The 95,157-nt window shown below is 63.3% G+C and carries 78 protein-coding genes, 5 tRNA genes and 2 pseudogenes; 41 read left to right on the forward strand and 44 right to left on the reverse strand.

Going from position 1 to position 95,157, the window contains the following annotated elements; translation table 11 throughout:
* From OQZ28_RS12750 to hpnK, 5 genes and pseudogenes are all read left to right on the forward strand, one after another.
* A pseudogene (locus tag OQZ28_RS12750) lies at nt 1-220 on the forward strand (1-deoxy-D-xylulose-5-phosphate synthase); the annotation flags it as partial.
* Nucleotides 217-879 (forward strand): ABC transporter substrate-binding protein, encoded by a 663-nt coding sequence (locus OQZ28_RS12755; protein ID WP_130731433.1) that lies wholly within the window; start codon nt 217-219, stop codon nt 877-879. The pseudogene OQZ28_RS12750 and the gene OQZ28_RS12755, both read left to right, overlap by 4 nt.
* Nucleotides 880-941: 62 nt before the next feature.
* A complete protein-coding gene (hpnI, locus tag OQZ28_RS12760) occupies nt 942-2,120 on the forward strand; it encodes a bacteriohopanetetrol glucosamine biosynthesis glycosyltransferase HpnI (RefSeq protein WP_458136349.1) in 1,179 nt (392 codons plus the stop codon).
* A gap of 103 nt (nt 2,121-2,223) precedes the next feature.
* Nucleotides 2,224-3,648 carry a hopanoid biosynthesis associated radical SAM protein HpnJ gene (gene hpnJ / locus OQZ28_RS12765; RefSeq protein ID WP_061272758.1) on the forward strand — a complete coding sequence of 475 codons (1,425 nt, stop codon included), beginning with the start codon at nt 2,224-2,226 and terminating at the stop codon, nt 3,646-3,648.
* Nucleotides 3,649-3,717: 69 nt separating this feature from the next.
* Nucleotides 3,718-4,572 carry a hopanoid biosynthesis-associated protein HpnK gene (gene hpnK / locus OQZ28_RS12770; RefSeq protein ID WP_458136350.1) on the forward strand — a complete coding sequence of 285 codons (855 nt, stop codon included), beginning with the start codon at nt 3,718-3,720 and terminating at the stop codon, nt 4,570-4,572.
* A gap of 59 nt (nt 4,573-4,631) precedes the next feature.
* On the opposite strand, the gene trxA is transcribed toward hpnK, so the two are convergent.
* The 5 genes from trxA to tsaE form a co-directional block, all read right to left on the reverse strand.
* Nucleotides 4,632-4,961: a thioredoxin gene (gene trxA, locus OQZ28_RS12775; protein WP_078525079.1), complete on the reverse strand. Its 330-nt coding sequence runs from the start codon at nt 4,959-4,961 to the stop codon at nt 4,632-4,634.
* 79 nt (nt 4,962-5,040) lie between these two features.
* Entirely contained in the window at nt 5,041-8,631 is a 3,591-nt protein-coding gene (addA, locus tag OQZ28_RS12780) for a double-strand break repair helicase AddA (RefSeq protein WP_458136351.1), read from the reverse strand.
* On the reverse strand, nt 8,628-11,681 hold the full coding sequence (gene addB, locus OQZ28_RS12785) for a double-strand break repair protein AddB (protein ID WP_458136352.1): 3,054 nt from the start codon (nt 11,679-11,681) through the stop codon (nt 8,628-8,630). The genes addA and addB overlap by 4 nt, the downstream gene beginning before the upstream one ends.
* Nucleotides 11,678-12,439: a nucleotidyltransferase family protein gene (locus tag OQZ28_RS12790; protein WP_458136353.1), complete on the reverse strand. Its 762-nt coding sequence runs from the start codon at nt 12,437-12,439 to the stop codon at nt 11,678-11,680. Before OQZ28_RS12790 ends, addB begins: the two co-directional genes overlap by 4 nt.
* Nucleotides 12,436-12,909: a tRNA (adenosine(37)-N6)-threonylcarbamoyltransferase complex ATPase subunit type 1 TsaE gene (gene tsaE, locus OQZ28_RS12795; protein ID WP_458136354.1), complete on the reverse strand. Its 474-nt coding sequence runs from the start codon at nt 12,907-12,909 to the stop codon at nt 12,436-12,438. Before tsaE ends, OQZ28_RS12790 begins: the two co-directional genes overlap by 4 nt.
* A gap of 271 nt (nt 12,910-13,180) precedes the next feature.
* Here tsaE and OQZ28_RS12800 point away from each other — a divergent pair, with 271 nt between their 5' ends.
* Both OQZ28_RS12800 and OQZ28_RS12805 read left to right on the forward strand, forming a co-directional pair.
* Nucleotides 13,181-14,206: an NAD(P)/FAD-dependent oxidoreductase gene (locus tag OQZ28_RS12800; RefSeq protein ID WP_458136355.1), complete on the forward strand. Its 1,026-nt coding sequence runs from the start codon at nt 13,181-13,183 to the stop codon at nt 14,204-14,206.
* A gap of 109 nt (nt 14,207-14,315) precedes the next feature.
* Nucleotides 14,316-15,581, forward strand: a complete 1,266-nt coding sequence (locus tag OQZ28_RS12805) for a D-amino acid dehydrogenase (RefSeq protein WP_130731425.1) — start codon at nt 14,316-14,318, stop codon at nt 15,579-15,581.
* A gap of 150 nt (nt 15,582-15,731) precedes the next feature.
* Here the strand turns inward: OQZ28_RS12805 and OQZ28_RS12810 are convergent, their stop codons facing one another.
* From OQZ28_RS12810 to OQZ28_RS12820, 3 genes are all read right to left on the reverse strand, one after another.
* Nucleotides 15,732-16,001, reverse strand: coding sequence for a hypothetical protein (locus tag OQZ28_RS12810; protein WP_130731424.1), 270 nt, complete (start codon nt 15,999-16,001; stop codon nt 15,732-15,734).
* A 225-nt stretch (nt 16,002-16,226) separates the two neighbouring features.
* Nucleotides 16,227-18,050: a translational GTPase TypA gene (gene typA, locus OQZ28_RS12815; protein ID WP_130731423.1), complete on the reverse strand. Its 1,824-nt coding sequence runs from the start codon at nt 18,048-18,050 to the stop codon at nt 16,227-16,229.
* Between the two features lie 188 nt (nt 18,051-18,238).
* Nucleotides 18,239-19,249: an adenosine kinase gene (locus OQZ28_RS12820; protein WP_130731422.1), complete on the reverse strand. Its 1,011-nt coding sequence runs from the start codon at nt 19,247-19,249 to the stop codon at nt 18,239-18,241.
* A 430-nt stretch (nt 19,250-19,679) separates the two neighbouring features.
* On the opposite strand from OQZ28_RS12820, the gene OQZ28_RS12825 reads away from it, so the two are divergent.
* Nucleotides 19,680-20,171, forward strand: a complete 492-nt coding sequence (locus OQZ28_RS12825; RefSeq protein WP_130731421.1) for a bactofilin family protein — start codon at nt 19,680-19,682, stop codon at nt 20,169-20,171.
* Between the two features lie 109 nt (nt 20,172-20,280).
* Here the strand turns inward: OQZ28_RS12825 and OQZ28_RS12830 are convergent, their stop codons facing one another.
* Together OQZ28_RS12830 and rnd are read right to left on the reverse strand one after the other, a co-directional pair.
* Nucleotides 20,281-20,895, reverse strand: coding sequence for a GcrA family cell cycle regulator (locus tag OQZ28_RS12830; RefSeq protein WP_458136356.1), 615 nt, complete (start codon nt 20,893-20,895; stop codon nt 20,281-20,283).
* 142 nt (nt 20,896-21,037) lie between these two features.
* Nucleotides 21,038-22,225 (reverse strand): ribonuclease D, encoded by a 1,188-nt coding sequence (gene rnd / locus OQZ28_RS12835; protein WP_130731419.1) that lies wholly within the window; start codon nt 22,223-22,225, stop codon nt 21,038-21,040.
* Nucleotides 22,226-22,365: 140 nt separating this feature from the next.
* Here rnd and queF point away from each other — a divergent pair, with 140 nt between their 5' ends.
* Complete coding sequence (gene queF, locus OQZ28_RS12840) at nt 22,366-22,845, forward strand: preQ(1) synthase (protein WP_130731418.1); 480 nt, start codon at nt 22,366-22,368, stop codon at nt 22,843-22,845.
* A gap of 190 nt (nt 22,846-23,035) precedes the next feature.
* Here queF and atpC read toward each other — a convergent pair whose 3' ends face one another.
* From atpC to OQZ28_RS12875, 7 genes are all read right to left on the reverse strand, one after another.
* Nucleotides 23,036-23,461, reverse strand: coding sequence for an ATP synthase F1 subunit epsilon (gene atpC, locus OQZ28_RS12845; protein WP_110567990.1), 426 nt, complete (start codon nt 23,459-23,461; stop codon nt 23,036-23,038).
* 31 nt (nt 23,462-23,492) lie between these two features.
* Nucleotides 23,493-24,968, reverse strand: a complete 1,476-nt coding sequence (gene atpD, locus OQZ28_RS12850) for a F0F1 ATP synthase subunit beta (RefSeq protein WP_458136357.1) — start codon at nt 24,966-24,968, stop codon at nt 23,493-23,495.
* Nucleotides 24,969-25,000: 32 nt separating this feature from the next.
* Complete coding sequence (locus tag OQZ28_RS12855; protein ID WP_130731416.1) at nt 25,001-25,882, reverse strand: F0F1 ATP synthase subunit gamma; 882 nt, start codon at nt 25,880-25,882, stop codon at nt 25,001-25,003.
* Nucleotides 25,883-25,898: 16 nt separating this feature from the next.
* Nucleotides 25,899-27,437 (reverse strand): F0F1 ATP synthase subunit alpha, encoded by a 1,539-nt coding sequence (gene atpA / locus OQZ28_RS12860; protein ID WP_061275671.1) that lies wholly within the window; start codon nt 27,435-27,437, stop codon nt 25,899-25,901.
* Nucleotides 27,437-28,033 (reverse strand): ATP synthase F1 subunit delta, encoded by a 597-nt coding sequence (gene atpH / locus OQZ28_RS12865; protein WP_130731415.1) that lies wholly within the window; start codon nt 28,031-28,033, stop codon nt 27,437-27,439. The genes atpA and atpH overlap by 1 nt, the downstream gene beginning before the upstream one ends.
* Before the next feature lie 300 nt (nt 28,034-28,333).
* Complete coding sequence (locus OQZ28_RS12870) at nt 28,334-29,764, reverse strand: MFS transporter (protein ID WP_458136358.1); 1,431 nt, start codon at nt 29,762-29,764, stop codon at nt 28,334-28,336.
* Between the two features lie 88 nt (nt 29,765-29,852).
* Nucleotides 29,853-29,926: transfer RNA gene (locus OQZ28_RS12875), tRNA-Gly, on the reverse strand.
* Nucleotides 29,927-30,151: 225 nt separating this feature from the next.
* Here OQZ28_RS12875 and OQZ28_RS12880 point away from each other — a divergent pair.
* From OQZ28_RS12880 to nusG, 3 genes are all read left to right on the forward strand, one after another.
* Nucleotides 30,152-30,228, forward strand: a tRNA-Trp gene (locus OQZ28_RS12880).
* A gap of 135 nt (nt 30,229-30,363) precedes the next feature.
* Complete coding sequence (gene secE, locus OQZ28_RS12885) at nt 30,364-30,558, forward strand: preprotein translocase subunit SecE (protein WP_007397644.1); 195 nt, start codon at nt 30,364-30,366, stop codon at nt 30,556-30,558.
* Nucleotides 30,559-30,566: 8 nt separating this feature from the next.
* Nucleotides 30,567-31,097 (forward strand): transcription termination/antitermination protein NusG, encoded by a 531-nt coding sequence (gene nusG / locus OQZ28_RS12890; protein WP_061275675.1) that lies wholly within the window; start codon nt 30,567-30,569, stop codon nt 31,095-31,097.
* 151 nt (nt 31,098-31,248) lie between these two features.
* On the opposite strand, the gene OQZ28_RS12895 is transcribed toward nusG, so the two are convergent.
* The 3 genes from OQZ28_RS12895 to OQZ28_RS12905 are packed head-to-tail and all read right to left on the reverse strand — an operon-like array spanning nt 31,249 to nt 35,043.
* A complete protein-coding gene (locus tag OQZ28_RS12895; RefSeq protein WP_458136359.1) occupies nt 31,249-31,899 on the reverse strand; it encodes a PqiC family protein in 651 nt (216 codons plus the stop codon).
* Between the two features lie 4 nt (nt 31,900-31,903).
* Nucleotides 31,904-33,568 (reverse strand): PqiB family protein, encoded by a 1,665-nt coding sequence (locus tag OQZ28_RS12900; protein WP_130731412.1) that lies wholly within the window; start codon nt 33,566-33,568, stop codon nt 31,904-31,906.
* Entirely contained in the window at nt 33,565-35,043 is a 1,479-nt protein-coding gene (locus OQZ28_RS12905; RefSeq protein WP_458136360.1) for a paraquat-inducible protein A, read from the reverse strand. Before OQZ28_RS12905 ends, OQZ28_RS12900 begins: the two co-directional genes overlap by 4 nt.
* A gap of 94 nt (nt 35,044-35,137) precedes the next feature.
* Here OQZ28_RS12905 and OQZ28_RS12910 point away from each other — a divergent pair.
* Nucleotides 35,138-35,212: transfer RNA gene (locus OQZ28_RS12910), tRNA-Thr, on the forward strand.
* 187 nt (nt 35,213-35,399) lie between these two features.
* Here OQZ28_RS12910 and OQZ28_RS12915 read toward each other — a convergent pair.
* The 6 genes from OQZ28_RS12915 to OQZ28_RS12940 form a co-directional block, all read right to left on the reverse strand.
* Nucleotides 35,400-36,749 (reverse strand): GntT/GntP/DsdX family permease, encoded by a 1,350-nt coding sequence (locus OQZ28_RS12915; RefSeq protein ID WP_458136361.1) that lies wholly within the window; start codon nt 36,747-36,749, stop codon nt 35,400-35,402.
* A gap of 137 nt (nt 36,750-36,886) precedes the next feature.
* Nucleotides 36,887-38,323, reverse strand: coding sequence for a TolC family protein (locus OQZ28_RS12920; RefSeq protein WP_458136394.1), 1,437 nt, complete (start codon nt 38,321-38,323; stop codon nt 36,887-36,889).
* On the reverse strand, nt 38,323-39,450 hold the full coding sequence (locus OQZ28_RS12925) for an ABC transporter permease (RefSeq protein ID WP_458136362.1): 1,128 nt from the start codon (nt 39,448-39,450) through the stop codon (nt 38,323-38,325). The genes OQZ28_RS12920 and OQZ28_RS12925 overlap by 1 nt, the downstream gene beginning before the upstream one ends.
* Before the next feature lie 4 nt (nt 39,451-39,454).
* Nucleotides 39,455-42,229, reverse strand: coding sequence for a ribosome-associated ATPase/putative transporter RbbA (gene rbbA / locus OQZ28_RS12930; RefSeq protein ID WP_458136363.1), 2,775 nt, complete (start codon nt 42,227-42,229; stop codon nt 39,455-39,457).
* The gene (locus tag OQZ28_RS12935) at nt 42,226-43,212 is read right to left on the reverse strand and encodes an HlyD family secretion protein (RefSeq protein WP_458136364.1); all 987 of its coding nucleotides are present in this window, start codon (nt 43,210-43,212) and stop codon (nt 42,226-42,228) included. Before OQZ28_RS12935 ends, rbbA begins: the two co-directional genes overlap by 4 nt.
* Before the next feature lie 151 nt (nt 43,213-43,363).
* Nucleotides 43,364-43,873, reverse strand: a complete 510-nt coding sequence (locus OQZ28_RS12940; RefSeq protein ID WP_458136365.1) for a MarR family winged helix-turn-helix transcriptional regulator — start codon at nt 43,871-43,873, stop codon at nt 43,364-43,366.
* 238 nt (nt 43,874-44,111) lie between these two features.
* Here OQZ28_RS12940 and OQZ28_RS12945 point away from each other — a divergent pair, with 238 nt between their 5' ends.
* Complete coding sequence (locus OQZ28_RS12945) at nt 44,112-46,268, forward strand: FUSC family protein (RefSeq protein WP_458136366.1); 2,157 nt, start codon at nt 44,112-44,114, stop codon at nt 46,266-46,268.
* Here the strand turns inward: OQZ28_RS12945 and OQZ28_RS12950 are convergent.
* Complete coding sequence (locus OQZ28_RS12950; protein WP_130731404.1) at nt 46,249-46,839, reverse strand: preprotein translocase subunit YajC; 591 nt, start codon at nt 46,837-46,839, stop codon at nt 46,249-46,251. The genes OQZ28_RS12945 and OQZ28_RS12950 overlap by 20 nt on opposite strands.
* Before the next feature lie 263 nt (nt 46,840-47,102).
* On the opposite strand from OQZ28_RS12950, the gene OQZ28_RS12955 reads away from it, so the two are divergent.
* Nucleotides 47,103-47,279 carry a hypothetical protein gene (locus OQZ28_RS12955; RefSeq protein ID WP_165165649.1) on the forward strand — a complete coding sequence of 59 codons (177 nt, stop codon included), beginning with the start codon at nt 47,103-47,105 and terminating at the stop codon, nt 47,277-47,279.
* 209 nt (nt 47,280-47,488) lie between these two features.
* Here OQZ28_RS12955 and OQZ28_RS12960 read toward each other — a convergent pair whose 3' ends face one another.
* Nucleotides 47,489-48,763 (reverse strand): chloride channel protein, encoded by a 1,275-nt coding sequence (locus OQZ28_RS12960; protein ID WP_458136395.1) that lies wholly within the window; start codon nt 48,761-48,763, stop codon nt 47,489-47,491.
* A 374-nt stretch (nt 48,764-49,137) separates the two neighbouring features.
* Between OQZ28_RS12960 and OQZ28_RS12965 the strand changes: the two genes are divergently transcribed.
* The 3 genes from OQZ28_RS12965 to OQZ28_RS12975 all read left to right on the forward strand — a co-directional run bounded on the left by OQZ28_RS12965 (nt 49,138) and on the right by OQZ28_RS12975 (nt 51,164).
* Nucleotides 49,138-49,476, forward strand: a complete 339-nt coding sequence (locus OQZ28_RS12965; protein WP_061273594.1) for a P-II family nitrogen regulator — start codon at nt 49,138-49,140, stop codon at nt 49,474-49,476.
* Nucleotides 49,473-50,849: an ammonium transporter gene (locus tag OQZ28_RS12970; protein ID WP_130731403.1), complete on the forward strand. Its 1,377-nt coding sequence runs from the start codon at nt 49,473-49,475 to the stop codon at nt 50,847-50,849. Before OQZ28_RS12965 ends, OQZ28_RS12970 begins: the two co-directional genes overlap by 4 nt.
* 156 nt (nt 50,850-51,005) lie before the next feature.
* Nucleotides 51,006-51,164, forward strand: a complete 159-nt coding sequence (locus OQZ28_RS12975; protein WP_458136367.1) for a hypothetical protein — start codon at nt 51,006-51,008, stop codon at nt 51,162-51,164.
* A gap of 520 nt (nt 51,165-51,684) precedes the next feature.
* Here OQZ28_RS12975 and OQZ28_RS12980 read toward each other — a convergent pair.
* Nucleotides 51,685-53,904: a TonB-dependent receptor gene (locus tag OQZ28_RS12980; protein WP_458136368.1), complete on the reverse strand. Its 2,220-nt coding sequence runs from the start codon at nt 53,902-53,904 to the stop codon at nt 51,685-51,687.
* Nucleotides 53,905-54,324: 420 nt separating this feature from the next.
* On the opposite strand from OQZ28_RS12980, the gene OQZ28_RS12985 reads away from it, so the two are divergent.
* On the forward strand, nt 54,325-55,377 hold the full coding sequence (locus OQZ28_RS12985; RefSeq protein ID WP_458136369.1) for a DUF1963 domain-containing protein: 1,053 nt from the start codon (nt 54,325-54,327) through the stop codon (nt 55,375-55,377).
* Nucleotides 55,378-55,555: 178 nt separating this feature from the next.
* Here OQZ28_RS12985 and OQZ28_RS12990 read toward each other — a convergent pair whose 3' ends face one another.
* A complete protein-coding gene (locus OQZ28_RS12990; protein WP_458136370.1) occupies nt 55,556-56,245 on the reverse strand; it encodes a TetR/AcrR family transcriptional regulator in 690 nt (229 codons plus the stop codon).
* Nucleotides 56,246-56,466: 221 nt separating this feature from the next.
* Here OQZ28_RS12990 and OQZ28_RS12995 point away from each other — a divergent pair, with 221 nt between their 5' ends.
* From OQZ28_RS12995 to OQZ28_RS13030, 8 genes are all read left to right on the forward strand, one after another.
* Nucleotides 56,467-58,047 (forward strand): efflux transporter outer membrane subunit, encoded by a 1,581-nt coding sequence (locus tag OQZ28_RS12995; protein WP_242621804.1) that lies wholly within the window; start codon nt 56,467-56,469, stop codon nt 58,045-58,047.
* Nucleotides 58,048-58,159: 112 nt separating this feature from the next.
* Nucleotides 58,160-58,573: an RNA polymerase-binding protein DksA gene (gene dksA, locus OQZ28_RS13000; protein ID WP_025439494.1), complete on the forward strand. Its 414-nt coding sequence runs from the start codon at nt 58,160-58,162 to the stop codon at nt 58,571-58,573.
* Nucleotides 58,574-58,669: 96 nt separating this feature from the next.
* Nucleotides 58,670-58,744: transfer RNA gene (locus OQZ28_RS13005), tRNA-Thr, on the forward strand.
* A gap of 118 nt (nt 58,745-58,862) precedes the next feature.
* A complete protein-coding gene (locus tag OQZ28_RS13010) occupies nt 58,863-60,098 on the forward strand; it encodes a tyrosine-type recombinase/integrase (protein WP_458136371.1) in 1,236 nt (411 codons plus the stop codon).
* Nucleotides 60,099-60,592: 494 nt separating this feature from the next.
* Nucleotides 60,593-62,947 carry a DEAD/DEAH box helicase family protein gene (locus OQZ28_RS13015; RefSeq protein WP_458136372.1) on the forward strand — a complete coding sequence of 785 codons (2,355 nt, stop codon included), beginning with the start codon at nt 60,593-60,595 and terminating at the stop codon, nt 62,945-62,947.
* A gap of 348 nt (nt 62,948-63,295) precedes the next feature.
* Complete coding sequence (locus OQZ28_RS13020) at nt 63,296-63,850, forward strand: recombinase family protein (RefSeq protein ID WP_458136373.1); 555 nt, start codon at nt 63,296-63,298, stop codon at nt 63,848-63,850.
* Entirely contained in the window at nt 63,847-64,557 is a 711-nt protein-coding gene (locus OQZ28_RS13025) for a hypothetical protein (RefSeq protein WP_458136374.1), read from the forward strand. Before OQZ28_RS13020 ends, OQZ28_RS13025 begins: the two co-directional genes overlap by 4 nt.
* 823 nt (nt 64,558-65,380) lie before the next feature.
* A complete protein-coding gene (locus OQZ28_RS13030) occupies nt 65,381-65,983 on the forward strand; it encodes a hypothetical protein (protein WP_458136375.1) in 603 nt (200 codons plus the stop codon).
* A 57-nt stretch (nt 65,984-66,040) separates the two neighbouring features.
* Here the strand turns inward: OQZ28_RS13030 and OQZ28_RS13035 are convergent, their stop codons facing one another.
* The 4 genes from OQZ28_RS13035 to OQZ28_RS13050 form a co-directional block, all read right to left on the reverse strand.
* Complete coding sequence (locus OQZ28_RS13035; protein WP_130731398.1) at nt 66,041-66,490, reverse strand: hypothetical protein; 450 nt, start codon at nt 66,488-66,490, stop codon at nt 66,041-66,043.
* Entirely contained in the window at nt 66,487-68,211 is a 1,725-nt protein-coding gene (locus OQZ28_RS13040) for a putative bifunctional diguanylate cyclase/phosphodiesterase (RefSeq protein WP_458136376.1), read from the reverse strand. The genes OQZ28_RS13035 and OQZ28_RS13040 overlap by 4 nt, the downstream gene beginning before the upstream one ends.
* Before the next feature lie 110 nt (nt 68,212-68,321).
* On the reverse strand, nt 68,322-70,559 hold the full coding sequence (locus OQZ28_RS13045; protein WP_458136377.1) for an EAL domain-containing protein: 2,238 nt from the start codon (nt 70,557-70,559) through the stop codon (nt 68,322-68,324).
* Nucleotides 70,560-70,730: 171 nt separating this feature from the next.
* A complete protein-coding gene (locus OQZ28_RS13050; protein WP_458136396.1) occupies nt 70,731-71,762 on the reverse strand; it encodes a lysophospholipid acyltransferase family protein in 1,032 nt (343 codons plus the stop codon).
* 296 nt (nt 71,763-72,058) lie between these two features.
* On the opposite strand from OQZ28_RS13050, the gene OQZ28_RS13055 reads away from it, so the two are divergent.
* The gene (locus tag OQZ28_RS13055; RefSeq protein WP_458136378.1) at nt 72,059-73,261 is read left to right on the forward strand and encodes an ABC transporter substrate-binding protein; all 1,203 of its coding nucleotides are present in this window, start codon (nt 72,059-72,061) and stop codon (nt 73,259-73,261) included.
* On the opposite strand, the gene OQZ28_RS13060 is transcribed toward OQZ28_RS13055, so the two are convergent.
* The 4 genes from OQZ28_RS13060 to OQZ28_RS13075 all read right to left on the reverse strand — a co-directional run bounded on the left by OQZ28_RS13060 (nt 73,252) and on the right by OQZ28_RS13075 (nt 77,130).
* Nucleotides 73,252-73,983, reverse strand: coding sequence for a CbtA family protein (locus OQZ28_RS13060; protein ID WP_458136379.1), 732 nt, complete (start codon nt 73,981-73,983; stop codon nt 73,252-73,254). The genes OQZ28_RS13055 and OQZ28_RS13060 overlap by 10 nt on opposite strands.
* Before the next feature lie 367 nt (nt 73,984-74,350).
* Nucleotides 74,351-74,965, reverse strand: a complete 615-nt coding sequence (locus OQZ28_RS13065; protein ID WP_458136380.1) for a peroxiredoxin — start codon at nt 74,963-74,965, stop codon at nt 74,351-74,353.
* Nucleotides 74,966-74,999: 34 nt separating this feature from the next.
* Nucleotides 75,000-76,133 (reverse strand): lytic transglycosylase domain-containing protein, encoded by a 1,134-nt coding sequence (locus tag OQZ28_RS13070; RefSeq protein WP_130731391.1) that lies wholly within the window; start codon nt 76,131-76,133, stop codon nt 75,000-75,002.
* Between the two features lie 163 nt (nt 76,134-76,296).
* On the reverse strand, nt 76,297-77,130 hold the full coding sequence (locus tag OQZ28_RS13075; RefSeq protein ID WP_458136381.1) for an aldo/keto reductase: 834 nt from the start codon (nt 77,128-77,130) through the stop codon (nt 76,297-76,299).
* A 187-nt stretch (nt 77,131-77,317) separates the two neighbouring features.
* Between OQZ28_RS13075 and OQZ28_RS13080 the strand changes: the two genes are divergently transcribed.
* From OQZ28_RS13080 to OQZ28_RS13095, 4 genes are all read left to right on the forward strand, one after another.
* Entirely contained in the window at nt 77,318-78,343 is a 1,026-nt protein-coding gene (locus OQZ28_RS13080) for a dipeptidase (RefSeq protein ID WP_130731389.1), read from the forward strand.
* 79 nt (nt 78,344-78,422) lie between these two features.
* Nucleotides 78,423-79,721, forward strand: coding sequence for an adenosylhomocysteinase (gene ahcY, locus OQZ28_RS13085; RefSeq protein ID WP_458136382.1), 1,299 nt, complete (start codon nt 78,423-78,425; stop codon nt 79,719-79,721).
* Between the two features lie 65 nt (nt 79,722-79,786).
* Nucleotides 79,787-80,179 carry a DUF3597 domain-containing protein gene (locus tag OQZ28_RS13090; RefSeq protein ID WP_458136383.1) on the forward strand — a complete coding sequence of 131 codons (393 nt, stop codon included), beginning with the start codon at nt 79,787-79,789 and terminating at the stop codon, nt 80,177-80,179.
* Between the two features lie 97 nt (nt 80,180-80,276).
* On the forward strand, nt 80,277-81,356 hold the full coding sequence (locus OQZ28_RS13095) for a transporter (protein WP_458136384.1): 1,080 nt from the start codon (nt 80,277-80,279) through the stop codon (nt 81,354-81,356).
* A 14-nt stretch (nt 81,357-81,370) separates the two neighbouring features.
* Here the strand turns inward: OQZ28_RS13095 and OQZ28_RS13100 are convergent, their stop codons facing one another.
* Entirely contained in the window at nt 81,371-81,595 is a 225-nt protein-coding gene (locus OQZ28_RS13100) for a hypothetical protein (RefSeq protein ID WP_458136385.1), read from the reverse strand.
* A gap of 127 nt (nt 81,596-81,722) precedes the next feature.
* Nucleotides 81,723-81,797: transfer RNA gene (locus OQZ28_RS13105), tRNA-Gly, on the reverse strand.
* A gap of 214 nt (nt 81,798-82,011) precedes the next feature.
* Between OQZ28_RS13105 and OQZ28_RS13110 the strand changes: the two genes are divergently transcribed.
* The 3 genes from OQZ28_RS13110 to OQZ28_RS13120 are packed head-to-tail and all read left to right on the forward strand — an operon-like array spanning nt 82,012 to nt 83,978.
* A complete protein-coding gene (locus tag OQZ28_RS13110) occupies nt 82,012-82,980 on the forward strand; it encodes a tetratricopeptide repeat protein (RefSeq protein WP_458136397.1) in 969 nt (322 codons plus the stop codon).
* Complete coding sequence (locus OQZ28_RS13115) at nt 82,977-83,747, forward strand: LON peptidase substrate-binding domain-containing protein (RefSeq protein WP_458136386.1); 771 nt, start codon at nt 82,977-82,979, stop codon at nt 83,745-83,747. Before OQZ28_RS13110 ends, OQZ28_RS13115 begins: the two co-directional genes overlap by 4 nt.
* A 36-nt stretch (nt 83,748-83,783) precedes the next feature.
* Nucleotides 83,784-83,978 (forward strand): Trm112 family protein, encoded by a 195-nt coding sequence (locus OQZ28_RS13120; protein ID WP_061273711.1) that lies wholly within the window; start codon nt 83,784-83,786, stop codon nt 83,976-83,978.
* 59 nt (nt 83,979-84,037) lie between these two features.
* Here OQZ28_RS13120 and panC read toward each other — a convergent pair whose 3' ends face one another.
* A complete protein-coding gene (gene panC, locus OQZ28_RS13125) occupies nt 84,038-84,895 on the reverse strand; it encodes a pantoate--beta-alanine ligase (protein ID WP_458136387.1) in 858 nt (285 codons plus the stop codon).
* A gap of 175 nt (nt 84,896-85,070) precedes the next feature.
* On the opposite strand from panC, the gene OQZ28_RS13130 reads away from it, so the two are divergent.
* The 5 genes from OQZ28_RS13130 to OQZ28_RS13150 all read left to right on the forward strand — a co-directional run bounded on the left by OQZ28_RS13130 (nt 85,071) and on the right by OQZ28_RS13150 (nt 90,024).
* Nucleotides 85,071-85,220, forward strand: coding sequence for a hypothetical protein (locus OQZ28_RS13130; protein ID WP_019087433.1), 150 nt, complete (start codon nt 85,071-85,073; stop codon nt 85,218-85,220).
* A gap of 81 nt (nt 85,221-85,301) precedes the next feature.
* On the forward strand, nt 85,302-86,699 hold the full coding sequence (gene cysG / locus OQZ28_RS13135; RefSeq protein ID WP_458136388.1) for a siroheme synthase CysG: 1,398 nt from the start codon (nt 85,302-85,304) through the stop codon (nt 86,697-86,699).
* A gap of 98 nt (nt 86,700-86,797) precedes the next feature.
* Nucleotides 86,798-88,867, forward strand: a complete 2,070-nt coding sequence (locus OQZ28_RS13140; RefSeq protein ID WP_458136389.1) for an FUSC family protein — start codon at nt 86,798-86,800, stop codon at nt 88,865-88,867.
* The gene (locus tag OQZ28_RS13145) at nt 88,867-89,061 is read left to right on the forward strand and encodes a DUF1656 domain-containing protein (RefSeq protein ID WP_458136390.1); all 195 of its coding nucleotides are present in this window, start codon (nt 88,867-88,869) and stop codon (nt 89,059-89,061) included. Before OQZ28_RS13140 ends, OQZ28_RS13145 begins: the two co-directional genes overlap by 1 nt.
* A 12-nt stretch (nt 89,062-89,073) precedes the next feature.
* Nucleotides 89,074-90,024, forward strand: a complete 951-nt coding sequence (locus OQZ28_RS13150; RefSeq protein ID WP_458136391.1) for an efflux RND transporter periplasmic adaptor subunit — start codon at nt 89,074-89,076, stop codon at nt 90,022-90,024.
* Between the two features lie 227 nt (nt 90,025-90,251).
* Here OQZ28_RS13150 and OQZ28_RS13155 read toward each other — a convergent pair whose 3' ends face one another.
* A complete protein-coding gene (locus tag OQZ28_RS13155) occupies nt 90,252-90,479 on the reverse strand; it encodes a hypothetical protein (RefSeq protein WP_130731380.1) in 228 nt (75 codons plus the stop codon).
* A 171-nt stretch (nt 90,480-90,650) separates the two neighbouring features.
* Between OQZ28_RS13155 and OQZ28_RS13160 the strand changes: the two genes are divergently transcribed.
* The gene (locus OQZ28_RS13160) at nt 90,651-91,190 is read left to right on the forward strand and encodes a hypothetical protein (RefSeq protein WP_458136392.1); all 540 of its coding nucleotides are present in this window, start codon (nt 90,651-90,653) and stop codon (nt 91,188-91,190) included.
* A 242-nt stretch (nt 91,191-91,432) separates the two neighbouring features.
* Here OQZ28_RS13160 and OQZ28_RS13165 read toward each other — a convergent pair whose 3' ends face one another.
* On the reverse strand, nt 91,433-93,853 hold the full coding sequence (locus OQZ28_RS13165) for a TonB-dependent receptor (protein WP_458136393.1): 2,421 nt from the start codon (nt 93,851-93,853) through the stop codon (nt 91,433-91,435).
* A gap of 246 nt (nt 93,854-94,099) precedes the next feature.
* A pseudogene (locus tag OQZ28_RS13170) lies at nt 94,100-95,035 on the reverse strand (M1 family aminopeptidase); the annotation flags it as partial.
* Nucleotides 95,036-95,157 lie beyond the last annotated feature (122 nt).

Genomic DNA, 95,157 nt, shown 5'->3' on the forward strand with positions numbered 1-95,157 from the left:
TGTCATGACGCACCTGGCCAAGACCGGCCTGCTCGACCGCGTGCGCTTCCGCCCCATGACCCTGCCCGACCGCTTCATCGACCATAACAGCCAGGAGGCCCAGTACCATGAGGCCGGGCTGGATGCGGTGGCCATTACCAATACCGCCCTTGATGCGCTGGGTGTCGGAATCAGCATGACGCAGCCCTTGCTAAAGACGGCAAACGGACCGAAATCATGAACATTATGAAACATGCCCTGAAAACCACCGCGCTGGCGCTATGCGCCGGCCTGATGGCGGCACCGGTCGTCCCTGCCGTCTTCCCCATCAATGCAGCCCATGCGGCCGCCGCATCCGACGCGCAGGTGCAGGAGCCGATCAAGGCCCTGTATGCCGCCCTCGACCGCGTGCAGGCCAAAGGCAGCGGCACATTCGAGCAGCGCTCGCAGATGCTCGCACCGGCAATCGACCGCGCCTATGACATGGAGGCCGTGCTCGCCTCCTCCATCGGCCCGCGCTACGCCACCCTGCCCGATGACCAGAAGCAGCAGCTCCTGACCACATTCCGCCAGTTCACCATTGCCCGCTATGTCTCGAGCTTCAAGCCGGGCAGCGATGCGCGCTTCACCATTGCTCCTGCCGTCACGCCCTCCCCGGTGGGGAACGACCGTATTGTTATAACGCATATCGGCTCGTCCGATGACCCGAGCGGGACCGAAATCAATTACGTGATGCGCTCGGATGCAAAGGGCTGGCAGATCGTTGACGTACTGCTCAATGCCCATATCAGCCAGGTGGCGGCACAGCGTGCGGATTTCAGCTCCGCCCTGTCTGGCGGGAATGTGCAAAAACTGACAAATCTGTTACAGAAGAAAATCAAGACCTTCTCGGAAGAATAATCTGACCCTTCCCTGACGTCTTTTTCATTTTGTTTCACGCGCGGGACCTTGCCGGAAAAATAATGTCTGTTTTCAACGCTCTTGTTTCACCCGCCGGACTGGCCGCGACTGTCGCGGCCGCCGGGTGCATGCAGGCAGCGGTAGGCACTTTTCTGGTCTCGCGTTTCCGCTGGCAGGAAAAACGCGTTGACCGGGCAGTGCCCCTGCCCCCGGTCTCCGTGCTCAAGCCGCTGCATGGCGATGAACCCCTGCTTGAGGAAGCCCTCGAGAGCTTCTGCACGCAGGACTATCCGCATATGCAGATCGTCTTTGGCGTACAGGCCGATGATGATGCCGCCATACCCATCGTGCGCCGCCTGATGGAACGCCATCCGGATGTGCCGATGGAGTTGGTGATCGACCCCACCTTCCATGGCGTGAACCGCAAGATCGGCAACCTGATCAACATCATGACGCGCGTGAAGCATGATGTGCTGGTCATTTCCGATTCGGACATTCATGTCGCACCCGACTACCTGCGCCATGTGGTGGGCGCCATGGTGCCCGACAATGTGGGGCTCGTGACCACGCTCTATGCGGGGCTGCCCGCCTCGAACACCGTGCCGCGCCTGCTGGCCGCCTGCCAGATCAACCACAATTTCCTGCCCGGCGTCATGCTGTCGCGCTACCTCGGGCGGCAGGACTGCCTCGGCGCCACCATGGCGCTGCGGCGCTCCATGCTCGATGCCATTGGCGGGCTCGAAGCCCTTGTGCCCCATGTGGCCGATGATGCGATCCTTGGCCGTTACGTGCGCGAGCACGGCAAGGACATCGCCATTGCCGCATGCATGACATGGACCACCGTGGGCGAAACCTCGATGCGTGAGGTACTGGCGCATGAACTGCGCTGGGGCCGCACCGTCAAGACCCTGGAACCGGCGGGCTATGCGGCCTCGGCCATCCAGCTGCCCCTGTTCTGGGCCACTGTTGCGGTGCTGCTGGCACCGCACGCGGCATGGACATGGCTTTTCTTTCTTGGTGCGTGGGGATGGCGGGGCGTATGTTCCTTCATCCTTGACCGGACACTGGCGCAGCGCAGCCTGCTGCCGTTACTGCTGCTCCCCCTGCGCGACTGGATCTCAGCCGCGATCATGGTGGGCAGCGTTACGGGCACAAGGGTTGCCTGGCGCGGGCAGACGATGCATGTCACGCCCCATTCGGTCATGACACCACGATCGCAACCCGCCTCCCCCGGTGACTGACCCCCCAGCCCGCCGGACCGTTTGAAAAAACCCACCCTGTAGTCAATAAGAACGGGTATTAAGGGAACCCCGTTCCCCGCCAGAACCCGAGGATACGCGTAGCATGATGAAAACCCTGTTTCTCCAGCCGCCTTCGTTTGACGGATTCGACGGTGGGGCCGGTTCCCGCTATCAGGCCAAGCGGGAAATCAAGTCGTTCTGGTACCCGACCTGGCTGGCCCAGCCCGCCGCCATGGTCGAGGGCAGCCGCCTGATCGATGCGCCGCCTGCCCGCATGGGCATGGAGCCGATCCTCGAAGACGTGCGCAACCGCGACCTCGTCATCATGCACACTTCCACGCCTTCCTTCGCATCGGACGTGCGCGTGGCCCAGATGCTCAAGGATGCCAACCCCAAGGTCAAGATCGGCATGGTTGGCGCCAAGGTGGCGGTGCAGCCTGAAGAGAGCCTGCTCAACGCCCCGCCGGTGGACTTCGTGGCCCGCAACGAGTTTGACTTCACCATCAAGGAAATGGCGGAAGGCCGCGAGTGGAAGGATGTCGATGGCATCTCCTGGCGCGACGCCGATGGCAAGATCGTGCACAACCGTGACCGCGCCATGATCGAGGACATGGACAGCCTGCCGTTCGTGACCGAGGTGTACAAGCGTGACCTGAAGATTGAAGATTACTTCATCGGTTACCTGATGCACCCCTACATCTCGATCTATACCGGCCGTGGCTGCAAGTCGCGCTGCACCTTCTGCCTGTGGCCGCAGACCGTGGGTGGCCATCACTACCGCACCCGCAGCCCCGAGCACGTGGCCGCCGAGATCCGCCTGGCGAAGCAGTATTTCCCGCAGGTGAAGGAATTCTTCTTCGACGACGACACCTTCACCGATGACCTGCCGCGCGCCGAAGCCATTGCCAAGGAACTGGGCAAGCTGGGCGTGACCTGGTCGTGCAACGCCAAGGCCAATGTGCCCCGCAAGACGCTGGAAGTGCTCAAGGCCAACGGCCTGCGCCTGCTGCTGGTCGGTTACGAGAGCGGCAACCAGCAGATCCTGCACAACATCAAAAAGGGCATGCGCGTCGAGACGGCCCGCGAGTTCACCAAGAACTGCCACGAACTCGGCATCAAGATCCATGGCACCTTCATCCTCGGCCTGCCGGGCGAGACGAAGGAGACCATTCAGGAAACCATCCGCTTTGCAACCGAGATCAACCCGCACACGCTGCAGGTCTCGCTGGCAGCGCCCTATCCCGGCACGTTCCTGCACCAGCAGGCGACCGAGAATGGCTGGCTGGATGAAAAGAACGCCGAGCTGATCGATGATAACGGCGTGCAGATCGCGCCGCTGCACTACCCGCACCTGTCGCACACCGAAATCTTCCAGAGCGTGGAAGAATTCTACCGGAAGTTCTACTTCCGCGCGCCCAAGATCGCCTCGATCCTGAACGAGATGGTGCGCAGCCCGCAGATGATGAAGCGCCGCCTGCGCGAAGGGGTGGAGTTCTTCCAGTTCCTGCGCGAACGCCGCGCGGCCTGATCCCGCAACGCCCATGCCGGAACCTTCGGGTTCCGGCATTTCTTTTTTCAAGCCACCCGGTTTTGCTGCATGAAGCGCGTCATCATATCCGCCGATGATTTCGGCCTGTCGGAAGAAGTCAACGAGGCCATTGAGATCGCCCACCGGGATGGGTTGCTGTCAACGGCGAGCCTGATGGTCTCCGGCCCCGCCGCAGCCGACGCCGTGCGCCGCGCCAGGAAACTGCCTGACCTGCGCGTGGGGCTGCATCTCGTGGCCATTGAAGGCCCCGCCACCCTGCCGCCTGCCGATATTCCGCTGCTTGTGCCCCAGGATGGCCAGTTCCCCTCCGACCAGCTCAAGCTGGGGGTGGAATATTTCTTCCGCCCTGCCGTGCGCCGTGAACTGGCCGCCGAGATCGAGGCGCAGTTCCGCGCCTTTGCCGACACGGGGCTGGCGCTGGACCACGCCAATGCGCACAAGCACATGCACCTGCATCCCACTGTGGGGCGCTACCTGATTGAAAGTGGCCTGCGCCATGGCCTGCGCGCGGTGCGCGTGCCGCTTGAGCCGCCCGAGCCGCTGCGTGCGGCCGGCACCTTTGCCGACACGCTGGGCGATGCCGCCCTGCGGCGGTGGACCGGGCTTTTGCGCCATCAGGCGCACAAGGCCGGGATGGTGACGAATGACTGGTGCTTTGGCCTGGCCTGGAGCGGCCACATGACCACCGAGCGCGTCTCGGCGCTGGCGGCCCACCTGCCTGATGGCCTGTCGGAAATCTATTTCCACCCGGCCACGGCCAAGAACAAACTGTTGCAGCGCCTCATGCCGACTTATGAGCATGAAGCCGAGTTCCGCACGCTCTGCGCGCCGGGCTTTCGCTCGGGGCTGGCCCATTCGGGGGCCACACCCACCACATGGACCGATGTGGCCTGCGGGCGTTAAGAGAAAAAAATGCCGCCTTTTTGAAAAAAGGCGGCACCCATAAACGTCCTGACCGATACTCAGCCCAGCTTGGATTCAACCCATGCCTTGAGCTGGCTCTTGGGCATGGCGCCGGTCTGCTGGGCTACAGGCTTGCCGTCCTTGAACAGGACCAGGGTGGGGATGCTGCGCACGCCATATTCATTGGGGGTGCGGAGATTGTTGTCGATATCGACCTTGGCCACCGTCATGCGGCCCTTGAACTCACCGCCGAGTTCTTCGAGTGCTGGCGCAATCATCTTGCACGGGCCGCACCATTCGGCCCAGAAATCAACCAGAACCGGCTCCTTCGAGTCGAGAACCAGGGTCTTGAACTGGTCGTCGCTGACCGCAATCGTGTTTTCACCCATCACTCAATGCTCCATTTACGGCAGCCACGGCTGCCTGTGTCCTTGCGTCCTGCTGACATGGCAATCGCCCGGCACGCGGTCAAGCCCGTACTGATCCCTTTAAGGCAACCCTGTCCGGTGCATAATGGTCGAGCAGCGCTGCTGGCAGGATGTCAACGCGCACGCCTTCGGTCCAGACCAGCACGCACACGACCTGCCTGCCGGGATAGACCCCGCGCAGCAGGGCGCGGTAGGCCGCCATCTGGCGCAGATAGAGCACGGGGGTCTGGTCAATATCGGCGGGCGGGTGGCGGTTGGTCTTGAAGTCGCACACCGTGACCGTATCGGCATTGACCGCCATGCGGTCCACCTGCCCCACGATCACCTGCTCGCCCACAATCCCGGCCAGCGGCTGCTCCACGCGGCTGCCGGGGGCAAACAGCGCCGCGAGTGCTGGCTGCGCCATGACCGCGAGCACCTCCGCCACCAGTTCATCACGCAGGTCCGCCGCAAGCCCCGCCGCCGGGCGCGACAGCCAGACATGGGCCAGTTCCGCCCGCGCATCGGGCGCGCAGTCAGGCAGGTACTGCAACAGGGCATGCACCAGTTGCCCGCGCTGCAGGGCGCGGGCGCGCCGGGCCGTGGCATCGGCGCGGTCACGCACCGTGCTGGCCGCAACCAGCGGCGAGCGCACGGCAGGCTGCGGGCCAAGGGCCACGTCATCGGGCCGGCTGGGTGCGAGCGGGCGGGCCAGCGGGCCCTCCGCCACGGGCAGCACGGGCCGCCACAGCGGCGCGTGGCCCATCCAGTCCGGCAGGGCAACCGGCTGTGCATCCAGTGCCGGGGCCTGCGCCCTGGGCATGGGGGCGGGCACGCTGCGCTGTTCCTCCAGCACAAGGCTTTCGCCCTCCCAGCCCAGATCGAAGGGGCGGGCCTCGGCGCCCGCCTGCTCGAAGCCACGGTGGCACAAATCGTACCAGCAGCCATCGGGCACGCCCCGGCTCGGCTTCCAGCCGCATACCACCAGCCGGTCGCTCGCACGGGTCAGCGCCACGTAGAGCAGGCGGTTATATTCCTCTGCCGCCTCCTGCCTGATCTTTTCCTGCAACGCCACGGTCAGGTCTGTGGCCAGTTCGCGGCGGGGCACCCAGATGGGGATATCGAGGTCGGTCCGCATGTCTTTTTTCCACAGGATGTTGGTGTCAGAGCGGGGGCTGGCGATGGTGTCGGGCAGCACCACCAGCCGCGCCTGCAACCCCTTGGCCCCATGCGCGGTCATGACACGCACCATGTTGGCCGAGGCATCGGGCTCGTGGCGCACGGTCTCGTCCGAGGCATTGAGCCAGTGCAGGAAACCCTGCAGCGAGATGGCATGCGCCTCCTCAAAGCGCAGCGCCGCGGAGAGCAGTTCATCCACCGGTTCCACCGCCTCGGGGCCAAGGCGGGCCAGCAGCCGCGTGCGCCCGCCCAGCGGGCCAAGGGCCTCGGCTAGAAGCTGGTAGGGCGTTGCGTAATCCACCTGCCGGAACAGCGTGTTGAAGATATGCCACGCCGCCGCCCAGTCCGGCCGCTCGGCATGGCGGGCGCGCAGCACGGCCCACAGCGGCTTGCCATCACGCCCCGTTGCCAGATGCATGAGCGATTCATCATCCAGCCCGCCAATGGGGGAAGTCAGCACGCAGGCCAGCGTCAGGTCATCCTGCGGCAGCAGCAGGCACGCGCACAGCGCCATGAGGTCCTGCACGGCAAGCTGGTCGGTCAGCACGGTGCGCACGAGGGTGGCCACCGGCACGTCGTTGGTTTTCAGCGCGCGGATCAGGGCGCGGGCAAAGGCCGAGCGGCGCGGCACGAGAATCAGCACATCCCCCGGCGCAAGAGGCGCCTCGCCCGCTGAGGGCGGCCTGCGCAGCTCGGCTGCAATCCAGGCGGCCAGCGTATCGGCCAGGCGTTGCTGGGCGGTGGACTGGCCCGCATTGCGGGTAGGGGCCTGCCAGGGGCTGACCGCCTCGCCATCCTCTTCCACCGGCACGGGGGGCCAGATCTCGACGCGGCCGCCCTGGCCGGGGCGGGCCGTGACATGGGGGGGGATGGTGCCATCGGGCTCGGCCACGCCACGGGCGGCGGCGGGGTTGGCGAATACGCTGTCCACCAGTTTGAGCACCGGGGCGGTGGAGCGGAAGGAGACGGTCAGGGCCGGTTCGCGCCACAGGGCCTCGGCTGCCGCGGCATTCTGGCGAAAGCGCTGCCGCCATGCGCGGAAGGCCTCGGGGTCGGCCCCCTGGAACGAATAGATCGACTGCTTGTAGTCCCCCACCGCGAAGATGGTGCGCGGCGTGCCCTCGTCATCATGCGTGCCCTCGCCCGCGAAGAACTCCGCCGTCAGGCCACCGGCAATGGCCCACTGGTCGAATGATGTATCCTGCACTTCATCAAGCAGCAGGTGGTCGATGCCGCCATCAAGCTTGTACAGCACCCATGCCGCACCGGGGTCGCGCAGCAGTTCGAGCGTGCGGTCGATCAGGTCGTCATAATCAACCATGCCCTGCGCGCTCTTGCGCGTGGCGTAACGCTCCAGCACCGGCTGGGCTACCGAGAGCAGCGCGCAGGTGAGTTCAAAAACCGTGATCGCGCGCATCTGCTGCTCGGTGGCGATGATGCGCGCAGCCTCCGCCAGCAACTGCTCGACCAGAATCGGGCACAGGGTGGCAAGCTTGGCGTTCAGCCCGCCACGCTGGCGGGGGGCCCCCTCGTTTGTAAGCAGCGCCTTGCGCCATACGGGCCATGTTGCAGCACGGGTGGCCGCATCCTGCCCCAGCCAGTCCAGCATGATGGCGGCCTGCGTCCTGACCGTGGGCGACCCTTCCTGCGCTGCAAAACGCAGGCCATCGCGCAGGGCGTCCTCATCGGGGATGGTGGCGCAGGCCTGGCGCAGCACCTCATCCACGCTGCGCCCGCTTATGCCCAGCAGGCGCATCAGCGCGGCCTCGACACTGGCCCGGTCGCGCACCCACTGCCGCGCCACCGGCAGCAGGCGGCGGGCATCCGCCTGCAGGCGGGCGATCAGGGATGTAAAGTCACCCACGCCGATCTGGCCCGCCAGCAGCCCCACGGCGGGGCCACCCGCGCCCACCACATCCTCAACTGCGGCACGCTGGGCCAGGCGGGCATCGGTCTCCTCGATCAGGGTGAAATGCGGGCTGATCGCGGCCTCGATGGGGAAGCGGCGCAGCAGCGACTGGCAGAAGGCGTGGATGGTGCCGATGCGCATGCCACCGGGCAGGTCGAGCACGCGGGCAAAGAGTTCACGCGCCACCTGCCGCGTGCGCTCATCCACCGGCACGGACAGGCGGGCAAGTTCGCCATCAAGCGCATCATCGGGCAGCATGACCCACCGGCCCAGCCGGTCCTGCAGGCGGATCGACATTTCCGCCGCCGCCGCCTTTGTGAAGGTCAGGCACAGGATGCGGCCGGGGTCGCTGCCCGCAACCCGGGTGGGCACGCCATCACGGTCAGGCACATCGCGCGGCAGCATGAGGCGCAGCAGCCGGTCGATCAGCAGCTTGGTCTTGCCACTGCCCGCCGAGGCCGAGACAAACACCGAGGCCTGCGGGTCGGACGCCTGGGCCTGGCTTTTATTGGCAAGGCCGATGGCGTCCATCGTGGTGCCAGCCTTGGGGGGGGCGACGTTCATCCGCCATTCTCCTCACGCGCAGCACTCCATTCGGCAACGCGGGCCAGATGGGCGTAATCGGCAAAGCGGGGTTCCTCGCCGGGATAGGGGTGCGACAGGTAGGGCTGGTCGGGATTGTCATACCCGGCCACCAGATCGCGCAGCCCTGCGCGGCACGAGGCGATCAATTCGGTCAGTTCCGCCCCGCGCGCCACGTCGAGCACCAGGGCGGGCACATGGCCGCCGGTCAGCCGCCAGTACACCAGTTCGGCCACCGTGCCCGCCACGGGGGGCGGAAAGCCGCCGCTTTCAATCATCGCGGCCTCAAGCACCAGTTGCGACTGCCAGCCCTCCAGCACGCTGCGGCGCGTGGGCAGGGTGCCGGTCTTGTAATCGAACAGGCTCAGCGTGCCATCATCGTGGCGGTCGATCCGGTCGGCCCGGCCGCGCAGGGTGAAGGGGCCGCCGGGCAGGTCTTCAAGCTGCATCCGCCCGCCCAGCTCGGTCAGCACCGTGCGCGGGCCGCCCGTCGTGCAGCGCGCCTGTTCGGTCGCAGCGCACCAGGTGGCGATGCGCTCCAGCCTTGGCGCCCACCAGGCGGCAAGGGCGGGGCGCAGTTCGGCCTCGCGCAGCACATCGGCAAAGACGGCCTGCATCTGTGCTTCGCCATCAGCAGGCCAGCCGGTGGGGTGGGCGCGGAACCAGCGGTCAAGGGCCGCATGCACGATCTGGCCGTAATCCGCCGCATCGGCCAGCTCCTCAAGGTCGGGCAGGCGGTTGAGGCGCAGGATGCGGCGGGCATAGATGGCGTAGGGGTCGCGCATCCATGTCTCGATCTCGGTCACCGACATGCTGCGCGGGCGCAGGGCCACAGGCGGCCGGGGGCGCGGCGGGCTTGCGGGCTGTACCAGCCCGCCGGGCGGCCGGTCGAGGCTGTCAAGCCAGCGCAGGGCGGGGTGCTGCGGCAGGACGTGGCCGTGCCCGGCCAGATAGGCATTGAGCCTGACCAGCCACCGCGCGGGCACGGTGGGGGCACCCTGCCGCCGTGCCGCCATGGACAGCACCACCCTTGGCGCGGCGCAGGCGCACGCAACAAAGTCATGCGCGGCCTGGCCTATGGCCCATTCGGGCGAGGGCAGGCCCACGCGGGTGCGCATGGGGCGGCTCATCCACGGCCCCGGATCGGTGGCGGGGGGCCAGACGGTTTCCACAAGGCCGCCGAGCACGATGGTATCGGCAGTCTGCAATCGCGCCTCGAGCAGGCCCCAGATGAACACGCGCGGATGCACCGCCGTGCCCTCGCGCCCGCGCACCGCACGCCGCCCCTGCACCGTCATGCCCGCAAGCGAGGAGGCCAGCAGCCCGTCAAGCGCGCCCAGCCGGGCCTCGGGCAGCACGTCGCACCATGCCAGCATGGCACTCATGTGCTGGCCCAGCGCGTTGCCTTCCTCGCCCGCCCACAGGCGCTCGGCCCCATCGGTGGTATCGGTCGCGGCAAGGGCCTGCGCGGTCTCGATCAGGGCGGCAAGCAGGGTGGAGACCGGCACAAGGCCCGCGCGTGGCAGGGCGAGCAGCGGGCCAAGGGCCGTTTCGATCCGGTTGATGAAGGCGGTGATTTCCTCCGGCGCGTCGGGCGCATCGGCCAGTGCGCCGTGCGGATCCTCCGCAGCGCGGGCCAGCGCGCCGCGCAGCCCGGCAATGCCCGGTGGCGGGGCGGGTCCGCGCAGCACCAGCCGCTCGAGCTGGCGGGCGCTGGCGCGGCAGTTGCCCGGCGCAAGACCACATGCCGCGAGCGGATGCTTGATGACCGAAAGCAGCGCCACGGGCGAAAGCCCGCCATCCACCGCCTGTATGATCAGCCGCAGGAAAGCGGTCTGCGGTATGGTGAGCAGGCTTTCGCCCGCGCTGTCATCGGCAATGACGCCCCAGCGCACCAGTTCGGTCGCGACCCGCCCGGCCAGCGCGCGGTCGGGGGTGACGAGGGCGGCCCGCCTGCCGGGCTGCTCGAGCACCTGGCGCAGCACCATCGCAATGGCGGCGGCTTCCTCCTGCTGGTCGGTGCTGCGCAGCACTGACAGGCCATCGGCCATGACCGGGGCCCCGGGTTCGCGCCAGCCGGCCAGCGCATGGGCGGGCAGCAGGGCGCGGGCCAGCAGGCTGGCGCGCGCAACGGGGCTGCTGGCAACGCAGCCGCGGGGCAGGTCGCCCCACTGTTCCATGCAGCCCCGCTCAAGGCCGAGTTCGGCCAGCATGTGCGCAGTGCCCGCCTGCGGGTGGTCTGGTGGCAGGTTGCACCAGACGGTATCTGCGCAGTCCATGTCCACGCCCGGCAGCACCAGCAGCCCATCGGGCAGCGAAAGCACGGCACGCAGCATGGCGATGGTGGATGGCACCGCATCGGAAAAACCCGCCGCCCAGATGGGGTAGCCCGCAGGGGGCGGCGCCTCAAGCCAGTGCTGCGCCTGCGCGTGCAGCAGGGCGGTCTGGCGAGCGACTGGGTTCATCACCCCCTGCTCGGCCAGCCATGCGGGCCAGACCTGGGTGATGATGGACAGGAACTGCACGGTCAGGTGCCAGTGCTGGGCAAAATCGCCTTCGGCGGCATGGGGCAGGCGTTCATGCAGGTCGCATTCGGCCCATTCCGCCTCATCCATCAGGTCGGCCAGCGCGCGGGCGAGCGGCCAGGCCTGGTCCACACCCTGCACATCGCCAAAGGCGCGGCCCGCCTGCATGACCAGCAGCGTAAGCGTGGCAAGGCGGCGCACGGGATCGACCGCCGGTGGCAGGTCGAGCGCGTTGCGGCCCGACAGCGCAAGGGCCGCCTCATCAAGCCCGGCAATGGGGGCGATGCGCGGCAGCAGGATGGGGCGGCCATCGACCTGGCGCACGAAGGCCTCGGTCAGGGCGCGGGCGGCACGGCGGCTGGGCAGCAGAATCAGTCCGTTGCCGCAGGCCTGCGCGTCATCCCCCGCCTGCGCCAGCCAGCGCGCGGCGATCTGGTCCACAAACGGCACATGCGGCGCAATGACGGCGGCGCGGCCGCGCACGCAGGGCGCTGCGGGCTGGCTCATAGCCCGGTATCCGAATCCGGGTTGAGGGTGGAATGCAGCACGTGCTCGGCGGCCGTGATATCGGCCGGGCGCGAGAGGTGGAACCACAGCGAGTCATGCACGATCACGCCCAGGCGGCCTGCCTCCATCGCCCGGTCCCACAGGCGGTTCATGCTGAAGCCGCCTTCCGGTGCTGCATCAAACAGCCGGGGCGAGACGATCTGCACGCCGGTAAAGACATAGGGCGTGATCTCGCCCGCGCGCGGGCGGCGCGGCCTGCCATGGGCATCAACGGCAAAATCGCCATGGCCCACCTCGCCTACCGCACGCGTCATGCCGCCAAGCAGCAGCATGGCATCCATGGAGGCGGGGTCGAACGCCGCCGCCAGCCGCCGCAGGGCAGGCACCGGGCCGTTGAGCCACATGGCATCGCCATTGAGCAGGAAGAACGGGTCCGGCCCGATCCGGCCCGCGCGCAAGGCACTCGCGGCACTGCCGCCGGTTTCAAGCAATGTGTCCTCGACCTGCTCCACGGTGCGGGGGCCACGATGGCTGGCGGCACGCGCGGCAAGGGCTGCATGGATGGCATCGGGCTGCCAGTGGGCATTGACCACCACCTGCGCCACGCCTGCCGCCTCGAGCCGGTCGAGCACGTGGTCCAGAATCGGCTGCCCCGCCACGCGCAGCAGCGGCTTGGGCACCGATTCGCTCAAGGGACGCATGCGGCGGCCCAGCCCTGCGGCAAAAACCATGGCGGTACGGGGCATGTTCACGCTCATGGGGCATCTCCTGTATCAGGGTTGGTCAACGGCAACCGCGCCAGTCGGGCTGCATCACCTGCCAGCCGGGCCACGCGCCCGCCGGCTGCATCCGGCACGAGGCTCACCCGCAACGCATCAGGCGGCGCCAGACCGCCCAGCCGGTCCGGCCATTCAACCAGCACGATGCCCTCGCACGCCTCATCCCACCCCAGCTCATACAGGGCATCAGGCCCATCAAGCCGCCACAGGTCAAAATGCGAGACCGGGGCTACCGGCGCTTCATAGACCTGCACCAGGGTGTAGGAGGGGCTGGGCACCTCCATTTCCCCATCTCCGCACAGGGTGCGCAGCAGGGCGCGGGCCAGCGTGGTCTTGCCTGCGCCCAGATCGCCTTCGAGCAGCACGACATCGCCGGGGCGCAGAATGGCGGCCAGCGCCCGGCCCAGCGCCTGCGTGGCCTGGGGGTCGGGCAGGGAAATTTCACGCACGGAAAGGTTTGCATCCATGCCACCAGTGTGCCCCCGCCCCGCCTTGGCGCACAAGAGGGATGGCAGGCGGGCCACCCGGAAAACCGTTTTTGTGCCCCATGTCATGATTGTGTGCTGAGAAATGTCTTTTCAATGGTTTAGCGCCTCTTGGCACGCCATCATGACACGCCAGGATGTGCCCGAGGCTTGCGCCGTGGGGCACAACCAAGCAAAACCGCACCTGACATATGCCTTTACCCAGACCACGGACTGCAGGACAGCTGAGCCGGACATGACCACGCCCTCCCCCACCCACACCACCGATGTCGCCATTATCGGCGCGGGCCCTGCCGGGCTGTTTGCCGCCTTTGAATGCGGCATGCTCAAACTTGGCTGCGTGCTGATTGACGCGCTTGATGAAATTGGCGGCCAGTGCGCAGCGCTCTACCCCGAAAAACCGATCTATGACATTCCCGCCCACCCCGCGATCGAGGGTGGCGCGCTGATCGAAGCCCTTGACCGCCAGATCGCGCCCTTTGACGTGCCGCGCCTGCTTGGCCGCCGGGTCGACAGCCTTGAGGGCACGCGCGGCAGTTTCCGCCTGGGCACCACCAGGGGCGACGTGATTGAAGCCCGCGCCGTCATCATCGCTGCCGGTGCGGGCGCATTCGGCCCCAACCGCCCCCCGCTTGAGGGGCTGGACGCATTCGAGGCCACGGGCAGCGTGCAGTATTTCGTGCGCCGCCGCGCCGATTTTGCAGGCAGGGACGTACTGATTGCAGGCGGTGGCGACTCAGCGGTGGACTGGGCGCTGTCATTGCGCGATGTGGCACGCAGCGTGAAGCTGGTGCACCGCCGCGACCGCTTTCGCGCCGCCCCCGAAAGCCTGCGCCAGCTTGACGAGGCCGTCAGCCGTGGCGAGGTGGAAAAGATCATCGGCTACCAGCTGCATGGCCTGCACGGCACGGACGGCGCGCTTGCGGGCGTGGACCTGGCGACACTCGATGGCACGATCAGGCATGTGGCGTGCGACCACCTGCTGCCCTTTTTCGGGCTGGCGACCGACCTCGGGCCGATTGCCCAGTGGGGGCTCGACACAGTGCGCGGCACCATTCCCGTCATCCCTTCCACCTGCGAGAGCAGCCTGCCCGGCATTTTCGCGGTCGGCGATGTCGCGACCTATCCCGGCAAGCTCAAGCTGATCCTGCAGGGCTTTACCGAAGGGGCCATGGCGGCCCATGCCATCCACCCCATCGTGCACCCGGATACGGCGCTGCATTTTGAATATTCAACCAGCAAGGGCGTGCCCGCAGGCTGACGGGTGGCGGATTTCAGCCACCCGGTCCTGTCATAACTCAAACGGTTGACCATTGCTTCCGTCTGGCGCATCCCCGATGTGTTGATGACGGAAGAATAAGGGACAGACCGTGAAAGTTATCGTTCTGGGCGCGGGCGTGGTTGGCGTGACGGCGGCATGGTATCTCGCCAAGGAAGGCCACGAGGTCACGGTCATTGACCGCCAGCCCGCCGCCGCGATGGAAACCTCGTTTGCCAATGCGGGCCAGATCTCGCCGGGGTTCTCCTCCCCCTGGGCCGAGCCCGCTCTGCCGCTCAAGGTACTGCGCTGGATGGCCGGGCCGCACGCGCCCATCGTGGTGCGCCCGCGTCTCGACTTCGCCATGATGCGCTGGCTCGAGCAGCTTCTGGCCAACTGCAACGCGCATGACTACGATGTCAACAAGTCCCGCATGCTGCGCATCGCAACCTACAGCCGCGACTGCCTTGATGCCCTGCGCCGCGATACCGGCATCACCTATGATGACGAGCAGCGTGGCCTGATCCAGCTTTTCCGCACGCAAAAGCAGGTCGATGCCGCCGCCCGCGACATGAAGCTACTCGACCTTGCGGGCATTGCCCACGAGTTCCTCAGCCCCGATGACATCGCCCGCCACGAGCCGGGCCTGATGGAAAACCGCCACCTGTTCCAGGGCGGGCTGCGCCTCCCCGGCGATGAATCGGGCGACTGCCACATGTTCACCGCACGCCTGGCCCAGAAGGCGGAAGAGGAGCTTGGCGTCACCTTCCATTACGAGACCAATATCGAGGCCCTCGATGCCTCGGCCACCGACATTCTTGGCGTGCGCACCTCCATGGGCCGCATGACGGCGGATGCCTATGTGGTGTCGATGGGCAGCTATTCCCCGCTGCTGCTGCGCCCGCTGGGCATCAGGCTGCCGGTTTACCCCACCAAGGGCTATTCGCTGACGCTGCCGGTCACCGATCCCGCCCGCGCACCGGTTTCCACCGTCAATGACGCGACCCACAAGGTCTCGATCACGCGGCTGGGTGAGCGGATCCGCATTGGCGGCACGGCGGAACTGACGGGCTACAACCTGCGCCTGAGCCGCGACCGGCGCGAACTGCTCGAGCTTTCGTTCAGCGAACTGTTTGGCGCGGGTGGCGACCTGTCGCAGGGCGCTTACTGGACCGGACTGCGCCCGAGCACGCCTGATGGCACGCCGGTCATTGGGCCTGCGGGGCGCTTTGCCAATCTGTGGCTCAATACCGGCCACGGCACGCTGGGCTGGACCATGGCCTGCGGCTCGGGCCGCGTGCTGGCCGACCGCATGAGCAACAAGCGCACCGAGATCCCCTGTCTCGACCTGTCGATCGACCGCTACGCCACGGCCTGAAGCCGGGCTGCCCTTCCAGGCAGGGCGCCGCCTTTGTGCAACAAGGCGGCGCCCCCGGATTTTGCGCAAAAAAAAGCCCGGCATGAGCCGGGCTTTTTTCGTGCAGCCGTAACCGGCCCCACGGGGGAACCGGTTACGGGCGTGCGGGAATTACTGGGCGGCCGGGGCAGCAGCAGCCGGAGCCGCCGCGTCCTTCTTGGCACCATGATGGTGCGTGCCATTGTGATGGCGGCCACCGTGATGCTTCTTCTTCGCACCAGCTTCAGCCGGAGCCGCGCCGTCGGCTGCGTCAGGCACGTGCTGCGGCGCGGAAACGGCCGGGGTGGTCGGCTCGGCGGTCTGCGCCATGACAGGTGCTGCAACGCCCATGACGGCAACAGCGGACAGGGCAGCCAGGAAACGACGGGTGGAAACGATCATATAAAAATACTCCAGGACTCAGGACTGTATGTCCCAATACGCCAATGGGCTGACGAATCGTGCCAGCCGGTCTGGCTTCCCTGCTCTAACATGAAGCAGGAAAGCCGTCCTGAATTAAAATTCTTAAATTTATAGATATGTTCTCACTTCTGCCGCAAGGTGACCGCAATCTCAAGAACTGAAACGTAACTAAAGATTGCAGCCACCCTCGCGCGAGAGCAGAAATCAGTCAACCGAGCCCGAACGCTCGCGCTTCTTGCGCTCGTGCGGGTCGAGGTAGCGCTTGCGGATGCGCACGGCGGACGGCGTCACCTCGACAAGTTCGTCATCCTCGATATAGGCGATCGCCTGCTCGAGGTTCATCTTGCGCGGCGGGATCAGCAGCAGGGCCTCGTCCTTGCCGGCGGCACGGATGTTGGTCAGCTTCTTTTCACGCACCGGGTTCACTTCAAGGTCATTCTCGCGCGAATGCTCGCCGATGATCATGCCCACGTAAACCTTCTCGCCCGCATCGACGAACAGCGTGCCACGGTCCTGCAGCGAGAATAGCGAATACTGCGTGGTCGCCCCGTCTTCCGACGAGATGAGCGAACCGTTGCGACGGCCTGCAATCGGCCCGACATAGGGCTGATAGCCGTGGAACAGGCGGTTCATGATGCCCGAGCCGCGCGTGTCGGTCAGGAATTCGCCATGATAGCCGATCAGCCCGCGCGAGGGGATGAGGAAGCTCAGGCGCACCTTGCCACCGCCCGAAGGCTGCATGTCCTGCATGATGCCCTTGCGCAGCGCCATCTTCTCGACCACGACGCCGGAATACGGCTCGTCCACGTCGATCAGGACTTCCTCGAACGGCTCTTCGCGCTCGCCGGTTTCCTCATTGGTGCGGAACAGCACGCGGGGGCGGCCGATGGTCAGCTCGAAGCCTTCGCGGCGCATCTGCTCGATCAGCACGCCCAGCTGGAGTTCGCCACGGCCCGCGACCTCGAAGGCCTCGCTCTCGGGGCTCTCGGACACGCGGATGGCGATGTTGCCTTCCGTTTCCTTGAACAGGCGGTCACGGATCTGGCGCGAGGTGACCTTCTTGCCTTCGCGGCCGCCCAGCGGGCCATCGTTGAGGCGGAAGGTCATGGACAGCGTCGGCGGATCAACCGGGGTGGAGGGCAGCGGCTCCTTGACTTCAAGGGCTGCGATCGTCTCGGGAATCGTCGCTTCCGACAGGCCGGCCACGGCCACGATGTCGCCTGCTTCCACTTCTTCCACCGGCACGCGGTCAAGGCCACGGAAGGAGAGCAGCTTGGTCAGGCGACCGGTCTCGACCACCGAGCCATCGGGGCGCAGCACATGCACGGGCATGTTCATCTTCGCCACACCCTGCTCGACGCGGCCGGTCAGCACGCGGCCAAGGAAGTTGTCGTTCTCCAAGATGGTGGCGACCATCGCGAACGGCGCGTCCTTGTTGACCTTCGGCGCCGGCACGTGGCTCAGGATCAGGTCGAACATGGGCGAGAGGTCCTTGCGCGGACCATCGATCTCGGTATCGGCCCAGCCCTGGCGGCCCGAGGCGTAGAGCATGGGGAAGTCGAGCTGCTCGTCATTGGCGCCAAGGGCCGCGAACAGGTCGAAGATCTCGTTATGCACTTCATCGGGGCGGGCATCGCCACGGTCGATCTTGTTCACGACCACGATCGGCTTCAGGCCGCGCGCAAGCGCCTTGCCCACCACGAACTTGGTCTGGGGCAGAGCGCCTTCAGCGGAATCGACGAGCACGATAGCGCCATCGACCATGCTCAGGATACGCTCGACCTCGCCGCCAAAATCGGCATGGCCCGGGGTGTCGATGATGTTGATGCGGGTATCTTTCCACACCACCGACGTGCACTTGGCAAGAATGGTGATGCCACGCTCGCGCTCGAGGTCGTTGCTGTCCATGGCGCGTTCGGCAACGTGCTGGTTGTCACGGAAGGAACCGGACTGTTTGAGAAGCTGGTCGACCAGTGTGGTCTTGCCATGATCGACGTGCGCGATAATGGCGATATTGCGGATATCCATAAGTGCTCTTGACCTGACTTTCCTTGGCGTTACGCCATACGGGTGCGCGGCGGCACATGCGGGCGACACCCGTGCGTGCGGCGGCGGAATGATTGGCTGCTGGCTGCGTAGATAAAGCGGACTGGCGCGGATTGCACGCGAAACTTCGCGCACAACCCTGTCAAACGCCCGGCCTCCTGCCCTTCAGGTCAGAAATCCATGTCCTGGCGCATGTTCATGAGCGGGCGCGCGCCGTAATGCGAAATCACTTCCGAGGCGGCGACACTGCCCAGCCGTCCGCATTCGGCAAGCGTGCGGTCCGATGTCCAGCCGGCAAGGAAGCCCGCGGCATAGGCGTCGCCCGCGCCGGTGGTGTCGATCACCTGCGTGCGCACGCTGTCGATGACGATGCGCTGCTGGTCCTGGATGATGACGCTGCCCTTCTCCGACCGGGTCAGCACGGCAAAATGCGTATCGGCTGCGACAAGGCGGGCAGCATGGTCGAAATCGGCGGTCTGGTACAGCGCGCAGATCTCGTCCTCATTGGCGAACAGGATGTCGATATGCCCGCGCACGAGGTCAAGGAACGCCGCGCGGTGGCGGTCGACACAGAATTTGTCGGACAGTGAGAGCGCCACCTTGCGGCCTGCCTCATGGGCAATGCGGGCAGCGGTGCGAAAGGCTTCCTGTGCCGCTGGCGGGTCGAACAGGTAGCCTTCCATGTAGGTGACCTTGGCGGACTGGACCACGTCGGCCAGCACGTCTTCGGGGCCGAAATTCACGCACGCACCCAGATAGGTGTTCATGGTGCGCTGGCCATCGGGCGTGACCAGGATGATGCAGCGCGCGGTGGGGTGGGCCGTGCCCGCATCGCCCTGCAGCGGCGATGAGGGGAAATACACGCCCGCCGCCTGCATGTCGGTCGCGAAGGCCTGGCCCGGCACGTCATCGGCCACCTTGCCCAGATAGGCCACGCGCGCGCCCATGTTGGAGGCGACAACGCAGGTATTGGCCGCCGAGCCGCCGCCCATTTCCTTCTCGCGCCTGATCTGGCCGTACAGCGCCTCGGCGCGGGCGGCGTCGATCAGCATCATGCCGCCCGGCGTCATGCCGTTGCGCTCCGGGAAGGCAGCTTCCACCGGTGCCAGCACATCGACGATCGCATTGCCGATGCCCAGCAGGTCAAACCGGCATTCTGCCGCCTGTCCCGAATTTTCCATATCCTGTGTCACTCCCATCGCTGATCAGGCCCAATATGCAGGCAAGGCGCAGGTGCGCCACGAAATAACCCATTTTTTCAGGCCAAAGTCGCCCTTCGCTATCATTGGCGGGTAAATGGCGCAATGCATGAAGTTTTTTATGCCTCTTCCGGCTCCTTAACGCCCTTGTCGACAGGTTTGGGGGGCGTATAACCGGGTATAGGGGGCTGCGGCCTGCAACCAGCCCGAGAAGCGTTCTTTTTCGTTCTGGGGCGTTCGTGCGCTCCGATGCAGCATCTAACCAAGCGGGGTAATATTGTTTAAACGACGCAAGCCAGCAGACACCAAGCCACCCGCCCCCACTCCGTCCCCCGCGCAGCAGCCGGGCCGCCCGGTCATGGGCGGTGGCACTTCTCCTTCTTCTCCCTCTGCCAGCAAGGAAAATACATCCATGGCCCGTCCGCCCTTCCCGCCCACGCCTTCCCCCTCATCCGCGCCGGGTGGCGCACGCCCCGGTGCACCGGGCGCTGCAGCACCCGTCAAAAAGGAAAATGAGCGCCGCACCCTGGTGGTCGGGCGTGGCATCAGCGTGCAGGGCACCATCCAGGATGCCGAGCGCCTGGTGGTGGAAGGCACGGTCGAATCCTCGCTGATCAATGCATCCGAGCTGCAGATCGCACAGGGCGGCGTGTTCAAGGGTGAAGTCGAGGTTGAGGACGCGGAACTCGCGGGCACCATCGATGGCACGCTGACCGTGCGCGGCAGCCTGACCATCCGCTCCACCGGCCGCCTGCTCGGCAAGGCCAAGTGCCGCCGCCTGAAGGTGGAAGATGGCGGCCAGGTCACCGGCCAGCTGGAAATGATCACGACCCCCGCCGCCCCGCAGGCAGCACCTGCCCCGGCAGCCCAGCCTGCGGCCCCGCGCCCGGCTAGCGCGGGCTGAGGCACGCTTCCGCCCGGGCCCGCCGGGCGGATACAAAAAACGCCAGTGGCAGCAATGCCCTGGCGTTTTTTTTGCACTGACCTGCGTAGCGGCCCTCTCCCGTCAGGGATCAGGCCACGTTATCGCGCCGGTCGCTGCGCAGCTTTACATAGGCAAGCTGCGCGTGTTCGGCACAGTACGGCTTGCCCGGCAGCGGCGTTGCCCCACAGAAGTGAAAGCCCGGCGTGCCCGGGTCGCCAAGCGGCCAGCAGCAGGACTGGCTGCTGCGGCGGCGTGGCTCGCTTACGGGGCGCAGCGCGGAACGGGCGGCACGGGCCGGCGCGCGGGCCGGACGGGCGGCGGGTGCTTCGGGCGCCGGTTCGGCTACGGGAGCCGGGGCAGCGACTTTCGGCTCGGGGGCCGCGACAGTCGCCTTTACCGGCGCGGGGGCCTTTTCAGGCGCGGGCGCTGCGGCCACCACGGGCGCGGGCGCCGCTTCCTTTTTGGGAGCCACGGCGGCTGGCGGCGCAACCGGGGCGGCCTGGGTGGCGGCATCGGCAGGCGGCGTGGCCTTGGCGGCACGACGGATGGGCGATGGGCGGGGCTTGAGGCCAAGGCGATGCGCCTTGCCTACAACGGCATTCTTGGTAACAGATAACTGGCGGCCGATTTCGGCGGTCGATAATCCCTGCTGCCACAGATCACGCAGCCGCGCGATCGTCTCCTCTGTCCATTCCATCGCCATCGTTCTGCACTCCTTACGCGGAATGGAGCGAAACTAGGCGCATCTGCCATCTATCTCAACCGCAGAATGACAGAATCTTGTGGACAGTTCTGCCCATAACCTGTTTGCAACCCATGTAAAACCGCATGAACCCCCTACGAGCTCAGTCGTGGATCAGTTTAACCTTGCCATCCTCGACCCCCATGGTCAGCCTGCCTGCCTTGAGTTCACGCGCAAGCTTGCCAAACACCGTATTGCGCCAGCCGTGGAAAGCGGGGATATCCGCCGCGTCATCAAGCGCGAAACGGTCAAGATCCTCTGACGACGCCACAAGTTTCGGGGCCACGCGATGGGCCTCGCAGCAGGTGGCGAGCAGCACCTTGAGCAGGGCGATCAGCGCGGCCGAGGGACGCGGCGCATCCTTGCCCCGCCCCTTGGGCAGGCGCGGCAGGTCGGCTTCCGGCACGGCCTGCGCTTCGGTCACCGCCTCGAGCAGGGATTGCCCGCTGCGCCCCTCGGCAAACCCGCGCGACACGCCGCGCACGCGGGCCAGCGCATCGACCGTATCGGGCGCCGTGGCCGCGATTTCCATCAGGCTTTCATCCTTGAGCAGGCGCTGGCGCGGCACGTTGACGCGCTGGGCCTCGCCCTCGCGCCAGGCCGCGACGGCCCGCAGGATGCCCAGCATGCGCCGGTTATTGGTGCGCGGGCGCATCTTCTCCCACAAAGTCAGCGGGTCGGGGCGGAAGGTGGCGGGATTGTTCAGGATGTCCAGCTCGGCTGCGACCCAGTCCAGCCGGCCCTCGCGCTCGAGCTGGGCCAGCAGCTTGCCGTAAACCAGCCGCAGATAGGTCACGTCAGCCGCCGCATAGCCGATCTGGGCAGGCGAAAGCGGGCGCGCCGACCAGTCGGAAAAGCGATGCGACTTGTCGATCTGCACGCCAAGCAGCGACGAGACGAGATTGTCATACCCCACCTGGTCGCCATAGCCTGCCACCATGGCCGCCACCTGCGTGTCGAACAGGGCGGCGGGCAGGCGGTCGAACAGGTGCAGGAAGATTTCGAGATCCTGCCTTGCTGCGTGAAAGACCTTCACCACAGATGCATCATCAAGCAGTTCGCCAAGGCTGGACAGGTCAATGCCGGGGGCGATCGTGTCGATCACCACCACCTCGTTCTCGCCCGCCAGCTGCACAAGGCACAGCTCCGGCCAGTACGTGCGCTCGCGCACGAATTCCGTGTCAATTGTTACAAACGGCTCCTGGCGCAGTCGCGCGGTTACAGCCTCAAGCGCCGCCGTGGTGGTAACCAGCACAGGAGCGGGAAATTCGGGTCGGGATACACGTGCCATTCCGTGCAGTTATCATGCCAGCACCGGGTTGCGGAAGCGGGGAAAACCGCATGTCCCCTCCCCGCATTTCCATTGACGCCCCCCAACGCCTTGCGGCATCAGCCCCCTATCCCTTTTTTTCATTGCGGACGGACCCGCCCATGACCTCCAATCCTACTCAAGATGATGGCAGCCAGTTCCTGACGCAGCTCGGCCAGAACAGCGCCCAGCCCGCAAGCCCCGAGGAAGCGCGGCTTGAACGCGTGCCCGCCCCCGACCGCGGGCGGCGCTACGTGGTGCGTTTTACGGCACCCGAATTCACCTCGCTGTGCCCGGTCACGGGGCAGCCCGATTTCGCCCATATCGTGATCGACTACATTCCTGATGAGTGGATCGTGGAGAGCAAGTCACTCAAGCTGTTCCTGACCAGTTTCCGCAACCACGGCGCCTTCCATGAGCGGTGCTCGATGCAGATCGCCACAACGCTCGTCGATCTGCTCAAGCCGGTGTGGCTGCGCATCGGGGCCTACTGGTACCCGCGCGGCGGCATGCCCATTGATGTGTTCTGGCAGACCGGCACGCCGCCGGAAGGCGTGTGGATCCCGGCACAGGACGTGCCCGGCTACCGCGGGCGCGGCTAAATATCTGTTTTATAAAAATAAAAGTTTTGGATGCCGCCTTTTTTCAAAAAGGCGGCATTCTTTTCGAAGCTTTTTGAAAAAAGCTTCACCAAAAACTTCTATCCATAAAAAAAGCGCCCCGTAAGGGCGCTTTTCATGTCCGGCTATACATCCGCCCCCAATGCAGGAAGCGGATGCAGGCTGGCTAGTATCAGAGCGACATGCCCGGAATGGCAGACTGCGCCGCCTCGATCTCGGCCCGGGCCGACTGCATCTTGCCCATGAGGATATCAAGCGCGGGCACGTTCATCTTGTCCGCTTCCTCATAGGATTTTTCCAGACCCGCCAGGCGGGCTTCCGCATCGTCGACCGACAGGTCTTCGAGCTTGGTGGCCCGGTCGGCAAGGATGGTGCAGTGGCTTGGCGCGATATCGGCAAAGCCGCCCGCCACGAAGAAGCGATGCGTCACCACATCGCCCTCATAGATATCAACCACGCCACCGCGCAGCGTCAGCATGAGCGGGGCATGATCGGGCATGGCCGCGATGTCGCCTTCCGCCCCCGGCATGACAGCCATATCAGCGTCATGCGCGAACAGGACTTTCTCCGGGCTGACAATCTTGACCTTAATGGACATGGTCTATTTTCCTTGCGTCAGGGGCCGGGGTTCAGGCCGATTCCTTCATTTTCTCGGCCTTGGCCACCGCTTCCTCGATCGCACCGACCATGTAGAAAGCCCCTTCGGGAAGGTGATCGTATTCACCCGCCACGATCGCCTTGAACGAACGCACCGTGTCTTCCAGCGAGACCAGCTTGCCGGGCGCACCCGTGAACACTTCGGCCACGTGGAACGGCTGGGACAGGAAGCGCTGGATGCGACGAGCGCGGGCCACGACCAGCTTGTCGTCTTCCGACAGTTCATCCATGCCGAGAATAGCGATGATGTCCTGCAGGGACTTGTAGGTCTGCAAGATGCGCTGCACGTCACGCGCCACCTGGTAGTGCTCGTCACCCACGATCTTGGGATCAAGCGAACGCGAGGTGGAGTCCAGCGGATCAACGGCCGGGTAGATGCCCATTTCCGCGATGGAGCGGTTCAGCACCGTGGTCGCGTCAAGATGGGCGAAGGTCGCGGCAGGCGCCGGATCGGTCAGGTCATCGGCCGGCACGTAAACGGCCTGCACCGAGGTGATCGAACCCTTCTTGGTGGAGGTGATGCGCTCCTGCAGGGCACCCATTTCCGTTGCCAGCGTGGGCTGGTAACCCACGGCGGAGGGAATGCGGCCCAGCAGCGCGGACACTTCGGCACCAGCCTGCGTGAAGCGGAAGATGTTGTCCACGAAGAACAGCACGTCCTGGCCTTCAACGTCGCGGAAGTATTCCGCAACCGTAACACCGGACAGCGCCACGCGGGCACGGGCCCCCGGCGGCTCGTTCATCTGGCCATAGACCAGCGCCACCTTGGAGCCTTCGGTCGAGTCGCCATCGAGCTTGATGACGTTCGCGTCCTGCATTTCGTAATACAGGTCGTTACCTTCACGGGTACGTTCACCCACACCGGCAAAGACCGACACGCCGCCATGCGCCTTGGCGATGTTGTTGATCAGTTCCTGGATGATGACGGTCTTGCCCACGCCTGCGCCACCGAACAGGCCGACCTTGCCGCCCTTGAGGTAGGGGCAGAGCAGATCGACAACCTTGATGCCCGTGGGCAGGATCTCGGTGGCGGCGGCCTGCTCGTCAAAGGCAGGGGCGGCGCGATGGATGGGCGCACGCCCTTCGCACTTCACCGGGCCACGGTCGTCGATCGGCTCGCCGATGACGTTGAGGATACGGCCAAGCGTGCCCGGACCGACCGGCACGGTGATCTGGCTGCCGGTGGCGGCCACTTCCGCGCCGCGGGTCAGGCCATCGGTGGTGTCCATGGCAATGCAGCGGACTTCATGTTCGCCGATTTCCTGCGCCACTTCGAGCACCAGGGTCTGGCCATTGAGCTGAACGTGCAGCGCTTCGAGGATATGCGGCAGCGTACCCTCGAACTGGACGTCAACAACGGCGCCGCGGACCTGGGTCACGCGACCGACGACATTGCTTGTGGGCGCCTGCGTGGAGACAGGAGCCTCTTGAGTTGTGGTTTCCGACATGGGACAGCTCCTGTGAGCGTGACGATCGATCCTCAGACAGCCTGGGCGCCCGAGATGATCTCGATGAGTTCATTGGTGATGTTGGTCTGGCGCGTACGGTTGTACTTGAGCGTCAGACGATCGATGGCCTTGCCAGCGTTACGCGTCGCGTTATCCATGGCCGTCATCCGCGCGCCGTTCTCGCCCGCCGCCGTTTCCAGCATCGTGGCATAGATCTGCACCTGCAGGTTGCGCGGCAGGAGGCTCGACAGCAGCGTGCCCTCATCGGGCTCGAATTCATAAGCCGCGACCTGTGCACCGTCCGCATTGTCGTTGTCCGGCAGGGCGAGCGGAATCAGCTGCATTTCCGTCGGCGTCTGGGTCATGACGTTGCGGAACTGGTTGTACACCAGCGTGCAGACGTCAAACTCGCCCTTTTCGAGCAGGGATGAGATCTGCTCACCGAGCTCAGCCGCGGCGGAGAACGGAATCTCCTTGCCCGCCGCCAGATGGCGGTGGTCGATGATCAGGTCCGAAAAATCACGCGACAGGAAGTCGTATGTCTTGCGGCCCACCGGCAGGATCTTGACGGTCTTGCCCTCGGCCTGGAGCTTGAGCACCAGGTTGCGGGTCGTGCGGTTGATGTTGGAGTTGAATGCACCGGCCAGACCACGGTCGCTGGACATGGGCACCAGCAGGTGCACCTTGTCCTGCCCCGTTCCGGTCAGCAGCGCGGGCTGTCCGCCTTCGCCCGCCACGCTGCGGGCCACTTCGGCCAGCATGCGGCGCATTGCATCGGCATAGGGCCGGGCGGCGGCTGCGCGGGTTTCAGCCCGACGCAGCTTGGCCGCTGCCACCATCTTCATTGCGCTGGTGATCTTTCGCGTCGACTTGACGCTACCGATCCGTGCGCGCAGGTCCTTCAGGGAAGCCATGGTTGCCCGATCTTCCTCAGTTGGCGAACTGACGGCCGAATGTCGTCAGGAAATCGTTCAGGCGGCTTTCGATGTCCTTCGTCAGCTGGCGCTGGGTCCGGATCGATTCCAGGATATCCTTGCCCGATGTGCGAACATCGTCGAGCAGGCGCTTCTCGTAGCTGGTCACTTCGGCCACCGGCACGGCATCGATATAGCCACGCGTGCCTGCGTAAAGCACCACAACCTGCTCCTCGACCGACAGCGGCGAGGTTTCGGGCTGCTTGAGCAGCTCGACAAGGCGTGCGCCACGGGCCAGCTGCTTCTGGGTCGCGGGATCGAGGTCGGAGGCGAACTGCGAGAACGCCGCCATTTCACGATACTGCGCCAGCTCGAGCTTGATCTTGCCCGCAACCTGCTTCATCGCCTTGATCTGGGCGGCCGAACCCACGCGGGACACGGAACCACCCACGTTCACGGCGGGGCGGATGCCACGGTAGAACAGGTCGGTTTCAAGGAAGACCTGGCCATCGGTGATGGAGATCACGTTGGTCGGGATATAGGCGGACACGTCACCGGCCTGCGTCTCGATCACCGGCAGGGCAGTCAGCGAGCCCGCGCCGAACTTGTCGGACATCTTGGCCGCACGCTCGAGCAGGCGCGAATGCAGGTAGAACACGTCACCGGGGTAAGCTTCGCGGCCCGGCGGGCGGCGCAGCAGCAGCGACATCTGGCGGTAGGCAACGGCCTGCTTGGACAGGTCATCATACACGATCAGGGCATGCATGCCGTTATCGCGGAAGTATTCGCCCATGGAGCAGGCGGCATACGGCGCCAGGTACTGCATCGGCGCCGGGTCGGACGCGGTGGCGGCCACGACGATGGAATATTCCATCGCGCCGGTCTCCTCCAGCGTGCGCACCAGCTGCGCCACGGTCGAGCGCTTCTGCCCGATGGCGACATAGATGCAGTAGAGCGACTTGCTCTCGTCACCCAGCGCGTTGACGCTCTTCTGGTTGACGATGGTGTCGATCAGGATGGCGGTCTTGCCGGTCTGGCGGTCACCGATGATCAGCTCGCGCTGGCCACGCCCGATGGGCACGAGCGCGTCGATCGCCTTGATGCCGGTCTGCATCGGCTCGCTGACGGACTGGCGCGGCATGATGCCGGGCGCCTTGATTTCCGCGCGCTTACTGATGACTTCACCCACGAGCGGACCCTTGCCGTCGATCGGGTTGCCGAGGCCATCGACCACGCGGCCGAGCAGCGCCTTGCCGGTGGGCACTTCAACCACCTTGCCGGTGCGGGCGACGGTGTCGCCTTCACGCATTGCGCTGTCATCACCGAAGATGACAACACCGACATTGTCATTCTCGAGGTTGAGCGCCATGCCCTTCTGGCCGCTGGCGGGGAAGTCCAGCATTTCGCCGGCTTCAACATTCTGCAGGCCGTAGACACGGGCAATGCCGTCGCCAACCGACAGGATGGTCCCTGTCTCGGCAACGTCAGCGGCCTTGTCGAACGTAGCGATCTGCTGCTTGAGGATATCCGAAATCTCGGAGGGGCGGATTTCCATCACGCGGCTCCCTTCATGGCATGGTGCAGGCGGGTAAGGCGGGATCTGAGACTGGTGTCATACAGGCGGGCGCCTACGCGCACGACCAGACCGCCCAGCAGGGCCGCGTCAACACGCTCCTGGATATTGACTTTGGAATAGCCGGCCTCGGCAAGGCGGCTGCGAAGCTGGACACGCTGCAGGTCGGTCAGGGGGTGGGCGGATACGACATCCGCCACCACTTCCCCGCGCCGGGCCGCAGCGATAGCCGCCAGCGCGGCAAGAATCTCACGCAGGCGCGGAAGGCGGCGGTTATGCGCCACCACGCCAACAAAATCACGCATGAGGGGGCTGAACCCCTCGGCGGCCAGCACGGCATCGACAGCGCGCGCGCTGTCGCGCAGGTCGAGCGTGCGGTCCGCAAGGGCGGTGCGCAGGTCGGCGCTGCCGTCAATCAGGCTGGCAAGGGCCGTGGCCTGCTCCAGAACAGGATCAAGCTGCTGGCGTTCAGCCGCAAGCTCATAGAGCGCCGTCGCGTAACGACCGGGAAGGCCATTGGCAATGGAGGCGATCGGTATTGAGGTCGTTCCACCCGAATCCACTGTCCGCTTTTCCAATCCAGAATCTTGATTCAAACACAAGCCGCCTGCCCGGAAACCGAGGCCCCGTGCGCTGCTGGCGCGGCTCTAGCACGCAGCGTAGACACACGCAACAGACAGGCGGCCCGCTGGCGCCGCGCCGCGCCACACTACCGCCTGTTTTCGCGCATATGGGCACGCTCGTGCCAGAGGATGGCGGGATCATACATGCCGCGCGTCGTTTCGGAAACAGGAAAGCGCCGGTTTTGTCGCTTCCCGGCGCGACGGGCTGTCGGGAATGGCCGTCAAGGTATGCATATTATGCATATCAATAATGCATCATGCCGAATCAAGCAGCGCCGCGACCGCCTGGGCGCTCCGCCGCGCGCGGAGTCCGGTCGAAACCAGCCCCAGCGTCGCGATGCAGCCCGCCCCCACCACCATGCTCCACCACACCGCATGGGTGGCCTGGGGGAAGGCGCTCCATTCCACCACCCCGCCCCGCACGCTTGACGCACTCATGGCGCCCCCAAGCGCTATGCCAAGCAGCGCACCCACCTGCCGGCTTGTCGAGGCAATGGCCGCCGCCACCCCCGCCTGCGCCCGCGGCATGCCGGAAATGGCCGCATTGGTAATGGGCGCGTTGCACAGGCCAAACCCGCACCCGCACAGACCGTAGGAGGCGAGCAGCAGGCCGAGCGGGCTCGATGCGTCCAGCCCTGTCAGCAACAGCGCGCCCGCACCGAACCCGATGGCGGAAAGCAGCAGCGGCAGCCGCGCGCCATACCGCCCCGTCAGCCGCCCCGAAAGCGGGGCACACAGCATGGAGCCCGCCGCAAACGGCAGCGTGCACAGCCCGGCATGCAGCGCGTCAAGCCCGCGCACATCCTGCAGGTAAAGCGTGTTGAGGAACAGGAAGGCGCTGAACATGGCAAAGGCCAGCACGGCGATGATGATCGCCCCCGAGAACGGCCATGCGCCAAAAAAGCGCAGGTCGATCAGGGGTGTTGCGGCCCGGCGCTCGACAATGACAAACCCCGCGACCGACAGCGCCCCGAAGCCGAGGAAGCCGGAAATGGCGGGCGACGACCAGCCGTAATTATGCGCCTCGATCAGCCCCGAGGTGATCATGGCCAGCGCCACGATGGCCAGCAGCTGCCCCGGCGCGTCAATGCCGCGCCCGCGCCCGCCGCGGGATTCGGGCACGAAGCGCAGCGTCAGCGCGATGGCGAGCAGCCCGATCGGCACATTGACCCAGAACACCGCCTGCCAGCCCACCCAGTGCACCAGCACGCCGCCCACAACCGGCCCCAGCGCCAGCGCGACACCCGATGTAGCGCCCCATGTGCCAATGGCCTGCGCGCGCGCCCGTGGCTCGACATACACGCTTGTCAGGATCGACAGCGCCACCGGGTTGAGCATCGAGCCGCCGATCCCCTGCACCGCGCGGGCGAACACCAGCATCTCCACGCTGCGCGCCAGCCCGCACAGGGCCGAGCCCGCGCAGAACAGGGCAATGCCGACAAGGAACATCCGCCGCCGCCCGAACCGGTCGGCCAGCGTGCCCACCAGCAGCATGAGGCTGGCCACCATGAGGGTGTAGGCATCCACCACCCATTGCAGGGTGGAAAAGCCGCCATGCATCTGCGCGCGGATGGAGGGCAGCACGACATTGACCACCGTAACATCCATCATGACCAGCAGCAGGCTCAGGCAGCATGTGGCCAGCACCACGCGCGGATGGAGGGTAGGAGAGCCGGTCGATGCCATTGAGATCACCCCTGCCCCACCATGCCGTCCGGGCGGCGCGCGCCCGAATCCGGTCAGGGCCGAAACGGATTTTATTGTATGGGGACCATGGAGCGGGCGAAGGGAATCGAACCCTCCTCAGAAGCTTGGAAGGCTACTGCATTACCACTATGCTACGCCCGCCCATAAGGTTGGCCCATCCATACCGTTTCCGCCCTTTGTCGCGCAAGCCCATAAACCGGGGCGAAGGGCCAAACGCACCAAACTTGTATTTTTATGGGCGCACCCTCTTGACTTTCGGCTCGGTTCATACTTTTTTCCGCTTCCTGTGCCGGGTTCGCATGGACGACCCGAAACGGCGCGGCAGATGCCACGCCATGCGTTTCGGGCCTTCGCAGGCGGCTTTGCAGGGGTGTAGCTCAATTGGCTAGAGCGCCGGTCTCCAAAACCGGAGGTTGCGGGTTCGAGACCCTCCACCCCTGCCATTCTTTCCGGTCGGGCATTCCCCTTCCGGCCTGGCACCCGATGGGTCGGGCCACAATGGTCCGCACCGGTTCTTTGGCCCCGCACCGGCTGGTTCATCCGGTTGGTGCGCCGTGGCGTTGCAGGAAGGGTATTTCGTGTCGGTCAGTCCCGCGAAATTTGTTGAAGACGTTCGGGCCGAGGCCAGGAAAGTCACGTGGCCCACACGACGCGCCACCCTGATGACAACGGGTGCGGTGCTGGCCATGGCCGGTCTTGCATCGGTTTTCTTTTTCCTCGTCGACGAGGTGATCGGCCTTGCCGTACGGAAACTCTTCGGACTGGGAGGCTGAGTTCAGCCATGGCCAAGCGGTGGTATGTGATCCACGTCTATTCGGGCTTCGAGAAGAAGATTGCCCAGCACATCACGGAACAGGCCGCCCAGAAGGGGCTGGCCGACCATTTCGGTGAGATCCTCGTCCCTTCGGAAGAAGTGACGGAAGTGCGTCGTGGCCAGAAGGTCAATGCCGAGCGCAAGTTCTTCCCCGGTTACGTGCTGGTCAACATGGAACTGACCGATGAGGCATGGCACCTGGTCAAGGACACGCCCAAGGTCACCGGTTTCCTTGGCAGCAAGACCCGCCCCACGCCCATCCCCAAGGCTGAAGCCGAACGGGCCATGAAGCAGGCGCAGGAAGGTGTCGAGCGGGTCCGCCCCTCCGTTACCTTCGAGATTGGCGAGCAGATCCGCGTGGCCGATGGCCCCTTCACCTCGTTCAACGGCACGATCGAGGAAGTGGACGAGGAGCGCGGCCGCCTGAAGGTGAGCGTTTCCATCTTCGGCCGCTCCACCCCGGTCGATCTGGAATACAGCCAGGTGGAGAAGGTCTGAGCCTTCTCTCCCCGCTGAACTGAAAAGCGCCTTCGGGCGCTTTTTTTATGCCCGGAATATTTTGCAGGCCTTCAGAAGTTCTTAGTGAAGCTTTTTTCAAAAAGCTTAGAAAGAACGCCGCCTTTTGAAAAAAGGCGGCGCCCAAAAACTTTTATTGTTTATGCAGGGCAGGCTGCGGCGCGGGCGGCAGGGCCTGCAGCCGCGCGCTCGCCATATCCGCCACCTGTCCGGTCAACTGGCTGAGCGAGGCCACCATGGCCCGCATGCCGCTGCCTGCGGGCGTGGCCGTCAGCGCCAGTGGCACCGACAGGGCATGCTCGGGGTCACCCGCCCGGTGCACCGACAGGCTGCCCGCCAGATGCACGATGCCCGTGGCATCACGCGCGAAACGGGTAATCTCGACCTCGACAAACCCCTGCGCGGGCACGCTCGTGGCATCGTTCTGGGCAAAGACGCTCACGCCGGGCAGGCGCTGCTGCAGATCAGTAGCCAGCACATGGCCGAGCATGGGGGCAAGCGGCTCGCTCCAGGCCGCGCCACTGCTTGGCGTCACACTGTAGTCATCCTGCACGCCCACAATGTTCTGCCGGTCAAGCGAGGGCGTAACACCGGGCGTGCGCACCTCGATCACCGCAGGCACGCCTGTACCGACACTGCCCGGCTGCGCCGCGGGCACGGGGGCCAGCGAGTACAGCGTGGGGTCAGCTGACCCGCAGCCGCCAAGTGCCAGCAGCGATGCAACCGCCATGCCTGCGGCCACGGGCCGCATGGACTGTATGAAATGCCAGAAGGGGCGTTGCATGCTCTTATCGTCCCGTAATCAGTGCCGAGGGGTGGTGGGTCAGGAAGTCGGACAGGAAGCGCAGCGAGCGCGCGGCATCGTTAAGCTGCAGCATCATCTGCTGCAGGTTGCGCTGGAAGTCGGTATCGCCGCCATAGCTCGACAGCACCGAGTTGGCGCTCTTGAGCGTCTTGTCCATGCCGGTCAGCAGTTGCGGCATTTCGGTGCGGGCATCATGCGATATGACCTGCAGGTTCTGCAACGAACTGCGCAGCGCGGTCAGTGCCTGCTTGGTGTCGGGGCTGTTGATGCGGGCATCGGCATGGGCCAGCAGGCTGTTCAGGTTCTCGCCCATCTGGGTCAGCGGCATCGCGGCGATCTTGTCGCTCACCACCGAGAGCGAATCCATGATGCCCGACATGCCGCCCGCCTGGCCGGGCAGCACCATGGCATCACCTTCCATCTCGACCTGCGCGGGTGTTGCATTCTTCACGAAGGTCAGCCCGATTTCGGATTCGCCGGTCAGCATGCTGGTGCTCTGCACCGACGCCCGCAGGCCGGATGCCACCTGCGCGCGCAACAGCCCGGCCAGCGCATCGGGTGGTACCTGCCGGTTATCGAGCACGCGCTCGGGCTGGAGTTCCATGGCCACGCGCACATGCGCCCTGCCCGTCGCAGGGTCGACCTGGAGTTTCACGTCGTCAATCATGCCGACCTGGATGCCGAACATGGTCAGGCGCCCGCCCTTGGTCAGCCCCGTGACCGAACTGGTCAGGTACGTGACCAGCGGAATGCGCTCGCGGTAGCCGGCACTATTGGCGTCTTCCGCGCTGTCATAAAGCTGGAAGGCGGTTTCCGGCCCGGCCGTGGGGGGCAGGGTGTTCTTCTCGTTGCGTTCATCGGGCGGATCAAACGCCACCCCACCCGAGAGCAGCGCCTGGAGCGACTGGAGCTTGACCTTGAGCCCGCCCGCCCCAAGGCCAACCTGCACGCCCGATACGTTCCAGAAGCGCGTGGTGGTGCGCAGGTAGCTGTCATAGGGGGCCTGCACGAAAATCTGCACCTTGATCGGCCCACGTCCTTCGGGCGGCATGGTGTAGCCGAGCACCTCGCCCACCACCACGTCACGGAAGAAGATGGGCGCGCCCTGCCCGAGCGAGCCGAGCGACTGCGTGATGAGCGTATAGGTATGGCCCGGCTGGTCGGAGCGCACGCCCGGCGGTGATTCGAGGCCGGTAAAATGCGTGGCGTAATGCCCCCCGGCCTCGCCTGCATCCATGGCGATGTAGGCGCCGGACATGACCGTTTCCAGCCCCGTAATGCTTGCGCCGTTGATGCGCGGCCGCACGACCCAGAAGCGGGCGTGGTCGGTCAGCATGCGGCCTGCCGCCGCCGTCATGCGTACGCGCACCTCGACATGGTGCAGGTCATCGCTCAGCCGGATGGAATCGACCGTGCCGAGCGAGACCGCCTTGTTCTTGACCTCGGTCTGGCCGCTGGTCAGGCCATCGGCGGTGTCGAAGCTGATGACAATCAGCGGCCCGCGCCCGGTCAGCCCGCGCCAGCCCAGATAGCCCGCGATGATGATGGCCACGATCGGCACCAGCCACACGACCGAGAAACGGTACCGCCGCGTCTGGGCCTGCGGCACGCCGGTGTTGAAACTGCCGGGAGGAAAATCGTCATTCACGCCAGATCTGGCTCCATGCTGGCCGGGCGTGTTTCCGCCGGCGAAAGGGAAGAGGCCTGGCCATCGTGGTCAACCGCCGCCACCACGCCGGGTGGCAGGCCATCGGTGACCGGGCCGTTGCGCCCCGCCGCATCCCACATGATGCGCGGGTCGAAGCTCCAGGCGGCCAGCAGTGTCAGGATCACGACGGCGGCAAACGCCACCATGCCGGCATTGGCCGTGACGCTGGCCATGAAATTGAACCGCACCACCGCCACCAGGATCGAGATCATGAACACGTCGATCATCGACCACCGGCCCACCATGTCAACCAGCCGGAACAGCCGCGTACGCGCCACGAGGTGCCCCCGCGCGCCGCGCCATGTCTGGATGATCATCCAGCACAGGCTCGCGATCTTGAGCATGGGCACGGTGATGGAGGCAAAGAACACCAGCAGCGCCAGCGGGATCATGCCATCGGCCCACAGTTCGAGCGCGCCCTCGATGATGGTGTGCCCGCCGCCACCGCCCATGCGCGTAAACGTCATGACCGGATAGAGATTGGCCGGGATATAGAACACGACCGCCGCAATGAGGAAGGCGGTGGTACGGGTGAGGGTCTGTGGCAGGCGACGCCAGACCTTATGCTCGCAGCGCGGGCACACCCCCACGCAGCGCAGGTTCGAGACCGGGTGCGCCAGTTCCCCCACCAGCCCGCATGAGCTGCACGCCACCAGATGATCGACCGGCGGCATGCCGATATCATCCACATGCACGTAATCAACTGCCACCCTGCCGCCGCCTTCGGCGCGGGTCAGCGAGTCAATGCGGCGATGCTGCCAGATCATTTCGGTATCGAGCGTCGAATCGGTGGCCGCCATGGTCAGCATCAGCGCGCCGATCAGGTACACCGCAGGCCCCACATCCACATGCGCCATGTCGGTCAGCTTGGTATAGGCCACGAAGATGCCGAGGATATAGACCTCGACCATCGACCACGGCCGCAGCTTGTCATACCACACCAGAATGCGCGGCCCCCAGTCAGGCAGGAGCGGGCGGGAGGCGGCATACAGGATGGCGAACATGAACCCGATCGCCACCGCCGGGGCCAGCACGGTCACCGCGCCCACCAGAATCCCGGCTTCCCCCCAGCCTTCATGCATGAGTTCCATCGGCCCGGTCAGCAGGTCCACGGTGCGCTGCCTGCCATACACGTCCAGCGTCATGAGCGATGAGGCGAGGGCCGCGAGGTAGAACGCCGCCGAGCTGATGCAGAAGGCCAGCGGCGTTGCCAGGGGCGCCGTGCGCCGCCTGCGCGCGAGCTTCTGCCCGCAGCGCGTGCACAGGGCCTGCTGGCCGGGCGCGAGTTCGGGCAGGCGCTGGTACAGCCCGCAGCCGGGACATTCCGACAGGCCGCCAATAATGCGGATATGGGGCACGGGCCCGAGACCCGCATCGTCACAGCGCATCTGCCGGGAGGAAAATGACATGCTCATCTGCCCCCACCATATAGACCAAATTAAAATGGGGAATGCCGCATTTGATATATTGCATCATGCCAGCCCATCGTTTATCAGACGCCACAGGTCTGCCGACATAGCTCAGGGGTAGAGCAACTGATTCGTAATCAGTAGGCCCTCGGTTCAATTCCGAGTGTCGGCACCACCTTCCCCCTTGAAATCATTGATTTTCTTAATGTTACCCTAATCAGCAAAAGGCATATATGCCCTTGCGGGATAACAACAGGGTAACAGTTCGGGCTCTTCCTGCCCTTCCGTTCACTGCCTGCGACCCGATGCAGGCGGCCTGACAGGACGGCTGGCAACAGGCCGCCACCGGACACGCCCGTTTTCTAAAGCCCGCACGCCTGCAGCAGCACGCACATCACAAGCCCCACCACGCCAATCAGCGTTTCCAGCACGGACCATGTGCGCAGGGTCTGCGGCACGGTCAGCCCCAGTGCATCGCGCACCTGCCAGAAGCCGGAATCGTTCATGGGGCCAAACATCACCGCCCCTGCCCCGGTGGCCAGCACCACAAGCTCGGGCGAGACCGCGCTGCCATGGGCCATGATGGGCGCCACGATGCCTGCCGTGGTGCTCATGGCCACCGTGGCCGAGCCCACGGCCACCCGCATGCCCGCAGCCAGCCCCCAGGCCAGCACCAGCAGCGGCACGTGCATGTCGACCGCAGCACGGGCAATGGCGTCGGATATGCCGCTATCCATCAGTTCCGCGCCAAAGCCGCCACCGGCCCCGATCATGAGCAGCAGCCCCGCCAGCGGGCCAAGGCATTCATTGGAGCACGCCAGCACCTTCTCCCGCGTCATGCCGCGCCGCAGCCCCAGCGTCCAGAATGACAGGAGTGCGGCCAGCGCCAGCCCCACATTCGGGTCGCCCGCAAAACGCAGCACCTGCACCCATGCACCCGCCTGCGGCCCCATGAAGCGCGTGGCAGACCCCGCCAGCATCAGCACCATGGGGGCGAGAATGGTGAACAGGGTAATGCCAAAACCCGGCAGGCTGGCAGGATCGCGCGGCGTATTGCCACCATGCGCGCTTGCGGCGGCGGCACCGGCATCAGCCGGCAGGCGTGGCACGATGAAGCGGGTATAGAGCGGGCCTGCAATGATGGCGGCAGGCAGGCTGACCACGGCACCCATCCAGATCAGGCGGCCGATATCGGCATGGTAGGCGGCCAGCGCGAACATGGTGCCGGGATGGGGCGGCATGTAGCCCTGCACCACCGAAAGAGCGGCTGTAACCGGCAGGGCCACGTGCAGGATGGGCATTTTTGTCTGCCGCGCGATGGAAAAGGCCAGCGGCACCAGCACCACGAAGCCCACCGTAAAGAACACCGACAGCCCGACCAGCAGCCCGATCACCATCATGGCCCAGTCCAGCCGCCTTGGCCCGGCCAGCGCCACCACGGTCATGGCAATGCGATCCGCCCCGCCCGAGACCTCCAGCATCTTGCCCAGCATGGTGCCCAGCGCAATGACCGAGGCGATCTGGCCCAGCACCTGACCCGCCCCCTTCTCGAACGTGCTCACCACATGGCCTGCGGGCATGCCGGCGGCAAAGCCGAGCAGCATGGAGGCAATGAAGAGTGCAAGGAACGGATTGAGCTTGCACCGCTCAATGAGGAAAACGACAACACATATGGCCACAACAGCCAGCAGCAGGGCCATTCCGACCGACATCCGATGCCTCTCCTTCCCCGCCCGCTACCTAAAACCAGAGCAATTCCACTGAACCCTGGCTTAGTGGAATTGCTCTAACTCATTGTTTATCGAGCCTCTTCACCAGTTCGAATGTGTCCATTCAAACCGGATCTGCCCTAGTGTGAAACCGGCGTCGCCTCCTGCCAGCCCCCGCCCAGCACGCGGGCCAGCTGAATGGTGGCCTGCGTGCGGGCGTCCTGATTGGACAGCACCGCCGCCTGCGCATCAAGTGCCTGCATGCGGGCCTGAAGCACGTCGCCAAGCGTGCGCTGCCCCCCGGCATACAGACCGGCCAGGTCATGCGCAACCTGGCCTGCCTGCGCCTGCGCGCGGGTCAGTTCCACATCGCGGGCATCGAGGCCAAGGCGGTTTTCATACCCGTCCTCCACCTCCGCCAGCGCATGCAGCAGGCTTTTGTCATAACCCGCCACCGCTGCATCGAGCCGGGCGCTGGCGGCATGAATGCGCGCCTGCACGCGGTTGGCGGTGAATATGGGCAGGTAGGTGGTCAGCGCAATCAGGCCGCCAGTGCCCGACAGCCCGGGAATGCCATCAAAATGCAGCCGCCCGTCGCCGCCAAAGAATTCCAGCCCGAAGCGGGGCAGCAGGTCGGTCTTGGCGCTCTTGAGCCGGTTGAGCGCCGCATCCACCTGATCGCGCCGGGCGCGCACGTCGGGCCTGCGCTCGAGCACGGTGTCAGGCATCTGGCCCACGGGGGCGGGCGGCACGAAATAGGCCGGGGGGGCGGCAGGCGTGGGCAGCCCCTCCGGCGCCTGGCCGGACAGCACGGCAAGCCTGCGGTGCAGGAGGTCGAGCCGGGCCAGGAGAACAGGCCTGCGCGCCTTCATTTCAGACAGTTTCTGGTCAATCAGCCGCACATCCGCCGCCGTGGCCTGCCCCGATGCAAAACGCGCCTGCCCGTACGCCCGCAACTGCCCCAGGGTGGCAATGCCCCGGTCGGTCAGGGCAATCTGGCGCTGCACGCCCTGGGCGCGCAGGTAACTGTCGGCGGCATCGGCGGCGATGACCATCTGCACGCCGTGGAAGTATTCTTCCTCCGCCTTCACGCCATCCTTCGCCGCCTTCGCATCGGCATGGCGGCCGCCAAACAGGTCCGGCTCCCATGAGGCGGTAATGCCTGCAAGGTGACCATCCGTGCTGCGGTTGGAGTCAGGCAGGCCATCGGCATCGCGCCAGTCAACGTCGCCACCCATCATGCTGCCGGTAGCCCCCACGGTGGGGTAAAGTGCCGAGCGCACCACCGTATGCATCGCCCGCGCCTCAAGCACGCGGTCGCGCGCGATGCGCATGTCCGGGCTTGCGGCCAGCGCGGTCTCGACCGCCTGCTTCAGCCCCGGGTCATGCCACGCCTCCCACCAGCGCGTAAGATCGGTGGGGGCCTGCGTGCCCGCCATGCCCGCCTGCGTGAACTGCCCCGGCACCGTTACGTGGGAGGCAGGCGCATGCGTGCGGAAGGGCGAGCACCCCGCCACAAGCCCCACGGCCACCGCAATGCTTCCCATGCGGGCGGCCCGCGCCAATCTGTTCCTCATCATTCCTGCCTTGCCAACATGGATCTGAAGCGCATGAGCGCGAATACAAGAAATACAATGCCCGTCACCGTCACGGTCAGCAGCGGCAGCGCGATCGCCTCCAGCCCCGCATCACGGTACAGAATGGCCTGCGACAGGTTGACGAACTGCGTGGTGGGCAGGAAGCGCACCACCACCTGCATCACCTGCGGCATGCTTTCCACCGGCGTTGCCGCACCCGACAGCAGGTAGGCCACCGCATAGACCGGCACCACCAGCAGCCCGAACTGCGGCATGGTGGGCGCCACCGTGGCCAGCATGATGCCCAGCGCCGTGGCCGAGAACAGGTACAGCAGCGAGCATGCCGCAAACAGCGCCACCGACCCCGCAATCGGCACGCCCAGCCACACATGCACCACCAGCCACAGCGAGAGGATGGCGCCGACAAAGATGACCAGCCCGTTGGTCACGATCTTGGCCACCGCGATCTCGCTCGCACTCACGGGCATGACCAGCAGGTGCTCGAGCGTGCCGTGCTCGCGCTCGCGGATAACCGCCGCCCCCACCAGCACGATGGACAGGATGGTGATGTTGGTCACGATCTGCATGACCGAGGTGAACCACTTCGATTCACTGTTGGGGTTGAAGCGGATGCGGCTCTGCACGGCAAAGGGCACCTGATCAATGGGCGATGGCACATGCAGCATGTCACCCACCTCCCCCATCAGGATCTCGTTGAGGTATTCCGTGCCCAGCCCGGCCTGCGTCATGGCGGTGGCATCCACGCGCAGCTGCACGGCAGGCACGCGCCCCGCCAGCACGTCAGCCTGGAAATTGGGGGGAATGTCGACCACGAAGATGTAGTCCCCCCTGTCCATGCCCGCGAGTGCCTCGGCACGGTCCACCATCACGGGTGGCTTGAAGTAGGGTGGCTGGACCGCATCGCGCATGCGGCGCGACAGGGGGGAATTGTCCTCGTCGATGAAGGCGATGGTGGCGTTCGATACCTCCACCTTCACCCCGTTGGCCACCAGCAGCACACCCGCGGTAAAGGCGAACACGATCAGCCCGAGCAGCACCCGGTCATGCACCAGGCTGCGCAGCTCCTTGCCGCACAGCAGGCCAACATTGAGCAGCCAGCGCATCATCCGCTCAGGCTTCCTGTTTTTTCAGCAGGAGGCGGGCGGCCAGCATGTAGCTTGCGCCAAACCCGCCCAGCGCCAGATACATCGGCCCGAAGCTTGCCAGCCCCAGCCCCTTGGTGAAGCACCCGAGGCTGATGAGCTGGTACCACGTGGCCGGAAAGCCCAAGCCCACGAGGCGGCTGATGCCCGTCAGCGTGGAGGCCGGATACAGCAACCCGGAGAAATTGACCGCCGGGATGAGGCAGATGATGGACGTGCCGAAAATGGCCGCCACCTGCGAGCTGACAAAGGTGGAAATGAGCAGCCCCAGCCCCGTGGCCGAGAGCACGAACAGCACGCCACCCACGCTCAGCGCCAGCAGCGAGCCCTTGAGCGGCACTCCCATCACCACCACGGCCACGAGCACCAGCATGAAGTAGCTGATGGTGGCCAGCGCCACGTAGGGCGCCTGCTTGCCCATGAGGTACTGCCCCACCGAGGCGGGTGAGGCGTAGAGATTGACGATGGAGCCCACCTCCTTCTCGCGCACCACGCCAAGGGCGGTGAGCATGGTGGGGATGAGGATGAGGGCGAGCATGATCACGCCCGGCGTCATGGCGTAGATGCTGCGGAATTCCTGGTTGTAGGAAAAGCGCGGCTCCACGGTGATGGGAATCATGGCGCCGCCCGGCATGGCGCGGCCCAGCGTTGCGGCATAACCCGCCAGCACGCCGGTCACGTAGGCACGCACGTTGGCGGCGAGGAAGGGTACCGCACCATCGATGATGACCCCGACCTCCGGCCTGCGCCCGGCCTCAAGGTCATGCGCGAAGCCTGCGGGAATGTCGAGCGCAAGCTGCACCCTGCCATTGCGGATGTCGCGGTCAAGCGCATCGGCATCCGCCACGGGGGCCAGTTCATGGAAATAGGTGGAGCCGCGGAAACTGTCGATCAGGTCGCGGCTGATGGTGGTGCGGTCATGGTCATCAACCGTAAAGCGCACGCCTTCCACATCGAACGAGATGCTCGAGGCCGCCACCACCAGCAGGATCAGCGGGCCGATCAGGGCAAAGGTCAGCCGCAGGCGGTCGCGCAGCAGTTCCACCCCCTCGCGCCGGGCAAAGGCCCAGGCACGCGGCAGCCACGCACCCCCCACCGCGCCAAACCGCGCCGCCAGCCTGCCACCCAGCGCGTGCCACCATGTGCGGGCCGCACTCTGGCGCGCAGGCGCTGTGGCATGTTCCTGCGCATCGGTCGCGGCCTCGGCATCCTGCAGGTACGCGATGAAGGCGGCTTCAAGATTGGGGGCGCTGCGCTTTTTCACCAGCTCGGCGGGCGTGCCCACGGCCAGCACGTGGCCCCGGTGCATGAGCGAGATGCGGTCGCACCGCGCCGCCTCGTTCATGAAATGGGTCGAGACGAAAATCGTGACATGATCCTGCCGCGACAGGCGGATGAGATGCCGCCAGAACATATCGCGCGCGGCGGGGTCCACGCCGGATGTGGGTTCATCAAGGATCAGGATTTCGGGGTTGTTGATGCACGCCGCAGCCAACTGCAGGCGCTGGCGAATGCCCAGCGGCAGGGAGGCGGGGCTGACATCGGCGCAGGCGCCAAGCTCGAACGATTCAATGGCCTGCGCCACGCGCTGCGCCGCCTGCGCTGCCGGAATACGGTAAAGCCGCGCCTGCAGCATGAGGTTCTGCCGCACGGTCAGTTCCTCATACAGCGAGAACGCCTGCGACATGTAGCCGATGCGCATGCGGGTCTGCATGTCGCCCGCCGTGATCTGCTCGCCAAACAGCTTTGCCGTGCCGCTGGTGGCGTCGAGCAGGCCGGTCAGCATCTTCATGGTGGTGGACTTGCCGCAACCATTGGAGCCAAGGAAGCCGAAGATCTCGCCCCGGCTGATGGTGAAGCTCACATCGCTCACCGCCGTAAAGCTGCCAAAGCGGCGGGTCAGGTGCGCGGCCTCGATGGCGGGCGGCCCGCCGGGATTGGCATAGGGCGGAATGACAAAGCCGCTGGCCGCCTGCCGCTTGCCCTCGGGCAGGAGCGAGATATACGCCGCCTCCAGCGATGTGGCGTGCGTGCGCTCGAGCACCTTTTGCGTCTGGTCGCTGATCAGCACCTTGCCGTCATCCATCGCCACCAGCCACGCAAAGCGCTCGGCTTCCTCCATGTAAGCGGTGGAGACGATCACGGTCATGGTGGGGCGCTCGCGGCGCAGCTGGTCCACCAGTGTCCAGAACTGCTGGCGCGAGAGCGGGTCAACGCCCGTGGTGGGCTCATCAAGGATCAGCAGGTCAGGGTCATGCACCAGCGCGCAGCACAGGCTGACCTTCTGCTTCATGCCGCCCGAAAGATGGCCCGCCGCCCGGTCGGGGAAGGGCGCAAGGCCCGTGGCGTCGAGCAGGCGCTGGATGCGGGCATCGCGCTCGCGGGCATCCATGCCGAACAGGCGGGCAAAGAAGTCGATGTTCTCCCACACCGACAGGGTGGGATACAGGTTGCGCCCCAGCCCCTGCGGCATAAAGGCGACACGCGGCAGGAACGCCTCGCGCGCGCGGCGCTCGCCTATATCGGCGCCCAGCACATCAAGCCGGCCCGACTGCAGCTTGCGCACGCCTGCAATCAGCCCGAGCAGGGTGGACTTGCCCACGCCATCAGGCCCCACAAGGCCGATGGTGGTACCCGCGGGCAGGTCCAGCGTTACATCCGCCAGCGCCGTGACCGCGCCGTAGCAATGCGTGACCCCGGCTACATGGATGCCCGGCGGGCTATGGGGCGTGGCCTCGCTCATTGCGGGGCATCGGCCACATCGAGGCTTGCGGGCCAGTGGGCAGCAGCATCAGTCCGCACGTAGCCATCGCCCGTCATGCCCGCCTTGAGCACGCTGCCATAACGCGCTGCCGTTTCAGGGCTGACCCGCAGCTTGACGCGATAGACCAGCTTGTCGCGCTCGGTCGTGGTCTCGACATATTTGGGGGTGAACTGCGCCTCGGGCGAGACGAAGGAAATGGTGGCGGGAATGACCTGCTGGTGCAGCGCGTCAAGCGCAATGCGCGCCTGGTCGCCCACATGCAGCCGGCCCGCCTGCTGGGCGGGGTAGAACACGGTCAGGTACATGTCCGCCGGGTTGAGCAGGGAGGCCACGCGGCCGCCGCCGGGCAGCACGGCGCCTTTCTCCACGATGCGGTATTCGATCCGGCCTGCAACGGGGGCGCGGATGGTCATGTCATCCTCGGCGGACAGGGCCTGCGCCACCTGCGCCTGCGCCGCATCAGCCACCGCCTGCGCGCCATCAACCGCACGCGCCGCCGCCTCGGCTGCTGCTGTCGCGGTATCGAGACTGGTCTGGTGCTGGGTCAGTTCCATGTCAGAGACAAGGTGCTGGCGGAACATGGTCTGCGCGTGGTCCATGTCGTGCTGCGCCAGGCGCTGGCTTGCCTGCCGCGCATCGCGCTCGGCCTGCGCGCGGGCCACGTCGGCCTGGGCCGCGCGCAGGTGGGCGCGGGCGGCGTCAAGGCTGGCGCGGGCGCTGATGTCATCCTCGCGCGCTAGCACCTGATCGGCGGCAACGACATCACCCTCATTGAAATCCAGTTCGGTGACGCGACCGGGATATTTGACCGCCACATCGATACGGGCGAGTTCCAGCCGCCCGTTGGCGCGCGCCAGCCCCGGCGGCAGTTCACCCCGGTGCTGCACCACGTACCACCCCACGCCACAGCCCGCCGCCACCACGACAAGGGCCACGCCAATCGCTGCGTCACGCCACTTCATGCCACAGGCCCCACGTTGCCGGGAAAGCACGGGCCGGTCGCAACGGGGCGGAGCAATACGATCATGGAGGGAACCCTTAAAGCCAATGCGGAAACACCAGAACCCGATCTTCTATACAACCGGGACGCACAATGAACTGATGTACATCATTTCAGGGCGCGTTATCACCACAGGCTGCACCCTCGCCCTCGCGCAATACACCCTCCGCCTGCCGCAGCACCACAGCCAGCACATCCATCATAGCCTGCACCCGCCCTGCCCCCACGCCACCGAGCACGCGAGCCTCCATGCCCGCGCAGATCTGGTGCAGGACTGCGCATTTGCGCGTGCCGCGTGCGGTCAGGTGCAGGGTCTTGGCGCGGCGGTCATCGGGGTCGGGGCGGCGTTCGACCAGCCCTTCCTCTTCCAGCAGGTCGAGCACGCGCACCAGGGCCGAACTGTCGGTGTTCATGGCATGGGCAAGCGCGCGCTGGCTCACGCCATCGGGCAGCATCATCAGGTAGGCGAGCGGGCGCATCATCGCCATGCTCATCCCCTCGACCCGCAGGGCGCGGTCAAGCACCAGCCGCCAGGTATTGGCCAGCCGCATGGTGAGGAAGGTCATTCGCATGTCCTGAAAACCCGTGCCCTCGATATCGGGCAGTGGCGAACGGTCGGTCATGGGCATTCCCTGTGCTGGTTGGTCAGGCGGCCACGGCGCCTGCCGCGCGATAACACGCGGTGGGCGCGGAATCATGACCGTTTCTGAAGATGGCTGCCCGGCGGCGGAACCGATAGCATCAATATAATTGACATGACATTAATTGTCATACAATAAATTCCGGCTGCGTGCGCCTTTCCCTTCCCACCGCCGGGTTTATCAGGTAGCCCCTACGCCGCCGCCGGGAGTTTTTCGCCCAATGTTGTCCAGCCTCAAGCGCATTTTCTCCGATGATGCCCAATGGGCCGCCACGCGCACCACGGCGGCGTTCAGCGCGCGCGCGCTGCTTTCGGTGGGCATTGCGCTGTTCCTGGCCTTCTCGTTCCAGCTCCAGTCGCCCATGAGTTCGGTCACCACGGTCATGATCGTGGCCAACCCCACGGTGGGGGCGCTGGTTTCAAAAAGCGTGTGGCGCATCATCGGCACCATCATCGGGGCCACGATCAGCGTGGGGCTGATGGCGGTGTTCGTGCAGTCGCCGGTGCTGTATTTCATGGGGCTGTCGGTGGTGGTGGGGCTGGCGTGCATGGCGGCCACCTTCCTGCGACTGTTCCGCGCCTATGCCGCGGTGCTTACCGGCTATACCATCGTCATCATCTCCGCCCCCGCGTTTGACAACCCCGATGGCATCTTCCTCTCAGCCATGTCGCGCCTTGCCGCGGTGGTGGTGGGCATTGTCACCACGGCGGCGGTGTTCATGGTCACCTCGCCGCGCCGGTCGGACACGCTGTTCACCCAGATCCACGGCCTGTTCCGCGATACGGTCAGCTATATCCTGACCTTTCACCAGGGCTACAGCAACGTGCCCGCGCAAAGCCCCGATGTCCTGCCCGGCAGCACGTTCCGCACGCTCCCCACCACGTTTCATGACAGCCGGGCTGCCATGCTCACCCGCATCGCCCGCCTGTCGGACGCGGTGGAATACGCGGCGGCCGACAATTACGACATCAGCGTGCGCCAGCGCGAGATCAGGGCGGGGCTGGCGCGGCTTTCGGGCATCGTGGCCTCGTACCACCCCCACACCATCACCCCCGCCGACACGGAGCAGGACCGCGCGGTGCATGGCGAGATCGTGGCCATGCTGCACACCCTGCTGGACCTGACGAAAGACCAGGCGCTCGAAGCAATGTGGACGCAGGGCTGCGCGCGCATCCAGCACACGCGCACCATCATGATCGATGAGGCGCGCGCCACCCATTCGCCCCGCTCGCTGCTGTTCCTTGATGACATTCAGGACCTGCTCGGCCAGATCGACACGGCGCTGCAGGATCTCTCGCGCCGGGGCAGTGCGGGGCGCAGGCTGCGGCTGCAACCCTACCTTGAATGGCCCACCGCGCTGCGCAACGCGGCCCGCGGGTCGCTGACCACGCTGCTGACCACGCTGATATGGTACGTGCTGCACTGGACGGCGGGGCCGACCATGATGCTGTACGTGGTGGCGGCGGCGAGCCTGCTCTCCACCCTGCCCTCCGCCTCACGCGCGGCGGGGATGATGGCGGCGGGCACGGCGCTGGGCATACCGGCGGGGCTGTTGTGCCATATCTTCCTGCTGCCACAGATCGATGGCTACCCGCTGCTGTGGCTCTCACTGTGCATCATGCTGCTGCCCGGCGTGTGGCTGCAGTTCCACCCCAAATTCGGCGTGGGGGGGTTTGGTTACGGCGTGTTCGCCACCGTGATGCTGCAGGTCAACAACCCCATCCATTATTATAACGACATCAGCCTGTTCAACGGGTGGATGGCGCTGTTCATGGGCTGCATCATGCTGGTGCTGTCCTTCCGCGTGATCCTGCCGCCCAACCACCGGCTTGATGCCGCGCGCCTGGTCATGTCGCTCACGCGCAGCCTGCGCAGGCTGGCGCTGTCAGGCCGCAGGCAGGGCAAGGAATGGCTGGTATGGGAGAACCTGCAACTGCAGAAGGTGATCCGCCTGGCCATGCGCCTGTCGTTCTTCGCGCGGCCCGCCAGCATGCATGAATATATCGATGCGGCACTGGCAACGCTTTCGCTGGGGCGACTGATCGAGCGCATCCGCACCATCGCGGGCAGCCCCGACATCATGGGTGCGCAGCAGGCGGCGATTTATGATGCGCTGGGCACCTTTAGCGAACTGTCGCACAACCCGCTGCTCACGGCGGCCAGCCTGCGGCGGGCGGCGACCATACTCTGCCCGCCAGATGCCCTGACCCTGCGCCCGGCAGCCCAGGTCGAGGCCATGGCCTGCCTTGAACAGGCCGCGCGGATCATCGAGGACATACCGGGCTTTCTGGACCAGCGCGGCCCGCTGCAATGGGCGGAGGACTATCCCGCCGCCCACCGGCCGCCGCTGGCCGCCGTCAGGACGGAAGCCGGCTGAGCACCGAGAACGACACCGCATCCATCACCGTGGTGTCGACCTCATCGCCGGGCTTGAGGGTCTTGAGGAAATCCTGCATCGCCTTCTGGCGCACCAGCACCACGCGGGTGATGTCATCGGGGTCGACAAACACGACCTGGTTGCGCGTGGTGTCCACGCCGGTCACCTTCACGCGCTCGCGCTTGAAGGACACCATCATGCCATGCGGGTGCGGGCCGGTGCGGGTGCCAGCGGCGTTCTCGGTCGATTCCGGCAGCGGCGCGCCGGGGGGCGCGATGGCGGCATCGATGGTGCGGACAATGCGCAGGCCGATCTTGTCACCGGGGTTGAGCACCGGCAGCTTGGCGCGCAGGTCGGGGTCGACGCGCACGGTGTCGAGGTTGCCCGCCTTGTCGCGCAGCAGGATCATGCCCGCCTCGTGGTCCACGCTCTCGACCGTGGCGGTCGCCGTCTGGTTGCCCACGATGACCGGGGCCTGCGCCATGGCGGGCAGTGCGGCAGCAGACGCGCCCGCAACCACGCTGGCCAGCGCCAGCGCCACGCGGCGGGATGCAAACAGCTTCACGTTCATATGTGTCGTTCTTCCCTAAATCTCTTGACGGATGTCAGTCCGGGCGGGCGTAAGCGCGCCCGTGCCAGCGCCCTTATCCCATAACGCGCCGGGGCGGTCACGTATCCTAGGATATATGGCGGGCGATGTATGGCACGCAGGGCACAATCGCGTGGCCACACCTGCGCCCAGCGCATTACCCCCTTCCGCCATGCGGGGCTGCGGGTAGCGTGCGCATGGTGTAAGCCTGCCACATTGCCAGGCACACAAGTCAGGAACCCGACATGACCGACCAGACCCCGCCCGACGCCTTTGCACAGGGCAAGGCAGCCGCCACCAGGGGCGAGCCGCTGATCGAAAACCCGTTTGATGAAACCCTGCCCGCCTATGAGGACTGGAACAAAGGCTGGTGGAGCGTGCGCGAGAACGACGGCGATTTCGACCCGTTTGCCGAGAAATAGGCCCGAAGGCCACGATGGCGTGAGATCAGCCAGACGTGAGGGCGTACCTGTTGTGGCAGGCCCCCGCGCATGGGATGAAGGATGCTGACGGTTCGTTGAAACAGCGACTGTTCTCAGAAAAAAGAGGCGGCATCGGCAACGGTGCCGCCTTTTTTGCGGCCCGTGCGGCAGTTAAAGGCTTTTGGTGAAACTTATGGTCCTTTGGTGTTTCAGGACCGGGCCGACATGCTGCCCGGCGCAGCAGGCTGGGTCTGGGCGGCAGGCGGCTGGCCAATCCTGGCACACACCCGGAAGGCCAGCAGCGCCCCTGCCAGCGTGAGGAAAGCCGGGATCCACATGTCATGCCCCACATGGGTGAACTCGAGGCCCAGCGCCAGCGCGGTGAGCGGCATGGACATGAACGTGCCCAGAAAGGCAATGCCGCCCAGCAGCGCCACCGTGCCCACATCCACCACGGGCAGGCAGGCATTCCACCCCCCTGCCAGCACGGTGGCCAGCAGCGCGCCCATGGTCAGGCTGGGCGTGAGCAGGCCGCCCGCGGCCCCGGCCCGCAGCGCGCCCATGATGACGACAATCTTGAGCACCAGCACGGTGGCGGCAAGCTGCGTGCCCAGTTGTGCCGACAGCGCAAGCTGCATCGGCCCGCGCCCGTTGCCCGGCAGTTGCGGGTAGAAGCATGACAGCACGCCCATCAGCGGAAACACCACAAGGCACCACGCAATACGCGCCCCACCCCGCGCCGCGCGGTTCTGCACCACGGCCATCAGCCGCTTGGCCATCTGCGCGCCCACGCCAATGACCGGCCCCGCGCACAGCGCCCACAGCACCACGGGGGCCGTGACCGCCATCGGCCCGATGTCATACTGGTGCAGGTTGCCCAGCACCGCCCACGGCACGAATGCCCCGATGGCCGAGGCACCCACCGCGCACAGCACCGCGCGCTGCCCCACCGTGCCCAGCAGCACCTCGAGTATGAACAGCGCGCCGCCCAGCGGCACGTTATAGACGGCGGAAAGCCCGGCCCCCGCCCCGCAGGCGATGATGATGCGCCGGTCATCAGGCGCAAGCCCCAGCACGCGGCCGGTGCCCGTGGCCAGCACCGCGCCGAGCTCGCGCGGCGCCACCTCGCGGCCAAGCGGCGAGCCAAGGGCCACCGTCACGATCTGGAGCAGCACATGGACCGTGGTGGACAGCGTGGGCATGGGCTTGCCCAGCCCCGTCTTGCCAACAGCCGCCGCAATGCTGACCAGCGGCCTGCCAAAACGCCCCAGCGCCCACCAGCCCACGCCCGCCACCACGCCTGCTGCGCACAGGGCGGCAACCCTGCGCCATGGCGCGGCGGCACTCACGCCCTGCACGAAGGTATGCGGCCCGCCGGGCTGGCCGTAGCCATAGGCGGCATGCTGGACCGTGTGCAGCAGCACGGACAGCACCGTGCCCCCCCCGCCCGACAGGAAACCGGTGGCAATGACCGCCATGGCCATGACCGGCCATGCGGTGGGCGCGCCACGGGGCGCTTGGGCGGGAGCGGGTTGGGTCATGATGGCATGGGATATGCCGGATAAGGCGGAGCACGCCAAGCCGGTTTAGCGCGCGCAGGGCGGGACCATGCGTGCCGCCAGGCCCCTGCGCCACGTCGATTCGGGGGTGGTGGCCCGCATGATGACAGCGCCACGCCACCCGCCGCGCGCCACGGATCATAAATAACGAACACGCCATGCCGGTAATGGCAACACCAGAACCCTGCACAACGGCGCTGAAAGGCGCTAGCAACATCATATTGCTTCGCGATATGGTTGCCTGTACGGAACAGAGGCCAACAGGTAACGTTTCAGGGGCAAGGCAGGAAGGGGACGAGATGAAATTCGTTATTGCCATCATCAAGCCGTTCAAGCTCGATGAGGTACGCGAAGGGTTGCATTCCATCGGGGTGGATGCCCTGACCGCAACCGAGGTGAAGGGATATGGCCGCCAGAAAGGCCAGACCGAAATCTATCGCGGCGCAGAATACAACATCCAGTTCCTGCCCAAGATCAAGCTCGAGATCGCGGTGCCCGACGCGCAGTGCGACAAGGTGGTGGAAGTGATCCAGTCCGCCTCGTGCACGGGCAAGATCGGCGATGGCAAGATTTTCGTTCTCGACCTGCAGCAGGCCATACGGATCAGGACACAGGAAACCGGAGAAAACGCGCTGTGATCACAAAGATTGGCAAAAGCGCCCGCCATGCCGGGCTGGCGGCCGCGGCTTTTGGCGCGTCAATGGCCAGCCTGCCCGCCATGGCGGCCGATGCCCCTCCCGCCATCGACACGGGCGATACCGCCTGGATGCTGGTCAGCACCGCGCTCGTGCTGATGATGACCATCCCCGGCCTTGCGCTGTTCTATGCGGGCATGGTGCGCAAGAAAAACGTGCTGGCCACCCTCATGCAGTCCTTCTCCATCTGCTGCATCATGACCGTGGTGTGGATGGTGCTGGGCTACAGCCTGACCTTCACCTCGGGCAACGCCTTCATTGGCGGGCTGTCACGCGTGATGCTCAACGGGCTGGGCGCAGGCATCAGCAAGGGCAGTGACGTGGCCTTCACCATGGCCGCAGGCACGCCTGCCGCCACCACCATGACCATTCCCGAAAGTGTCTGGATGACCTTCCAGATGACCTTCGCCATCATCACGCCCGCGCTGATTACCGGCGCATTTGCCGAACGCATGAAGTTCAGCGCCCTGTGCGTGTTCACCATCATCTGGTCGCTGATCGTGTACGTGCCCGTGGCCCACTGGGTGTGGGGGCCCGATGGCTGGGTGGCGGCCAGGATCGGCGCCATCGACTTTGCGGGTGGCACGGTTGTGCATATCAACGCGGGCATCGCGGGCCTTGTGGCAGCCCTGGTGATGGGCCGGCGCAAGGGCTATGGAGAGGACGACTTCTCACCTTACAACCTGACCTATGCCATTATTGGCGCATCCCTGCTGTGGGTGGGCTGGTTCGGCTTCAACGCAGGCTCCGCAGGCGGCGCCAACGGGCGCGCGGGCATGGCCATGGCCACCACCCAGATTGCCGCCGCCGCGGCTGGCGTGTCGTGGATGTGCGCCGAATGGATCAAGACCGGCAAGCCCACCGTGCTGGGCATCATCTCGGGTGCGGTGGGTGGCCTTGTGGCCATTACGCCTGCCGCGGGCTTCGTGCTGCCGGGCGGCGCGCTGATGATCGGGCTGATCGCGGGCGTGATCTGCTTCTGGGGGGCGACGGGCCTCAAGCACATGATGGGCTATGACGACAGCCTTGACGCCTTTGGCGTGCATGGCATTGGCGGCATCGTGGGCGCGTTGCTGACCGGCGTGTTCGCCTATGGCCCGCTTTCGGCCACCGATGCCAGCCCCGAGGGCGTGAGCGGGTCGTTCCACCAGTTCGTGGCGCAGGCGGAATCGGTGGGCATTACCGTGGTGTGGTGCGCGGTGCTGACCTTCATCCTGCTCAAGGCCATTGACCTGACCATCGGCCTGCGCGTGACGCGTGATGAGGAAATGGAAGGCCTGGACATGAGCCTGCATGGCGAGCGGATCAATTCCTGACCTTCCTGCCTGCATGCAACAATGTGGAAAGGGCGGCCTTGCGGGGCCGCCCTTTTTTTCTGCCCCCTGCGCACGCCCGCTGCCGCGAAGCGGGGCCTGTGGCACGTCGTGTATTGCACGACTGTCAACACGCCCGGATAAGGAGCGGGATGACCAATGAAGGATGACTGTCGTGTCCCACCCATGAACCGCATGAAACAGAGCGTGGTGGCAGGAAAACGCATGCCCGACATGGTGTTTGCGGACGAATGGGATACTTATTCTTTCTGTTCAGCTGATTATCTGACAGAGGATGAGACCGTCGGCATCATATGATCCCTTATGGACTTCAACGGCGAGAGTCTGTTTTGTGCCGTCGATATGATGACACTACCTGAAGATGAAACAGATAGCGTTTCATATATAAATATACAGATTACAGATCAGCCTGGTATCAGAAAAAACGGATGGGGCACCGGGGCTGTATAATGTCGATACATATGCCCTATCATCAATATATGGAAAATGGTTCATATATAGTGAAAGAGATAATGGCATATCGATTATTGCCCTGAAAGGCGCAGGGACCATAAAATGTTTTGCAAAGCATAAATATTCAATTCACACCATCCTTCCAGATGACCTGAATAGAAAAGAAATTCTGACCGATCCATTCGATAGGCTGGATCCAGTATGGTCTGCAAATTTTTGCAGGTTTTACGGGCATGCGGACTGACCAAGCGATTATTCAAAAAACAGATCACTGACAAAAAAAGAAAAGCTTCGAAAAGATGCCGCCTTTTTGAAAAAAGGCGACATCCGGAAACTGTTACTCTTGCAGCACAATCTGGGTTTATCAGAAGTTCTGCGAAATACCGGTCAGGATCGTGCGCCGCAGCCCGTATTGCGGGGCGCCCACGCCAATGCCCGAGCCACTACGCAGCATGTAGGGGTGGTCGAACAGGTTGGTCACGTCCAGCCGCAACTGCGTGGTGCGCAGGAAGCGGGAATGGAACAGATCGCGGAAGGACTGCACCAGCGCCAGATTGAACGTGGCGTATTGCGGGATTACGCCGCCATTGGGCACGGTGTCCGTATCCTGCCGCAGGCCGCTGCCATAGACCATCGTGGCCGAGAGCAGCGTGGGGTGCCCGGTGCGGTGGAAGAAGGTGTAGGACCCACCGGCTGAAGCGGTCCAGCGCTGGTCGTGGTCGAGATGCACCCAGTGCTGGCTGATATAGGCCAGGTCACCGGGGTCAAAATTGAACTGTGCGCTGGTAATGTCCTTGCCGATGGCGCGCGACCACGCAAAATTGCCATACAGCGAAAGCGGCCCGCGATCATAGGAGGTCGAGACCTCATAGCCATTCACCTGCCCGCGCCGGTAGTTGAAGCCTGACAGGATGATGGGCGCGCCGAACTGCCCCTCGTCAATCAGGTTATGGGCCAGCTTGTAATAGGCATCGAACGACACGCGCCAGCCGGGCAGGATGACCTGCTCGATCCCGGCATCGAAGTAATGGTCGCGCTCGGCCTTGACCGTATCGCTACCGGTGCCGGCTGCCGCACCCGATGTACCCGCAAACTGCTGCAGGTCGGTGCCACCCACCACCTCGAAGGGCGGGGGGGTGAAGTAGCGCGAATAGCCCGCATGCAGGGTGGCTCCCTTCCACGCGCGCCACACCACGTTGATGCGCGGGCTGAGCTGGTGCTCGTTGGTATATTCGCCCACGCCATCAAAGCGCAGGCCGTAATTGACCGTGACATTGCGCAGCGGCCGCCATTCATCCTGCACGTACAGGCCATAGACATCGCCCGTGCGGCCATTGCCGGTGTGGATGGACTGGAGCGCCCCCGTGTCGGTGTTCTGCACCAGTGAATCGGCCTTGGTGATGTTGCGCTCGGCAAAGACCTGAAAGCCGAAACGCACGGTATGATCGGGCCGCACGCGCCAGGTCACGTCACTCTGGGTGCCGGTTGACATGACCGAGCGCTCGGCATGCTGGCTTATGCCCATATAGGCCAGGTCGCCCAGGTTGGGGTCGGGGCTGTAGCCGAGGCTGCTGTAGCGCGAGAACACCGATGTCTGGAGCGAGAAGGCCCCGATCTCCTTTTGCAGCGACAGGATGCCGAAATCGGTGATCTGCTTCTGGCGTTCATTGAGGTTGGAAGGGCTTGGTGCGCCCGTGCCAGTCACGCATGGCGTACCATCATCGGAACAGCCAAAGCTCTGGCCGCCGATATTGGGCAACTGGTACTCGGCGTTCGACACGCCCGCAATCAGGCTCAGCCGCGTGTTCTCATCCACCGTGTAGCGCACATGGCCAAGGAAATGGTACTGGTTACTCAGGTCATGCGGCGCGTTGAACGAGGGCGTGGTGTTCTCGATACCCACCCGGTCATGCACGTAATCGGCGGTGAAGAAATAATCCCACCTGCCATGCTGCCCTCCATACTGCGCGGAGGGGAAGAAGTAGTCACGCGCACCACCATAGATGGACACGTTGCCACCCTTGTTGGTAGCACCATTCTTGGTGGTAATGTCGACCACGGCCGCCTGAAGGAAGCCGTACTGCACCGGCAATGCGCCGGTGGAGAGCGACATGTTATCGGCAAAGCGGGTCATGAGCGTCTGGCCGAACACGTTCATGCCTTCTGGCAGTTGCACGCCATCGAGGCGGAACTGCACCTCGTTATGGTCACCACGCACATGGATCTGGCCGTAGCTGTCCTGCGCAACACCGGGGGCCTGCAGCAGCACGCTGTTCAGCCCGGTATTGTCGCCACCGGGAATGGTCTCGATCGCCTTGCGGCTGAACGCATGCACCGTTGCCCCCGTGGAAGGCTGCAACTGCACGCGCGCGCGGTCGAGGCGCGCGGTGACGGTCATGGCCTCGGGCGCGGATGAGGCGCGGTCGAGCGCCTGCGCCTGCTCGGTGGTGGCGTGCGGGTCATCGGGGGTCGTAGTGGTGGCGGGCACGCCCTGCGCGCAGGCAGTAGCGACAGGGGTCAGCGCGGTTATGGCTGCCAGCATGGCACGGGAAAGGGGACGGGGAAAAAACCATAGGCGCGTCATGGCGGAAAGGCTCGCATCCGGTGAGGTGGTTTCGGGAGGCGCAGCTTTATTTGGTACAATATAACATAACAACATGAAAAAGCGGTGGCCCTCGCCGGGCGTGCCTGATGTTGTATTTATGCAACAGAACGCTTCGGCCAGGATGGACACACCGTGCAACCGCCGCTGCACACACAGGAGACTGCTCCTGTTGCGCTACCTGCCAGTGGTCTATTATGGTTTGCAGTCCTGCTTTAATACGGTATTATTAAATATAAATATTTCATTTATTCTGAACAATTATAGGAAATACCTGGTAAAATCAGTATTCATAATGCTTCAGAAAACACCACCTTTTTGAAAAAAGGCGGCATCCAAAAACTTTTATGAATTTTCATCAATACGTTATTTTAAAATACTTTCCTGAGGAAGGAACCCGGCATGGCCGATACCCCGCTCCCCCCTGACCGCGAGACTCTGGCACGTTCGCTGCAGGCAACCGGCCTGCCTGCCGCCGTCGTGGCCCATCTTGCCGCACAGGCCCGCCCTGCCGTGCTCATGCCCACCACGGCAGGGGATGAGGACGCCATTCCCGCAGGGGCCTCGAAACTTGGTGGCCGCCCCGACCTGCCGCAGGGCATGGCCTGGTCCCTGCGCCCACCCTACCCCGATGCCGACAGGCGGGCACAATACTACAACCGCAAGGCGGATGACCTGCTGGCAGATCCGCCCTCATGGGCACGCACCAAGGGTGTCGAATGGTTCAGCAACGAACACCGGGCCAAGGCGCAGGCAGTGGCGACAGATTTCCCGCTGGCTTTCTTTGGTCAGTTCAATCTGGCCGAACTGGCGCAGGCGCCGGGTTTTGACCCCGTCTTCCCCACCGAGGGCCGCCTGCTGGTATTCTATGATTACTGGATAGAGCCGGAAGAATTCACCCCTGAAGCCGCCGTGGGGTGGCGCGTGATATGGGATCCCTCGCCCGTGGCTGAACTGGTGCGCGCACCGGTGCCCCAAGCCCTGCTGGCGATCTCGAACGATAAATGGAGCTGCATCTTTCCCCCCGCCCCCGTGACCACGCCGCACTCCGTCATCACGCCCATGCCACTCAATGACAAGGGATGGGATGCCTTCTCCCTTGATGATCGTGCGAAAGCCCTGGCCTATAATGACTGGTTCTACGCTTTCGGCACACCTGATGAAGGGAAGCGTGACAACCACCAGTTTGGCGGCTTTCCGCAACCCTTACAGAACGGCCTTCAGGCCCGCAGCCAGCTTGTCGCCAATGGCCTGAACTGCAGGGACGACGTATGGAACACGGCCCAGGCGAAGGCGCTGCTTGAATCCGCGGCACAGTGGCGGCTTGTCGTGCAGATCGGGGCAGACCCGCATGCGCGGTTTGCCGATGTCGGGGCCTATTACGTGATGATGCGCGAGACCGATATCGCAACCCGCCGGTTTGACCGGGCGCGCGTTGTCTATCAGTGCGGTTAGGTGCCGGACTGCAGGAACGCACAAGGTCGCGTCTTACGAGAACAACAAAGTCGTTTTTATCCCCGCGTGTGCGGGGAACACTCTTAGTGGAACCTGTTGATTCCAAATTCTTATTTCACTGTCGAAGAAACTACCAACCCAAGCAGCTTTTTTCAAACAGCTTTGCCAGAGCGTGTCCTCACTCCTCCATCACCACCGGCGGCAGGCGCGGGCCTTCGCGCAGATAGGCGTTGAGAAAGGTGTGCACTGCCGAACGGGCGATGAAGTCGATATGCGCCTGGTCGGTATTGACCGGCAGTTGCATGCGCGCGCGCCCCGCAATGCGGGTCTGGCACAGGGCATAGAACTGCTCGGCGGCAAAAACCGGGTCGGGGATGTTCAGCACGCCGGAATCATTATGCTGCATCAGCCATACCGAGAGGATGTTGATGGCCTTCTGGGGTCCGTGCTTCCAGAACGTCTCGGCCAGTTCGGGAAAATTGCCTGCCTCGGAAATGATGATACGATTGAGCATGAGCGATAGCGGCGAGGTCAGCAGCCGGATCATGGCCACGGCCAGGTGCTCGAGCGATTCCGTCAGGTTCGCCCCTTCATCAATGCGGCTGAACAGGAGCGGCATCTTCTCGCACGCGCACTGCTCCACAAACGCGGAGAACAGCGTGGCCTTGCTGTCGAAGTAGTTGTACAGCGTACCCTTCGAGACACCCGCATCGCGCGCGATGCCCGACATGCTGGCCCCCTCGTAGCCGTTCTGGGCAAAGATACGCGCGGCACCCGCCAGGATCTGCTGGCGCTTGGCGGCGGAGGCACCCGGGGGCAGGCTCTCGACAGCCTGCATTTTGCCTGTGTGGCCTGGCGTGGTGCCCATTGAAATCATCCTGCTCCCGCGGTTGGCGCGTACTTTCGATTGACCCCGTGAGGAAAGCCGATAGGCTAGGGGACTGACCGAACTGATCGGTCATTCATGCCATGGTTTGAAAACCATGCCAAGAATGCAGAATTTACATCAGCTGTTTCAGGTACAACAGGGGGGCCATGTTGGTGGGTAGGGGAATTTCATGGCGCACGGCCGTGGTCGGATTGTCGGTCATGACCGCCGGGTGTGCGGTTGGCCCTAATTTCCATAAGCCCAAGCCGTGGGTTCCCAACCAGTATGGCGGCCCGGACCGCATCGCGGCCGCAACCGACAAAAACGGCAAACCCGCCGAAGTGGCCAGCCAGACCACGCCCGATGATCCCGATACCGCCTGGTGGACCATCTTCAACGATGCCGAGCTGACCAGGCTCGAGCAGCGCGTGGCCACCGACAACCTTGATGTGCGCGCCTACGCCTACCGCATGGCCCAGAGCCGGGCCGAACTGCGCATTGCCGGTGCCGAGCGCTACCCTGCCATGTCGGCCACCGGCTCCTACGCCCGCCAGCAGTACAGCACCAAGATGCTGCAGCGCATCGTGACCGATGTCGAGAGCGAACACCCGGAGCTCGGCCAGGTGGCGGGCACGCCGGGCAAGGCCAAGATCCCGCTGTTCAACCAGTGGCGCGACAGCGTGGATGCCACGTGGGAGCTCGACCTGTGGGGCCGCGTGCGGCGTGAATACGAGGCCGCGGCCGCAAGCTCGCAGGCGGTCAACGAATCCCGCCGCGGCATGCTCATCTCGCGCCAGTCGGAAGTGGCGCGCGACTACATGGAGCTGCGCAACACGCAGCAGCAGCTACGCATCGTGCTGGAAAACCGTGATGTGGCGCAATCCATGCTGGACCTGAACCAGCAGCGCTACACCAAGGGCCTGGCCAGCAACCTTGAGGTGGAGCAGGCCCGCGCGCAGTACGAGAACACGCTGGCCCAGATCCCGCAGCTTGAGCAGCAGCTGGCCATGCAGGTCAATGCGCTGAGCCTGCTCATGGGCGCGCCGCCACGCGCGCTGTCCGATGAGCTGCTCACCGCCTCCGCCATTCCGCCCGTGCCACCGCGCGTGCCAGTCGGCGTGCCCTCTGAGCTGGCCCGCCGCCGCCCCGATATCCGTCGCGCGGAGGCCAACCTGCACGCCGCCACCGCCCAGGTGGGCGAGGCCGTGGCCGAGTTCTACCCGCGCGTGACCATCAATGCCGGTTTTGGTTTCGAATCCCTCTCCTTCCGTGACCTTGGCTTCTGGAACGCCAAGGCGTGGAATGTCGGCCCCTCCATCACGCTGCCCCTGTTCCAGGGCGGGCGCCTGCGCGGCCAGCTTGAACTGCGCAAGGCCGCCCAGAAGGAAGCGGCCATCAACTACCAGAAAACCGTGCTCGGCGCCTGGCATGACGTGGATAACGCGCTCACCGCCTACACCGACGAACAGCGCCGCCATGACAGCCTGGAGCAGCGCATGCAGGCCAGCCACCACGCGCTGGAACTGGCGCAGAACCAGTACCGTAACGGCATGGTGACCTACCTCAACGTGCTCGATGCCCAGCGCCAGTACCTGGGTGCCGAGTCCGACCTGACCACCAGCACCGCCGCCATATCGGGCAACCTGGTGCGGCTGTACAACGCGCTTGGCGGCGGGTGGGAGACCACCTACCCCGACACGCCGCGCCACAAGCAGGCCACTGCCGCCACGGCCCGCCCGGCTGCAACCGGCGGCACGCCTGCCACCCCCGCTCCTTCCACCCCGCCGGGCCAGCCTGCCTGATGGCCTGCGTTAAAAGCTTGGCGCGCGCGCCCCTTGCTAGTATAAGCCGCCCCGTTCCCGACTGGCAGGCCAGTAACTGCCACACGGAAGCATGGCGCAGGGACCTGTTCGTATGATTACATTGCCCCCCGACTATCGCCCCTCGGATGATGAGGAATTCATGAATCCGCAGCAGGTGGAATATTTCCGCCTCAAGCTGCTGAAATGGCGGGCGGACCTCCTCAAGGAAGCGGATGAAACGCTGGCCAGCCTGTCGGAAGGCGGCATCCATGAAGCCGACATTACCGACCGCGCCAGTGTCGAGACCGACCGCGCGCTCGAGCTGCGCACCCGTGACCGCGCCCGCAAGCTGATCTCCAAGATCAACCAGGCCCTGCTGCGCGTTGAAGCGGGCACCTATGGCTATTGCGAGGAAACCGGCGAGCCGATCGGGCTCAAGCGCCTTGAGGCCCGCCCCATCGCCACCCTGTCGATCGAGGCGCAGGAGCGCCACGAGCGCATGGAACGCATCCACCGCGACGACTGACCCCTCTCCAACCGGCTGGAACGCCCTAATTTGCCAAAAGGCGATAAAAGGGGGTTGCCAGCCGGTGCAGGAAAAGTTAGGAAGCCCGCATACCGTGCTGCTGTAGCTCAGTGGTAGAGCACTCCCTTGGTAAGGGAGAGGTCGACAGTTCAATCCTGTCCAGCAGCACCACTTTTACGTTGTTTTACAACGACTTAATGGTGAGCCTTTTTCGCAAACTCGTATGAACATACACTAGCACAGTCCCAGCACATAAAAGCTGGCCCTAGTGAAATCAACGAGTTAGCGGATGGAAAAGCACAGTCCCAAGCACAATCACGGAGCACTCCCACAAAAAGAGTGGGTGATTTTCCGACGTCCAGGCACCCAAAATTGGTCCGTAAGGTTTTCCTTGCCGGGACAGGGGCAGATTCGTGTTTCCCTCAGAACCCGCGATGAAAGCGAAGCCAACAAACTCGCAGCCAAAACTTATTATGCGGCATTAACACGCGCGGAAGCGGGTCTTGATGCGCGTGCCAAGACTGTCGCACAGGTGGTTGAGGAATACGTGAAGGCCAAGCCCTTAAAGAAAACGCATAAAGCGTTCCTGCACCGTTACGTGGTGGATTTTTGTGGTCGTAAAGAAGCCTCACACCTCACCACCAGAACATTGAGTGGGTTTGTGCCTTGGCGCAAAACGTATTGGATCACAGGCCCAGGCAAAGATATTCCCCTCATCACGTATATAAGAGCGGGAAAAACGATCTCCCGCGCTCCCCAACGTATCCAACCAAGCGACTCCACTTTAGTGTGGGAGATGAACATCCTCAGGAAGTTCGTCACTTACTGTAGGGATCATGGATATGTGGCAGCGCTGCCATCACTGGAAAGGGTGAGGGCGCAAGATAACGCGCGCCCATCCTTTTCGAATGACGAAATCCAACGGTTACACAGCAAAGCATTCCAGCGAATTATTGAAGCCCAAGACCACCCACGCGTGAAATTCGATAGGACCATGCTCTATGCATACATCGGGATAATGGTTGGCAGCGGCATGAGGCCAACGGAAGCGCAAAAAATGAAATGGGGTGATGTGCTGGGGTTCGATGTCACTAAAAAACTTGATGGGCAAAAAGTCACGCTTAGGGTTTTTGGGAAAAATAGGTCTCGCGAGTTTATCCCCCAAGACACGGTTTTGCCCAACCTCGACATGATATGGACTGTGCAAAAAGCATCATGGAACAGGAAGCCGACGGCAGAGGATTTCCTTTTTGCCGATGAAGCCGGAAATATGGTGAAATCGTATAATGCCAGCTTAAATGCGCTGCTTGAGGCTTGTAACCTCAAAAAAGATTTTCGCGGAGTTATGCGCTCAAGTTATTCGTTTCGCCATTACTACATCACCCATATGCTTAACCAAAAGGTAGACATATTTGATGTGGCACGAAATTGCGGCACATCCGTCGATATGATTGAGCGTTTTTATTCCCACGTCACGCTTGAGGCCATTCGTGATCGACTTCGACCCAAGGCAAACTCATTTTAACGCTGCCCTCGTTAAACGTTATACTCATTAGAAGCCATTTAAAGGCCGTACAGCGCTGTATAGTTTTTTTATAATCCACAAGATGCCTTTGACATTAAACGCGCTGTGCGGTCATCCTAGAGGCTCTCACGGGCACATTACGCAAAAAGTTATTTGGGGACACCTCACACACAAAATTAAGGAGATGTGCGTTAGTTGCACATACACATAACGTTTTTACCCCTGTAGGGGTTATGGAGGACAATTTCTTCCCGAAACCCCTTATATAATATATAGGTTTCGGGGAGTTTTTGTCCTCTTATGCAAGGATTTTTCTTTTGTGACTGCTAAATAAAAACACATGAAAAAGTTCACGAGCAGGCAAGCAAAAGAGTGAACGCTAAATAACTATGAGATACCTTCTCAGTAAAAATTATTTGGAAACCCCACGGACTTGCCTGCTCGTGGGGTTTTTTTGTATCAAAAATTATTTTTACTTAGAAAGGTATTTTCATATGCTCAACTATATAGATGGTCCTTGCGGATCAGGAAAAACACACGCGATTGCGAAGTTCATCGCTAAAAACAAGCACAAGGCGAGATTCATCATTGCCCAACCAAAAAACGCTAATCTCCTGGAAACAGAAAAACTTTTAAAAAGTAATGGGTTAAATCCATACGTAAAAGACATCAACCACTGCAATGACGGCGAAGTGGTAAGAGATATTATTGCCTACATTAACAGCAATAAGCATGAATCTCACGATGTCCTATTAGTAACCCATGCAGGGATATTAACAGCATACTCAAAAATATCCGAGGATCAGAAGAAAAAATATGTTTTGTTCTTTGATGAAGTTGCGAATGTAACGGGTGAGTTAACATTAAGGGTAACAGCGCAGCGTAAAATGCTTTCAGATAATATCTCTTTAAAAGACCCCACTCAGAAATTTACAGAGGTATTAGCGAAAAATACAACCGCTTTAAACAAATACGCGAGAACAGCGGAAGGCAAAGATGCCGTTAATGACATATTTGGAAAAGTGTCAGAAATGATACTCGATGAAGATACTGTTGTTGAAGTGGAATCCACAGCTTATAAGAATACAGATAGGGATGGATTCCATTTTTACTATCACATAAAACCAGATAAGTTTACTTCATGGCATGACGTTTATTTTATGTCAGCATGCTTTTGTGAGTCATTGATATACAAAATATGGTCAAAACATTATAATATTTCGTTTGCAAAACAAGACATAACTTTAAGATACACAAGTCACACAAACGTCAGTAACACAAAAATCCACTTCTTTATGGACCGTGATTATTCAAAGAGGTTGGGTCATAGTGATGGCTACGCCATTCATAACCAAATGGTAGATATTATCAACAAAGATATTTTAAAGGGTCAAACTTCTTTAACCGTTTTAAACAACTCCATTAACACAGATGTTGATGGTGTCCCCGTCCGTGACGTTGAAAGAAATATAAGGATTCCTGACAACACAACAGTTATATCGAGTTATGTTCACGGACTCAACCAATACCAACACTTGCATAATATTTCGTTCTTGGCAGCTTTGAATATGCGCCCATCATACGGAAGTTATTTGCAGAATCGCTTTGGCCTTCAACCCAAAGAGGTTGAAGAAGCCTTCCTTTTTGCCAGTACGTATCAAGCTGTTTGCCGCACCTCAATCAGAAATCCAGCGGATAACAGCGAAAGACATATATGTGTGCCCGATTCTCGCAGTGCCCTTTACCTCGAAAAGATGTTGCCTCACGTAACATTGGAATCTCATGAAAACAAAATGCAGTTGCCCGAGGAAAAAACGCTGGGGAGACCTCCATTAAGCGATAAAGCCATGACCCAAGCGCAACGTGATGAGCAAAAGAAAGAACGTTCACGAATAATAAAAGAGTGTGAGTATTGGGCACATATCAAAAAATCATACGCTGAAATTATCGACAAAAAGGAAACAACAAAAATATTCTCAAAACTTGACTTCGAAGATTCTGATGCGTTGATATCATATTTTGAAAAAGAAAGTGAATTTACCTCAAACGATAAGCATACAGTTAATCGTCTATTATGGCCCGCTGTTGTTGATACTGACCCTATCGGGCAAGGTGGCACTAGGTTCGGAAAAAACAATGTCATAGCAAGCTGCTTTTTGATGCTGGATAAAGATGCAGGTCATCCCCAGCATGATATGACGGCAGATGATTTCCGTAAGTTGTTTCCTGATACAAAGATGGCGATTTATCAAACATATAGCGGTGCGGGAAACTACCGCGTTGTGATCCCTTTGACACAGCCCATAACTGGCGAAGCCTTTGAAGTCTTATGCCGTAACATAGCCATGCAATGCTTTAATGCAGGGTATCAGGATAAAGCTGGCGGTTTGCCTTTTGACCGCAGTAAATTCAACTGTGCCAGCAAATTTTACCTTCCCAACCATGCCCCAGGCACGGAGATGGATTTCAGGAAGTACGATGGCAAAATCTTTGATCCCATCGAGCGTTTAAAAAACGCATACGTGGACCCCGTCATAAAAGCGCAACCCATGACGCCGGAGCAAAGGCGTGAAGCACAAAAAAAGCTGCAAGAATCGCTGACCGCTCATGGGCAGGGACAACAGCAATTCATTCAAGAGAAGTTAGATGGCTTTGGTGCTTTAAGTGATGGCATGGGCAGACATGGCAAGTTTTTTGGGCTTGGTGTTACGCTAGCGAATCATGGCTTTGACGAGGAAGGCATACGAAGCGCTTTAGCGGCAGTCACGTATCAAGGGCTTACTCAGAGGGAAAAAAGCAGGAAAATCAAAAGTATTATCAAGTCTTTGAGGGGGAAGGGCTTGATTTAACCTGGAGGACAATTTCTTCCCGAAACCCCTTATATAATATATAGGTTTCGGGGAGTTTTTGTCCTCTTGTGCCTGCTATGGGTTATTTCGGCAGCAGGAATGCCAAGCTACAGACACCCAACATAAGCAAGGGAGCGCCGATGCAGGCGTAAAACTCATATCCCGTCATACTCTCACCCCCGCATGAATGCGCTCTCACAAAGCTGCATATGTAACTTTAAAGCAAGCCCTAATGTGACGGAAGCGATGTTACACCTTTTTGTCACTTTAGGGTTGTTTGTTGGTTTTTGTGACATTACATAGGGAAAGGTCTTGGAGGCTAAAGTTACATATTTGAGGTTACAGCGCATGATCTTTGGATACGCACGCACCAGCACCGCGGAGCAAGAAGCGGGATTGCAGGCCCAATGCCGCGACCTGGAGGGGAATGGTTGCGCACGCATATATGCGGAACAAATCAGCGCGACGGCACACTCACGTCCAGAACTGTCTCGGGCACTGGATCATATGCGTGCAGGTGATACGCTCATGGTCACAAAGCCTGATCGCCTCGCGCGTTCCACCGCCGATTTGCTTACCCTGGTGGAAACCATAAAGGGCAAAGGCTGTGAATTGGTCATTTTGTCGATGGGTGGCCAACGCTTGGACACGAGCAACCCCACAAGCAAGCTAATGCTAACCATGCTTGCCGCTGTAGCGGAGTTTGAGCGTGATCTCATGAAGGAAAGGCAAGCGGAGGGAATCGCAAAAGCCAAGGCAGATGGGCGCTACAAAGGGCGCAAGCCAACTGCTAGGATACAACAAGACACAATCCGCAGATTAAAAAACGAAGGAATGACAGTTACAGAAATAGCTGAAAACTTAAAGATATCACGCATGTCCGTGTATAGGGTTTTAAAATGAAAAATAAGACTGACGTTTTTGTTTTTATTTTAGTTTCTGTTGTAACAATTCCTTCTTTTTTATCTATTTTTTCACACATAAAATGCAACTTATCAAGCATTGAGTGGGGAGATTTAGCTACGTGGGTAAGTGCTGTTGTCTCTTTACTAGCTCTCATAGCTGCAATTACTGCCGCCATTTGGAGTAAAAGAGAGGCCGAAAAACAGAATGAGAATTCCACTATTATAAGTTTAATGTCATTAGTTCAGGAAAGAGCAAGCAAAATAAACGATATTTTTAAAAAAATATCTGACGATGTGAATAATTTCTTTCAAGAATCTACTGACGGTTACCTTACAGAAGGTTATTTCGAGGTAAACTCATTCACTATTGCATGCAGTTCATTGTCTAGAGAATCAAGTGAGGCGTTGAAGATTATTTCAAGGACTATTTTTATGATAAATCAGAACAGAATACCTGATAATTTAAAGAAAGTTCTCATAGAAGAATTTTTTATATCAATGTCTCCTTTGTTTATATCTGAATGCTTACTATACACAGGAACGAATGTTTTCTTTTCTTTTAATGACAAAAAAGAAAACTGCGATGCATGGGCTACGATGTATTATGAAAATATCAAATCCATACAAAAGATCATTGTAAAAAATGGTCTATTCGATGATACTGTTAAGTTGTCAAGGAGAAATGGTCTTTTATATGCAGATTAACTGTTCATTTAACTTAAAGTTCCGCTGTATTAACCATAAAAGTTATGGATTTATTGACACTTCAACCATTTTCATATCGGCGCTTGCATTTTCAGCTTATCACAAGGAAAGATTAAAAATGTTTAACATTACAATATTGTAATCAAGCAATTGCCTGTAGCTAGCACAGTTTAAGCACATACAAAGTTTTTATGCGTTATAACAGTGTATTAAGTGTGTTTTGTCCATTTGGTAAGGGAGAGGTCGACAGTTCAATCCTGTCCAGCAGCACCATGATTTCCCTAGATATTTTTTCGTTACGGTTCTGCGTTGTCTGGTCTACATTGACCAGGGAAGACCGCTAGGGCATGTGCGGCCGCTTTCGGTCCGTCAGGGCCATGGTGCCCGTCAACGCGCCCGATCAATCTCGGCGCTGTTCCCCAAAAACCTGGCGTCCTCCCTCAATGGCATCCCGACCATCGGCAGGCATGACGAAGCGCATGAGCGAGCCTGCACATGCAACGATATGCAGGCCCGCGCAGATCGCCTGTCCGCACCGCGAGAACTCCCCCCGCCCTGTCGCGTTATTGTTTCGATGCACGAGATGGTTTTGAAACAACGCACTGATAAAATAGTAAAAGTTTTTGGATGCTGCCTTTTTTCAAAAAAGGGCTGCTCGTTAAAGCTTTTTGAAAAAATATTCACCACAAGCGTCCCGCAGTTTGCAGGGCAGTGGGGCGCACATTTTCAGGCGGCTTTCATCACCAACCGGTTTGTTCCGGCATCACGCACCCGCTCACGCCACACAGGGCCTGCACGGGTCCAGATATTTGACAGAGGCCATATGACTGCACCCATAACCGCCCGTTTCACCGCCCTGTGGCCCCGCCTGCGCCTGTGGCAGGCCAGTGGGCTTGTGGTGGGGCTGCTGGGCCTTGCTGGCCTTTCAGGGTGTGGTTACACGGATTCACGCGCCGCCCATCGCGCGCAGATGACCATGATCGGCATGAACAGCACGGACGTGCAGTCCTGCGTGGGCATTCCGGACAAGACCAAGAAAATCAGCGATGCGGTGCAGATTTTTGAATATTCCCGCACCCTGAACATTCCCTCGACCAATGATTCGACGTTGATCCCGCTCCAATCGGTCGTGAACCTGACCGAAACGACACTCGGCGGCGCAGGCAAGACCTGCGTTGCCGATATCCGCTTTGAAAACGACCGGGTAACCCAGGTGCATTACAGCGGCGATGATGATGAAATGATGGGCACGGACGGTGTGTGTTCCATCGTCACCCGTGGCTGCGTGCGCCAGCCGGTTGCGTCCATGCGGCATGTGAAGAAAGGGGTTTTCAGCCCCGTCTCCGCCTTTCACTCGCCCAGGCTCGAGGCACAGCCCGCTACGCCGCCGACACCAGACACGCCCGCACCCGCAAGCGCAAAATAAAAGTTTTTGGGTACTGCCTTTTTTCAAAAAGGCGGCATTACCTGAAGCTTTTTATAATCAGGAAGTCATCTCGAGCGGCAGCGCCGCCATATCCGCAGGCGGCCCGGCCAGCATGCAGGCAACACCGGTCGTGCGGTCCACGAGCATGCGGATCTCGACCGGCCCTTCCGCCCCGAACAGGTCGGATGTGACTTCATAGGCCGGGCGCAGCGGCGCGTCCTGCGCCGCATCGTGGCGCACCACCTCGGTCATGATACGGCCAAGGGCACGCTCCAGCCCGTCCATGACGCGCGAGGGCGCGAGGCGGGGCCGGTCGCCCTCCCCCGTGCAATGCAGCTCCAGCAACCGCGCCCATGAGGCCGTGGGAATGAACAGCGGCATGCGCGCGCCATCATTATGGCGCTCCGCATGCATGATGCGCCGCGTATTGGCCAGACCAATCACGTCCACGCGCGGCAGGTCATCGCCAATGCGCGCGGCCACCGTGCGGGGCGTGTCGTCACTCACAGCGTCACCCCTTCAAAACGGGCAGGCAGCTTGAGGATGTCCTGCGAGGACAGCGCCGAGGAAACAAAGAAGCCCTGGATGCGCTCGGGCCTGAGCGCCTTGACGAGATCAAACTGCTCGCGGTTTTCAACCCCCTCGACCGTGACTTCCATGTTGAAGCCCTGCCCCATGTCGATCAGGCTGGACAGGACCATGCAGGCATCGGGATTGCCCACGATGTTCGCCACCATGCTCTGGTCGATCTTGACCTGCGAGAACGGCAGCTCGCGCAGGTGGTTCAGCACCGTGATGCCCTTGCCGAAATTGTCGAGCGCGATACGGAAACCCGCCCGTGCCAGTTCACGCAGGTTGCGGATGCCCTGCTCGGCCCGGCGGCCATGCAGCATGGCTTCGGTCACTTCCAGCACGAAGCTGTCAGGCGACATGTTGAAGCGCCGCAGCGATTCCTCAAGCTCGCGCTGGTAGTCATCACGGATCAGGTCCATGCGCGAGAGGTTGATGGCAAGCTGGCGGGGCGGCTGGCCCTTCTCGTTCCACATGCACACATCGCGCCGGAACGCCTCGATCATGCGCGGCCCCATCGCCTGGGCCAGCCCGGCATCGGTAAACACGTCGGAGAAGTCTTCCGCCGCGAGCAGCCCGCGCTCGGGGTGCTGCCAGCGCAGCAGCGCCTCGATCTGGTCCACCTCCATCGTGTTGCAGTTCACGATCGGCTGGTAATAGACCTCGAACTGGTTGCGCTCGACGCCGCACCGCGCCTCGCTCAGGATCGAGACACGCGCCTGCGCACGCTCGCGCAGGTTCTTGGTGAACATCTGCGACTGCTTGCCGCCCGCGCGCTTGGCGGCATACATGGCCATGTCGGCGTTTTTCTGCACGTCTTCCATCGTGTCGGTACCATCCAGCAGCACCGCGCCAATGCTGCCCGCAACGCTGACCGTTACCGTCTCGATATCGATGGGGCGCTCAAGGATGGCCTGCAGGCGGTCCATGTACCGCTCGAGCGATACATCCTCGAGCGTGCGGTGCAGGATGACGGCAAACTCGTCGCCGCCAAGCCGGCTGACCGGATCATCGGGGTGGGTGAGTTCGATCAGCCGCGAGGCAATGGCGCGCAGCACGATGTCACCCGCATGGTGGCCGTGCACGTCATTGATCTGCTTGAAACCATCAAGGTCGAACATGGCAAGTGCCGGGTGGGCGGTCATGCCCGGCTCGCGGCAGCGCGCGATCTCATCGGCCAGCGCGGTGTTGAAGCCACCACGGTTGAGCAGCCCGGTCAGGGTATCGGTCTCGGCCAGTTCACACAGCCGGTCGCGCGTGTTCATGAGTTCGGTAATCTCGAACCGGCTGGCCACGTACCCCGTGATCGTGCCCTGCCGGTCGATCTTGGGGATGATGGTGGTGGCCACCCAGTACAGCGACCCATCCTTGGCACGGTTGCAGATATTGCCGCGCCACAGCTGCCCTGCCTTGATGGTGCGGTACAGATCGCGGAAGAAATCGGCATCATGATAACCGGAATTGACGATCCGGTGCGTCGAGCCCACCAACTCTTCGCGCGAGTACTGGCTTATCTCGCAGAAGCGGTCATTGACATAGGTGATGACCCCCTCGCTATCCGTAATCGCGACAATGAGGACATTATCAACCAGATCAGCCCAGAAATCCGCATCCTGATGCGTCAGGGCCCGCAGCCGATCATCGTGTTGCAATGCCATGTTCCCGCCTAGAATCCGTAATAAAAAACAAACTGTTATGCTTCATGAACTCAAACCGCCCCAACGCATGGCACCAGAACGCCAACACCATGCGCGGGGCACCACATGCTCTATGCCGTCGTTGGAATGAGGAAAGAGCCACGCTCCTGCCGCTCGCGGAACCATTTTTCCAGTTCCGCTGGGGGTAATGGCCTGGAGAAAAGATAGCCCTGCATCACATCGCAATGCAATTCCTCCAGAAGGCGCCACTGCTGCTCGGTTTCCACGCCTTCGGTCACCACCGTCATGCCCAGCCGCGAGCCGATGCCGATTACCGCCATGGTCACGGCCTGGGCGTTGGTATCATGCTCGAAATCGTTGATGAAGCTGCGGTCGATCTTGATCTCGGTCAGCGGCAGGCGGGTCAGGCGCGAGAGCGAGGAGTAGCCGGTGCCGAAATCATCCATCGACAGCCCGACATCGAGCCTGCGGATAGCATGCAGCACCTCCTCGGTCTCGCTGCTGCTGTCCATCATCACGCTCTCGGTTATTTCCACCGTCAGGCGGTCCGGCGTCAGGCCATGGTGCTTGAGCAGGTTGGCGATGTGCTCGGGCAGGCCGCGATTGCGGAAATGCACGGCAGAGAGGTTGACCGCCACGGTCGGCACCCGCACGCCGTCGCGGTCCCACTTCACCATCTGGCTGCACGCTTCCTCAAGCGACCAGCGGCCAATCGCCTCGATCTGCCCGGTCTCCTCCGCCACGGCAATGAAGCGGGAGGGATAGATGTTGCCCAGCGTGGGGTGGTGCCAGCGCGAGAGCGCCTCCACCCCGTAAAGCCCGCCGGTCATGGTCTCGACCTGCGGCTGGTAATGCAGGTTGAGCATGCCCTTGGAGAGCGAATCGCGCAGCGCCGAGCCCAGCACCAGCCGGTCCTGCGCCACCTGGTTCTTTTCCTGGCCGGCGAAGCGGAACAGGCCGCGCCCGTCTTCCTTGGCCTGGCGGGTGGCGGCATCGGCATGGCTGAGCAGGGATTCGCTGTCCGGCCCGTTGGCGGGGAAGGTGCTGATGCCAACGCAGCACGAGATGCTGAGCGTGTTCTCGCCCACCTGCAGCGGCTTGGCGATGGCGTTGATCAGGTTCTCGGCAAACTTCTCGGCGCGCTCATGCGAGCATTCGGGCACGACGATGATGAACTCATCGCCACCGGAGCGGCTGACAATGTATTCATCCTTGACCAGATGGCGGATGCGGCGGCCGATCTCGATGAGGAAGCGGTCGGCATTCACATGGCCAAGCGCGTCGTTGATATCGCGGAAGCGGTCGATATCGACCATGAACAGCGAGAACTGGCTGTCGCCGCCGCGCATGATCAGGCGCTCGATGATATTGTGCAGCGAGGTGCGGTTGAGCAGCCCGGTCAGGCTGTCGAAATTGGAAAGCTGGGCAATATGCTGGCGCGTCTCGCTCTGCTCGATGGCCAGCGCACAGAACGGCATGCTGGTCGAGACCACGCGCTGCGCCCAGGCCAGATCGGCCTCATCGCCGCGCATGTACAGCGCGAACACGCCCATGACCTGCCCCGAGCGCGAGACGATGGTGGACGAACAGCACCGCTCCAGCCCCAGCGAACGGGCAAGCGAGGCGTAGCCATCCCACACCACGGTGTTGCTGGCGGCGGGGTTGGCGCGCAGCGTTTCGAGCTGCCCGGGGGTGAGTTCCATGCTGTCGAGTGCGGCGCGGTAGCGCTTGGGCATGGAGGGCGAGGCACTGACCGAAAGCTTGCCCGAGCGGTCGATCAGCATCAGCGCGCCAACCGCGCCGGGCACGAAACTGTCCGCCCGGCGGCACAGCAGGTCGCCCACTTCCTCCATGCTCATGTCGGATGCGAGGGCCTGGAGCACGTCATTCTGCAGCACCAGGATCTTGCGCTGGCGGCTGGGCTCGGTCACGTCCTTCATGACCGCGATGTAGTAGATCCTGCCGCAATCATTCACCTGCACGCGCGAGATGGACAGCTCGCCACAGACATACTCGCCATTGGCGCGGCGGAATTCGACCTCGCGCGAGGTGCCGACAATCCGGCCGATCCCGGTCTCGCGGTTGCGGTTGATGTAGTCGTCATGGCGGTCGCGCTCGGGTTCGGGCACGAGGCAGCTGACATTGCGGCCCATGACCTCTTCGCGCGAGCGGCCCCATATCTTCTCGGCTGCCGTGTTGAAGAAGATGATGAGGTTATGCTCATCAATCACGACCATGGGATCAATGGCCTGCTCCATCGCAGAAAGCAGGACATCGGCGCTAATCTTCGGCTGATCCACCGTAAACTCCAGAACATCGGCACGACCAACCGCGCCATGTGAGATCATTTTCCTGACCTGGGCAGGCATCCGCCCGGCGCGTCATCATGCTGCCAGATTTGATCATGGCCATGCGACAACGGGCACCGGACCACTCGGCACGGCCATCATACTATGATTTATGCCCATGCGGAAACATGACATGCCTCAATCTTGACACAAAGCCGCCACCGCGGCGCCTCAGCCGTCGTGGCGCTCAAGGTCCTGGGGCAGCATGCCTGCAAGCGGGCGGCAGGCATAGGCGCTGTCCTGCTCGGGCTGGGGCTGGTTCTGGCGCAATTCTGCCGCACCCGCCGCCACCGCCCGCCAGGCCGCCTGCGCCAGCGCCTTGCGGCTGGGAAAGTCGTCGGGGTCGAGCGCGGGGTGCAGCAGCACGGTTGCGCGCATGGAGCGCCATTTGAGGAGCTGCCACACATGCGGGCCAAGCTCCATGTCGCCATACCACGCAAAGACCGGGCGGCGGGCGTGGTTGACCGGCAGGCCCTCAAGCTCGTCATACACGACCGAGACCGGCTGGATCAGCGGCGTCATGCCCGGGCGCGCGGCAATGGCGGCGGCCTCGCTGTCGGGCACGACCGGCCCCTTGCCTTTGGGCAGGCGCGGCGGCTTGGCAATGGCAAAAAAGGCCGAAAGGAAGGGCAGCACCCTTGAGCCATCCGATGACGTGCCCTCGGGGAACAGGATCAGGTTGTCCCCTTCCACCATCAGGCGGTGCAGCATCTCGTCGCGCTCGCGCCCCGTGGTGCTGCGCTGGCGGCTGACGAATATGGTGCGGCCAATGCGCGAGACCAGCCCCATGATGGGCCACCCCTCGATATCGCCCTTGGCCACGAAGTTGGATGGCAGCACCGTGCCGAGCACCGGCACGTCAAGCCATGTGGAATGGTTGGAGACGTAGATGACAGGCCGCTCGCCATTCTGGCGCGCCTTGCGCCCGCCCACGCCACCGGCCCTGCGCCCCACCACGCGGATGCGCAGCGACAGAAGCAGGCACAGCCCGCCCCAGACCATGCGCGTCCAGCGGATCTTGGCGGTACCGGGCACGAGCAGCAGCACCGCCTCGAACCCGACCGAAAGCGGCACCCACACCGTAATGGCCGCAAGCCGCCCCACGCCACGCGCAGTCCGGGCATATTCACGCAGGTGGCCGGTGGGCATGACCGTAGTGGTGGCGATGGCGCGCGCCGCCTCCGAGCCCGGGCGGGGCGCGATCACCTGCCGCGAGGCGCGCAGGGCGGATCGGGACATGGCGGGTGACGGGGAACGACGCCGGGCAAGGCGGCGGATGAAATCGGCGATCATGCGGCTATCCATAGCCCGCCATCATGGCGCGCGACAATATGGGGCAAACGGGCAGGCAGCCCGGCGTGTCCTGCACGCCACGCCTGTCATGACACGGGCGCCCGCCCGTTGTGGGTGCGGAACGACCGCACGAAACCCCACCTGTACACTGGACCTGCCCCGCCGACCCGTTCATGCTGGGGGTTGATCCTGGAGGAGAATTTCCCATGTCCGCACGCAGCCGTCGCAGCGCCCTTGCTGCCGCGACCGCCTTCTCGCTCCTTGCCGCCATGGCCCCCGCGCCGCTACGGGCGGCTGACGAGGTCCTGAACGTGCTGACATGGTGCGACCATGAGGACCCCGAACTGCTCGGCCCGTTCGAACAGGCCAACAGGGTGCGCATCCACTTCAAGGATATCGACAGCACCGGGGCGGTGCGCGGCATCCTGCGCCAGGCACAGGCTGGTGACTGGGATGTGGTCATCATGGAGGAAACCGCCGCCCCGCAACTTGCGGCGGCAGGGTTGCTGGCCCCGCTCGACCCCGCGGATTTCCCGAACACCGACATTCCCCCCGCCATCGCCAACCCCGCAGGCGGGTCGTATCAGGGGCAGCTTTATTCCGTGCCGGAAAAATACGGCTTCCATGCCGTTGCCTTCAACCAGGCCCGCGTGCCCGCCGCCGAGATGGACGACATCAACGCGCCGTGGCAGCCGCGCCATAACGGGCGCATCGCCATCTATGACAGCTACCTGCCCATCCTGTCCTACGTGGCGCTGGCACTCGGCCTTGACCCCGCCCATCTGACCGAGGCCGACCTGCCCGCCCTGCATGACAAGCTCGCGGCACTGCGCGCCAACGCCACGCTGGTGGGCGATACCGCCACCGTGCAGCAGGCCCTGGCCGACGGGCAGGTGGATATCGTGGTGGGTGGCGGCGGCTGGACCACGGCAGGCGTGGATGAAGGCGGCACCGTGACAACAGCCGATGCCCATGCCCCGCAGCCCAGGCCGGACCTGACCTTTACCGTGCCCCGGCAGGGCGGCATCCGCTGGCAGCATGGCATCTCGATCGTCGAGGCCTCGCAGCGCAAGGCGCTGGCGCTGGCATTTGCCAGATACCTGCGCACGCCCGAAGCCCAGGCAAGGCTGGCCACGTCATCATGCTACTGGGGCATGCCCGCCAACACGCGCGCGCCGCTTGATGACACGACGCGCGCCGCCCTGCACTGGGCGCAGCAGCCTGCCTATATCGCGGCAAGCCACCCCTTCCCCATCGTGGATGATGCGATGGATGCGAAACTGCGCGCGCTGTGGGCGGACGTGATGAAGGATACCCCGGCGGCCAGCCCGCCCACACCCGCCAGCATGGCCACACCGCAACCTGCGGGCGATGCGGCCGGGGCGGATCGCCCGCAGGCTCAGCCGTAATGGCTTAGGCCGTGCGGGCGGCCCAGCACGCGCTCGGCCAGCAGGCCGAAGCCAAAGCCCATGCCACCCCACAGCACCAGCTGCGTGCCCAGCGCCGCCTCACGGAAGTGCCACAGCACCTGGGCGGGGAAGTTGTCCGGCACTTCATTGACGGTGGGCAGCGCCCATTGCAGCAGGCCTGCCAGCACCACAAACGCCACCGCGCCGCACAGGCTGGCGTTCCAGTTGCCCAGCCTTGCGGCAAGCGAGCGCCCGGCCAGCACCGCCATGATCAGGGCACAGATGGAAAAGACCACCATCTCGAAATAGGCCGCCGTGCGCAGGCCGATCGTCTCGTGATTGCCCACGCCGGGCGGGTTGGCGGGGTATTTGAGGTCAGGCACCAGCACCACGGCCAGAAAACCCCCCGCCGCCAGCAGCATGGCCAGCATGCGCGGTGAAAAACGGCCAATGCGGCCATAAGCGGTGGCAAAGACCAGCGCGAACACCCCGCCATAGGCCGCGCCGTACATGACCGCCGCCGTCAGCAGCCCCGCCGTGGCCTGTACCGCGCGGCTGACAAGTTCCACCTCCGGCGGCTCGCCCGCCGCGGCATCCATCGCGGCTTCATAGCCAATGGCAAGGTTGACCTGGGGCTCGCCAAACACGCGGGCGAAGAGAAAGGCAAGGCAGGCGGCCAGGATACCGGCCAGCATGCCACGCAGCAGCAGGCGACCGGCCATCAGGCCACGCCCCGGCGCGAAGGGGAGGATGAGGGAAAAATCATGATGACTGTGCTCCTGTCGGGAAAGCGCGTCCCGTAACGGAAATGAGGCATGTGAACTGGCGGGGAGGTCTGACTTCCGCATGGTCCATGCGGTGCACAGTGGCGCGACCGTGCCGGAATCCCACCGGCTTCCCCCCGCTGCGGGGTGAGCGGGCAGTCAATACCGCGCGGGCGTGCCAAGTCAATGTCGGGGCGCGCACGCACGCCAGCCGCCGCCAGCACCCCGAAGGGCCGGCAGGAGGCGATTTCAGGAACCGTTTTTTGCCAGAAACCCGAAACAACGCCGCCTTTTTGCAAAAAGACGGCACCCGGAAACTTGTGGCCTACCGGGCCGCGGGCAGCGACACCCTGGTGGCCTGGCCCTGCGCGGCCTTCCACTGCCTGAGCGCCTCAAGCGTCCTGCCCACGTGGCCCGAAGGCGAAAGCGCGCTGTAGGCATAGATCACCTTGCCATCGGGCGCGATGACATAGGAGGTGCGACTTGCGCGGTTGAGCAGCGGCAGGCGGCTGTCATACTTGCGCGCGATCTCGCCATGCGGATCGGCCGCCACGGCAAAGCGGCCATGGCCCTCACTGACCGAAAAACGGTCCAGCGTTGGCATGTCATCGGTGGAAACGCCAATGACCGTGGCGCCGAGGGCCTTGTACTGGTCCATGGCATCGGCGAAGTCATGCGCTTCTATGGTGCAGCCACGGGTGAAGGCGGCGGGGTAGAAATACAGCACCACCGGCCCCTGCCTGAGCGCATCAGCCAGGCGGAAGCTGAACTCGCTGCCATTGCGCGTGGCCTGGGCATCGAACAGCGGCGCCTCGCTGCCCACCGGCAGGGCGGCCCACGCGGGCGAGAAGCAGATGAACCCGGCAAAGGCCAGGAGGCCGACAAGCGGCAGGCACAGCCCCGGCAATGCCCCGCGCGGACGCCTGTAAAAATACCTCATGTTTCCTCACACCGCGTTACACAGGCCGATGCCATCATGTGGCAGGCGGCACGACCTGGCAGCCTGAACCGCCAAGCCTCTGGCACAACTGCTGGGCCGCATCGTGCGAAAGGCCGGTCAGCCTTGCACGATAGACATGACCATGCCCCGATGCAACGCTTGCGACCTGCGTGCGCACGCCGCTGAGCGCAACCTTGGCCCGCGCCTGTCCCGCCGCGTGCTCCGCCTGCCCTGCCGAGCCATAGGCACCCACCTGCACGCTCCAGCCATGCCCGCTGGCCATGCTGATCACGCCGGGGTGCTCGCCTGCGGCCGACATCGGGGCCATGCCATCCTGCGCGCGGGCACGCCAGGCCGCCCGCACGGCGGAGGCCTCGGGCGAGGGCGCTTCGGGTGCTGCACCCTTGGCTACGGAGGCCAGCAGCTGCCGCCCCCGGCTGCGGCTGCCCCGGCTGTTCTGGGCGGCCTGCGCACGGGCCAGGGCGCGCGCCTCGATCAGCAGGTCGGCCTGCGAGCGGTTGACGGGCGAACTCCCCGCGATGCGCGGCCCGATGGCGGCCACGTAGTCGCGCGTTTCCTTGGGGAGGGTGTGATAGTGATCGACAAAATCATCCAGCCGCCCCGGCCCGCTATTATAGGCGGCCAGGAAGCCGGGCGAGCCGTAGATGTCATACATCCCGCGGATATAGGCGGTGCCCGCCGTGATGTTGTCATGCGGCTCGAAGGCGTCGGGGCCAAGATTGTAGCGCGCGCGCATCTCATCATAGGTGGGCGGCATGAGCTGCATCAGCCCCATCGCGCCGGGCAGCGAGGTCACGAACTGCCCGTTACGGTAAAGCTGGCCACCCGACTCGCGCTGCATCACCTCGCGTATCCATACCGCGGGCACGTCAAAGCGCTGCGAGGCCTCGGTAATGTAGGGGCCCCACGGGTCATCGGGCGGGCCGGGCGGGGTGTAATTGGTATGGGCACGGGCGCGATAGGACTCGGCCTCGTGAATCATCTGCTCTTCGCTCATGTTGCCCGCGCCATTATGGGCGCAGGCGGCGAGCGCGCCCGCAAGCCCCAGCGCCAGCCAGCGCAAAAGGCGGCGGGGCGAAGGGTTGAATGGCCAGCCAACCCGGTTGCCCGCTTCACCGGATGCTGCGTATGCCTGCGCTACTGCCATGTCGTGCCGTGATCCTGCTCATGCCCGCGCACCCATGAGGGACGTGCCGACATGGCCCGCCCGGCAGGGAACGGGCGCCGCACCATAACAGCGTGGTTCCGGCTTGTGCAATCCTGCCCCGCAGCCCCCGCCTCCGGGCAGCGGCAGGGCAGGAACGGCGCGGTTATTCCTCGATATAGGTGGCCGGGTCGCCGCCGGTGCGGTGGGCCGGGGAATCGAGGGTAGCGAGGTCGCGCATGTCCTCATCGGTCAGCTGGAAATCGAACACGCGCAGGTTGGCGCGCATGCGCTCGGGGTGCGCACTTTTGGGAATGGGCACCGAGCCCGTCTGCACCACCCAGCGCAGCATGACCTGCGCGGGCGTACGGCCATGGCGCTCGGCCACGCGGGCCAGCATGGGGTCCTTGAGGATCGCGCCGCGCCCCAGCGGGCTCCAGGCCTGCGTGAGGATGCCCAGCTTGCCATCGACTTCACGCTGTGCGGCCTGGGCGAAATCGACATGCATCTCGATCTGGTTGACGGCCGGCGTCACCCCGGTTTCATCCACAAGGCGCTGTAGGTGCTCGGGCAGGAAGTTGGAGACACCGATGGAGCGCACCCGCCCTTCTTTTTGCAGGCGGATCATCGCCTTCCAGCTCTCCACGTACAGATCCTTGCTCGGCAGCGGCCAGTGGATGAGGTACATATCGACATAGCTCATCTTGAGCCGCTCGAGGCTGGCCTCGAACGCGCGCAGCGTGCTGTCAAAGCCCTGCTCGGCCCCGCGCAGCTTGGTGGTGACAAAGATGTCTTCACGCCCCACATCAAAGCTGAGCAGGCCGGTGCCTACCCCACTTTCGTTGCCGTAGCGCGCTGCCGTGTCGAACAGGCGGTAGCCTGCGGTAAGCGCCTCGCGCACGGCAGCCTCGGCCTGTGGGTTGTCGAGAGGGTAGGTGCCAAACCCGATCGCGGGGATCTTGCGTCCGTCATTGAGGGTCAGCAGGGGGATGGTGGTCATGGTCGTTCCTTCGCCTGGCGCCCCGGCGTGCATGGTGCCCCGGCGCAAGGGCGGCAGGGTGGCGACCAGGCCGGGGCAGGACGTGTCGCCGTCTGTTACCCTAACGACATCACGCGGCTTTTGTTTTATGCCCAGTTTTCAGGACTGGGCTGCATGTGGTTCATTATCAGCACCAGACGAGGACCGAATGACCGATACATCCGCCGACCTGCACCACACGATCCTGACCCTCGATACCCATGTCGACATTCCGTGGCCCGACCGGGGCGACTTCGCCACAGGCGCACCCTCGCGGCGGGTGGATCTGCCGCGCATGCGCGCAGGCGGGCTGCGGGCGGCCTGCCTCGTGGCCTATGTGGGCCAGGGCGCATGCGATGCGGCCGGGCATGCAGCGGCCTCGGCACGCGCGCTGGCCATGCTGCGCGTGATCAACGATGCGGGCCGGATCGAGGGCGTGCGCGTGTGCGATACGGCGGCAGGCGTGCGCGCGGCATATGAAGCCGGTGACATCGCCATCGTGCCCGCCGTGGAGAACGGCTACGCGATGGGCGACAACCTCTCGCTGATCGGGCAGTTCCGCGCCCTGGGCGCGCGCTACATGACACTGACCCATAACGGCCATAACGCCCTGGCCGATTCGGCGCGCCCCATGCACCACCTCAACGACCCCGAAAGCCTGCATGGCGGCCTGTCGGCGCTGGGGCGGGCCGCGATTGCGGAAATGAACCGCACCGGCATGCTCATCGATGTGTCACACACCGCGCGCGACACCATGATGCAGGCGGTCGAACTCTCGCGCGCGCCGGTCTTTGCCAGCCATTCGTGCGTGCGGGCCCTGTGCGATCACCCCCGCAACCTCGATGATGGCCAGCTTGATGCGCTGCGCGCGTGTGGCGGCGTGATCCACATCACCGCCATGGACGCCTTCCTGCGCCCGCGCGACGTGCGCGACATCCGCTCCGTCACGGTGGCGGATTTCGTGGACCATATCGATTACGCCGTGCAGCGAATCGGCATCAAGCATGTCGGCATCTCATCGGATTTCGATGGCGGCGGCGGCATTCGCGGCTGGGCCGATGCCTCCGAATCAGGCAATCTCACGGCCGAACTCCTGCGCCGGGGCTATGACCACGCCCAGATCGCAGCCCTGTGGGGCGAAAACTTCCTGCGCCTGCTCGACCAGGCCGATGCGGTCGCCCGCACGATCGCGTGAACGCAAATCCCGCCCGCTCTGGATCAGTCGCGCCCAAACGGGTATATCCTGTGCCGAATTAACGAATACAGGATAAAACATGACCACCAGCACCGACTACAAGGTCAAGGACATCTCGCTCGCCGAGTGGGGCCGCAAGGAAATCTCGATCGCTGAAGGCGAAATGCCGGGCCTGATGGCGCTGCGCGCGGAACATGGTGAAGAGAAGCCGCTCAAGGGCGCGCGGATCGCAGGCTGCCTGCACATGACGATCCAGACCGCCGTGCTGATCGAGACCCTGACCGCGCTTGGCGCCGAGGTGCGCTGGTCGTCGTGCAACATCTTCTCGACCCAGGACCAGGCCGCCGCCGCCATCGCCGCGACCGGCGTGCCCGTGTTCGCCTGGAAGGGCCTGACGGAAGACGAGTTCAACTGGTGCATCGAGCAGACCATCCATGGGCCCGATGGCTGGACGCCCAACATGATCCTCGATGATGGCGGCGACCTGACCGTCATGATGCACGACAAGTATCCCGAACTGCTCGAGAACGTGCGCGGCCTGTCGGAGGAGACCACCACCGGCGTGCACCGTCTGTGGGAGATGGAAAAGAAGGGCACGCTGAAGGTTCCGGCCATCAACGTCAATGACAGCGTGACCAAGTCGAAGTTCGACAACCTGTACGGCTGCCGCGAAAGCCTGGTTGACGCCATCCGCCGTGGCACGGACGTGATGATGGCGGGCAAGGTGGCCGTGGTGGCCGGTTATGGCGACGTGGGCAAGGGTTCCGCCGCATCGCTGCGCAACGCGGGCTGCCGCGTGCTGGTGACCGAGGTCGACCCCATCTGCGCGCTGCAGGCCGCGATGGAAGGCTACGAGGTCGTGACGATGGAAGAGGCGGCGCCGCGCGGCGACATCTTCGTCACCGCCACGGGCAATATCGACATCATCACCATCGAGCACATGCGCGAGATGAAGCACCGCGCCATCGTGTGCAACATCGGGCATTTCGATTCCGAGATCCAGATCAATGCCCTGCGCAACTACACGTGGGACAACATCAAGCCGCAGGTCGATGAGGTCGTCTTCCCCGACGGCAAGCGCCTGATCGTGCTCTCCGAAGGGCGGCTGGTGAACCTTGGCAACGCCACGGGCCACCCCTCGTTCGTGATGTCCGCGTCGTTCACCAACCAGACGCTGGCGCAGCTCGAACTGTGGCAGGCGCCCAAGGGCCATTACAAGAACAAGGTCTACACCCTGCCCAAGCATCTTGATGAAAAGGTGGCCTTCCTGCACCTGGCCAAGGTCGGGGCCCACCTGTCGCGCATGACGGACGAGCAGGCGAAATACATTGACGTGCCGGTCAACGGTCCGTTCAAGAACAAGGACTACCGCTACTGAGGCCAGCCACGCGGCCTGAAAGGCCCGGTGCCCGCCGGGCCCATTTGATGGAGTTGAAAGATACCATGAGCATTTTCGGTACGATCCTGTCCAAGATTTTTGGCAGCCACACCGCTGCCGCCGCAACCCCGGCGGCCACCGCCACTGCGGCCGCTCCTGCTGCAGCAACACCCGCAGCAGCCCCCGCGGCCCCGGCCCAGCCGGTTGACGTGGATGCCGTGCTGAGCGCGCTGGCCGCCAAGAACCCCGAGAAGCTGAACTGGCAGACCTCGATCGTTGACCTGATGAAGCTGCTCGGGCTGGACAGCTCGCTTGCCGCGCGCAAGGAACTGGCCACCGAGCTGCATTACAGCGGTGACATGAACGATTCCGCTTCCATGAATGTCTGGCTGATCAAGCAGGTCATGCAGAAGCTGGCGGAAAATGGCGGCAAGGTTTCCCCTGACCTGATGAAATAAGGCGCGGTTGCATGAAGCGGGCGGACGCGTGGCCTGTGGCCGCCGCCCGCCCGTTTTCATGTCAGCCCACCCGGACACGACAGCCGCAGCAGGCGGCATGATGGAGGGACAAGCGATGGAAACCGTTCCCGACTTTCCCGTAGCCGACGCCGCCATGCCGATGGAGGGCAGGCCGCCCGCCACGTCCATCTCGAACGGGCTGGTCTGGGCCATTGGCTGCCAGTCCGGCCACCGCCCCGTGCGGCTCAATGATGACCAGATCACGCGGGCGCTTGAAGGCGGCTCGCCCACCACCCCCGATTCATGGGTCTGGCTGCATTACGATATCGTCCACACCGCCAGCCGCGCCCATATCCAGGCCATACCCTGCCTGCCGGAGGAAGTGCGCCTTGCCCTTGGCAGCACCGACCGCGGCACCAATGTCGAGGCGGAAGGCGACATCGTGTACGGCGCCCTGCCCGGCTTTGATGATGCCATGTCGGAGGATGACAAGAACCTCTCCGCCTGGCGCTTTGCCGTGCTGCCCGACCTGCTCATCACCACCCGCCGCCAGCCGGTGCCTGCGCTTGGCGTGGTGTACCGCGCGCTGCAACGCCATGAATCCTTTGATTCCCCCGCCGAGGTCGTGGACCACACGCTGCTGGAATTCGCCGATACCGTGCGGCGCAACATCGCCATGCTCGATGACCAGCTCGACCGCGCCGAGGACCTGCTGCTGACACTGGACCAGCACACCGATTTCGGGCGCATCAGCGGGCTGATCGGGCGCGTGCGCCGCCGCTCGACCGAATTGCGGCGTGTGATCTCGCCGGTGGACCGCATCTTCCACAACGAGGACCTGGAACTGCCCGAATGGGCGGAAGATGACATACGCGACCGTTCGCAGCGCCAGATCCACGCGGCCCTCGATGACCTTCTGGCGCTACAGGACCGCGCGCGCTCGCTGCAGGATGAACTGGCATCAGGCCAGGCGGAAGAAACCAACCGCCGCCTTTACACCGTCTCCATCGTGACCACGCTCATGCTGCCCGCCACCTTCGTGACCGGCTTCTTTGGCATGAACACCGGCGGCATGTTCCTGGCCTCGGGCGGCATGGGCACGGTGGAAGCAGGCGGCATCTGCTTCATCTTCATGATGATTACGTGGTTCCTGCTCAAGGTCATGAAGCTGCTCTAGCCCTGCACCCGGCTTCAGCCTGCCGTATCCTCCTCGCCATCATGCTGCGGCAGGGTGAGCGGATCAGGCAGGTCGGTGGGAACGGGTTCGGGGCGGGGCGGTTTCTTTGCATCCGGGTCTGGCCGGGCCTCGGGCGGCGAACTAACGCCGGGCGCGGGATAGCGCGCGCCTTCGCCATCGCCGGGGCCTGATTTTTCGGGGTCATCATGCGTCATGGCCTGATCCTTCCCATCATCCATCACCGCGCCAACGCCTGTAGCTCCAGCGGGTTGCCCCGCGAGGCAGGACGGCAGACAGGAAAACGCCCTGAAACGACGAAAGCCACCTTGCGGTGGCTTTCTCGTATCCAACTGATTTTTTACAATCTGGAGCGGGCGATGGGATTCGAACCCACGACCCCAACCTTGGCAAGGTTGTGCTCTACCCCTGAGCTACGCCCGCGCTCCGTGTCGGTGAAGCGGGTTTTACGGTAAACCCGTGGGGGCCGCAAGGGGGAAAAATGCATTTTCTGAAGTTTTTTTTCATCCCTCCACAAGGCGGTTGCGACACTCGCGGGGAATGCCAATCTATTGCACAAGAATGAAAACCGGCAGGACGGGCCATGCGCAAGCGACCCGCCCATGCCTGCCGCCAGACCGACAGGATATGCGACCATATGGACTACATCATCGGCCAGACCCCCCGCCCTGCCAGTGCAGGCCCCGCAGGCGCTGCTGCATCTGGCGGCGGCCCCGACCCGGTCATGGACGGCACGCAGAACACCTTCATGCGCGACGTGGTGGAAGCCAGCCGCGACATGCCGGTGCTGGTCGATTTCTGGGCCACGTGGTGCAACCCGTGCAAGCAGCTCACCCCGGTGCTGGAAAAAGTGGTGCGCGCGGCGCGCGGGCGCGTGCGGCTGGTCAAGATTGATGTCGATGCCAACCGCGCGCTGGTGCAGCAGCTTGGCCAGATCGGCCTGCCGGTGCAGTCGATCCCGCTCGTGGCCGTGTTCTGGCAGGGCCAGATCCTGGACATGATGCAGGGCACCAAGCCCGAGAGCGAAGTGCGGCGCTTTGTCGAGAACGCCCTCAAGGCCGCGGGCGGCGGCGTCCTGCCCGCAGCCGAGCTGATCGAGGCCGCCCGGATGGACATGGCCGAAGGCCGCGCGGAAGCGGCGGCGGGCCTGTTCTCGCAGGTGCTCGAGATCGAGCCCGAAAACCCCGCCGCCTGGGGTGGGCTGGCCCGCGCGCTGATCGAGATGGGCGATGAGGAAGGGGCCGAGACGGCGCTTGCCGACGCGCCCGCCGCCATTGCCAGCCATGCCGAGATAACGGGCGCGCGCGCCGCGCTCGAACTCAAGCGCGAAGGCCGCAAGGCTGCGGAGGAAGCCGAGGAAATCCGTGCCCGTATTGCCGCCAACCCGAAGGATTACGCCGCCCGATTCGAGCTGTCCGCGGCGCTGAATGCCGCGGGCAAGCGCGCGGAAGCCGCCGATGAGCTGCTGACCATCATGAAGGAGGACCGGCAGTGGAATGATGATGCCGCCCGCCTGCAGCTCATCCGCCTGTTCGAGGCATGGGGCCAGACCGACCCCGACACCGTGGCCGCGCGGCGGCGCATGTCCTCGCTGCTGTTTTCGTGACGCGGCATGACGAAAGCGGGGTGGTCGTCATTCATGATGACATCCCGCGCCGCATCCCGCTGGTGAGCGAAATGACGCTGGCGGACTTCCCCGCCGAGCTGGGGCTGTTCCCGCTTGATGAGGCCCTGCTGCTGCCCCACGGGCGGCTGCCGCTCAATGTGTTCGAGCCGCGCTACATCGCGCTGGTGGAGGACGCGCTGGCCGGCAACCGGCTGATCGGCATGATCCAGCCCCGCCTGCTCGATGGCATGGATGATACCCCGCTTGATGAGGAGGCTGATGACCCCGGCATGGATGATGGCTACAGCCACACCCCGCCGCTGTACTCCATTGGCTGCGTGGGCCGCATCACCGCCATGACCGAACGCGCGGACGGTACCTACGCCATCACGCTGACCGGCATCGCGCGCTTCCGCCTGCTGCGCGAGACGGGGCTGCGGCGTGGCTACCGGGTGGCGCGGGTCGATACCTCGTCCTTCGTGTCCGACCTGACCGATGTGGAGGACAACATCCCGTTCGACCGCGAGGGGCTGCTCAACGCGCTGCATGACTTCTGCGAGGCGCAGGGCGTCAGCACCCAGTGGGACGCGCTGCACCAGATGGATGACGCAGCGCTACTGGTCACCCTGCCCATGATCTGCCCCTTTGGCACGGCGCCGCGCCAGAAAATGCTCGAGGCCCCCACGCCTGCCGACCGCGCGCGCATCCTGCGCGATCTGCTGGAAGGGTCTGGACAGGAACCCGATGAGGGTGCATCCCCCGCATAACCATTACCCACCGCAACCTGCATGGAACCCGCCACCATGACCGAAAAGCCCCTCGCGCCGCCCCTCGACCCCCGGCTGCTGTCCATCCTCGTCTGCCCCGTGACCAAGGGGCCGCTGGTCTATGACCGCGAGGCGGGCGAACTGATCAGCAAGCGCGCCGGGCTGGCTTTTCCCGTGCGCGACGGCATTCCCATCATGCTGCCCGATGAAGCCCGCAGACTGGATGCCTGAATAGAATGAAAGTTCCTGGTGAAGCTTTTTTGAAAAAAGGCGGCACCCAGAAACTTTATTCAGCCTGCTACCGGGGGCACGGCCATGCCGTCTATCAGCCGCACATCGCCCAGCCATGCGGCCGCCAGCACGCGCGCGGGCGTGCCCGGCGGGCAGGTGACCAGCGGTTGCAGGCTCTCTGCATGGCGCAGTTCCACATAATCCACCGGGCCAAAACCTGCAGCACGCACCTGCTGCGCTACGCGCTCCAGCGCCGGGGCCACGGGCGCGCCGGTGGCGATCTCGTCCGCGCAGGCCGCAAGGGCGCGGGGCAGCGCAACCGCCGCCTGCCGCTGCGCTGCGGTCAGCCGCCGGTTGCGTGAGGAGAGCGCCAGCCCGTCCGCCTCGCGCAGGGTGGGGCAGGAGATGATCTCGATGGGCAGGTCGAGATCGGTCACCATGCGGCGCACGACCTGCACCTGCTGGAAATCCTTCTCGCCAAAAAAGGCGCACTCGGCCAGCGTCTGCATGAACAGCTTGCACACGACGGTGGCCACGCCATCAAAATGACCGGGGCGGGCGCCACCGCACAGCCCCTCCGACACGCCCGATACACTGATGCGCGTGGCGAAGCCGGGCGGGTACATCTGCGCCACGGTGGGCGCATACAACAGGTCCACCCCGGCCTCGGCCAGCAGCCGCCCATCCTCCGCAAGCGTGCGGGGGTAGGTTGCCAGATCATCGGCGTTGTCGAACTGGATGGGGTTGACGAAAACCGTGGCAATCACCCGGTCCGCCTGCGCGCGCGCGGCCTGCACCAGCGAAAGATGGCCCTCATGCAGCGCCCCCATGGTCGGCACCACGCCCACGCGCGCGCCTGCCTTTTTCCATGCACGGACATGCTGGCGCAGTTCGGCCACGGTGCTTACGGTTTCCATCAGCGGCAATCCCCCTGTTCGTGCCCCGGCATGCCACGTGGCCGGGCCTGTGCGGCTTACCATCTTTTTGCCGTGGCAGGCGAGAGGCAGGGCGCATGCACATCCCTTCACGCGGGGCGTGGTGATGGCGGGGCTTTTCTGCTAGGCTGGGGGCTGCGTCGTGCAGGAGGTTTTTTTGGCCCGTTTTCTTCCCGTTCTTGGCATCTGTGCCATCGTGCTGTCACTGGCCGCCTGTGCCACCAACACGCCGGGATCGGTCAAGGACCGCTCGACATGGGCACGCTGGGGCTATGCCGAAGGGGTGAAGAACGTCGCCTCCCACTAAACCCATCCCACGCCGCCCGGCACGGACCAGACACGCCTCCCCAGTTGACAGGATGCCGGCACGCCCGGTGATTTCAAGCGCATGACCAATATTTCCGAACCCGCATGGTTTCCCATCGCGCTGCGGCTGGACGGTGTCCGGGTGCTGGTGGTGGGGGGCGGCATGATCGCCGCCAACAAGGTGCGCCTCCTGCTTGCCCACCGCGCCCGGGTTGAGGTGATCGCAGGCCGCCTCGATGCCGAGATGCAGCGTTGGGAAGATGAGGGCAGCATCACCCGCATCGCTTCCACGGCGGATGAGGCAACGCTGCGCGCCGCCATGCCCGGCTGCCGGCTGGTCTATGCCGCGACCGATGACCGTGATGTCAACCGTGCGGCCGCCGCGATTGCGCGCGGCATGAACATTCCCGTCTGCGCGGTTGATGACCCGCAGCCTTCCACCTTCATCACGCCTGCCCAGATCCATCGCGGGCTGGTGCGCATTGCCATTTCCACCGGGGGTGCCGCCCCCGTTCTGGCGCGCCGCCTGCGCGAGCTGGTGGAAAGCACCATACCTGAGGGCACGGGCGCGCTGGCCGTGTTCATGCAGCAGCAGCGCGAGCATGTGGGCACCGCCTGCCCCGATATTTCGCGGCGCAGGCAGGTATGGGAAACCTTTCTTGATGGCGCGGGCGCGCAGGCCGCCCGCAATGGCGATGCCACCCGCGCGCGCGCGGTGCTTGATGACATCATCGCCACCACCGCCACGCGCGGCGAGGTCTGGCTGGTGGGCGCGGGCCCCGGTGACCCGGACCTGCTCACGCTGCGCGCCCTGCACCTGATGCAGAATGCCGATTGCGTGCTGTATGACCAGCTTCTCTCCCCCGCCCTGCTCGACCGCGTGCGCCGCGATGCGGAGCTGGTGTTCGTGGGCAAGCGGCGCAACAACCACACCATGCCGCAGGAAGAGATCAACGCCGAGCTGATCCGCCGCGCGCAGGCGGGCCAGCGCGTGCTGCGGCTCAAGGGCGGCGACCCGTTCGTGTTTGGCCGTGGCGGGGAGGAAATCGAGGCGCTGCTTGAATCTGCCATTCCCTTCCAGGTGGTGCCGGGCATTACGGCGGCCAATGGCTGTGCTGCCTATGCAGGCATTCCCCTCACCCACCGCGACTGCGCACAGGCCTGCCTGTTCGTGACCGGCCATGCCCGCGCCGACGGCACGCTGCACCTGCCATGGGACAGCATGGCCCGCCCCGGCCAGACGGTGGTGATCTACATGGGTGTCTCCGCCCTGCCTGCCCTGTGCGCGAAACTGGTCGAGCACGGCCTGCCGCCCCAGTGGCCCGCCGCCATTATCGAGCGCGGCACGCGGGCCGACCAGCGCGTACTGACCGGCACGCTGGGCGACCTGCCCGCGCAAGCCGCCGAAGCAGGCGTGGCCAGCCCCGCGCTGATCATCGTGGGCGAAGTGGTGCGCCACCGGGTAATCTCGCCTGCATGAAACCTGCCGCAGGGCAGGACGCCGTACATCATTTGTTATGAATTTGCTGCAACTTCCATTGTATGGAATGCCAAGACCACCGAACGGTCAGGGAGGCCATGTCCGACACAGCGGCAGCAAACGCAGGGCAGCGCCTGCGCGACATGGCACGTCTCTATTTCCCCTGGGCTGACAGGCTGCCTGCGGGGTGGCTGGGCTTCAGCCTGCGCACGTGGTGCTCGCTCGTCATCGGGCTGGCCACGGCGTTCTGGGTCCAGATCGACAATCCACTCCTGGTGGGCGTGACCGTGATGATCCTGGCGCAGCCGCTGCGCGGGCAGGCGCTCTCCAAGGCATTTTACCGCATTATCGGCACGGTGGTAGGCATGGGCGTGTCCATCGTGCTGGTGGCGGTGTGGAACCAGCAGCGCGGGCCGTTTCTGGGCGGGGTTGCGCTGTGGCTGGCGGCGTGTGCGTTCGTGGGGTCGCTCGAGCGTGACTTCCGCTCCTATGGCGCGCTGCTGTCGGGCTATACGGTGGCACTCGTGGCGGTCAACTGCATCGACACGCCGCAGAATGTGTTCAGCATTGCCGTATCACGCGCCTCGGCCATCACCATTGGGGTGTTCGCGGTGGCGGTGGTCAATATCCTCTCCGGCTCACCCGAGGCCACGCGCGGCCTGGCCAACGGGCTGAAGCAGCTCACCCGCCCCATCAGCGAGACTGCGCGCGCGGCCCTGCAACACCTGTATGACAGGGGCGCACAGGCCGACATCAAGCTGGCCGGGGGCATTCTGGCGCTGACCACGCGCCTGTCCTACGCCCGCACGGAATTCGAGCGTGGCGGCATGCGGGCCAACGGGGCGCGGCTGGCCATGGTGTCCATGCTGACGGTGCTCGACTGCGCGCGCGGCCTTGGCCGCCACACAGGCCACGGCAACATCGACCCCGCTGTTGAGGAGGCCATTGCCCGCATCGCACGCCAGACCGACCTGCGGCTGGACCAGGCGGGGTTTACGCTGCGCATCCTTCAGGCCATCCGCGAAGCGCTTCCCGGCCATGTGCCCAATGCCGATGAAGCCTTCGCCATCGAGCGCGCGGCCCGCATGCTCACCGCGCGCGTGCGGCTGCATGCAGGCCAGCAGATGCTGGTAGACGGCACCGGCAGCGCAGCCGACAGCAAGACCATTGCCATCGCAACACAGCCCAACATCCTGCTTGCCTTCATCGGGGCGCTGCGGGTGCTGGTGGGCTTCTCGTTCGCGGCGGCAGTATGCGTGATCACCGGCCTGCCGGGTGCAACCGTGGCCCTGGCCCAGACCGCGCTGACCCTGACGCTGGCGGCCACCAATGTCGATACGGCCCGCTTTGGCATGGGGGCGGTGATCGGCATTCCGTGCAGCGTGCTGGCGGCGGCGGCGCTGAACTTCTTCGTGCTGCTGCACGGGGCGGACATGCCCTTCCTCGCGCTGGCGCTCCTGCCGCAGACCTTTTTGGCCTGCTTGCTGCTCATGCGGCCGGGCACGGCTGCGATCGGGTTCAATTACGGGGTGTTCTTCTTCGCCATGCTGGGGCTGGACAACCACCAGAGCTACAACCCCACCGAATTCCTCAATCGTAACATCTTCTACCTGCTCGCCGCCCTGCTGGCCTTCATCATCCTCGTGCTGCTGTTTCCGCCATCAGCGCGCAGGCAGCGCTTCTGGATGGCATCGACCATCGTGCGCGCGCTTGAACGCCAGATGGCGGGCCGGGGCGAGGCCGATGGCCCGACCCGCCTCACCCGCGCCTATGACCGGCTGGCCCAGATGCAGTTCTGGAACGACCGCCTGCCGCCCAGCCCCAGCGGCGCCCGGCAGCTTGAAAGCTTCACCGCCTTTACCGAACTCGATGGCGCGCTGGCGCGGGCGCGGGCCTATGCCCGCCAGGCGCAAAGCCATGCCCTGCTGCGGCCCGCGGCTGAACTGGCCGCACGCGAACTGCGCCTGCACGCGCCCTGGGGCGACCTTGACGCGCGCCTGCAACACGCCTGTGCCGCCGTGCCTGCTCCCTCCCCCTACCTGCCACAACCCGAGCAGGTGGCGGCGATCAACCTGCTGGCCGGGCTGGACGGGGTACTGCACGCATGGCGCGCGGCCCAGCCCCGGCTGCGCCATTACGGCATCATCAAAATGGAAAAGGCAGGCTGATGCGGCAGGTCGTGGATGTGGAAGGCGTGCTGGTCTCGGCCTTTGTCATGAACCTCGGGCTGGCGCTGTGCACGCTGCTTGTGCTGCGGGCCGCACTCTCGTGGTTCAACCTGTGGCGCTTTGTGTGGAACCCGCCGCTGGCCCAGTTCGGCCTGCTGATCAGCCTTGTCGGCCTGTATACCCTGATGTTGTGAAAGACTGCTGACGTGTTCGCATATGCAAACCGCTTCGTACGCCTGGCCATTACCGCGACCATTCTTTGTGTCGCGGCCATCGTGGTCATCGTGCTGTGGGATTATTATACCGCCTCACCCTGGACACGGAACGGGCAGGTCCGCGCGCAGGTGGCCAATATCGCGCCGCGCATTTCGGGCCAGGTCAATGAAGTGCGCGTGCATGACAACCAGTTCGTGCACAAGGGCGACGTGCTGTACGTGATCGACCCGTTCGATTTCCGGGTGAAGGTGGATATTGCCGAGGCGGCGGTTAACGAACGCCGCGCCGACCTTGAGTTCAAGACCTCGCAATACGAACGCCGGCAGAAGATTTCCGGTGTGGCGGTATCTGGCGAGGAAAAGCAGCAGTTCGAGGCCGTGGCCCAGCAGGCGGAAGCACAATACGCCTCGGCCCTGGCCGACCTGCGGCAGGCGCGCATCGACCTTGAGCGCACCGAGGTGCGCAGTTCGCTCAACGGCTATGTAACCAACCTGACCATGCGCGCGGGCGACTATGCCAGTGCCGGGCATGTGAACATCCAGATCATCGATGCGGATTCCTACTGGGTGGACGGGTATTTCGAGGAGACGAAAATCCATTCCATCCGCGAAGGCGAACCCGTGCGGCTGGACCTGATGGGATTTCATGAACCCCTGTTCGGCCATGTGGAAAGCATTACGCGCGGCATTGCCAGCAACAACGCCGCCACCTCCATACAGGGGCTGCCCGCGGTGGACCCGGTCTATACCTGGGTGCGGCTGGCGCAGCGCATTCCCGTGCGGGTGCATATCGATAGCGTGCCGTCCGGCCTCGTGCTGGCAGCCGGCATGACGGCTACCGTTACGGTCGTGTCAGAGGCGGGGAACCGCCGCCACATGTCGGTGCGCGACGCGCTGCGCCATGTGGGCGATGACATGCAGCACCTTGCGGGGCACCGTTAGGAGCTGGTGAAATGATAAAAGTTCTTGGGTGTCGCCTTTTTTCAAAAAGGCAAAGCTTCACCAAGAACTTTTCTTCTTTTTTCATCCGTGCTGCGGGTGCGCATTTATCCCCAGATTCGGGGGAAGGATGTCCGGGCAACCCTGTGGAAAGACCTGTCAGAAACAGGGGAAAACGGGCACGTTTGTCACGAATCCTTCAAATAACAGGCACGATGGCCTGCCCGGCTTCAGCCTTCGGTTGCGCGTGAGGGCGTGGCGTAAGGGTCGGCCACCGAGGCAGCAGCAGATGCCGCCCCCAGCCTGTGGGCGCGGTAGAGCAGGCCATGGCCGAGCTTTTCAATCAGCAGGCCACGGCGCTGCAGGCGTTCATGGCTGATGGCATAACCGGTTTCGCGCACGATCTGGCCCCACACCACCTGCAACCAGCCACGCAGGGCAAGCTTCATCCGTGTCATATCGCGCACACTCCCGTTCACCGCCATGTCAGTCATTATATTCATGGCAGATAGGCTTTATGTGCATGACATTCAAGTCAACATATATGGCCTGAAAGGTTATTTTTATTTAATTCCTGTCATGACATGAGGGCTGGCCGTTACCCGGGGCACCGTCATGGCCGCCCATCCATGACAAGGATGAACCACAGCCAGTCCGCCATGGGGGATATCTTGCGCCATCTGTTCGTGTTTCTTGCCCTGCTGGGGTGGGGGTGTGCCACCGCTGCCGCCCAGACACCGGCCTCACAGGTCGTCAGCACCCTGTTTTCCGACAAGCTGACCATGATGGACCTTGGCCTGATCCGCGCCGAGCGCGCCATGCAGCACGAAATTGACAGCCTGCCCGACACCTATGACAGCGACATGGTGCCGGTGGCCGATTTCGACCCAAGGCGCAACAGCATCCTGGTGGGCATATGGTACCAGAACCATGACAGCTTCAGCCGCCCGCAATGCGACAAGCTGCTTGATACGATCCGCAAATCGTTTGGCAACCAGCCTACCACCATCATCGCCGCATGGTTCCGCCATCATGGCTATACCTCGCTGCGCGATGCGGGGCAGTTCTATACCGGGCTGCGCAACATCATCTGGCTGGTGGTAACCGATGGGGACCGGGCCTGCTCGTATTCCATGGCGACAGGGCAGACGACGGTGAACGGGTTCTAGGGCCTGCCAGACCTTGCCCGCATGGCATGCCGGTCGGCCTGCCATGTGGAAATTTTGTATCCCTCTTCGTTAAGGGACTGTTTGAAAAATTAGCTCGGAAAATATCCAGTAATCATCAGAAAGTTTTTGGTGAAGCTTTTTTTAAAGCCTCGAAGAACGCCGCCTTCTTGCAAAAGGGCTTAACGTATTGCCGCATTGGCCCCGGTGCCGTGATGCCACCGGGGCCCTGCCAGCAGGCTGGCTTAGAAGCTTGCGCCAACCGTCAGGAAGAACATGCGCGGCGCCATGGGGTAGGCCGTATACTGCCCGCTTGCCTGTGAGGTGCTGAGAGTGGACCAGGCACGGGTATTGGTCAGGTTGGTGATGTTGCCCTGCACCTTGAGCCCCTGCACATGCGGAATGCCCTTGATGGTATAACCGGCATTGATGCTGAACAGCGCATAGGACCCGACCGAAAGGTCGTTGGTATAGGTCGTGTAACGCCGGCCAATGACATCACCGATGAACTGGCCATAGAAACGGCCCCAGTTGGTGGAGGCCACGAATTTTTCGGTCCAGTCAGGCAGGCCGACAACATTCTTTCCTGCCGTATGCACCTGTGTGGTACCTGAGAAATAATCATCATTATAAACGGACTTGTTATAAGACAGCGCATTATAGAAGGAGAAATGCGGGCCAAACTGCGCCGTGAACGAGAAATCCATACCATCGGTCGAGACAGAACCGACATTGGTCAGGATGGTGGATGAACCGATAATATAGGAAACATTGCTGTTGTACGCCGATGAAGCTACGGCAAGCAGGCGGTTGGAGAAATGGACATGATAGTATTCAAGCTGCCCGCTGATATGGGTCAGCGGGCCGAGCTTGACGTTGCGGTTGGTACGCAGGCCGGTTTCATAGGTCCATGAGGTTTCGGGCTTGCCGTTTTTCTTGAAGTTCTCGAATGCCTCCTGACTGGTCATGCCCCAGGGGCTGGCATTGCCGTAGCCCGTATCCTGGAACGAACGCATGTTCTCCTGAATATTGGCAAACCACTGCTCATGCGGCGTGAAATTCCACAAGGCGCCAAAGGAAGGCAGGAACGGCCTGACCGTGGCAATCCGGCCACCGGGAATGGTTTCAGCCGTTTTGGGTGAGAGCGACCCCGGCAGGGCGGCAACCGGCAGGGTGCCGTTTGTATAGACCAGCTCGGACTTGAAGCCCGCATTCAGCATGAAGTTCTTGGTAATCTGCCAGCTATCCTGCAGGTGCGTGGTCCAGGTATTGGTATAGAAATAGTTTGTGTACTGGTGGATCAGCGGGTTCTGCTGGCGGTCATAGGGGGTTGTGGGGTTGTTGATGTCAAAGGCATACCAGCGCCGGGCCTGGGTGTTGTTGTTGCGTTCGTACCAGCCGCCAAGTTCAATATGGTGGTGGCCAACCTCATAGCGCAGGGTGGACATCAGGCCGCCGCGATTATCCCAGTATTCGGTCGTGCGCGTTGCCATGCCCGAGCCGCCAAACACGTTGGACAGGTCGCCAGAAGATGCATTGGGGTAATAGGCCCCGAAAAGGGTCGGCAGGCCGGCAGCACTGATCGGGCCGGCCACCACGCCCTCGCCCATGTCATGATGGTAGTAGATCTGGTTGGTCCAGTGCAGGTGCGCGCTGAAATCATGCGTCCATTTTGTATAGGCCAGGAAATCTTCACGCTGGGCATCGGAGTAATAATTACGGTAATTATTACCTGCGATATTGGCCGCATTCTTGTAATAGTTCACGGCTTCGTTCAGGTTGGGGTACAGGAACGGGCGCACGTACATGCTCCCGCCTGATGGCTCGACAATCCCGTCTTCATTGGGTTCCACCTTGTCGGACCAGTCAAAGAAAGTCGTGATCTTGTCGTGCGACCCGTCATGCACGAACTTGGCGTTGACCTGATTGCCACCCTGATGACCCGCAAAGTCCCATGCCCGCGCATCCTGTCGCGCCCATGAAACATAGGCCGAGTTGTTATGGCCAAAATCGCCCGTATCAACCCGGGCAAAGGTGCGGAAGGTGGACCAGCTGCCGAAGGTCTGGGAAAGCTGGCCACCGGCCTTGTGCAGCGGGTCCTGTGTCGTGAATTCCAGCGAGCCGCCAAGGTTGCTGGTCGAGGCCGTGCCAAGCGCGCCCGCACCCGTTGCAACGGTAGCGGAGCCGATGTTCTCGCTTATGGCCGCGCGCTGGGGCGAGAGACCGTTGTAATTGCCATAGGACTGGTCGCCCAGAGGCACGCCATCAAGCGTAAAGCCAAGCTGGTTCTGGTTGAAGCCGTGAATGTAAAGCGATGAATTCTGTTCGTTATTGCCCCATGGGTCAGCATTTTCAAACACGACGCCCGGCAGGATCTCGAGTGCCTTGACCGGGTTGATGCCGGGCAGGATGCGCTGCAACTGGGTGCGGTTTACGGTCTGCTCGGAGCGTGTGCGGCGGGACGTTGCCATGATCTGCTCGACATTGGCGGAAGAAGCCCGCGCATCATCCTTATGCGCTGCGGCCGCCTTTTTATACGGCGCCCGCTCAGGATTCTTCTCCCTGGAGGCAGGCTGGACCGTCTGTGCATGCGCCGTGGAGAGCGCAAGGGCAGAACAGAACAGGCCAAAGGCAACATGACCATTACGTAGTAACTTGATCGACACCTGAAGGTCTCCGCAATGAGAAGGCGGTTCACCATCTATCAGTGCGGTTACTCTTTTTAATATGAAGGTTTTATGATGGTGCGGGATTACCACACCCCTGAAACAACATTGGATTACTTGTGTGAATTTTTTATGACGTCCGACTATATCACATGAACTATACTGCCATATTCGCTATTTATTTCTTATATGCAATTATATATTGCCCCGACAACCCCTTTGTTCCCCCCGGTCCATGTCCACACGTTACGGCCTCAGGTTGCGCCGCGCCACGACCATGCCCGCGGCAACCGGTGTTATGGACGTGCTTTCATTGTTGCTGCGGTCGATATCGGGAATAACGTGGTCGGGGTCGAGACTGGCTGCGCGGACCGGCCTGCCACCGGGCAGGATCACGACAGCCTCGTTGCCTTTCGTCCATATCTCCGTAGGCAGGATGCGCCGGGTGGTCGTGCCATCGGCCCAGGTTACCTGCAACGTGACCGGCAGCGGCAGGGCCCCTTTGTTCTGCACCGTCACCCGCACCCCCTTTGCCGGGTCATTCCCGACATATTCCAGCCCCGCCAGCGCATAATCGGGTGCGGCGTTGGTGAAATACCAGCCGCGCCAGAACCATGACAGATCCTCGCCCGCGTCACTTTCTATCAAGCGGAAGAAGTCGGACGGCGTGGGGTGGCGATAGGCCCAGGCGGCAATGTAGTGGCGAAACGCCGGGTCAAAGCGTTCGGGGCCAAGGATCTGGCTGCGCAGCAGTTCCAGCCCGTACGCCGCCTTGAAATAGGGCATGGCATGCCGGTCGCCCCGGCCGGGAATGTAGGAGGGCGCCATGAGGGGCTGATAGACCGGGTCCTTGAGCACCCTGACGATATCATCAGCCGGCCTGCCGGTATCGGGTGCGTATTCGCCATCATGCTTGGGCGCGAACTCGCCGTTGTTGAAATGCAGCGAGGCCAGTGAATCGATAAATGTGTTGAAGCCCTCATCCATGAAGCCGTTGCGGCGCTCGTTGGAGCCGACAATCATGGGGAACCACGTGTGGCCGAGTTCATGAGTGGTGATCCAGAACAGCTTGGCATCGCGGTCGTGCATGCCATCAAACACGATGCCCGGATATTCCATGCCCGCGCCATGCCCGCCCACATTGATCGCAGTGGGCCATGGGTAGGGGTACCAATCGTGTGAGATGGGGTGGTTGCCGTCCTCCCCGCACGGCATCGCAATGTGCCAGAATGGTCGTTGGAAGAAACGACTGCGCGAAAGGACGGCAGATGAAGGATACAGTGATAGGCATTGATCTGGCAAAG

The organism is Komagataeibacter sp. NFXK3, assembly GCF_054182245.1.

Coding starts and splice junctions, on each gene's coding strand:
- OQZ28_RS13070 (WP_130731391.1), bottom strand. CDS start 76,133: ATGGCAGTAGCGCAGGCATACGCAGCATCCGGTGAAGCGGGCAACCGG.
- OQZ28_RS12950 (WP_130731404.1), bottom strand. CDS start 46,839: ATGAACGTGAAGCTGTTTGCATCCCGCCGCGTGGCGCTGGCGCTGGCC.
- OQZ28_RS12975 (WP_458136367.1), top strand. CDS start 51,006: ATGAAGGATGACTGTCGTGTCCCACCCATGAACCGCATGAAACAGAGC.
- hpnI (WP_458136349.1), top strand. CDS start 942: ATGTCTGTTTTCAACGCTCTTGTTTCACCCGCCGGACTGGCCGCGACT.
- atpD (WP_458136357.1), bottom strand. CDS start 24,968: ATGTCGGAAACCACAACTCAAGAGGCTCCTGTCTCCACGCAGGCGCCC.
- OQZ28_RS12935 (WP_458136364.1), bottom strand. CDS start 43,212: ATGAAGTGGCGTGACGCAGCGATTGGCGTGGCCCTTGTCGTGGTGGCG.
- OQZ28_RS13055 (WP_458136378.1), top strand. CDS start 72,059: ATGTCCGCACGCAGCCGTCGCAGCGCCCTTGCTGCCGCGACCGCCTTC.
- OQZ28_RS12920 (WP_458136394.1), bottom strand. CDS start 38,323: ATGAGGAACAGATTGGCGCGGGCCGCCCGCATGGGAAGCATTGCGGTG.
- typA (WP_130731423.1), bottom strand. CDS start 18,050: ATGGATATCCGCAATATCGCCATTATCGCGCACGTCGATCATGGCAAG.
- addA (WP_458136351.1), bottom strand. CDS start 8,631: ATGAACGTCGCCCCCCCCAAGGCTGGCACCACGATGGACGCCATCGGC.
- OQZ28_RS12855 (WP_130731416.1), bottom strand. CDS start 25,882: ATGGCTTCCCTGAAGGACCTGCGCGCACGGATCGGTAGCGTCAAGTCG.
- OQZ28_RS13040 (WP_458136376.1), bottom strand. CDS start 68,211: ATGGCATTGCAACACGATGATCGGCTGCGGGCCCTGACGCATCAGGAT.
- OQZ28_RS13090 (WP_458136383.1), top strand. CDS start 79,787: ATGAGCATTTTCGGTACGATCCTGTCCAAGATTTTTGGCAGCCACACC.
- OQZ28_RS13045 (WP_458136377.1), bottom strand. CDS start 70,559: ATGATCTCACATGGCGCGGTTGGTCGTGCCGATGTTCTGGAGTTTACG.
- atpC (WP_110567990.1), bottom strand. CDS start 23,461: ATGTCCATTAAGGTCAAGATTGTCAGCCCGGAGAAAGTCCTGTTCGCG.
- OQZ28_RS12790 (WP_458136353.1), bottom strand. CDS start 12,439: ATGAGCGTGAACATGCCCCGTACCGCCATGGTTTTTGCCGCAGGGCTG.
- OQZ28_RS12945 (WP_458136366.1), top strand. CDS start 44,112: ATGTTGTCCAGCCTCAAGCGCATTTTCTCCGATGATGCCCAATGGGCC.
- OQZ28_RS13060 (WP_458136379.1), bottom strand. CDS start 73,983: ATGGCCGGTCGCCTGCTGCTGCGTGGCATGCTGGCCGGTATCCTGGCC.
- OQZ28_RS12965 (WP_061273594.1), top strand. CDS start 49,138: ATGAAATTCGTTATTGCCATCATCAAGCCGTTCAAGCTCGATGAGGTA.
- ahcY (WP_458136382.1), top strand. CDS start 78,423: ATGACCACCAGCACCGACTACAAGGTCAAGGACATCTCGCTCGCCGAG.
- OQZ28_RS12820 (WP_130731422.1), bottom strand. CDS start 19,249: ATGGAAAATTCGGGACAGGCGGCAGAATGCCGGTTTGACCTGCTGGGC.
- OQZ28_RS13010 (WP_458136371.1), top strand. CDS start 58,863: ATGGAAAAGCACAGTCCCAAGCACAATCACGGAGCACTCCCACAAAAA.
- OQZ28_RS12870 (WP_458136358.1), bottom strand. CDS start 29,764: ATGGCATCGACCGGCTCTCCTACCCTCCATCCGCGCGTGGTGCTGGCC.
- OQZ28_RS13020 (WP_458136373.1), top strand. CDS start 63,296: ATGATCTTTGGATACGCACGCACCAGCACCGCGGAGCAAGAAGCGGGA.
- OQZ28_RS12755 (WP_130731433.1), top strand. CDS start 217: ATGAACATTATGAAACATGCCCTGAAAACCACCGCGCTGGCGCTATGC.
- addB (WP_458136352.1), bottom strand. CDS start 11,681: ATGAGCCAGCCCGCAGCGCCCTGCGTGCGCGGCCGCGCCGCCGTCATT.
- OQZ28_RS13120 (WP_061273711.1), top strand. CDS start 83,784: ATGACCGAAAAGCCCCTCGCGCCGCCCCTCGACCCCCGGCTGCTGTCC.
- OQZ28_RS13100 (WP_458136385.1), bottom strand. CDS start 81,595: ATGGATGATGGGAAGGATCAGGCCATGACGCATGATGACCCCGAAAAA.
- OQZ28_RS13095 (WP_458136384.1), top strand. CDS start 80,277: ATGATGGAGGGACAAGCGATGGAAACCGTTCCCGACTTTCCCGTAGCC.
- OQZ28_RS12895 (WP_458136359.1), bottom strand. CDS start 31,899: ATGCAACGCCCCTTCTGGCATTTCATACAGTCCATGCGGCCCGTGGCC.
- OQZ28_RS12960 (WP_458136395.1), bottom strand. CDS start 48,763: ATGGCCATGGCGGTCATTGCCACCGGTTTCCTGTCGGGCGGGGGGGGC.
- OQZ28_RS13140 (WP_458136389.1), top strand. CDS start 86,798: ATGTCCGACACAGCGGCAGCAAACGCAGGGCAGCGCCTGCGCGACATG.
- OQZ28_RS13025 (WP_458136374.1), top strand. CDS start 63,847: ATGAAAAATAAGACTGACGTTTTTGTTTTTATTTTAGTTTCTGTTGTA.
- OQZ28_RS13030 (WP_458136375.1), top strand. CDS start 65,381: ATGACTGCACCCATAACCGCCCGTTTCACCGCCCTGTGGCCCCGCCTG.
- OQZ28_RS12940 (WP_458136365.1), bottom strand. CDS start 43,873: ATGACCGACCGTTCGCCACTGCCCGATATCGAGGGCACGGGTTTTCAG.
- hpnK (WP_458136350.1), top strand. CDS start 3,718: ATGAAGCGCGTCATCATATCCGCCGATGATTTCGGCCTGTCGGAAGAA.
- rnd (WP_130731419.1), bottom strand. CDS start 22,225: ATGGCACGTGTATCCCGACCCGAATTTCCCGCTCCTGTGCTGGTTACC.
- OQZ28_RS12830 (WP_458136356.1), bottom strand. CDS start 20,895: ATGGCGATGGAATGGACAGAGGAGACGATCGCGCGGCTGCGTGATCTG.
- OQZ28_RS12985 (WP_458136369.1), top strand. CDS start 54,325: ATGGCCGATACCCCGCTCCCCCCTGACCGCGAGACTCTGGCACGTTCG.
- dksA (WP_025439494.1), top strand. CDS start 58,160: ATGATTACATTGCCCCCCGACTATCGCCCCTCGGATGATGAGGAATTC.
- OQZ28_RS12980 (WP_458136368.1), bottom strand. CDS start 53,904: ATGACGCGCCTATGGTTTTTTCCCCGTCCCCTTTCCCGTGCCATGCTG.
- nusG (WP_061275675.1), top strand. CDS start 30,567: ATGGCCAAGCGGTGGTATGTGATCCACGTCTATTCGGGCTTCGAGAAG.
- atpA (WP_061275671.1), bottom strand. CDS start 27,437: ATGGAAATCCGCCCCTCCGAGATTTCGGATATCCTCAAGCAGCAGATC.
- OQZ28_RS12925 (WP_458136362.1), bottom strand. CDS start 39,450: ATGATGCGCTGGCTGCTCAATGTTGGCCTGCTGTGCGGCAAGGAGCTG.
- OQZ28_RS12800 (WP_458136355.1), top strand. CDS start 13,181: ATGACCACGCCCTCCCCCACCCACACCACCGATGTCGCCATTATCGGC.
- OQZ28_RS12990 (WP_458136370.1), bottom strand. CDS start 56,245: ATGGGCACCACGCCAGGCCACACAGGCAAAATGCAGGCTGTCGAGAGC.
- OQZ28_RS13015 (WP_458136372.1), top strand. CDS start 60,593: ATGCTCAACTATATAGATGGTCCTTGCGGATCAGGAAAAACACACGCG.
- OQZ28_RS13075 (WP_458136381.1), bottom strand. CDS start 77,130: ATGACCACCATCCCCCTGCTGACCCTCAATGACGGACGCAAGATCCCC.
- OQZ28_RS13155 (WP_130731380.1), bottom strand. CDS start 90,479: ATGACACGGATGAAGCTTGCCCTGCGTGGCTGGTTGCAGGTGGTGTGG.
- trxA (WP_078525079.1), bottom strand. CDS start 4,961: ATGGGTGAAAACACGATTGCGGTCAGCGACGACCAGTTCAAGACCCTG.
- panC (WP_458136387.1), bottom strand. CDS start 84,895: ATGGAAACCGTAAGCACCGTGGCCGAACTGCGCCAGCATGTCCGTGCA.
- OQZ28_RS13145 (WP_458136390.1), top strand. CDS start 88,867: ATGCGGCAGGTCGTGGATGTGGAAGGCGTGCTGGTCTCGGCCTTTGTC.
- rbbA (WP_458136363.1), bottom strand. CDS start 42,229: ATGAGCGAGGCCACGCCCCATAGCCCGCCGGGCATCCATGTAGCCGGG.
- OQZ28_RS13080 (WP_130731389.1), top strand. CDS start 77,318: ATGACCGATACATCCGCCGACCTGCACCACACGATCCTGACCCTCGAT.
- OQZ28_RS12915 (WP_458136361.1), bottom strand. CDS start 36,749: ATGTCGGTCGGAATGGCCCTGCTGCTGGCTGTTGTGGCCATATGTGTT.
- OQZ28_RS12810 (WP_130731424.1), bottom strand. CDS start 16,001: ATGATCGTTTCCACCCGTCGTTTCCTGGCTGCCCTGTCCGCTGTTGCC.
- queF (WP_130731418.1), top strand. CDS start 22,366: ATGACCTCCAATCCTACTCAAGATGATGGCAGCCAGTTCCTGACGCAG.
- OQZ28_RS12905 (WP_458136360.1), bottom strand. CDS start 35,043: ATGAGCATGTCATTTTCCTCCCGGCAGATGCGCTGTGACGATGCGGGT.
- OQZ28_RS13160 (WP_458136392.1), top strand. CDS start 90,651: ATGACAAGGATGAACCACAGCCAGTCCGCCATGGGGGATATCTTGCGC.
- cysG (WP_458136388.1), top strand. CDS start 85,302: ATGACCAATATTTCCGAACCCGCATGGTTTCCCATCGCGCTGCGGCTG.
- OQZ28_RS12995 (WP_242621804.1), top strand. CDS start 56,467: ATGACCGCCGGGTGTGCGGTTGGCCCTAATTTCCATAAGCCCAAGCCG.
- OQZ28_RS12825 (WP_130731421.1), top strand. CDS start 19,680: ATGGCCCGTCCGCCCTTCCCGCCCACGCCTTCCCCCTCATCCGCGCCG.
- OQZ28_RS12955 (WP_165165649.1), top strand. CDS start 47,103: ATGACCGACCAGACCCCGCCCGACGCCTTTGCACAGGGCAAGGCAGCC.
- hpnJ (WP_061272758.1), top strand. CDS start 2,224: ATGATGAAAACCCTGTTTCTCCAGCCGCCTTCGTTTGACGGATTCGAC.
- OQZ28_RS13065 (WP_458136380.1), bottom strand. CDS start 74,965: ATGAGGTATTTTTACAGGCGTCCGCGCGGGGCATTGCCGGGGCTGTGC.
- OQZ28_RS13110 (WP_458136397.1), top strand. CDS start 82,012: ATGGACTACATCATCGGCCAGACCCCCCGCCCTGCCAGTGCAGGCCCC.